This window comes from Rhodococcus kronopolitis (assembly GCF_042654025.1).
GTDB lineage: Bacteria > Actinomycetota > Actinomycetes > Mycobacteriales > Mycobacteriaceae > Rhodococcus_G > Rhodococcus_G kronopolitis.
Window position 1 is genome coordinate 173015 of the sequence record NZ_JBHSFO010000015.1, and the last position, 115343, is coordinate 288357.

The 115343-nt window shown below is 71.0% G+C and carries 100 protein-coding genes and 4 tRNA genes (2 of these 104 running past the window's edge); 48 read left to right on the forward strand and 56 right to left on the reverse strand.

Annotated elements, in window-relative coordinates:
- Both ACFO6S_RS20305 and ACFO6S_RS20310 read left to right on the forward strand, forming a co-directional pair.
- Positions 1–667: the 3' portion of a DUF2189 domain-containing protein gene (locus tag ACFO6S_RS20305; RefSeq protein WP_378419784.1), read on the forward strand. It extends 368 nt beyond the left edge of the window; the window shows 667 of its 1035 coding nt (coding positions 369–1035); its start codon lies beyond the left edge, outside the window; it ends in the stop codon at positions 665–667.
- Positions 668–757: 90 nt separating this feature from the next.
- Positions 758–1498: a queuosine precursor transporter gene (locus ACFO6S_RS20310; RefSeq protein WP_378419955.1), complete on the forward strand. Its 741-nt coding sequence runs from the start codon at positions 758–760 to the stop codon at positions 1496–1498.
- A gap of 22 nt (positions 1499–1520) precedes the next feature.
- Here ACFO6S_RS20310 and tgt read toward each other — a convergent pair whose 3' ends face one another.
- The 9 genes from tgt to ACFO6S_RS20355 all read right to left on the reverse strand — a co-directional run bounded on the left by tgt (position 1521) and on the right by ACFO6S_RS20355 (position 9990).
- On the reverse strand, positions 1521–2798 hold the full coding sequence (gene tgt, locus ACFO6S_RS20315; protein ID WP_378419785.1) for a tRNA guanosine(34) transglycosylase Tgt: 1278 nt from the start codon (positions 2796–2798) through the stop codon (positions 1521–1523).
- Positions 2799–2913: 115 nt separating this feature from the next.
- A complete protein-coding gene (locus ACFO6S_RS20320; protein WP_378419956.1) occupies positions 2914–4809 on the reverse strand; it encodes an ABC transporter ATP-binding protein in 1896 nt (631 codons plus the stop codon).
- Between the two features lie 368 nt (positions 4810–5177).
- The gene (locus ACFO6S_RS20325) at positions 5178–6911 is read right to left on the reverse strand and encodes an ABC transporter ATP-binding protein (protein WP_378419786.1); all 1734 of its coding nucleotides are present in this window, start codon (positions 6909–6911) and stop codon (positions 5178–5180) included.
- An 82-nt stretch (positions 6912–6993) separates the two neighbouring features.
- Positions 6994–7449 carry an RrF2 family transcriptional regulator gene (locus tag ACFO6S_RS20330; protein ID WP_378419787.1) on the reverse strand — a complete coding sequence of 152 codons (456 nt, stop codon included), beginning with the start codon at positions 7447–7449 and terminating at the stop codon, positions 6994–6996.
- Positions 7450–7538: 89 nt separating this feature from the next.
- On the reverse strand, positions 7539–7991 hold the full coding sequence (locus tag ACFO6S_RS20335; protein WP_378419788.1) for a putative periplasmic lipoprotein: 453 nt from the start codon (positions 7989–7991) through the stop codon (positions 7539–7541).
- A 76-nt stretch (positions 7992–8067) separates the two neighbouring features.
- On the reverse strand, positions 8068–8754 hold the full coding sequence (locus tag ACFO6S_RS20340; RefSeq protein ID WP_378419789.1) for a YceI family protein: 687 nt from the start codon (positions 8752–8754) through the stop codon (positions 8068–8070).
- A gap of 86 nt (positions 8755–8840) precedes the next feature.
- Positions 8841–8931, reverse strand: a tRNA-Ser gene (locus tag ACFO6S_RS20345).
- A 45-nt stretch (positions 8932–8976) separates the two neighbouring features.
- Positions 8977–9411, reverse strand: a complete 435-nt coding sequence (locus ACFO6S_RS20350) for a nucleoside deaminase (RefSeq protein ID WP_378419957.1) — start codon at positions 9409–9411, stop codon at positions 8977–8979.
- 39 nt (positions 9412–9450) lie between these two features.
- Positions 9451–9990 (reverse strand): tRNA adenosine deaminase-associated protein, encoded by a 540-nt coding sequence (locus tag ACFO6S_RS20355; protein WP_378419790.1) that lies wholly within the window; start codon positions 9988–9990, stop codon positions 9451–9453.
- A 48-nt stretch (positions 9991–10038) separates the two neighbouring features.
- Between ACFO6S_RS20355 and ACFO6S_RS20360 the strand changes: the two genes are divergently transcribed.
- The gene (locus tag ACFO6S_RS20360; RefSeq protein WP_378419791.1) at positions 10039–11010 is read left to right on the forward strand and encodes a prephenate dehydrogenase; all 972 of its coding nucleotides are present in this window, start codon (positions 10039–10041) and stop codon (positions 11008–11010) included.
- Positions 11011–11046: 36 nt separating this feature from the next.
- Here ACFO6S_RS20360 and ACFO6S_RS20365 read toward each other — a convergent pair whose 3' ends face one another.
- The 4 genes from ACFO6S_RS20365 to ACFO6S_RS20380 all read right to left on the reverse strand — a co-directional run bounded on the left by ACFO6S_RS20365 (position 11047) and on the right by ACFO6S_RS20380 (position 12898).
- Complete coding sequence (locus ACFO6S_RS20365; RefSeq protein WP_378419792.1) at positions 11047–11658, reverse strand: putative glycolipid-binding domain-containing protein; 612 nt, start codon at positions 11656–11658, stop codon at positions 11047–11049.
- Between the two features lie 187 nt (positions 11659–11845).
- Positions 11846–11918: transfer RNA gene (locus ACFO6S_RS20370), tRNA-Arg, on the reverse strand.
- 39 nt (positions 11919–11957) lie between these two features.
- Positions 11958–12049, reverse strand: a tRNA-Ser gene (locus ACFO6S_RS20375).
- A gap of 105 nt (positions 12050–12154) precedes the next feature.
- Positions 12155–12898 carry a dienelactone hydrolase family protein gene (locus ACFO6S_RS20380; protein WP_378419793.1) on the reverse strand — a complete coding sequence of 248 codons (744 nt, stop codon included), beginning with the start codon at positions 12896–12898 and terminating at the stop codon, positions 12155–12157.
- 104 nt (positions 12899–13002) lie between these two features.
- Between ACFO6S_RS20380 and hisC the strand changes: the two genes are divergently transcribed.
- The 4 genes from hisC (at position 13003) to ACFO6S_RS20400 (ending at position 16332) form a co-directional block, all read left to right on the forward strand.
- Complete coding sequence (hisC, locus tag ACFO6S_RS20385) at positions 13003–14097, forward strand: histidinol-phosphate transaminase (protein ID WP_378419794.1); 1095 nt, start codon at positions 13003–13005, stop codon at positions 14095–14097.
- A gap of 77 nt (positions 14098–14174) precedes the next feature.
- Complete coding sequence (locus ACFO6S_RS20390) at positions 14175–15017, forward strand: DUF5602 domain-containing protein (protein WP_378419795.1); 843 nt, start codon at positions 14175–14177, stop codon at positions 15015–15017.
- Positions 15018–15124: 107 nt separating this feature from the next.
- Positions 15125–15508 carry a hypothetical protein gene (locus ACFO6S_RS20395; protein WP_378419796.1) on the forward strand — a complete coding sequence of 128 codons (384 nt, stop codon included), beginning with the start codon at positions 15125–15127 and terminating at the stop codon, positions 15506–15508.
- 74 nt (positions 15509–15582) lie between these two features.
- Positions 15583–16332 carry a Clp protease N-terminal domain-containing protein gene (locus tag ACFO6S_RS20400; protein WP_378419797.1) on the forward strand — a complete coding sequence of 250 codons (750 nt, stop codon included), beginning with the start codon at positions 15583–15585 and terminating at the stop codon, positions 16330–16332.
- A gap of 369 nt (positions 16333–16701) precedes the next feature.
- Here the strand turns inward: ACFO6S_RS20400 and ACFO6S_RS20405 are convergent.
- The 4 genes from ACFO6S_RS20405 to ACFO6S_RS20420 all read right to left on the reverse strand — a co-directional run bounded on the left by ACFO6S_RS20405 (position 16702) and on the right by ACFO6S_RS20420 (position 20247).
- A tRNA-Ser gene (locus tag ACFO6S_RS20405) sits at positions 16702–16788 on the reverse strand.
- A 49-nt stretch (positions 16789–16837) separates the two neighbouring features.
- A complete protein-coding gene (locus ACFO6S_RS20410) occupies positions 16838–17341 on the reverse strand; it encodes a MarR family winged helix-turn-helix transcriptional regulator (RefSeq protein WP_378419798.1) in 504 nt (167 codons plus the stop codon).
- A gap of 58 nt (positions 17342–17399) precedes the next feature.
- A complete protein-coding gene (locus tag ACFO6S_RS20415) occupies positions 17400–18971 on the reverse strand; it encodes a DUF5615 family PIN-like protein (RefSeq protein ID WP_378419799.1) in 1572 nt (523 codons plus the stop codon).
- 91 nt (positions 18972–19062) lie between these two features.
- A complete protein-coding gene (locus ACFO6S_RS20420) occupies positions 19063–20247 on the reverse strand; it encodes an alpha-hydroxy-acid oxidizing protein (RefSeq protein WP_378419800.1) in 1185 nt (394 codons plus the stop codon).
- Between the two features lie 29 nt (positions 20248–20276).
- On the opposite strand from ACFO6S_RS20420, the gene ACFO6S_RS20425 reads away from it, so the two are divergent.
- Positions 20277–21260 (forward strand): NAD(P)H-quinone oxidoreductase, encoded by a 984-nt coding sequence (locus ACFO6S_RS20425; protein ID WP_378419801.1) that lies wholly within the window; start codon positions 20277–20279, stop codon positions 21258–21260.
- Between the two features lie 27 nt (positions 21261–21287).
- Here ACFO6S_RS20425 and ACFO6S_RS20430 read toward each other — a convergent pair whose 3' ends face one another.
- On the reverse strand, positions 21288–22487 hold the full coding sequence (locus ACFO6S_RS20430; RefSeq protein ID WP_378419802.1) for a cysteine desulfurase-like protein: 1200 nt from the start codon (positions 22485–22487) through the stop codon (positions 21288–21290).
- Positions 22488–22645: 158 nt separating this feature from the next.
- Here ACFO6S_RS20430 and ACFO6S_RS20435 point away from each other — a divergent pair, with 158 nt between their 5' ends.
- Positions 22646–23209 (forward strand): bacterial proteasome activator family protein, encoded by a 564-nt coding sequence (locus ACFO6S_RS20435; RefSeq protein ID WP_378419803.1) that lies wholly within the window; start codon positions 22646–22648, stop codon positions 23207–23209.
- 3 nt (positions 23210–23212) lie between these two features.
- On the opposite strand, the gene ACFO6S_RS20440 is transcribed toward ACFO6S_RS20435, so the two are convergent.
- Positions 23213–24472, reverse strand: a complete 1260-nt coding sequence (locus ACFO6S_RS20440; RefSeq protein ID WP_378419804.1) for a polysaccharide pyruvyl transferase family protein — start codon at positions 24470–24472, stop codon at positions 23213–23215.
- Between the two features lie 152 nt (positions 24473–24624).
- Here ACFO6S_RS20440 and wzm point away from each other — a divergent pair, with 152 nt between their 5' ends.
- The 3 genes from wzm to glfT1 are packed head-to-tail and all read left to right on the forward strand — an operon-like array spanning position 24625 to position 27172.
- Positions 24625–25467 carry a galactan export ABC transporter permease subunit Wzm/RfbD gene (wzm, locus tag ACFO6S_RS20445; RefSeq protein ID WP_378419805.1) on the forward strand — a complete coding sequence of 281 codons (843 nt, stop codon included), beginning with the start codon at positions 24625–24627 and terminating at the stop codon, positions 25465–25467.
- An 11-nt stretch (positions 25468–25478) separates the two neighbouring features.
- Positions 25479–26285, forward strand: a complete 807-nt coding sequence (gene wzt, locus ACFO6S_RS20450) for a galactan export ABC transporter ATP-binding subunit Wzt/RfbE (protein WP_378419806.1) — start codon at positions 25479–25481, stop codon at positions 26283–26285.
- Positions 26282–27172: a galactofuranosyltransferase GlfT1 gene (gene glfT1, locus ACFO6S_RS20455; RefSeq protein WP_378419807.1), complete on the forward strand. Its 891-nt coding sequence runs from the start codon at positions 26282–26284 to the stop codon at positions 27170–27172. Before wzt ends, glfT1 begins: the two co-directional genes overlap by 4 nt.
- A gap of 79 nt (positions 27173–27251) precedes the next feature.
- Here glfT1 and ACFO6S_RS20460 read toward each other — a convergent pair whose 3' ends face one another.
- Positions 27252–29108, reverse strand: a complete 1857-nt coding sequence (locus ACFO6S_RS20460) for a glycosyltransferase (protein ID WP_378419808.1) — start codon at positions 29106–29108, stop codon at positions 27252–27254.
- 203 nt (positions 29109–29311) lie between these two features.
- Between ACFO6S_RS20460 and ACFO6S_RS20465 the strand changes: the two genes are divergently transcribed.
- From ACFO6S_RS20465 to ACFO6S_RS20480, 4 genes are read left to right on the forward strand one after another with little or no spacing between them, the layout of a single operon-like run.
- On the forward strand, positions 29312–31453 hold the full coding sequence (locus ACFO6S_RS20465; protein ID WP_378419809.1) for a hypothetical protein: 2142 nt from the start codon (positions 29312–29314) through the stop codon (positions 31451–31453).
- A 48-nt stretch (positions 31454–31501) separates the two neighbouring features.
- Positions 31502–33196: a hypothetical protein gene (locus ACFO6S_RS20470; protein ID WP_378419810.1), complete on the forward strand. Its 1695-nt coding sequence runs from the start codon at positions 31502–31504 to the stop codon at positions 33194–33196.
- Positions 33197–33251: 55 nt separating this feature from the next.
- On the forward strand, positions 33252–34280 hold the full coding sequence (locus ACFO6S_RS20475; RefSeq protein ID WP_378419811.1) for a glycosyltransferase: 1029 nt from the start codon (positions 33252–33254) through the stop codon (positions 34278–34280).
- Between the two features lie 2 nt (positions 34281–34282).
- The gene (locus ACFO6S_RS20480) at positions 34283–35206 is read left to right on the forward strand and encodes an NAD-dependent epimerase/dehydratase family protein (RefSeq protein WP_378419812.1); all 924 of its coding nucleotides are present in this window, start codon (positions 34283–34285) and stop codon (positions 35204–35206) included.
- 3 nt (positions 35207–35209) lie between these two features.
- On the opposite strand, the gene rfbB is transcribed toward ACFO6S_RS20480, so the two are convergent.
- Positions 35210–36217: a dTDP-glucose 4,6-dehydratase gene (gene rfbB / locus ACFO6S_RS20485; protein WP_378419813.1), complete on the reverse strand. Its 1008-nt coding sequence runs from the start codon at positions 36215–36217 to the stop codon at positions 35210–35212.
- A 103-nt stretch (positions 36218–36320) separates the two neighbouring features.
- Between rfbB and rfbA the strand changes: the two genes are divergently transcribed.
- From rfbA to ACFO6S_RS20505, 4 genes are read left to right on the forward strand one after another with little or no spacing between them, the layout of a single operon-like run.
- Positions 36321–37196 (forward strand): glucose-1-phosphate thymidylyltransferase RfbA, encoded by an 876-nt coding sequence (rfbA, locus tag ACFO6S_RS20490; RefSeq protein WP_378419814.1) that lies wholly within the window; start codon positions 36321–36323, stop codon positions 37194–37196.
- A 2-nt stretch (positions 37197–37198) separates the two neighbouring features.
- Positions 37199–37822 (forward strand): dTDP-4-dehydrorhamnose 3,5-epimerase family protein, encoded by a 624-nt coding sequence (locus tag ACFO6S_RS20495; protein WP_378419815.1) that lies wholly within the window; start codon positions 37199–37201, stop codon positions 37820–37822.
- On the forward strand, positions 37822–38292 hold the full coding sequence (locus ACFO6S_RS20500; RefSeq protein WP_378419816.1) for a GtrA family protein: 471 nt from the start codon (positions 37822–37824) through the stop codon (positions 38290–38292). The genes ACFO6S_RS20495 and ACFO6S_RS20500 overlap by 1 nt, the downstream gene beginning before the upstream one ends.
- Entirely contained in the window at positions 38289–39119 is an 831-nt protein-coding gene (locus ACFO6S_RS20505; RefSeq protein ID WP_378419817.1) for a glycosyltransferase family 2 protein, read from the forward strand. Before ACFO6S_RS20500 ends, ACFO6S_RS20505 begins: the two co-directional genes overlap by 4 nt.
- 33 nt (positions 39120–39152) lie before the next feature.
- Here ACFO6S_RS20505 and ACFO6S_RS20510 read toward each other — a convergent pair whose 3' ends face one another.
- Complete coding sequence (locus ACFO6S_RS20510; protein ID WP_378419818.1) at positions 39153–39767, reverse strand: pentapeptide repeat-containing protein; 615 nt, start codon at positions 39765–39767, stop codon at positions 39153–39155.
- A gap of 303 nt (positions 39768–40070) precedes the next feature.
- On the opposite strand from ACFO6S_RS20510, the gene ACFO6S_RS20515 reads away from it, so the two are divergent.
- Entirely contained in the window at positions 40071–41189 is a 1119-nt protein-coding gene (locus tag ACFO6S_RS20515; protein ID WP_378419819.1) for a S1C family serine protease, read from the forward strand.
- Positions 41190–41216: 27 nt separating this feature from the next.
- Here the strand turns inward: ACFO6S_RS20515 and ACFO6S_RS20520 are convergent, their stop codons facing one another.
- Entirely contained in the window at positions 41217–41723 is a 507-nt protein-coding gene (locus ACFO6S_RS20520; protein ID WP_378419820.1) for a GtrA family protein, read from the reverse strand.
- A 51-nt stretch (positions 41724–41774) separates the two neighbouring features.
- Here ACFO6S_RS20520 and ACFO6S_RS20525 point away from each other — a divergent pair, with 51 nt between their 5' ends.
- From ACFO6S_RS20525 to ACFO6S_RS20535, 3 genes are all read left to right on the forward strand, one after another.
- Positions 41775–43223, forward strand: a complete 1449-nt coding sequence (locus tag ACFO6S_RS20525; protein WP_378419821.1) for an FAD-binding protein — start codon at positions 41775–41777, stop codon at positions 43221–43223.
- Positions 43220–43981 (forward strand): decaprenylphospho-beta-D-erythro-pentofuranosid-2-ulose 2-reductase, encoded by a 762-nt coding sequence (locus ACFO6S_RS20530; RefSeq protein ID WP_378419822.1) that lies wholly within the window; start codon positions 43220–43222, stop codon positions 43979–43981. Before ACFO6S_RS20525 ends, ACFO6S_RS20530 begins: the two co-directional genes overlap by 4 nt.
- A gap of 255 nt (positions 43982–44236) precedes the next feature.
- Positions 44237–46093, forward strand: coding sequence for a galactan 5-O-arabinofuranosyltransferase (locus ACFO6S_RS20535; RefSeq protein WP_378419958.1), 1857 nt, complete (start codon positions 44237–44239; stop codon positions 46091–46093).
- A gap of 66 nt (positions 46094–46159) precedes the next feature.
- On the opposite strand, the gene ACFO6S_RS20540 is transcribed toward ACFO6S_RS20535, so the two are convergent.
- Positions 46160–46597, reverse strand: coding sequence for a DoxX family protein (locus ACFO6S_RS20540; RefSeq protein ID WP_378419823.1), 438 nt, complete (start codon positions 46595–46597; stop codon positions 46160–46162).
- Between the two features lie 208 nt (positions 46598–46805).
- Here ACFO6S_RS20540 and ACFO6S_RS20545 point away from each other — a divergent pair, with 208 nt between their 5' ends.
- Positions 46806–48683 carry a DEAD/DEAH box helicase gene (locus ACFO6S_RS20545; RefSeq protein WP_378419824.1) on the forward strand — a complete coding sequence of 626 codons (1878 nt, stop codon included), beginning with the start codon at positions 46806–46808 and terminating at the stop codon, positions 48681–48683.
- Entirely contained in the window at positions 48683–49255 is a 573-nt protein-coding gene (locus tag ACFO6S_RS20550) for a hypothetical protein (RefSeq protein ID WP_378419825.1), read from the forward strand. The genes ACFO6S_RS20545 and ACFO6S_RS20550 overlap by 1 nt, the downstream gene beginning before the upstream one ends.
- A 15-nt stretch (positions 49256–49270) precedes the next feature.
- Here ACFO6S_RS20550 and ACFO6S_RS20555 read toward each other — a convergent pair whose 3' ends face one another.
- Positions 49271–49741, reverse strand: coding sequence for a MarR family winged helix-turn-helix transcriptional regulator (locus ACFO6S_RS20555; protein WP_378419826.1), 471 nt, complete (start codon positions 49739–49741; stop codon positions 49271–49273).
- Between the two features lie 81 nt (positions 49742–49822).
- Here ACFO6S_RS20555 and ACFO6S_RS20560 point away from each other — a divergent pair, with 81 nt between their 5' ends.
- Both ACFO6S_RS20560 and ACFO6S_RS20565 read left to right on the forward strand, forming a co-directional pair.
- Entirely contained in the window at positions 49823–50374 is a 552-nt protein-coding gene (locus ACFO6S_RS20560) for a carboxymuconolactone decarboxylase family protein (RefSeq protein ID WP_378419827.1), read from the forward strand.
- A gap of 123 nt (positions 50375–50497) precedes the next feature.
- Positions 50498–51724 carry a serine hydrolase domain-containing protein gene (locus tag ACFO6S_RS20565; RefSeq protein ID WP_378419828.1) on the forward strand — a complete coding sequence of 409 codons (1227 nt, stop codon included), beginning with the start codon at positions 50498–50500 and terminating at the stop codon, positions 51722–51724.
- Between the two features lie 21 nt (positions 51725–51745).
- Here ACFO6S_RS20565 and ACFO6S_RS20570 read toward each other — a convergent pair whose 3' ends face one another.
- Together ACFO6S_RS20570 and ACFO6S_RS20575 are read right to left on the reverse strand one after the other, a co-directional pair.
- On the reverse strand, positions 51746–52348 hold the full coding sequence (locus tag ACFO6S_RS20570) for a TIGR03086 family metal-binding protein (RefSeq protein ID WP_378419829.1): 603 nt from the start codon (positions 52346–52348) through the stop codon (positions 51746–51748).
- Entirely contained in the window at positions 52345–53331 is a 987-nt protein-coding gene (locus tag ACFO6S_RS20575) for a sigma-70 family RNA polymerase sigma factor (RefSeq protein WP_378419830.1), read from the reverse strand. The genes ACFO6S_RS20570 and ACFO6S_RS20575 overlap by 4 nt, the downstream gene beginning before the upstream one ends.
- Before the next feature lie 144 nt (positions 53332–53475).
- Between ACFO6S_RS20575 and ACFO6S_RS20580 the strand changes: the two genes are divergently transcribed.
- Together ACFO6S_RS20580 and ACFO6S_RS20585 are read left to right on the forward strand one after the other, a co-directional pair.
- Positions 53476–54267: an alpha/beta fold hydrolase gene (locus ACFO6S_RS20580; RefSeq protein ID WP_378419831.1), complete on the forward strand. Its 792-nt coding sequence runs from the start codon at positions 53476–53478 to the stop codon at positions 54265–54267.
- Positions 54268–54352: 85 nt separating this feature from the next.
- Positions 54353–55792, forward strand: a complete 1440-nt coding sequence (locus ACFO6S_RS20585) for an HNH endonuclease signature motif containing protein (protein WP_378419832.1) — start codon at positions 54353–54355, stop codon at positions 55790–55792.
- A 78-nt stretch (positions 55793–55870) separates the two neighbouring features.
- Here ACFO6S_RS20585 and map read toward each other — a convergent pair whose 3' ends face one another.
- Positions 55871–56638 (reverse strand): type I methionyl aminopeptidase, encoded by a 768-nt coding sequence (gene map / locus ACFO6S_RS20590; protein ID WP_378419959.1) that lies wholly within the window; start codon positions 56636–56638, stop codon positions 55871–55873.
- A gap of 66 nt (positions 56639–56704) precedes the next feature.
- Here map and ACFO6S_RS20595 point away from each other — a divergent pair, with 66 nt between their 5' ends.
- The 4 genes from ACFO6S_RS20595 (at position 56705) to ACFO6S_RS20610 (ending at position 65634) form a co-directional block, all read left to right on the forward strand.
- On the forward strand, positions 56705–56974 hold the full coding sequence (locus ACFO6S_RS20595) for a helix-turn-helix domain-containing protein (protein ID WP_378419833.1): 270 nt from the start codon (positions 56705–56707) through the stop codon (positions 56972–56974).
- A 113-nt stretch (positions 56975–57087) separates the two neighbouring features.
- Positions 57088–58875 carry a glycosyl transferase gene (locus ACFO6S_RS20600; protein WP_378419834.1) on the forward strand — a complete coding sequence of 596 codons (1788 nt, stop codon included), beginning with the start codon at positions 57088–57090 and terminating at the stop codon, positions 58873–58875.
- A gap of 175 nt (positions 58876–59050) precedes the next feature.
- Positions 59051–62209: an arabinosyltransferase domain-containing protein gene (locus ACFO6S_RS20605; protein ID WP_378419960.1), complete on the forward strand. Its 3159-nt coding sequence runs from the start codon at positions 59051–59053 to the stop codon at positions 62207–62209.
- Positions 62210–62337: 128 nt separating this feature from the next.
- Positions 62338–65634, forward strand: coding sequence for an arabinosyltransferase domain-containing protein (locus tag ACFO6S_RS20610; RefSeq protein ID WP_378419835.1), 3297 nt, complete (start codon positions 62338–62340; stop codon positions 65632–65634).
- A gap of 161 nt (positions 65635–65795) precedes the next feature.
- On the opposite strand, the gene ACFO6S_RS20615 is transcribed toward ACFO6S_RS20610, so the two are convergent.
- The 7 genes from ACFO6S_RS20615 to ACFO6S_RS20645 form a co-directional block, all read right to left on the reverse strand.
- Positions 65796–67340, reverse strand: a complete 1545-nt coding sequence (locus ACFO6S_RS20615; protein ID WP_378419836.1) for an acyl-CoA carboxylase subunit beta — start codon at positions 67338–67340, stop codon at positions 65796–65798.
- Positions 67341–72341 (reverse strand): polyketide synthase Pks13, encoded by a 5001-nt coding sequence (gene pks13 / locus ACFO6S_RS20620; protein WP_378419961.1) that lies wholly within the window; start codon positions 72339–72341, stop codon positions 67341–67343. It abuts the gene before it with no gap.
- Positions 72342–72392: 51 nt separating this feature from the next.
- Complete coding sequence (gene fadD32 / locus ACFO6S_RS20625; protein WP_378419837.1) at positions 72393–74282, reverse strand: long-chain-fatty-acid--AMP ligase FadD32; 1890 nt, start codon at positions 74280–74282, stop codon at positions 72393–72395.
- A 193-nt stretch (positions 74283–74475) separates the two neighbouring features.
- Positions 74476–75468 carry an LLM class F420-dependent oxidoreductase gene (locus ACFO6S_RS20630; RefSeq protein WP_378419838.1) on the reverse strand — a complete coding sequence of 331 codons (993 nt, stop codon included), beginning with the start codon at positions 75466–75468 and terminating at the stop codon, positions 74476–74478.
- Between the two features lie 116 nt (positions 75469–75584).
- Positions 75585–76565, reverse strand: coding sequence for a cutinase family protein (locus ACFO6S_RS20635; protein WP_378419839.1), 981 nt, complete (start codon positions 76563–76565; stop codon positions 75585–75587).
- Between the two features lie 6 nt (positions 76566–76571).
- The gene (locus ACFO6S_RS20640; RefSeq protein WP_378419840.1) at positions 76572–77117 is read right to left on the reverse strand and encodes a DUF732 domain-containing protein; all 546 of its coding nucleotides are present in this window, start codon (positions 77115–77117) and stop codon (positions 76572–76574) included.
- A gap of 106 nt (positions 77118–77223) precedes the next feature.
- Positions 77224–79023, reverse strand: coding sequence for an alpha/beta hydrolase-fold protein (locus ACFO6S_RS20645; RefSeq protein ID WP_378419841.1), 1800 nt, complete (start codon positions 79021–79023; stop codon positions 77224–77226).
- A gap of 10 nt (positions 79024–79033) precedes the next feature.
- On the opposite strand from ACFO6S_RS20645, the gene ACFO6S_RS20650 reads away from it, so the two are divergent.
- Entirely contained in the window at positions 79034–79348 is a 315-nt protein-coding gene (locus ACFO6S_RS20650; RefSeq protein ID WP_378419842.1) for a hypothetical protein, read from the forward strand.
- Between the two features lie 247 nt (positions 79349–79595).
- On the opposite strand, the gene ACFO6S_RS20655 is transcribed toward ACFO6S_RS20650, so the two are convergent.
- The 7 genes from ACFO6S_RS20655 to ACFO6S_RS20685 form a co-directional block, all read right to left on the reverse strand.
- Entirely contained in the window at positions 79596–80594 is a 999-nt protein-coding gene (locus ACFO6S_RS20655; RefSeq protein WP_378419843.1) for an alpha/beta hydrolase, read from the reverse strand.
- A gap of 261 nt (positions 80595–80855) precedes the next feature.
- The gene (zomB, locus tag ACFO6S_RS20660) at positions 80856–82721 is read right to left on the reverse strand and encodes an arabinofuranosyltransferase AftB family protein (RefSeq protein WP_378419844.1); all 1866 of its coding nucleotides are present in this window, start codon (positions 82719–82721) and stop codon (positions 80856–80858) included.
- A gap of 52 nt (positions 82722–82773) precedes the next feature.
- Positions 82774–83679 carry a decaprenyl-phosphate phosphoribosyltransferase gene (locus tag ACFO6S_RS20665; RefSeq protein ID WP_378419845.1) on the reverse strand — a complete coding sequence of 302 codons (906 nt, stop codon included), beginning with the start codon at positions 83677–83679 and terminating at the stop codon, positions 82774–82776.
- Positions 83676–84209 (reverse strand): phosphatase PAP2 family protein, encoded by a 534-nt coding sequence (locus ACFO6S_RS20670; RefSeq protein WP_378419846.1) that lies wholly within the window; start codon positions 84207–84209, stop codon positions 83676–83678. The genes ACFO6S_RS20665 and ACFO6S_RS20670 overlap by 4 nt, the downstream gene beginning before the upstream one ends.
- Complete coding sequence (locus tag ACFO6S_RS20675; RefSeq protein WP_378419847.1) at positions 84187–86109, reverse strand: glycosyltransferase; 1923 nt, start codon at positions 86107–86109, stop codon at positions 84187–84189. The genes ACFO6S_RS20670 and ACFO6S_RS20675 overlap by 23 nt, the downstream gene beginning before the upstream one ends.
- Complete coding sequence (gene glf, locus ACFO6S_RS20680) at positions 86106–87326, reverse strand: UDP-galactopyranose mutase (protein WP_378419848.1); 1221 nt, start codon at positions 87324–87326, stop codon at positions 86106–86108. The genes ACFO6S_RS20675 and glf overlap by 4 nt, the downstream gene beginning before the upstream one ends.
- A gap of 308 nt (positions 87327–87634) precedes the next feature.
- A complete protein-coding gene (locus ACFO6S_RS20685; RefSeq protein WP_378419849.1) occupies positions 87635–88183 on the reverse strand; it encodes a MepB family protein in 549 nt (182 codons plus the stop codon).
- 121 nt (positions 88184–88304) lie between these two features.
- On the opposite strand from ACFO6S_RS20685, the gene ACFO6S_RS20690 reads away from it, so the two are divergent.
- Positions 88305–89060: a VIT1/CCC1 transporter family protein gene (locus ACFO6S_RS20690; protein WP_378419850.1), complete on the forward strand. Its 756-nt coding sequence runs from the start codon at positions 88305–88307 to the stop codon at positions 89058–89060.
- Positions 89061–89106: 46 nt separating this feature from the next.
- Positions 89107–89751 (forward strand): TetR/AcrR family transcriptional regulator, encoded by a 645-nt coding sequence (locus ACFO6S_RS20695; protein ID WP_378419851.1) that lies wholly within the window; start codon positions 89107–89109, stop codon positions 89749–89751.
- A 21-nt stretch (positions 89752–89772) separates the two neighbouring features.
- On the opposite strand, the gene ACFO6S_RS20700 is transcribed toward ACFO6S_RS20695, so the two are convergent.
- From ACFO6S_RS20700 to ACFO6S_RS20715, 4 genes are all read right to left on the reverse strand, one after another.
- Complete coding sequence (locus tag ACFO6S_RS20700) at positions 89773–91197, reverse strand: lipase family protein (RefSeq protein WP_378419852.1); 1425 nt, start codon at positions 91195–91197, stop codon at positions 89773–89775.
- A gap of 116 nt (positions 91198–91313) precedes the next feature.
- A complete protein-coding gene (locus ACFO6S_RS20705) occupies positions 91314–91919 on the reverse strand; it encodes a TetR/AcrR family transcriptional regulator (protein ID WP_378419853.1) in 606 nt (201 codons plus the stop codon).
- The gene (locus ACFO6S_RS20710) at positions 91919–93151 is read right to left on the reverse strand and encodes a cytochrome P450 (RefSeq protein ID WP_378419854.1); all 1233 of its coding nucleotides are present in this window, start codon (positions 93149–93151) and stop codon (positions 91919–91921) included. Before ACFO6S_RS20710 ends, ACFO6S_RS20705 begins: the two co-directional genes overlap by 1 nt.
- 90 nt (positions 93152–93241) lie before the next feature.
- Positions 93242–94786 (reverse strand): SpoIID/LytB domain-containing protein, encoded by a 1545-nt coding sequence (locus ACFO6S_RS20715; protein WP_378419855.1) that lies wholly within the window; start codon positions 94784–94786, stop codon positions 93242–93244.
- 188 nt (positions 94787–94974) lie between these two features.
- On the opposite strand from ACFO6S_RS20715, the gene ACFO6S_RS20720 reads away from it, so the two are divergent.
- Positions 94975–97251 carry an N-acetylmuramoyl-L-alanine amidase gene (locus tag ACFO6S_RS20720; RefSeq protein ID WP_378419856.1) on the forward strand — a complete coding sequence of 759 codons (2277 nt, stop codon included), beginning with the start codon at positions 94975–94977 and terminating at the stop codon, positions 97249–97251.
- Between the two features lie 70 nt (positions 97252–97321).
- Here the strand turns inward: ACFO6S_RS20720 and ACFO6S_RS20725 are convergent, their stop codons facing one another.
- From ACFO6S_RS20725 to ACFO6S_RS20735, 3 genes are all read right to left on the reverse strand, one after another.
- Positions 97322–98164, reverse strand: coding sequence for an HAD family hydrolase (locus tag ACFO6S_RS20725; RefSeq protein WP_378419857.1), 843 nt, complete (start codon positions 98162–98164; stop codon positions 97322–97324).
- A 49-nt stretch (positions 98165–98213) separates the two neighbouring features.
- Positions 98214–98792, reverse strand: a complete 579-nt coding sequence (locus tag ACFO6S_RS20730; protein ID WP_378419962.1) for a SanA/YdcF family protein — start codon at positions 98790–98792, stop codon at positions 98214–98216.
- A 92-nt stretch (positions 98793–98884) separates the two neighbouring features.
- The gene (locus ACFO6S_RS20735; RefSeq protein WP_378419858.1) at positions 98885–99646 is read right to left on the reverse strand and encodes a lysophospholipid acyltransferase family protein; all 762 of its coding nucleotides are present in this window, start codon (positions 99644–99646) and stop codon (positions 98885–98887) included.
- A 119-nt stretch (positions 99647–99765) separates the two neighbouring features.
- Between ACFO6S_RS20735 and ACFO6S_RS20740 the strand changes: the two genes are divergently transcribed.
- Positions 99766–101346 (forward strand): Rieske 2Fe-2S domain-containing protein, encoded by a 1581-nt coding sequence (locus ACFO6S_RS20740; protein WP_378419859.1) that lies wholly within the window; start codon positions 99766–99768, stop codon positions 101344–101346.
- 19 nt (positions 101347–101365) lie between these two features.
- Here ACFO6S_RS20740 and ACFO6S_RS20745 read toward each other — a convergent pair whose 3' ends face one another.
- Positions 101366–102406: a hypothetical protein gene (locus tag ACFO6S_RS20745; RefSeq protein WP_378419860.1), complete on the reverse strand. Its 1041-nt coding sequence runs from the start codon at positions 102404–102406 to the stop codon at positions 101366–101368.
- A 573-nt stretch (positions 102407–102979) separates the two neighbouring features.
- Here ACFO6S_RS20745 and ACFO6S_RS20750 point away from each other — a divergent pair.
- On the forward strand, positions 102980–103303 hold the full coding sequence (locus tag ACFO6S_RS20750) for a hypothetical protein (RefSeq protein ID WP_378419861.1): 324 nt from the start codon (positions 102980–102982) through the stop codon (positions 103301–103303).
- Here ACFO6S_RS20750 and ACFO6S_RS20755 read toward each other — a convergent pair.
- Together ACFO6S_RS20755 and serS are read right to left on the reverse strand one after the other, a co-directional pair.
- Positions 103298–103699 carry an ankyrin repeat domain-containing protein gene (locus ACFO6S_RS20755; RefSeq protein WP_378419862.1) on the reverse strand — a complete coding sequence of 134 codons (402 nt, stop codon included), beginning with the start codon at positions 103697–103699 and terminating at the stop codon, positions 103298–103300. The genes ACFO6S_RS20750 and ACFO6S_RS20755 overlap by 6 nt on opposite strands.
- A 73-nt stretch (positions 103700–103772) precedes the next feature.
- Positions 103773–105032 (reverse strand): serine--tRNA ligase, encoded by a 1260-nt coding sequence (gene serS / locus ACFO6S_RS20760; protein ID WP_378419863.1) that lies wholly within the window; start codon positions 105030–105032, stop codon positions 103773–103775.
- A gap of 110 nt (positions 105033–105142) precedes the next feature.
- Here serS and ACFO6S_RS20765 point away from each other — a divergent pair, with 110 nt between their 5' ends.
- The 5 genes from ACFO6S_RS20765 to ACFO6S_RS20785 all read left to right on the forward strand — a co-directional run bounded on the left by ACFO6S_RS20765 (position 105143) and on the right by ACFO6S_RS20785 (position 109210).
- Positions 105143–106291: a septum formation family protein gene (locus ACFO6S_RS20765; protein WP_378419864.1), complete on the forward strand. Its 1149-nt coding sequence runs from the start codon at positions 105143–105145 to the stop codon at positions 106289–106291.
- Between the two features lies 1 nt (position 106292).
- Positions 106293–106643 (forward strand): metallopeptidase family protein, encoded by a 351-nt coding sequence (locus ACFO6S_RS20770; RefSeq protein ID WP_378419865.1) that lies wholly within the window; start codon positions 106293–106295, stop codon positions 106641–106643.
- A gap of 129 nt (positions 106644–106772) precedes the next feature.
- Entirely contained in the window at positions 106773–107093 is a 321-nt protein-coding gene (locus tag ACFO6S_RS20775) for a PE family protein (RefSeq protein WP_378419866.1), read from the forward strand.
- Entirely contained in the window at positions 107094–108386 is a 1293-nt protein-coding gene (locus ACFO6S_RS20780; protein WP_378419867.1) for a PPE domain-containing protein, read from the forward strand. It begins immediately after the preceding gene.
- A complete protein-coding gene (locus ACFO6S_RS20785) occupies positions 108383–109210 on the forward strand; it encodes an ESX secretion-associated protein EspG (protein WP_378419868.1) in 828 nt (275 codons plus the stop codon). The genes ACFO6S_RS20780 and ACFO6S_RS20785 overlap by 4 nt, the downstream gene beginning before the upstream one ends.
- Positions 109211–109246: 36 nt before the next feature.
- On the opposite strand, the gene ACFO6S_RS20790 is transcribed toward ACFO6S_RS20785, so the two are convergent.
- The 4 genes from ACFO6S_RS20790 to ACFO6S_RS20805 form a co-directional block, all read right to left on the reverse strand.
- Positions 109247–109891, reverse strand: a complete 645-nt coding sequence (locus tag ACFO6S_RS20790) for a TetR/AcrR family transcriptional regulator (protein WP_378419869.1) — start codon at positions 109889–109891, stop codon at positions 109247–109249.
- A gap of 94 nt (positions 109892–109985) precedes the next feature.
- On the reverse strand, positions 109986–110654 hold the full coding sequence (locus tag ACFO6S_RS20795) for a histidine phosphatase family protein (RefSeq protein ID WP_378419870.1): 669 nt from the start codon (positions 110652–110654) through the stop codon (positions 109986–109988).
- Between the two features lies 1 nt (position 110655).
- A complete protein-coding gene (gene pheA, locus ACFO6S_RS20800) occupies positions 110656–111576 on the reverse strand; it encodes a prephenate dehydratase (RefSeq protein ID WP_378419871.1) in 921 nt (306 codons plus the stop codon).
- Positions 111577–111614: 38 nt separating this feature from the next.
- Positions 111615–112349 (reverse strand): hypothetical protein, encoded by a 735-nt coding sequence (locus ACFO6S_RS20805; RefSeq protein ID WP_378419872.1) that lies wholly within the window; start codon positions 112347–112349, stop codon positions 111615–111617.
- Between the two features lie 107 nt (positions 112350–112456).
- On the opposite strand from ACFO6S_RS20805, the gene ACFO6S_RS20810 reads away from it, so the two are divergent.
- The 3 genes from ACFO6S_RS20810 to ACFO6S_RS20820 form a co-directional block, all read left to right on the forward strand.
- On the forward strand, positions 112457–113257 hold the full coding sequence (locus tag ACFO6S_RS20810) for a DUF2470 domain-containing protein (RefSeq protein ID WP_378419873.1): 801 nt from the start codon (positions 112457–112459) through the stop codon (positions 113255–113257).
- Positions 113258–113282: 25 nt separating this feature from the next.
- The gene (locus ACFO6S_RS20815) at positions 113283–114095 is read left to right on the forward strand and encodes a CPBP family intramembrane glutamic endopeptidase (RefSeq protein ID WP_378419874.1); all 813 of its coding nucleotides are present in this window, start codon (positions 113283–113285) and stop codon (positions 114093–114095) included.
- A gap of 363 nt (positions 114096–114458) precedes the next feature.
- Positions 114459–115343, forward strand: the 5' portion of a protein-coding gene (locus ACFO6S_RS20820) for an LCP family protein (RefSeq protein WP_378419875.1). 312 nt of this gene lie beyond the right edge of the window; the window shows 885 of its 1197 coding nt (coding positions 1–885); it begins with the start codon at positions 114459–114461; the stop codon falls past the right edge of the window.

A 115343-nucleotide genomic window follows, 5' to 3' on the forward strand; every position in this document is an offset into this window, starting at 1 on the left:
CGACGCGCCGGCCTTTCCGCCGCCCGGCTTCAGCGGCCCCGGCGGCATGCCGCAGCTGACCGTCGGCAACGCGCTCGGCTACGCCTGGGAGAAGTTCAAGGCCAATGCCGGCGTCTGGGTCGGCATCGTGCTCCTCATCGCGCTCATCGAGATCGCGTTGAGCTTCATCTTCGACCTGAACTCCACCGAGTTCACCGTGTGGGGGGCCATCGGCACGATCGTCACCACGATCGTCGGCTACCTGGTCAATGCCGCTCTGGTCCGGGGCGCCCTGCACGAGCTCGACGGCAACAAGCCCGCCATCGGCTCCTTCTTCCAGTTCACGAACGTCGGCGCGATCATCGTCGCCAGCCTCGTGGTGGGCGCGCTGACCGGCATCGGCTTCCTCCTGCTGATCATCCCCGGCATCGTCGTCGCCTTCCTGACCTGGTGGACCCTGCAGTTCGTCATCGACCAGCAGCAGGATCCGATCACCGCGATCAAGTCGAGCTTCCGGGCGATCTCGCAGAACGTCGGACCGCTGGTGCTGCTGACGCTCGCGCTGATCGGCATCAACATCGTCGGCGCGCTGCTGTGCATGGTCGGCCTGCTGGTCACCATCCCGATCACGACAATTGCCTCGACCTACGCATACCGGGTCGTCGTCGGCGGCCGGGTCACCGCCTGATCCACCCACTCGGCACGCCGGGCGCGAAACCGACCACCACGGTCGGGTTCGCGCCCGGCGTCGTCGTGGTGCTTGGATGACGTCGTGACAGTGTCAGAACCGGCCCAGACCGCCCCCGAGGCCCCGCCCGTGGCAGCGACGTTCGCCCACGTGAGCCGCGGCTACTACCCAACCATCGTGGCGCTGTTCACGGCCGTGCTGCTGATCTCGAACATCTGCGCCACCAAGGGGGTGGCCTTCTTCGCCGGATCCGAGCTCAGCCTCGGGCCGCTGCAGATCCTGCCGATCATCACCGACGGCGGCTTCTTCCTGTTCCCCCTGGCCTACGTGCTCGGCGACGTGCTCAGCGAGGTGTACGGCTTCAAGGCAACCCGCCGGGCGATCTACCTGGGCTTCGGCGCCCTGATCCTGGCGGCGGGCTGCTTCTGGCTGTTGCTCGCGCTGCCGTCGGCGGACTTCTACGAACACCAGGCGGCGCTGGAATCGGTGGTCGGCGTCTACCCCCGACTGCTGCTGGCCGGCCTGTCCGGTTATCTCGTCGGGCAGCTGCTGAACTCGCTGGTGATGGTCGCCATCAAGGAGCGCACCAAGGAGAAGCACCTGTGGGCTCGGCTGATCGGGTCGACCGTCGTCGGCGAGTTCGCCGACACCCTGATCTTCTGCTCGATCGCCGCGGGTGCGATCGGCATCACCACCGGCGGCGACTTCGTCAACTACCTGATCGTCGGCGTCGTGTGGAAGATCCTGGTCGAGATCCTGGTCATGCCGATCACCTACCGCGTCATCGCCTACATCAAGAAGCGCGAGCCGACGTACGTGCTCGCCGCCTGACCGGCGGGCGGGTACGGGCCCGTTACGGCTTGTCGGGGCCGTAGAACCGGCCGAGGGTCTCCGCCTTGAAGTCGTGGAAGTAGCCACCCTCGATGCTGGCGCGGATGTCGTCGACCAGTCTCACGGTGAACCGCTCGTTGTGAATGGTGCACAGCGTCGACGCGAGCATTTCCTTCGCCTTGAACAGGTGGTGGATGTACGCCCGCGTGTAGTTGGCGCAGGTGTAGCAGTCGCACTCGTCGTCGATGGGCGTGAAGTCGCGGCGGAAGCGGCTGGTGTTGATGTTGAACCGACCGGACCGGACGTAGATGGCGGCGTTGCGGGCCACCCGGGACGGGTTGACGCAGTCGAAGGTGTCGGCGCCGTTCTCGATCGCGACGAAGAAGTCGTCGGGCTCGCTGATCCCGAGCATGTGCCGCGGCTTGTGCTCGGGCAGCTCCTCGTTGCACCAGCGCACGATGGTGCCCAGGTTCTGCTTCTCGAGCGCGCCGCCGATGCCGTAGCCGTCGAAGCCGTAGCCGTTCTCCCCCTCGATGGACTCGAGGCCGCGGCACGCCTGCCTGCGCAGGTCCTCGTACTGCGCGCCCTGCACCACGCCGAACAGCGCCTGGTAGGGCTTGTCGGCGCGCTCGGCGGTGAGCTTCTCGTGCTCGGCGATGCAGCGGATCGCCCACTCCTGGGTTCGCTGGACCGAACGCTCCTGGTAGCCGCGGGTGTTGAGCAGGGTGGTCAGCTCGTCGAAGGCGAACATGATGTCGGCACCGAGCTGGTGCTGGATCTGCATCGACACCTCGGGCGTGAACCGGTGCTTGCTGCCGTCGAGGTGCGACTTGAACGTGACGCCGTCGTCGTCGACCGTCGCGAGGCGCTCCTTGCCGTCGGCGATCACGTCGTCGGACTGCACGCCCACCGACTCCATCGCCAGCACCTTCCGGAACCCGACGCCCAGCGACATCACCTGGAACCCGCCGCTGTCGGTGAAGGTGGGGCCGTCCCAGTTCATGAACTTGCCCAGCCCGCCGGCCTCGTCGACGATGTCCGCGCCCGGCTGCAGGTACAGGTGGTACGCGTTGGCCAGCACCGACTGGGTGCCCACGTCCTTGACGGACTCCGGCAGCATCGCCTTGACCGTCGCCTTGGTGCCGACCACCACGAACGACGGCGTCGCGATGTCGCCGTGCGGGGTGTGGATGGTGCCGGTGCGGCCGAGTCGGTCCTCGAGCCGGGTCCCGATGCTGAAGATCGACTCGGGACGCTTCGCGGGGCTCGCGGCGGACTGCGGCTGTACTGCGGAATTCACCCGGCAATCCTGTCACAGCGCGGCGCGAGGGCACCCTGCGCAGCAGGTCAGCGACCGCGGGACGGGACGGGGCCGGCCCGCGTCCCCGCCGGCCGGCCCCGTCCCCGCGGCCGGTTTACACTGCCGCGCCGACGAACTGACTGTTGTAGAGCTCGAAGTACGCGCTGCGGTGTGCCAGCAGCTCCTCGTGGGTGCCCTGCTCGACGATCTTCCCGTTCTCCATCACCACGATCAGGTGCGCGTCCCGGATGGTCGAGAGCCGGTGCGCGATGACGAAGCTGGTGCGGTCGGTACGCAGCGACTCGGTGGCGTGCTGGACCAGTAGTTCGGTCCGGGTGTCCACCGAGCTGGTGGCCTCGTCGAGGATCAGGATCGAGGGCTGCGCGATGAACGCCCTGGCGATGGTGATCAGCTGCTTCTCGCCTGCGCTGACGTTGTTGCCCTCCGCGTCGATGACGGTGTCGTAGCCGTCGGGCAGGGTGTGCACGAACTTGTCCACGTGGCTCAGCCGCGCCGCCTCCGCGATCTGCGCGTCGGTGGCGCCGGGCAGGCCGTAGGCGATGTTCTCGCGGATGGTGCCGCCGAACAGCCAGGTGTCCTGCAGCACCATCCCGATCCGGGAACGCAGGTCGTCGCGCGTCATCGTCGCGATGTCGGTGCCGTCGAGCACGATCCGTCCGGAGTCGACCTCGTAGAACCGCATGATCAGGTTCACCAGGGTGGTCTTGCCTGCGCCGGTGGGGCCGACGATCGCGACCATGTGTCCGGGCTCCGCGGTGAGCGAGAGGTCCTCGATGAGCGGCTGCTCCGCCTTGTAGCGGAAGGACACCTTCTGGAACTCGACGTGGCCCCGGGCGACCGCCGGGCTCTTGGCCGGGTCCGGGTCTGCGCCCTGCTCGTCCTCGTCGAGCAGCGCGAACACCCGCTCGGCGGACGCCACCCCGGACTGCATCAGGTTGGCCATGCTGGCGACCTGACTGATCGGCTGGCTGAACTGGCGCGAGTACTGGATGAACGCCTGCACGTCGCCGAGGCTCATCGAGCCCGACGCCACCCGCATGCCGCCGATCACCGCGATCGCCACGTAGTTGAGGTTGCCGAGGAAGTTGACCGCCGGCATGACCATCCCGGAGATGAACTGCGCGCTGAACGCGGAGTTGTACAGCTCCTGGTTCTTCTCGTCGAAGTCGGCCTGCACCTCGCGCTGCCGACCGAAGACCTTCACCAGCTCGTGCCCGGTGAACGACTCCTCGATCTGCGCGTTCAGCGCGCCGGTCGTCTTCCACTGGGCGACGAAGTGCTTCTGCGAGCGCTTCGCAACGAGCGTGGTGACCAGCAACGACGCCGGCACCGTCAGCACCGCGATCCCGGCCAGCAGCGGCGAGATCCACAGCATCATCCCGAGGATGCCGAGCACCGACAGGATGGCCATCAGCAGCTGGCTGATCACCTGCTGCACGGTCTGCGAGACGTTGTCGATGTCGTTGGTGACGCGGCTGAGCAGGTCACCGCGGGGATGGGTGTCGAAGTACTGCAACGGAAGCCGATGAATCTTCTCCTCCACGTCGCCGCGGAGCTTCTTGACGGTGCCCTGCACGATGATGTTCAGCAGGTACGCCTGTACCCACGCGAAAAGCGACGACAGCACGTAGAGACCGAGGACCAGCGCCAGCACCCTGCCCATCGCGGTGAAGTCGATTCCGGTCCCGGGCACCACGTTCATCGAGGACACCATGTCCGCGAAGGTGTCCTGACCCTGCGCGCGCAGGCCCTCGACCGCCTGCTCCTTGGTCAGGCCCGCGGGCAGCTGCCTGCCGACGATGCCGTCGAAGATGATGTTGGTGGCGTGCCCGAGGATCTTCGGGCCGATCACGCTGAGCACCACGCTCAGCGTGGCCATGGCGATCACCACCGCCACCGCGAGCCGGTGCGGGGCCAGCCGTCGCAGCAGACGCTTCGCGGACGGCAGGAAGTTCATCGCCTTGGCCGACGGACCCGTCGCCATGCCCATCGGTCCGCGCGGCGACTGGGCGGGCGGTACCGCGGGCGGCGTCGTGTCGGGCGGCTCCGGCGGCGTACCGGCGGCGCCCACCGCGGCGAACACCTCGGTGGGCGAGTCGTCGGCGGGCCCGGTGGACTGGGGAACCGGGGGCGGCGGGCCGTCGGTGTAGCGGGGGATCTGGGTGGTCGGCGCGTCGTCGTCGCCGTGGTGGCCCCAGAAGCCGCCCCTGGCGTCCCAGTCGTCGCCCGGCTTGTTCCAGAAACCGCCGCGCGCGGTCCAGTCGTCGCCCTGCTTGCTCCAGAAACCGCCACGGGCGGTCCAGTCGTCGCCCTGTTTGTCCCAGAAACCGCCGCGCGCGGTCCAGTCGTCGCCGGGATTCATGACGCCTCCTGCGCGGCGAACTGCGAGGACACGATCTCCGCGTAGGTTTCGCAACTGTCGAGCAACTGGGAATGGGTGCCGATACCGACGACCGCACCGTCGTCGAGCACGACGATCTGATCGGCGTCGACGATGGTCGAGACGCGCTGCGCGACGATGATCACGCAGGACCCGCTGGTGACCGGCTTGAGCGCCGCCCGCAGCCGGGCGTCCGTGCTCAGGTCGAGCGCCGAGAACGAGTCGTCGAAAAGGTAGATCTCGGGCTGTCGGACCAGCGCCCGGGCGATCGCGAGGCGCTGGCGCTGCCCGCCGGAGACGGTGGTGCCGCCCTGCGCGACGGCGGTGTCGAGGCCCTCCGGCATCTCCCGCACGAAGTCCGCGGCCTGCGCGATCTCCAGCGCCTGCCACAGTTCGGCGTCGGTGGCATCGGGCTTTCCGTAGCGCAGGTTCGTGGCCACGGTGCCGGAGAACAGGAACGGCTTCTGCGGGACGAGCCCGATCGAGGCCCGCAGCCGGTCCGGTTCGATGGACCGCACGTCCGCCGCCCCGACCAGCACCTGGCCGTCGGTGGCGTCGATCAGCCGAGGGATCAGGTTCAGCAGGGTCGACTTGCCGGAGCCGGTGCCGCCGATGATCGCGGTCGTCATGCCGGGCTCGGCGAGGAAGCTGATCTCGCGCAGCACCGGCTTCTCCGCGCCCGGGAACGCGAACGAGACACCGCGCATCTCGACGATGCCCCGCTCCTGCCAGTTCGGCAGCACCCAGGTGGGCGCCTGCACCGACGGGACCGTGTCGAGCACCTCGGAGATGCGCTCGGCGCAGACCGAGGCGCGGGGAATCAGGACCGTCATCACCGACACCATCATCACCGACATCAGGATCTGCATGATGTAGGACAACACCGCGGTGAGGCCACCGATCTCCATCTTGCCCTGGTCGATCAGGTGGCCGCCGAACCACAGCACCGAGACGCTGGTGATGTTCGCGATGAGCATCACCACCGGGAGCATGAACGCCATCAACCTGCCGATCCGCAGCGCGGTGCCGGCGAGCGCCTCGTTGGCGTCCTCGAACCGCTGGATCTCCTGCGGCTCCCGGACGAAGGCCCGGACCACCCGGATGCCGGTGATCTGCTCGCGCAGCACCCGGTTGATGGAGTCGATCCGGACCTGCATCACCCGGAACTGCGGCACCATCCGCCGGATCACCAGGCCCATCGCCAGCGCCAGCAGCGGCACAGCCACGGCGAGCACCCAGGCCAGGCCCTGCGACTGCCGGATCGACATGACGATGCCGCCGATGCACATGATCGGTGCCGCGACCAGGATGGTGCAGCTGATCACCACCACCATCTGGACCTGCTGCACGTCGTTGGTGTTGCGGGTGATCAGCGACGGCGCGCCGAAGAAGCCGACCTCGCGGGCCGAGAACTCCCCGACCTTGTGCATCACGGCACCGCGCAGGTCGCGGCCCAGGCCCATCGCGGCGCGGGCGCCGAAGTACACCGCGCCGATGCTGCAGAGGATCTGCAGGCAGGTCACCAGCAGCATGATTCCGCCGGTGGAGAGCACCACCGCGGTGTCGCCCTTCGTGACGCCCTTGTCGATGATGTCCGCGTTGAGACTGGGCAGATAGAGCGACGCCATCGTGGAAATCAACTGGAGCGCAACCACACCCGCCAGATCGCCCCAGTACGGGCGCAGGTGATTGCGCAACAGGGAGTACAACATAGTGTCCGAGGCTACCAACCAGCTGGTTTCCGGCTCCTGAAGATCGCATCACGAGCGGCCGGTCGGGTTCCCCGGGTCCCGCTCACCGACGACGCCACGCCTGCGGGTCGCTGTTGAGTTCGGCCACGAAGCCGGGCAGCGCGCCTGCCGCGATGTCCGCGACCGAGACCCCCTCGAGCACCGCCCGCAGGTTCACCCGGACGGCGATCCACACCTCCACCAGCGCCGCCGCATGGCCGTCGTAGTGGACCTCCTCCGGCCGTTCCCCGCGCACCGAGGCGAGCGGGCCCTCCATCGCGCGGATCACGTCGGCGACGGTGATCTCCGCGGCCGGGCGGGCCAGCCAGTAGCCGCCGTCGCGGCCCCGGCGGCTGCTCACCATGCCGGCGCGTCGCAGCTCGCCGAGCACCGCCTCGAGGAACTTGTGCGGTACCGCCTGCGCCTGCGCCAACCGGTCCGCCTTGACCGGTCCGTCACCCGCCGCGGCCAGTTCGACGAGGGCACGCACGGCGTAGTCGACCTTCGCGGTGATGTGCACGCGGCCCCTTCACTGGATCGGCGGATCGACGGGATCCAATTCCTACCATTTGACTAGGCAAGGAACAAGGGGGCGGACCTGCTCGGGCGTCAGCTGGTCCAGGCGGCGCGGTGGCTCTCGACGGGCGCCGCGGGATCCCAGTCCTGCGGCTGGAAGCCGGTGCTGCGCACGACGTCACCGCCGACCACCTGCACCGTCAGCGTGCCGAGCGAGCTGCCCAGCAACGAACCGATGACCGGGGTCGCGACGGCCGACGCGGCGTCCGCGAGCCCGTCGCCGTCGAGCCCCTGCGCGCAGAGCCGGACCGTGACGTCGACGTCGACCGGGGTGTGGTCGCTGTTGAGCGTGGTGACGGCGCCGTCGACGGTGACGCCTGCGGGCAGCACCGCGGTCTTGGCGATCAGGGTGGCCGTCGGGTCGTCCTTGCTGGCGTCCGCGGGGCACGACGGGCCTGCGGCGGGGGCGGCCGAGGAGTCCTCGGAACCGCAGCCGGTGAGCAGCAGCGCGCTGCCTGCGACGAGGGCGATGATGGTGCGTGTCATCCGGCAATTGTGAGGCCACTGGATCCGGCCCGGACGCCCGGGTGACGGTCGGGTGAAACGGATCGGGCCAGGCGTCCTAGTCCCGGACGAGGTGGACCAGGAAGTCCACGGTCCCGGAGTCGTCGACGGAGACGAACGCGAACGACGGCGCCCGCACCCCGAAGTCCGTCCAGGTCACCGGGACGCTGCCCGAGGCGATCAGCGACCGACCCGAGTGCAGCACGTCGAGGTCGACGGCGACCGGCCGACGGACACCGCGCAGTTCCAGGGTGCCGGTCGCAGGCACGGTCACGGCGGTGCCGTCGGTCGGCAGCGCCGTCAGGTCGACCGGGGCGTCGAGGGTGAACGACGCGGTCGGGTACCGGTCGGTGGACATCACGTTGCCTGCGAACTGCCCGTCGCGACGGGCGTTGTCGGTGGTGACGGACCCGACCTGCACGGTCACCGCCGCCTCGGTGAGCACTCTGCCGTCGACGGTGGCGTGGCCGTCGACCTGGTCCGTCGAGCCGACGACCGTCACGCTCGCACCGTTGAGCACCTCGTGGACGGTGTACCCGGCGGAGGTGGCGTTCGGTGCGGCGCCTGCGTCGACCCGCCAGCGTCCGCCCAGTTCCCCCACCCCGGGCTGAACGCCGGACGTGGAGACCGACGCGGCCGGGGCGTCGTCGTGGGCGAACCAGGTGCCGTACGCCCACGGCCCGACGACCAGGGCCAGCACCGCGACCAGTACCAGTCCCCCGACAACCAACCAGCGCCTGTTCACCGGTGCCACGGTAGTGGGCGCCGGACCCCCGGGAAACATGCACCGGAAACAAGAAAGCCCCGACCGGAAACCGGTCGGGGCTTTGCTGGCGGTGGCGGAGGGATTTGAACCCTCGGTACGGGGTTACCGTACACAGCATTTCGAGTGCTGCACCTTCGGCCGCTCGGACACGCCACCGGCGAGAACTGTACCCGAACGCCGACTTGGGATGAAATCGCCCCTCTACCTGCGGTGACGGAAGAATTCGTCGAGCAGGGCCGCGCACTCGACCTCGAGGACACCGCCGCGCACCCCCGGCCGATGGGTGAGCCTGCGGTCGCGGACCACGTCCCACAGCGACCCGACGGCGCCGGTCTTGGGCTCCCACGCCCCGAACACCACCCGCGAGACCCGGGCCAGCACCAGCGCACCGGCGCACATCGTGCAGGGCTCCAGGGTCACCGCCAGCGTCGCGCCCTCGAGCCGCCAGCCGTCGCCGTGCACGCGGGCGGCGGCGCGCAGCGCCAGGATCTCGGCGTGCGCGGTCGGGTCACCGGAGGCCTCGCGGGCGTTCGCGGCCCGCGCCAGCTCCACGCCGTTCGCGTCGAACACCACCGCACCCACCGGCACGTCCGCCTCGCCGGCCCCAGCCGCGGCATCGAGCGCCGCCCGGACCATCGCCTCGTCGCGGGCCAGCGCCGTGGGACCCAAGTCCGACTACCGCGGTGCGGCGTCGAGCACCGCGGTCAGCTCGTCCGCGAATCCGAGGCTCTGCGCGATCCGCGCGAGCTGCTCGTCCGGGTACAGATCCGTCTCCGCGAGGATCACGCCGAGCACCGGCTCCGGCAGCCCGAGATCCGCGAGCAAACCGAGGTCGCCCTCTTCCCACGGCTCCACGGTGTCGAGGTCGTCCGGGTCGATGTCCGGCACCTCGACGTTCAACGAGTCCAGCACGTCCGCGGCAATGTCGTAGTCCAGCGCCATGGTGGCGTCGGAGAGCAGCAGCCGGGTCCCGGACGGCGCCGGGCGCAGGATCACGAAGAACTCCTCGTCCACGTCGATCAGCCCGAAAACCGCCCCTGAACTGCGCATCTCCCGCAGCTCGGTCTCCGCCGCCTCGAGGCTGTCCAGTGCGGCCGAGGTCAGCGCGGTACACCGCCACTGGCCGTCCTCACGAACGACCGCGACAGCGAAGCCGTCGAGCTCCTCGAGATCGTCCGAAGGTGCGCTGTTGTCCCTCGCGCGCTGAGCAGCCATCCCGTCACCGTAGTCCGCCGCACGCCGGTAACAGAAGTCCAGCGACAAATGTGCCAACCTATCCGGGTGTCTGCTGAAACCACCACCCCGCCGGTGTGCGTGCTCGGGCTGGGGCTGATCGGCGGTTCGCTGCTGCGCGCCGCGGTCGCCGACGGCCGGTCCGCCTGGGGCTACAACCGTTCCGCCGACCCGGTCCGGGACGCCCGCGCCGACGGCTTCGACGCCGACACCGACCTCGCCGCGGTGCTGCGCCGGGCCGCCGAGGCCGACGCCGTGGTGGTGGTCGCGGTGCCCGTGCCCGCGCTCGACGCGGTACTGGCCCAGGTCGCCGTCCACGCCCCCGACTGCACCCTCACCGACGTGGTCAGCGTCAAGGGAGCGGTACGTGACGCCGTCGCCCGGCACGGACTGGGCGCGCGATTCGTCGGCGGGCACCCGATGGCCGGGACCGCCGAGTCCGGCTGGTCGGCCGGCGACGCCGAACTGTTCCGGGACGCGGTCTGGGTGGTCGGCTCCGAGGACGGCGTCGACCCGCGGTCCTGGTCCCGGGTGGCGGACCTGGCCCTGGGGTGCGGCGCCGTGGTGGTGCCCGCGGACCCCGACGAACACGACTCCGCGGTCGCGCGGATCTCGCACCTGCCGCACCTGCTGGCGGAGGCCCTCGCGACGACGGCGGCGGCCGGCGGCGACCTGGCGCTGGCGCTGGCCGCCGGTTCCTTCCGCGACGGCACCCGCGTAGCCGGCACCGCACCGGACCTGGTCCGCGCGATGTGCGAGGCGAACGCCGAGGCCCTCACCGTCGCGCTGGACGAGGCGCTGGCACTGCTCACCGCGGCCCGGACCGCCCTGGTCGCGGAGACCAGCACGGAGACACTGGTGCTTTCCGGGCATGCGGCCCGGTTGCGGTACGAGAACCTGGCGCGCGCCGAGATCACCGGGGTGCGGGTCGGCGAGCCGGGCTGGGAGCGCCGGATGCGCGAGGCCGGCCGTCGCGGCGAGGTGCTGCGTACCCTCCCCTGAGCCGGTCGCCTCCGGGCGGTCCGCCCGGCGCAGGCGTCAGATGCGCTCGGCCAGGCCGGGGTAGTCGAGAATGAACCCGTCGGCGTCGACGGTGACCGAGGAACTCGACACCGGCGAGAGCACGTGGATGCCGTCCGAGCCGCTGCTGTAGGTCAGGCTCGCCTCCTGCACGCTCAGGTCCGGGAGGTACACGTAGACGACCGGGACCTGGATCTCCTCGGCGTCGGTCTGCATGCCGAATCGCCGGATCGGCAGGGTGTTGAAGAAGGGACTGAGCACCACGTCCACGTCCAGCGCGCCGCCGAACGTCGAACGCTTGGGGTTGGTGCCGTCCTCGATCATCCAGTACCCCTCCTCGTCCCGGCTGATCGAGACCTGCCGCTCCCCCGAGGCCAGGCTGGTGCGCAGCGAGAGCCGGCGGGTGATGCCGTTCTCGTCGGTGACCAGGTCGTAGGAGGCGCTGAAGGCCGGGTGGTCGGCGCACTGGCCGCCGATGATCCGGCCGGTGGCCTTGATCCGGTTGCCGACGAGCTGGACGCGGACGGACTCCATCCGCGGCGCCGAGTGCGCGCGCCAGGTCAGGACCGACGGCCAGGCCGGCACGGAGCCCGCGGGCGCCGACGCGGCGCCCTGATCAGGAGTGGTCACCCGACTACGGTATGCGACGCCACCGGATAAGGCACCGATCGAGTTCACCCGCGCGCCCTCAGCGGTGGCCGCACCGAACGGGTGGATACCGGAACATCGGCCGAGAGCAGAGCCCGGCAACGTCCCGTTCGACGGGCCCGATGCCGAAAGAACCCCGCCACCTGACGGTGACGGGGTTCTCTCACTGTGCGCCCGAAGGGATTCGAACCCCTAACCTCTTGATCCGTAGTCAAGTGCTCTATCCGTTGAGCTACGGGCGCATGTTCATCTTCAATTGTGCTGGCCTACTAGCACCAGCGTGGCGGAAGCGAGAGGATTTGAACCTCCGGTCCCCTTTGAGGAGGACAACTCATTAGCAGTGAGTCCCATTCGGCCGCTCTGGCACGCTTCCTAGGCTCCGGAACCGTTCGGTTCCGCCGGATCGAAAGGTTACACAGGCTGGACCAGTAAGGCAAAACGCCTCCAAAAGACCAGGTGAACGCCGGTTCCGTGCCCGTCAGCGCAGGTTGGCGTCGAACCAGTCGAAGATCCTCCGCTGCGCGTCCACGATCGCCTGCGTCGCGGGATCGGCCTCGTCCCCGTCGGCCGGGACCCGAGGGGGTTCGTCGGCGCGGTGCGCGAGACCGCGGTAACTGACCACGTGGGTGGCGACGGGGGCACGGGCGGTGGCGTCGCGCAGCCGCTCCACGTGCGCGGGCGGGGTCCGGGGGTCGTCCTCCCCGTACAGACCGAGCCACGGCGCCTGCAGCGCCGCCACGGCGTCCACGAGCGCGGGGGCGTCGGGTCGCAGCGCGGTGACGATGCCGCGGGCGGCGACACTCACCGCCGCCCCGACCGGTCGGTCCGTCGCCACCAGCAGCGCCGCGGTACCGGCGTCGTCGAAGCCGAGCACCCCGACGCAGTCCGGGTACACGCCGCGTCCGGTCAACCAGTCGAAGGCCGCGTCGAAGTCGGCGAACAGGTTGTCACCGAACACCTCGACATCGGTGCCTGCGGGCTGGCGGTGGAACAGGTGCGGCGCGACCGTCAGCCAACCCTCGCCTGCCAGCAGGCCCATCAGGTCCAGCAGCGCTTCGGTGAAGACCCGCGACTCGTGCAGGACCACGATCCCGCCGCGCGCCGGCCCGTCCGGGACGGCGACCGTCAGCGGCACCCGGCCCGGCCATTCACCCGGCGCCGCCGCTTCCGACCGCCCACCGACCGCACGGAGCACCGCACTGCCGGTGGATATCCCCGACATACATCCACTCTGGCACGACGCGCGCCTGTGCGCTCCCCCGATTCCCGAGCCAGTAGCCGGTCAATCGCACCGGGCCCGTACCGGGCCGCGCATAATGTCCCACCGTGACCGCACGCATCCGCCCCGACCTCGCCGCCATTGCCCCTTACGTGCCCGGACGCAACGTCCCGGGCGCGATCAAGTTGGCAAGCAACGAGACCACACCGGGCCCGCTGCCCGGAGTGCTGGCCGCGATCGCCGAGGCTGCGACGGGCATCAACCGCTACCCCGACAACGGCGCGGTGGCCCTGCGCGAAGCCCTGGCCGCCCGGCTCGGCGTCGACGCCAACCGGATTGCGACGGGATGCGGGTCGGTGAGCCTGTGCCAGGAGCTGGTGCAGATCGTCGCAGGCGCCGGCGACGAGGTGGTCTACGCGTGGCGGTCGTTCGAGGCGTACCCGGTGGTCGTCAAGGTCGCCGGCGCCACCCCGGTCGAGGTCCCGCTGACCGCCGAGTTCGCACACGACCTCGACGCGATGCTGGCCGCCGTCACGGACCGCACCCGGATGATCATCGTGTGCAACCCCAACAACCCGACCGGCGGCGCCTTCGGCAACGACGTACTCGCCCGGTTCCTGGACGCCGTCCCCTCGCACATCCTGGTGGTGCTCGACGAGGCGTACATCGAGTACACCCGGCCGGGTGACTACGACGGCACCGAACATCCGGACGGCGTAGCCCTCGCCGAGGGACGTCCGAATGTCGTTGTGCTCCGGACGTTCTCGAAGGCCTACGGGCTGGCGGGCGTCCGCGTCGGCTACGCGGTGGCGGACCCGGCCATCATCTCCGCACTGAGCAAGGTGCACGTCCCGTTCTCGGTCAGCACCCTCGCGCAGGCCGCGGCGATCGCCTCGCTCGAGGCGGCCGACGAGCTGCTGGCCCGCACCGACCGCCTCGTCGTGGAACGCGCCCGGGTGCGGGACGCGCTGCTCGCGGTCGGCTACGAGGTGCCGCGGTCGGGCGGCAACTTCCTGTGGATGCCGCTCGGCGACCAGGCGGCCGCATACAGCGCGGCGTCGACCGAGGCGGGCGTCCTGCTGCGTGCGTACGACGTCGACGGCGTCCGCGTCACCCTCGGCGATCCGGCCGAGAACGACGCCTTCCTGGCGTTCGCGACCGGCGCGGGCCTCGACATCTGGCGGGCGTCCCGCAAGGGCTGACCGCGGCCGAACGCTGGAACACCGACGTCCGCGTCGGTAGTCTTCTAACTCCCGGAAGACCATCCCGCGAGGTGCACATGCGCGCACACCGACCGCTCCGCCCGCCCGGCATCCGGCTCGCCGCCCTGGCGGTGGCCGCCTGCACCGGGATGTCCGTGCTCACCGGCTGCGCGAGCGCCCGCGCCGGCGGCATCGCCGGGGCGAACGTCGACCGGGGCGGCACCTTCTTCGGCGCACCGACGGGCATCGGCGACGGCACCGCCCGGGCCTACGTGACGTTGGACGCCGACGGACGTCCGACGGACGCCGGGATCCGGATGACCGCGGCCGCCCTGGACGGCCTGCCGGACGCCCCGATGAACGAGTTCCCACTCGCACTGCCCGCACAGGGGGCGTCGACGATCTTCGAAGCCGTGGTCGTGGACTGGAATCCACACGGCCACGGGCCCGCGGCGCTGTTCGGAAAGCCGCACTTCGACATGCACTTCTACCTGATCGACGAGGCCGCGCGCGCCGAGATCACACCGGCCAGAATGGATTTCATCCCTCGCGCCAGCAATCTGCCACCGGTGCAGAAGATGCCGGCAGGCTACTCGCCGCCGGCCGGGCCCGCCGTCCTGAACACCGCCACGGGGATGGGCGTGCACTGGACCAACGACGCCGACCACATGGTCCCGGGCGAGTACGACTTCACCGAGACGTTCCTCGCCGGATCCTGGGACGGCGCGTACACCTTCATGGAGCCGATGATGACGCGCGCATGGCTGATGACCAAACCGACTGTGCACAAGAAGATCTCGCAGCCGGAGAGCTATCCGAAGCCCGGCCGCTACCCGACCGCGTACTCCGTGACGTACGACGACGCCACCGCCGAGTACGTGATCGACCTCGGCGAGATGGCGGCCCGACCGGGACCCTGAGAACGGGACCCTGAGAATCCGACGGTTCGCCCGGCGGTGGCCCGGCAACGGGTTTACAGTCGGGGCCTGGCTTCATAATCCTTCGTCTGCCCAGGTGAGGAACTCAAATGAACCTGATGAAGAGCACAGCAGCATCGGCCCTGATCGCCGCGGCGGTGGTGGCGGGGGCGGGCACCGCGCAGGCGAACCCGGTCGGTCCACCGGGCCAGTCGCTCCCCGGCGTCCACCAGGTCGACTCCCCCGCCAAGCAGGCCGCCCTCGAGAAGATGCTCAACGAACTCAACCTGGGCTGGGCCAACGGCGGCGCGGCGGGGACGGCGATCGGCGCGGCCATCGGGCTCGGCGTTGGCTGCATCTCGATGTTCCCCGGCAGCCTGGCCGGCTGCATGATCGGAGCCCCGACCGGCGCGGTCGTCGGCGCCCTCGTCGGCATGGGCAACGGCAATCCCAATGCGCAGCAGGCGATTCAGGACTACATCAACACCCCGTAGGAACCGCCACACCGGCAGACACCATGCGTCAACCCGAGGTTGACGATCGCCAATCGTCAACCTACGGTTGACGCATGACCGATCCCGTACGCATGACCAACCCCGTCCGCCTCGACGAACTGATCGACGCCATCAAGCGGATCCACCCCGACGCCCTGGACCAGCTCTCCGACGCGGTCCTCGCCGCCGACCACCTCGGCGAGGTTGCCGACCACCTGATCGGCCACTTCGTCGACCAGGCCCGGCGCTCGGGCGCCTCCTGGACCGACATCGGCAGGAGCATGGGCGTGACCAAGCAGGCCGCCCAGAAGCGGTACACGACCAAGGCCGCGGACCAGCCGTCCGACCTCGACCCGAACCAGGGCTTCGGCCGATTCACCGAGCGCGCCCGCAACGTGGTGATGGCCTCGCAGAACGAGGCGCGCGCGGCCGGCAACGCCGAGATCGGGCCGGCACATCTGGCCCTGGGCCTGCTCGCCGAGCCGGAGGCGTTCGCGGCCCGCGCCGTCCTCGCGCAGGGCGTGACGCTGGACGCGGTCCGCGAGGCCGTCGCCGCGACGCTGCCGCCGGCGGCCGACGCCGACACCATGCCCGCCCTCATCCCGTACGACGCGCCCGCGCGCAAGGCACTCGAGCTGACCTTCCGCGAGGCGCTGCGGCTCGGCCACGACTACGTCGGGACCGAGCACCTGCTGCTCGCCCTGCTGGAACTCGAGGACGGCTCCGGTCCGCTCAGCGGCCTGGGACTCGGCAAGGCCGCCACCGACGCGTACGTCATCGCGGCGCTGGAGGCGGTGCTCAGCGCCCAGAAGGACCAGCAGTAGGACCGGACCGCACCACCGGCCCGCCGACCGGCGGGCGCCCTCACTCGACGGCGGGACCGCTCACTTGTCGGGCATGTTCGGCATCATCGGCGACATGGGCATCATCGGCATCGGCATGCCCATGCTGTGCAGCCACATCATGATGGCCATGATCTCTGCAGGCATCGTCACTCACTCCTTGCCAGACCGGGAGCGATCGCCATTGGCGTGGAGGCGCGGACATGCATCCGACTGGTGGACAGCCCCGGGTCGTACCGGGAACCCCCGCAGACCGCTCCGCCCGTCAAGTATCCGCCCGTAGGGGCCGGTACCGACAGGGCACGCAAACAAGAACGGCCCCGACCTGCGGGTACCAGGTCGGGGCCTTCGCGGAAGCGGAGGGATTTGAACCCCCGGTGGGTTTAACGCCACGCTCGCTTTCAAGGCGAGTGCATTCGGCCGCTCTGCCACGCTTCCGTGGCGAATCTTAGCGCCCACGGCCGACGGCACCCGAGCGCCCCGGATCTCAGGCGTCGTCGCGCTCGTCGAGCGCGGCATCCACCTTGGCGAAGACCGTGGCCACCGCGGCCAACTCCTGGGGCTCGAGCAGGTCGATCAGGTACTTGCGGACACCGTGCACATGCGTCGGCGCGGCCACCGCGAGCCGTTCGCGGCCGGCGTCGGTGATGACGGCCAGCACGCCGCGGCCGTCGTCGACGCAGGTGCTCCGGGCGACCAGTCCCTCGACCTCCATGCGACGGATCTGGTGGGTGAGCCTGCTGCGGGACGAGAGCACCCCGTCGGCGAGCTCGCTCATCCGCACCGAACCGTCCGGCGACTCAGAGAGCATCACCAGGATCCGGTAGTCCGCCAACGAGATCCCGTGAGCGGCCTGCAGGTCCCTGTTGAGCACCTCCATCAGCCGCTGACTGGCGTCGATGAACCCCCGCCAGGCGCCCATTTCGGTACCGTCGAGCCAGCGGGGATTCGAGACCGTGTCATCGGGAGTATCTGTCAGCACAGCACCCATCCTAATATGTACCAAGGGAAACTACCGACCGAACAGTCTTTAAATTGTGGCCGAGCACTCAGCTCCCTCCGATCGGGAACGCGCGCACCCGGATCCGCTCGGCGCCGAGAACCACCAGCGCTCCCGGATCGAACGCCTGGGCAATGTGCGGGAACGAGGCCAGCAGCACCGAGACCTGCTCGTCGACGGCGGCGTCCGGACGCCGGAGCAGCAACACGCTCGGGCCCGACTCCGCCTCGATCAGGTCGTCGACGTAGCCGACCTCGGCGGTGACCAACACCCGGCCCTCCGCGGCGGCGCACGCGAGCACCCGCGTGCGGTCGGCGCCACGCAGGTCGGCCGAGTAGAGGTGGACCGCGTCGTACCCGGCGTCCCGCAGCTGCGCCGCCACCCGGGTGCTGAGGTTCTCGTCGATCAACAACGCCAACCCCGCGACCGCCGCCGAGGGGATGCCGGTGATCAGGTCCGGATAGGCGACGTCGAGGTCGTCGGCACCGTCGAGACCCGAGAGCCGAGCGTCGAGCTCGGTGTCGGGCGCACCGGCCTCGCCCGCCCGGTGCAGCCAGGCGAGCGCACCGGCGCCCACCCCGGCCGCGGCGAGGCCACCCGCCAGTGCCAGGCCGGCGCCGCCGGGGAGCGGCTGCCGCACGGGCTCGCCGGCCGGGGCCGCCTCCGGGTCCGCAGCCGCCTCGGTCTCCTCGACGACCGGCGCCGGTACTGCCGGCACAGTCGGCACTGCCGGCACTGCCGGCGTAGTCGGCGCCAGAGGCCCGGCCGCCGCCGCGCCCCGCCGACCCCAGAGCAGGAACAGGCCCGCAGAACCCGCGACGACCGCCGCGACGACCCACCCCAGCCACGACCTGTCGCCCTCCGGGCCCTCGTCCGCCACGACGGCGTCGACGTCCGCGAGCGTCTCGACCACGTCACCGGTCGGCACCCGCGCGGCCGACGTCCCCGTGTCCTGCAGTCCGTCGAGCCGCCCCGCGAGCTCCGCCGGCACGACGACGTAGCCGTCGGCCGCGCTGTAGCGGATCGAGGCGGTCCCCTCCGCGCCGCCGAACCTCATCTCCCGGACGCCGTCGACCTCGGTCTCCGCGGCGATCGGCGCGCCCAGCGGGCCCTCGGCGCCGCCGAGGTGGTTCCACGCGGCCAGGATCGGGCCCCGGACCAGCCAGGCGCCGCCCTCCGGCGTCCAGTAGCCGGTCGCGCCGTCGGGGCCGCTGAAGTCGCTGAACCGGTCCGCGCCCGCCAGTGCATCGGTCTCGTCGACGGTCGGGAAGCCGAGGACCGCGGGACCGCCCGCCTCGCGGTACCGGGCGAGGATGTCGCCGTACAGGACATGCGCGCCGGTCTCCGCGGAGTAGTAGATCGCGCCGCCCTCGTAGTCCTGCCCGACGCCGCCGCTGATCACGTAGGCGTCGCCGACGGGCTTGCCGAGCGGCGTGCTCGCCCCACCGAACGCGTCGTACTTGCTGCTGATCTCGTCCGAGTACCCCTGCTGCGCACCCTCGTCCGGGGCGGAGAGCCGCACCGCCGCGGCGACCGGCGACGCAACCAGCGCCGCACCCGCCACGACCGCACACCCGACGGCCACCCGAGTGGCCAACGGTGAACGCCTGGACTGCTGCATGGGCACACTCATTCCGCTGAGGGCGCCCACCTGGTCCGGCACCGACTGGTGAACACCGTAACCGCCATCCCGGGCAAGTGCGGGTAGGACGCTACCGCTCGGGAAGGTGGTGCAACACGGCGGAATCGAGCTCCGCCACGCTCGCGAAACCGGCCAGACCGAGCGTCACGTCGAGGTCCGCCAGCAGCACCCGAAGCGCATGCCGCACGCCGTCCCGGCCCGCGAGCCCGAGCCCGTACACCCAGGGCCTGCCGTAGAGCACGGCGTCGGCGCCGAGCGCCAGCGCGGTGATCACGTCTGCGCCGCAACGGATCCCGGAGTCGAGCAGGACGTCCGCCCGGTCCCCCACCGCGGCCGCGACCGGGCCGAGCGCGTCCAGCGCGGCGATCGCGCCGTCCACCTGTCGGCCGCCGTGGTTGCTCACCACCACGCCGGCCGCGCCGGCATCGACCACCGCCCGCGCGTCGTCCGGATGCACGATCCCCTTCACCGCGATCGGCAGGTCCGTCCAGTCCCGCAGCCGCGCCGCGTCACTCGCCCGGATGGCATGGTTGCCGAACATCGACGCCCAGGTCAGCACCGCCATCTGCATGGCCTCCGCGCTCTGCTCCGGCGGACTCGACAGGCGGGACCGGAACACCGGGTCGGTGAGGTAGTTCGCGATCCCCTTGGCCTTCAGGAACGGCAGATGCCCGAGTTCGAGATCACGTGGCCGCCAGCCCATTCCGGGAGTGTCCGCGGTCAACACGATCGCCTTGGCGCCGGCCGCCGTGGCCCGTCGCACCATCGACTCGGCCACCTCGTCGTCCGACGGCCAGTACAGCTGGAACCACCAGTTCTCCCCCGACACCGCCCCGACCTTCTCGATCGGGGTGGACGCCGCGGTGGAGAGCACCGAGCCGATGCCGAGTTCGTTCGCGACCTCGCCGACCGCCAGTTCCGCGTCCGGGTGCACCAGTTCGAGCACCCCGACGGGCGCGGTGAGCACCGGCGCGGCCAGCCTGGTGCCGAGCACCTGCACACTCAGGTCGCGTGCCTCGGCGGCCGCGGTCCCGCGCAGCATCCGCGGCACCAGGGCGCGGCGACCGAACGCGGCCACGTTCGCGGCCGCGGTCCGCTCGGTCGACGCGCTGCCCGCGATGTACCCGAACGCCTCGGGAGAGAGGGTGGTGCGGGCGCGCTCCTCGAGCCCGGCCGCGGTCATCGGGAGAGCCGGCACCGTGCCGCCCAGCCCGGCGAAGTAGATCTCGTTCTGCAGGTTGCCGAAGTTGGTCACGGCGTGACCGTAGCCGCTAGCGTCGAGGTATGCGCGCAATCACCGTCACCACACCGGGCGGCCCCGAAACGCTGGCCTGGACCGAGGTTCCCGACCCTCGCCCGGGCCCCGGACAGGTCCTCGTCGACGTCGCCGCCACCGCTGTCAACCGTGCCGACATCCTGCAGCGCCGGGGCCTCTACCCGCCGCCGCCCGGCGCCAGCGAGATCCTCGGCCTCGAATGCTCCGGCACCGTCGCCGAACTCGGCGAGGGGGTTCGTGACTGGGCCGTCGGCGACCGGGTCTGCGCGCTGCTCTCCGGCGGCGGCTACGCGCAGCGGGTCGTCGTCCCGGCCACCCAGTTGCTGCCGGTGCCCGACGGCCTGGACCTGCACACGGCGGCGGCGCTGCCGGAGGCGGCCTGCACCGTGTGGTCGAACCTGGTGATGATCGGCGGCATGGGCGCCGGCCAGCTGGTGCTGATCCACGGCGGCGGGGGCGGCATCGGCACCCACGCGATCCAGGTCGCCGTGGCACTGGGCGCCACGGTGGTGACCACGGCCGGCTCGGCAGGCAAGCTCGCCGCCTGCCGCGAGCTCGGCGCCGCGGTCACCGTCAACTACCGGGACGAGGACTTCGTCGCCGCGGTGGCCGCGACGGGTCGGGGCGCCGACCTGATCCTCGACAACATGGGCGCCGCGTACCTGGGCCGCAACGTCGAGGCCCTGGCGCCGGACGGCCAGCTGTGCGTGATCGGCATGCAGGGCGGCCGACTCGGCGAACTGGACCTGGGCACGCTGCTCGCCAAGCGCGGGCGTGTGTTCGCGACCGGGCTTCGGGGTCGGCCCGAGACGGGCCGGTCCAGCAAGGCGGAGATCGTCGCGGCGGTCACCGCGCAGCTGTGGCCGATGGTCGCCGACGGCCGGGTCCGGCCGGTGGTGCACGCGGAGCTGCCGATCACCGAAGTGGCCGACGCGCATCCGATGCTCGACTCCCCCGACACCGTCGGCAAGGTGGTCCTGCGGGTGTCCTGAGCCCGCGACCCGCTGGCCGGGGGCGGCTCAGCCGAGCGAGGAGACGGCGCGCACCAGCTGATCGATCTCGTACCGGGTGGTGTACGGCGCCAGACCGATGGTGACCGCGCCGCCCTCGTCGTTGACGCCGAGAGAATCCAGCAGCCGGCTGCCGCGGCCACCGACCACGGTGCCGATCCGGTGTTCGGTGAAGTGCTGCGAGACCTTCTCCGCCGGGACGCCGTCGACCGTGAAGCTGATCGTCGGCACCCGGCTGGACGAGGTGCCGATCAGGGTCACCTGCGGCAGCCGGCGCAGCGCCGCCATCAGATAGTCGAAGAGCTGGTCCTGGTAGTCCTGCAGTGAACTGATGGACGTCTCGAGGCGCTCGCGACGCGACCCGCTGGCGGTCTCGTCCAGCCCGGCGAGGTAGTCGATCGACGCGGTCAGCCCGGCCAGCATCGCGTACTGGTGCCCGGCGATCTCGAGCCGCTCGGGGCCGCGGGCGTTCGGGTTCAGGGACACCCCGGGGATCCGGTCGATCAGGCCCGGGTCGCGGAACACCAGGGCGCCGACCTGCGGTCCGCCCCAGCTCGGCGCGTTCACCGCCAGGACGTCCGCCCCGAGTTCGTGGATGTCGACGTGTGCGTACGGTGCGGCGGCGATGGCGTCGGCCACCAACAGGCCGCCCATCTCGTGGGCGCGGTCCGCGGCGACCCGGACGTCCGGCGCCGAACCGACGATCGGCGAGGCGGCGGTCAACGCCACCAGCCGGGTGGTCGGCCCGATCAGCTCCGCGAACTGCCAACTGGGCAGCTCGCAGGTGTCGATCTCGACCTCGGCCCACCGCACCTGCGCGCCGTACCGGTTGGCCACCCGCAGCCACGGGGCGACGTTCGCCTCCTCGTCGAGCCGGGACAACACCACCCCGGTCCCCAGACCCAGCCTCGAGCTCAGCGCCTCGGCCAGCCAGGCCAGCAGCGACGACCGCTCCGGGCCCAGGACCACACCCGCCGGGTCCCCGCCGACCAGGTCCGCGACCGCCTCGCGAGCGGACTCGAGGATCGCGGCGCTGCGCTTGGCCGAGACGTGCCGGCCCGAGTGCGACGGGCCCGCACCGCGGAACGCCGTGGACACGGCCGTCGCGACGCTGTCCGGATGCTGCATTCCGGCCTGCGGATCGAGATGGATCCAGCCGTCTCCGAGTGACGGGATTAGTCCCCGCACCCGGGCGACGTCGTATGCCATGCCCGACAGCCTAAGACTTGGGGCCGGTCGCGGTGTGACGGGGATCGAACGTAGGGGACATGTCACATCAACTTGTGCGCTGGCACAAACCGGATGTCGCCGCGCGCGGGGCCCGCGGGAGAGGAGCGGAACCGACGCAGACCCGACAAGATGGACTCATGACCTCAGCGGAGAATGAACACATCGACGTGATCGGGCCCGACGGTCGCCCGGTGACCACACCCACGGCGAGCATCACGGCCGGATCCCCCAACCGTGACGGCACCACCACCACCGCCGACGACGCCGCCGACGCCGGGGAGTCGCTCGCGGACATGGTCGAGCAGCCGGCCAAGGTGATGCGGATCGGCACCATGATCAAGCAGCTGCTCGAGGAGGTCCGGGCCGCCCCGCTCGACGACGCCAGCCGCGCCCGGCTCCGGGAGATCCACCGGTCCTCGATCCGGGAGCTCGAACAGGGCCTGGCCCCCGAACTGCGGGACGAACTCGAACGCCTCACCCTGCCGTTCAGCGACGACTCGGTGCCCACGGACGCCGAGCTGCGGATCGCCCAGGCGCAGCTGGTCGGCTGGCTCGAGGGCCTGTTCCACGGCATCCAGACCGCGTTGTTCGCCCAGCAGATGGCCGCCCGTGCGCAGCTCGAGCAGATGCGCCAGGGGTCCCTGCCGCCCTCACTCGGGGGCGCGGCACACCAGGCGTCGGGGACCGGCCAGTACCTCTGACCGTCAGCGGCGGGCGCCGGGGTAGAGCGCGCGGGCCAGGGCGGCCTTCGCCTCACCCTGCCGCGCCACCACGGCCTCGGTGAACCCGCCTGCGGACGGCCGCGGCGGCACCGACTCGGCGCCGGCGTAGACCGGCCACCGGGAACCGAGCGCGACGAGCGAACCGTGCTTGACGTCGTAGTAGTCGGAGCCGGTGGCCAGGACGACCCCCGAGGCGCCGGCCGCGGCCGCGAGCAGGTGCGGGTGGAACCGGGTGGAGATCCAGGTCTGCCCGCTCCGCGCGGGCAGGCCGTCGCGCCACAGTTGGGTGAACGGGACGAAGTGGGCGCCGGGCAGCAGGTGGGCGATCCGGTCGAAGACCACCCGGTCGACGCCCGGTATGCCCTCGACCACCGTCACCTGCTCGCCGCGGACCGCCCAGCTCGCCAGCAGTCGGGCGGCGTACGCGGCCAACCGGTCTACGCCGTCGCCCGCTCCCTCGCCGACCGTGAGGTCCGACTGCAGGCACAGCACGAACTCGCGCGCGACGGCCGGGCCGGTGCTGTCGTAGACCGCGGCAGGCGCCGTGGCCAGCTGCAGCCAGGCGTCGTCACCGCTGGCACCGACCCCCGGCCGCGACGCGTCGAGCAGGGCCAGCGACTGGTCGTCCCGCACGTCGAACACCGTGAACTCGCCGGCCAGCGACCGCACGAGGTCGGCCCGCACCTCGTCCCCCACCGGGGTCAGCCCCTGCCCCGTCGCAACCGCCCGGCCGCCGCCCCGGGCGGCCACCTGCGCCGCGATGGCCAGCAGCGACAGGTGCTGCGGCCACACCGCGTTGAGGTAGCCGCCGCCGAGCAGGTGCACCGTGGTCGCGGTCTGCATCAGTTCGATGCCCGCCGCGACCGGGCACACCAGGCCGGGGTCGCCCACCGCCCGGCGGACGAACGCCGCCGCCTCCCACGCGGGCAGGTGGGCGGCCTGCGCGCACATCCGCCAGGCGGTGTCGACGAAGGTCAGCCGCGGGTGCAGCCCGCCGAGGAGCACCGCGGCCTGCCCCGGCGTGTGGCAGTCCAGCACCACGTCGACGTCGGGGCGGGCCTGCGCCAGGTAGGTCAGCCAGGCCCGCGCGATGAACTCGTCGCCGTAGTTGGGGGCGCCGCTCGGGGCGATCAGGTAGATCAGTTCCCGGCGGTCGGCCGGGGCGCCCGTCATCTCGCTGTCCACCGCCGCGGAACCGGCCGGGTCCGGGAGGAACCGACGCAGACGAGGGAAGGAGGCCATACCCGAGGGTACGAAACGCCCATCCCGGACGAACCGGTGGTACCGGACGACGCACCCGCGGCGGGGTGCATCGCCCGCCCGGGTTGGGTGCGCGGAGCGCCCCGCCGACGCCGGTACTGTGGGCGACTGTGGATCAAGCGACTTCGACACCTGTGAGCGAATCCCCGCCGCGTTCCGACTCGCAGACGTTCCGTCGCGCCTTCAAGGATCTGCGGGACGGCTTCGACCAACGCGAGCTGTGGCTGAGCCTGGGCTGGCAGGACATCAAGCAGCGCTACCGGCGGTCGGTGATCGGTCCGTTCTGGATCACCATCGCCACCGGCGTGCAGGCCACCGCCATCGGCATCCTCTACGCGGCGCTGCTGGACATGCCGCTGGACGAGTTCCTGCCGTACGTGACCGTGGGCCTGATCGTCTGGAACCTCATCAACGCCTCGATCATCGAGGGCTCGGAGGTGTTCGTCGCCAACGAGGGCCTGATCAAGCAGCTGCCGTCGGCGCTGAGCGTGCACGTCTACCGGCTGGTGTGGCGACAACTGCTGTTCTTCGCGCACAACCTGGTGATCTACGTGGTCATGGTCCTCGCCTTCGCGGTGTGGAAGGACCTGAGCTGGGCGTCGCTGGCGGCGATCCCCGCGATCGCGCTGATCGTGCTCAACGCCCTGTGGGTCTCGATCGTGTTCGGCATCTTCGCCACCCGCTACCGCGACATCGCGCCGATCCTGTCGTCGATGACGCTGCTGCTGTTCGTGCTCACGCCGATCATGTGGACGACGCAGAGCCTCGAGGCCCAGGGCGGCGCGGTCCGCGACCGCGCGAAGATCGCCGAGCTCAACCCGCTCTTCCACTACCTCGACATCGTCCGCGCCCCGATGATCGGGCAGCCGCAGCAGATGTACCACTGGTACATCGTCATCGCGATCACGGTGGTCGGCTGGGCCGTCGCACTGCTGGCGTTGCGCAAATACCGGGCCCGCGTGCCCTACTGGGTTTAGGGGCATCCGCAATGACACAGCACGTCAGTATCGACACGCACAACGCCTGCGTCGACTTCCCGATCTTCGACGCCAAGTCCCGCTCGATGAAGAAGGCCTTCCTCGGCAAGGCAGGCGGCGCCATCGGCCGCAACAGCTCGGACGTGGTGGTCGTCGAGGCGCTCAAGGACATCACTCTGTCCCTGAAGGAGGGTGACCGCGTCGGCCTGGTCGGCCACAACGGCGCCGGCAAGTCGACGCTGCTGCGGCTGCTCTCCGGCATCTACGAGCCCACCCGCGGATCCGCCCGGATCCGCGGCCGCGTCGCGCCGGTGTTCGACCTCGGCGTCGGCATGGACCCGGAGATCTCCGGCTACGAGAACATCATCATCCGGGGCCTGTTCCTCGGCCAGACCCGCAAGCAGATGCTCGCGAAGATGGACGAGATCGCGGACTTCACCGAGCTCGGCGAGTACCTGGACATGCCGCTGCGCACCTACTCCACCGGCATGCGGGTGCGCATCGCGATGGGCGTCGTCACCAGCATCGACCCCGAGATCCTGCTGCTCGACGAGGGGATCGGCGCGGTCGACGCGGAGTTCATGAAGAAGGCCCGGGTCCGGCTGCAGAAGCTGGTGGCCCGCTCGGGCATCCTGGTGTTCGCCAGCCACTCCAACGAGTTCCTGGCCCAGCTGTGCGACAGCGCGATGTGGATCGACCACGGCACGGTGCGCATGCACGGCGGGATCGAGGAGGTCGTCCGCGCCTACGAGGGTGACGACGCCGCCGACCACGTCCGGCACGTCATCGGCGAGCTGGAACGCGAGCAGAGCGCATGAGCGAGTCCCGCATCATCGGCGTCGTGGTCACCCACAGGCGCCGCGAACTGCTGGCCGAGTCCCTGCAGGTGCTGGCCGCCCAGACCCGGCCGCTCGACCACCTGGTGGTGGTCGACAACGCCGACGAGCCTGCGGTCCGCGAGCTGGTCGAGGGCAGCGCGATCGAGACCACCTACCTGGGCTCGAAGCACAACCTCGGCGGCGCAGGCGGGTTCGCCCTCGGCATGCTCTACGCGCTCTCGCTCGGCGCCGACTGGGTCTGGCTCGCCGACGACGACGGCCGGCCCGACGGCCCGGACGTGCTGGCCACCCTGCTGGACTGCGCGAGGCGGCACGGGCTGGCGCAGGTGTCCCCGGTGGTGTGCGACATCGACGACCCGGACCGGCTGGCGTTCCCGCTGCGCCGCGGCGTCGAGTGGCGGCGGCTGCGGTCCGAGCTGGGCAGCGAGGACCTGCTGCCGGGGATCGCGTCGCTGTTCAACGGCGCGCTGTTCTCCGCCGACGCGATCGACGCGGTCGGGGTTCCGGACCTGCGGCTGTTCGTGCGTGGCGACGAGGTGGAGGTGCACCGCCGGCTGGTCCGCTCCGGGCTGCCGTTCGGTACCTGCCTGCAGACCGCGTACGTGCACCCGAACGGCTCCGACGAGTTCAAGCCGATCCTCGGTGGCCGGATGCACACCCAGTACCCCGACAACGAGACGAAGCGGTTCTACACCTACCGCAACCGCGGCTACCTGATGGCCCAGCCCGGCATGCGGAAGCTGTTGCCGCAGGAGTACGCCCGGTTCGCCTGGTACTTCCTGGTCGACCGGCGTGACCCGGCCGGGTTCCGCGAGTGGATGCGGCTGCGCAAGCTCGGCCGGCAGGAGAAGTTCGAGCGGGCCTGACCCCCGTACGAAGAACGGCGGGCGGGTGTGGACGGAGTTCGTCGCACACCCGCCCGCCGTTTCCGGCTCGGGGGCTCGGCTACTCCTTGCCGTACAGGCGGGCCCAGTTCTCCCGGCTGGTGAGCTGCGGCATGGCGGCCCGGTAGCGGGCCGACACCGACGGCGCCTCCTTCTGGAAACGACGCAGCAGCTTGACCGTGCGGATCAGGAGCGCTCGTGCGGTCTCCTTGTCGCGCTGACGAATTCGCACACCCGACTGCGAGGCGTCGGTCACCACGACGTGGTCGAACTTCGAGATGTGCCACCAGTGCGCGTCCTCGCGCGGGATGTTGACCAGGCCACCGCGGGTGCGGCCGAACCACTGGTCCACCGCCCGCTTGGCCAGGATCGTCCGCATCAGGGACGGCTCGCCGCCGGCGCGCTCGGTCTTCATCTCGTTCGACGGCACCGGCGCGGTGGCGGCCGGGTGCTTGACCGTCTCGGGGTACGCCGCCCGCCCCTCGCGAATGGCGGCCATCGCCCGGATGCCGCCGTCCTGCAACGTCTCCGGGCCGTCGAGGAAGTCCTCGATGCCCTTCAGCGTGGTGAACGCGAGGCCGTACTGCATGCCGACGAGGAACTCGGAGATCTGCCGGAAGAACTGACGGGACAGGCCCTTGGTGTCGAGGTCGCTGTGCAGCGACCCGACGACCAACGAGTTCCGGGTGCTGAAGTAGCGCGCCCAGTCGTCGAAGTCCTTCCAGTAGAAGTCCGCATGCCACACCGCGGCGTTGGGCAGGGTCACCGTCACGTAGCCGGCCTCGCGGGCCCGGATGCCGTACTCGACGTCGTCCCACTGGAAGAAGATCGGCACCGGCAGGCCGATCTTCGCGACCACCTCGGCGGGGATCAGGCAGGTCCACCACGCGTTGTAGCCCGCGTCGACCCGGCGCTCCTGACGCTTCTTGAGCATGCTCGTGTTCAGCAGCGCCTTCGCCACCCGCTGGCCGTGCTGCAGGGTCGCGAGGTTCACGTCCTCGGCGCCGACGTTGAGGTAGTCGGGGTTGAGCAGGTACATCATCTGCGCGCCGACCAGGGTGGGCTCGACGGTCATGTTCGCAAAGGCGTTGAGACGCAACACCGTCTCCGGCTCACACAGGATGTCGTCGTCCATCAGGATCACGTCGGCGTCCGGGGCGCCGTCCGCGCTCGCCTCGAACAGCCCGCGGCTGAAGCCGCCGGCCCCGCCGAGGTTCGGCTGGCGCAGGTACTTCAGCTTGTCACCGAGGGCGGCGGACGCCTCGACGAACCGGTCCCGGTCGCGGACCAGGTCGGTGCCCTGGTCCACCACGTACACCGAGCTGATCAGCTCGCGCACCGTCGCGTCCGAGGCCAGCGCGGACACCGTCTCGGCGCAGTCGTCGGCACGGTTGAACGTGCAGATCGCCACGGACACCGGGCGCACCGTCTCCGGCGCCGCCACCGTCCAGGCGAGGTTGTCAATGTCGAGGGCGGCGTCGATGGCGTCCACCTCGAGCCACAGCGCGCCGCCGTCGACGAACTTGTCGAGCGGCGAGGTCACGGACACCTCGCCGGTTCCGGAGCCGTCCACGGTCTCGAGGATGCGGCGGTGACCGGCGATGTCCGAGGCGACCAGTCGCACCCGGTAGCGGCCGTCGCCGGTGAGGCGCAGCGCGGCCCGAACCTCGGCGACGTCGGTCCACCGCTGCCAGTAGCTCGCGGCGAAACGCCCGAAGTATGTGTTGGTGCTCACCCTGGCACCCTTGGCCAGCGTGGCGCGATGGCGCTGCCGCTCGCCGGTTCCCTTGGTGAACTCCAGGTAGAGGTCGTCGTTGACGATCGGCGACATGCCGACGAAAACGCCTCGTTGGACCACCAGAAGCCGCTCCGCGGCCTGCCCGTTCATCGACGTCTCCGCCTTGACCTGCTCGGGCATCTGTGCCCCACCGCCGCTCTCGATCTCGCCGTCACTGTCACCGTGCAGGGTATCCGAGGTGCAATTGGCTCCGTAACCGGAGAACTCGACTCGGTTACTGTCACTGAGCACCTGCCCCGCCACCTGGAGATCCTGTGACACACGTACTGCCCGCGCCCACGCGTCGGGAACGCTGGACATGGGGCGCAGTGATCCCCGCGGTCGTGAGCCTGGGGTTCCTGATGATCGTCAGCGTCGACCCGCGGTACTTCTACGCGGACGACACCGAGTCCGGCGCGGTCGGGAACTGGCTGCAGCTCGGCCACCTGATGCGCGAGGGCCAGTTCCCCTCGCTGGTCCTGGACCAGTGGATGGCGGGCAACTATCCGGTCGAGGGCCAGGGCGGACTGTGGAACCCGGTCCAGATCTTCATCAATTACATCGCGCCGTCGGTCGACAACATGGCACTGCTCGCGACCCTGGTCAAGCTCGCCTTCGCGATCCTGCTCGGCTGGGGCGTGTACCGCGTCGCCCTCGAGTACGGGGCCCGTCCGCCGTGGGCCGCGCTCGCAGGCGCCGCGGTGCCGTTCGCCGGTTTCACCATGTACTTCGAGTACCCGTCCTGGGTGACGTCGCTGATCGGCATGGCCTGGGTGGTGCAGGCATGGGCCAGCGGCATCCGGTACGCCCGCGGACGCTCCGGCCCGATTCCGGTCTTCGTGTTCCTCTATCTCGCCATCAGCGTCGGCTACGTCCACGCGGCGCTGATGGCGGGCGTGACGGTCGGCGCCCTGATGATCGGCGAGTACGTCTACCGGCCGCAGTGGCGCACGACGGTCAAGCTCGCCGCGGTCGGCGTCTCGGCCGCCGCCTGCGGCGCGATCACCTTCCTGCCCGGGCTGCTGACATCCTCGGTCACCTGGCGGACCGGCGAGGAGGGCGCCCTCAACGACAACTTCCTCACCGCGCCGTGGTCGGAGACGCTGACGGCGAGCATCCCGTCGTCCGTCAGCGCCATCGAGTCCTGGACCGGCGAGACGACCACCGCGCCGATCACCTACATCGCGTGGTTCGCGGTTCCGGCGCTGGCCTTCGTCGCCTGGCGGGCGGCCCAGTCCTCGCTGCGCGAGCTGGTCACCCCGCTGGTGCTGCTGGTCTTCATCCTGCTGTTCACCGCGGGCCCGAGCGACATCGGTCAGATTCGCTGGCCTGCGCGTCTGCTGCCGTTCGTGGCCGTCTTCTCGATGGTCCTGCTCGCCGTGCTGCTCAGCCGCTTCGGCACGCTGCGACCGCTCCGGGCGCGGCTGGTCGCCGCCGCGCTGATCGTGCTGGTGCTGGTGATCCGCGCCAGCTCCGCGGGCCCGCAGTACTTCGGCCGGCACCTGATGTGGGGCGTGGCGATCCTCGCGGTCGGCGCCGTCGCCCTGTACCTGGGCCGGCGGTTCGGGGCGGAGGCCCTGGTCGGGCTGCTGATCCTGACCATCGCCCCGATCGCGATGTACCAGGTGATGACGTATCCGCAGGCGCTGAACAAGTGGTACCTGCCGACCAGCCAGGCGGACGCCAAGGCGAACTTCCCCGACTTCGAGGGCACCACGCTGCAGCTCGGCAAGCGGGCGCTGACCAAGATCGACGAGGAGACCCCCGACCGGCCGTGGACCTCGCAGGTGTACGGCAACTACGCCAAGGACCTCGACCTCGACTACGTCAACGCCTACACACCCGTCGGGCACGCCGCCTTCGCCTCGCTGCTGTGCATGGGTTTCGACGGTTCCACCTGCCCCGACGCGTACGGCAACGTCTTCCGCGTCGACCAGTACACCGGCCGGACCCACGCCGACCTGATGCGGCTCGACCGGGTGGTCCTGCAGCGCAAGCAGTACCCGGACGCCGACGCCCACCCGGCGCCGGCCGGCTGGCACTGGGCGCCGGTCCCGGAGGTCGCGAAGGGCCAGATCTACATCCTCGAACGAGACGGCGGACCCGTCTCCGGTCAGGCCGGACGGGTGTCCGCGACGGTGAACGCGACGGCGGAGCCCGAGTACACGAGCGTGACCTCCGAGCGGGTGCGGGTGAGCTCGGAGCTCGGCGGCAGCGTGGTCTTCGCACGGCTCGCGTGGCCGGGGTACACCGCGACCCTGAACGGCGAGCCGCTGACGACGAAGGGGCTGGGCGGGACCTTCCTGTACGTCGACCTGCCGCCCGGGACGCACGACGCGGAGCTGGTGATCAACTTCCGGCCGCCGGGCCAGCGGCTCGGGTTCGCCGCCATGGGATTCGGGCTGGTGCTGCTCGCCGCCCTGACCGTCCTGTACTACCGCGACCGTCGACGCGAGAAGCCTGGTGGGAGCGGCCAACTCCGGTGATAGTGTCCGCTCGCGCCGCCGCGAGGGAACCGGCCGGAAAGGTCTTCCATGAGTCGAACGCCCGCCCCTGACCTCGGGACGGCACCGGTCAGCGAGCCACCCCTCGTGGCGCCGGGTGCGTCGGCACCCACGGGTCGGACCGTCTGGGTGCTGCTCGCCGCGGCGGGTCTGCTGGGCGTGCTCGTGCCGCTGACGCTGGCGGTGGTCACCGGCGGCCTGTCCATTCCGCACAACGACGCGTGGTCCTACAGCCGGATCGCGCAGACCTTCGGGTCCGACGGCCGCATCGAACTGCTCGGCTGGAACCGGTCGGCGCTGTTCGGGCAGTTCGTGGTGCTGGGGCCGCTCGCCCGTTCGTTGGTCGTCCAGCATCTCTTCGTCGCCGCGCTGGGTGTGGTCGCGCTCGCGGCGGTGTACGACCTGGTCGTCACCGCGGCGGGGCGGACCCGGGCCGCGTTCGCCGTGCTCACAGTCGCGGTCTGGCCCGGATTCGGGCTGCTGACCACGAGTTTCATGCTCGACGTGCCCGCGATGGCGGCGATCATGGTCTGCCTCGCGGTCGGACGGCGGGCGCTGCGGAACCGGTCGGCGGTGCTGCTGGCGCTCTCGATCGGTGCCGGGCTCTGGGGTTTCACCATCCGCGAGCAGGCGCTCGCCGCACCCGCGGCGGTGCTGCTCGTCGCCGCGGCGGCCGCGTGGCGCTCGCGAAGTCGTCGGGCCTGGGCCGTGACGGTCTGCGCGGGCGCGGCCCTCGGCGCGGCGATCGTCGGGTTCGAGCTGTGGCGCCAGTCCTACGGCGCCGGCGACCCGCCGGTGGTGGCGGTGCCGGAGAGCCTGACGAAGGTCGGCGCGACCGTCCTGGTCCAGGGCTACTTCGTGCTCGCGCTGGCCGCGGCGCCGGCGGTGCTGCTGGTCGCCCGGCCCTGGCGGTGGGGACGGGGCGCGCTCCTGGCCGCGGCGGCGGCCGCGGCGGTCGCGGCGGGCGCCGTGCTGCACTTCGGCAGGCAGGGCTTCTTCGTCGGCAACTACCTCGACCCGGCCGGACCGTACTGGGCCGCGGGCAACGGCCGTCCGCCCGCGATCTTCCCGAGCCCCGTGTGGACCCTCGTGGTGGCGCTCGCGTGCGTCTCCGGGGTGCTGCTCGCCGGCGTCCTGGTGCGGCAGTTCCGCCGGGTCGACCCGGTGTTGGGGACCTTCGTGGCGCTGATGGTGCTGGGGAACCTCGCCAGCGCGCTGTCGGGCCAGAACCTGTTCGACCGCTACTGGCTGCTGGTGCTGCCGCCGCTGCTCGCGATGGTGCTGGCCGAGCGGCCGGAACGCCCCGCGACCGGGTCGCCGCGCCCGACCGCCGCCCGGATCGCCGGGAAGGTGCCCGCCGGGGCCGCGCTCGCCGGGTTGGCGGCCTTCTCGACGGCGGTCACCGCGGCCGGTTTCGCCTACGACGCCGCCCGCTGGGACGCGGCCGAGGCCATCGTGGCCACCGGCGTGCCCGCCACCGACGTCAACGCCGGGCTGGAGTGGAACGGCTATCACTCGGCCGTGGGCATGTCGCCGCCGGGATCGTGGAAGTTCCCCGGCAACCGGTCCTGCCACCTGGTGACCGTCGGCCAGCAGCCGGACCGGGCGGCCGAGTCGGTGTGGACCTACCGGCCGTTCCTGATCGCGGGCACGGCCCGGTTGTGGGTCTACGGCGACGGCTGCCCGCCGCCGCCCGAGGCGGACGAATCGGTCACCACCCGGTGACGTCGCCGAGCGGCCTGGCGGGGTGGAGGCCCGCCGCCGAGTAAACTCCCCCGCTGTGACCACCGAAAACACCCGACCGTCGGTGCAGCCGCACCGAATCTCCGTCGTGGTGCCGGTGTACCAGGGCGAACGCACCCTCGACGCGCTGATCGAGGAGATCCGGCCGCTGACCACCACCACGACCACGCCCGGCGGGCGTCCGATGGTGGTCGAGGAAGTCCTGCTCGTCTTCGACCACGGCCCCGACGACTCCGCCGCGGTGATCCGGGCGCTGGCGAAACAGCACGAGTTCATCCGTCCCATCTGGCTCAGCCGCAACTTCGGACAGCACCCGGCCACCCTCGCGGGCATGGCGTCGAGCGGCGGCGAGTGGGTCGTGACCATGGACGAGGACGGTCAGCACGACCCGGCGGACATCGGCGGCCTGCTCGACACCGCCCTCGACCAGCAGGCGACCCTGGTCTACGCCCAGCCGGTCAACCCCGCGCCGCACGGCGCCCTGCGCAACGCCGCGTCGAAGTCGTCCAAGTGGCTCACCACCAAGATCCTGTCCTCCGAGAACTCGGTGAAGTACCAGAGCTTCCGCCTGGTGCTCGGCGAGGTCGGCCGCTCGGTGGCCGCGTACGCGGGCTCGGAGGCCTACCTCGACGTGGCCCTCGGCTGGATCGCAGGCGAGGTGACCACCAGCCCGGTCCGGCTCCGCGACGAGCGGGGCCGCGCGTCCGGCTACCACCTGCGCAGCCTGCTCTCGCACTTCTGGCGGATGGTCCTCTCCAGCGGCACCAAGGGCCTGCGGATGGTGAGCCTGATCGGCTTCCTGTTCGCCGTCTGCGGCCTGGCCATCGTGCTGTACGTGCTGGTGTCGTACCTGTTCTTCGACGCAGGCGCCGAGGTCCGGGGCTGGGCGTCGACCATGATCGTGATGCTGTTCGGGTTCGGCGCGGTGCTGTTCTCGCTCGGGGTGATCGCCGAGTACGTCGGCGTCGCGGTGAAGACCGCGATGGGCAAGCCGCCGTACCTGATCGTCAGTGACCCCGCGGCCGGCCCCCTCGGCCGACGCGACCGCACACCGGCGACCGAGTAGCCATGACCCCCACCTGGGTCGTCGGCAGCGGCGGACTCCTCGGCCGCGCAGTCACCCGGGATCTGCGGCGACGCGGCGACGAGCCGCGCACCAGCTCGGTGCCGTGGAGTCGGCCGGACGAGGCCCGGGAGGTCCTGCTCGCCGACGCACGACGGCTGACCCGGGACGCCGACGGCGGCCCGTGGCGGCTGGCCTGGTGTGCAGGCGCCGGCGTCAACGGCACCAGCAGCGCCGAGTTCGCCGGGGAGAACGCGCTGATGAAGGCCGTGCTCGACGAACTGGCCGAGACGGGCGCGGGCGGCGGCACCGTCTTCCACGCGTCGTCCGCGGGCGGGGTGTACGCCGGGGCGGCCGGGGCGCCGCACACCGAGGCCAGCGACACCGCGCCGCTCGGCGACTACGGCTGGGCGAAGCTCGACGCGGAGGCGATCGTGCGGGAGTTCGGCGCCCGGACCGGCACCCGGGTGGTGGTCGGCCGCGTCGCGAACCTCTACGGGCCGGGGCAGAACCTGCGCAAGCCGCAGGGGCTGATCTCCCACCTGTGCCGCGGCTACCTGATGTCGACGCCGATCTCGATCTACGTGCCGATGGACACCCTGCGCGACTACGTCTACGTCACCGACGCCGCGGGGATGGTCGTCGACAGCTTCGCGCGGGCCGAGCGCGAGCAGTCGGGCGTGGTGACCAAGATCTACGCCTCCGGCCGCAGCGTCAGCATCGGCGCGATCCTCGGCGCCTGCCACACGGTGTTCCGCAGGCGTCCCAACGTGGTGCTGGCCAGCTCGCCGCTCGCCGCCGCCCAGGCCCGCGACCTGCGCCTGCGGTCGGTGGTGTGGACGGACCTGGACGAGCGCGAGCATCGGCCGCTGCCGGCAGGCATCGCGTCGACGCTGGACTCGATCCGCCGCGGCATGGCCGCCCGGTAGCGGTCAGCCGGTGGTCTTCTCGCCCGCCGCGAGGTAGGCCCGCTCGGTGGCGTCCTTCTGCGGTCGCCACCACTGCTCGTTCTCGCGGTACCAGCCGACCGTCGCCTCGAGGCCGCTGCGGAAGTCGCGGTAGCGCGGCGCCCAGCCGAGTTCCTCGCGCAGCATCGTCGAGTCGATGGCGTAGCGCATGTCGTGGCCGGGCCGGTCGGTGACGAAGTCGAAGGCGTCGGGGCGCTGCCCGAGCACCTCGAGGATGGTCTCCATCACGGTGCGGTTGTCGACCTCGCCGTCCGCGCCGATCAGGTACGTCTGCCCGATCCGGCCGCCGTCGACGATCGCCCACACCGCGCTGTTGTGGTCGTCGACGTGGATCCAGTCCCGCACGTTCAGCCCGTCGCCGTACAGCCTGGGCCGCAGGCCGGCCAGGACGTTGGTGACCTGACGCGGAATGAACTTCTCCACGTGCTGGTACGGGCCGTAGTTGTTCGAGCAGTTCGACAGCGTCGCGCGGACCCCGAACGAGCGGGTCCAGGCGCGCACCAGCATGTCGCTCGACGCCTTGGTCGAGGAGTACGGGCTGGACGGGTTGTACGCCGTGGACTCGGTGAACCGCTCCGGGTCGTCGAGCTCGAGGTCGCCGTACACCTCGTCGGTGGAGATGTGGTGGTAGCGGACGTCGTGCTTGCGGACCGCCTCCAGCAGCGTGACCGTGCCGACGATGTTGGTCTGCACGAAGGGCCAGGGGTTGCTCAGCGAGTTGTCGTTGTGCGACTCGGCGGCGAAGTGGACGACCAGGTCGGAATTGCCGACCAGCTCGTCGACCAGGGCCGCGTCGGTGATGTCGCCGTGCACGAAGCGGATCCGGTCCGCGACCGGGTCCAGCGACGACCGGTTGCCTGCGTAGGTCAGCGCGTCGAGGACGGTGACCTCGGCATCGGGCCGCTCCGCGACCGTCTGGTGCACGAAGTTGGCGCCGATGAAGCCCGCCCCACCGGTGACGAGAACCCGCATCAATGCCTCCACAACGCCGAACCGGACGATCCACTCGTACGGCCCCGCACGATACCGTGCGGGGGAGATTTGTTTCTCCCGCGAACACTGGAACACTTCGGGCATGCGCGGAATCATCCTGGCAGGCGGCACGGGTTCACGGCTGCACCCGATCACCCTCGGCGTGAGCAAACAACTGGTGCCCGTCTACGACAAGCCGATGATCTACTACCCGCTGAGCACCCTGATGCTGGCCGGTATCCGCGACATCCTGATCATCACGACCGCCGAGGACGCGCCGCAGTTCCAACGCCTGCTCGGGGACGGCTCGCAGTACGGCGTCAGCCTCACCTACCGGGTACAGCACGAACCGAACGGCCTCGCCCAGGCGTTCGTCCTCGGCACCGACCACATCGGGTCCGACTCGGCGGCCCTGGTGCTCGGCGACAACATTTTCTACGGGCCCGGCCTGGGCAGCAAGCTCACCCGGTTCGAGAAGATCGACGGCGGCGCCGTGTTCGCGTACTGGGTGTCCGACCCCTCCGCGTACGGCGTGATCGAGTTCGACCGGGAGGGCCGCGCGGTCTCGCTCGAGGAGAAGCCGGCCGCGCCGCGCTCCAACTACGCGGTCCCCGGCCTCTACTTCTACGACAACGACGTCGTCTCCATCGCCCGGGACCTCAAGCCGTCCGACCGCGGCGAGTACGAGATCACCGACGTCAACCGCGCGTACCTCGAGGCCGGCCGCCTGCAGGTGGAGGTGCTGCCGCGTGGGACCGCCTGGCTCGACACCGGTACCTTCGACTCGCTGCTCGACGCCTCCAACTACGTGCGCACCATCGAGGAGCGTCAGGGGTTGAAGATCGGCGCACCCGAGGAAGTCGCGTGGCGGCACGGTTTCATCACCGACGACGAGCTGCGGGTGCGCGCCGAGCAGCTGCTCAAGTCCGGCTACGGACGCTACCTGCTCGGCCTGCTCGAGCGCGGCAAGGACTGGTGATGATGACGGAATCGAAGACGGCGGCTGGGCCCGCGTCCCAGTACCGGGAGTTGACGGTGCCCGGCGCCTGGGAGTTCACCCCCAGGCAGTTCGGCGACGACCGCGGGGTGTTCCTCGAGTGGTTCCGCGAACCTGGCTTCTCCGAGGTCACCGGGCGCAGCCTCGACCTGCAGCAGGCCAACTGCTCGGTCTCCGCGGCAGGCGTCCTGCGCGGCGTCCACTTCGCGGACGTGCCGCCCGGCCAGGCCAAGTACGTGACGTGCGTCAAGGGCGCGGTGCTCGACGTCGCGGTCGACCTGCGCGTCGGCTCGCCGACCTTCGGCCAGTGGGACTCGGTCCTGCTCGACGACGTCGACCGTCGCGCGATCTTCCTGTCCGAGGGTCTCGGTCACGCCTTCGTGTCGCTCGAGGACGACTCCACCGTCGTCTACCTGTGCTCCACCAGCTACGCGCCGGAACGTGAGCACGGCGTGCACCCGCTCGATCCCGACCTGGCGATCGACTGGCCGACGGTCGCGCGAGACGGCTCCCCGCTGACCCTCACCCTGTCCGACAAGGACACCGTGGCGCCGTCCCTGGCCGCCGCGATCGCCACCGGGCTGCTGCCCACGTTCGGCGAAGGCTGATGCCGCGGCAGAACTCGACGGCCCAGCCGGTCGCAGGCATGACCGGCAGTCCCGGCCCGCTGATGCGCGTGGTCAAGAACCAGGGGCTGGCGTTCCTGCTGGTCGGTGGCGTCAACACGGTGCTCGGCACCGCCTGGTTCGTCGTCTGGCAGCTCGCCCTCGGCGACCAGCTGGGCTACCACTTCGCCATCGTCGCCGGCTACCTGTGCAACGTGCTGTGCGCCTTCGCCATGTACCGCTACCTGGTCTTCGAGGTGCGCGGACACTTCATGCGGGACTTCTGGCGGTTCGTGGTGGTGAACTCGGGCGCGTTCGCCGTCAACCTCGCCCTGATGACCGTCGCCGTGACCGTGCTGGACTTCCCGCCCATCCCGTCGCAGCTGGTGATCACCGCGATCACCGCGACGGCCAGCTTCTTCGGCTATCGCGACTTCTCGTTCAGTAGGAAGAAGAGAACAGGTACCTCATGACCCCGCGTGTTTCCGTCGTCGTCCCGGCCTACAACAACGCCGACTACCTCGCCGAGACGATCGACTCCATCCTGAACCAGACGTTCGAGGACTTCGAGCTGATCATCGCGGACCACTCGTCCACCGACGGGACCATGGCGGTGATGCAGCGGTACGCCGACGACCCCCGGGTGCAGCTGCTGACCACCGAGGCGGGCGGCGGCGCCAAGCGAAACTGGGACCGGGTCAGCAAGGCCGCCACCGGCGAGCTGCTGAAGCTGGTCTGCGGGGACGACACCATCTACCCGACCTGCCTGGCCGAACAGGTGGCCGCCTTCGACGCGCACCCGAGCGTGGTGCTGGTCGCCGCGCAGCGCAAGCTGGTCGACGCGACCGGCCGGACGGTGCTCTCCGCCCGCGGTCTCGCCGGACTGAAGGGCCTGGTGTCCGGGCGCGACGCCGCCCGCCGCACGGTGACCGCAGGCGCCAACATCTTCGGCGAGCCCGGGTGCGTGCTGATGAAACGTTCCGCTCTCGAGTCCATCGGCTGGTGGGACGACACCAACCCGTACGTGATCGACGAGGCCACCTACACCGGCGTCGCCCTGCAGGGCGACGTCTACGCGATCGCGAAGCCGCTGGCGTCGTTCCGGGTCAACGCCGGTCAGTGGAGCGTGCGGCTGGCCAAGCAGCAGGCCGGCCAGGTCGCCGCGTTCCACCGGGCGCTGCGCGAGTCCGATCCCACCCTGCTCTCGGCGATGGACGTCCGGATCGGCGACGCCCGCGCGCTCGCGACCTCGTTCATGCGGCGCGCGGTGTACATGGTGCTGCGCCGCCGGATGGGCTGAGCCCGACCGGCGACGCAGCGAATCGGTTTCGGGTCAGATGGCGAGCGAGCCGACGCCGACGGACCCGACCCCGGTGACCAGCGAGCCGGTGTTCCCCGAGCCGGTGTTGCTCGAGCCGGTGTTCGCCGAGCCGACGTTGGTGGAGCCGGTGTTCGCGATCCCGACGTTGCCGGAGCCGGTGTTCGCCGACCCCACGTTGCCGGACCCGGTGTTCGCCGACCCCACGTTGGCGGAGCCGGTGTTCGCCGACCCCACGTTCTGCGACCCGGTGTTGTTGGAACCGGTGTTGTAGGAGCCGGTGTTGTCGGGGCCGAGGTTGTTCGACCCGAAACTGCTGCCGCCGCCCTCGGATCCGGACGAGCCCATGCTGCCCGCCACGTCGCGGCACGGCAGCAGGCCGGCGATGTCCTCCGGCGCGAGCGACCGGACGGCCACCGCGACATCGGAGAGCCCGAGTTCGGCGCACGACGGACCGGTGGCCGCGACGTTCGCCGCGTGCGCCTGGATCAGCTCGCTCACCGGGTCCGCGTTGGCGATGCCGCCGGATCCCACCGCGAAGGCCGCGAGCGTGGAGGCGGCGGCGAGCGTGGTCACCGTCGCGACGCGGGAGGCCAACCGGCGTGGTCTGCGGACAGTCTTGAAGTTCATGGAGTGCTCCATCCTGGCCGGAACGGCCACAGCTTCGGAACGTGCCTCGACAAGGGTGAACCTGCGCCGACCACCGCGTCGCACGTACCGAACGGGCCTGGCGGGCCCTCGCGAAACGATGCTGCCGCCGCTGTGACCGTACAGTCGCGGCCGCGACCGGCTGGCTAATTCGTAGAACTTCGGCGCGCCCACCGCCGCCGGCCGTGTTCTCCCGGCCCGGGAGCCCGAAACGGGCGTAAGTTCACCTGCACCACTGCGCGAGTAATCGATCAGCGGCCCAGCCGCGGGATGCCGGGTGTGTGCATGGACAGGACCGAGCGTCACCAGTCGCGGCCGTCGCGTCGGCGCGGGCCCCGGCTGCTGATCGCCGTGCTGGCCGCGGTCGCGCTCGCCCTGGTCGGCACCCGCCTGGTCGACGAGCCGCCGCGCCCGCAGGTGGTCGCGACGCCGGTGGTCCCTGCCCCGGCACCGGCGCCGGTACCGCTGAGCCCGGCGGAGCTGGCGGAGCGCGTCGTGCCGACCATCGTCAACGTCACCTCCTCGACCGGGCCGCGCGCGACCGCAGGCACCGGCATCGTGCTGACCGCGGACGGGCTGGTGCTCACCAATCACCACGTGATCGACGGCGCCACCGACATCGACGCGACGTCGCTGTCCAACGGCCTGCGCTATGACGCGGAGGTGCTCGGCTACGACCGCTTCCGGGACGTGGCGGTGCTGCGGCTCGAGTCGGCCGACGGCCTGCCCGTCGCGACCATCGGCGATTCGACGCTGGTCCGACTGGCCGACCCGGTGACCGCGATCGGCAACGCGGACGGCGGCGGTCTCCCGGTGGCGGCGCCGGGCCAGGTCACCGGGCTCAACCAGTCGGTGACCGCGCGCAACGCCGGTGACGGTTCCCGGAACCGGCTGACCGGGATGATCGAGGTGGACGCGGACGTGCGGCCCGGCGACTCGGGCGGCCCGCTGGTCGACGCCTACGGCGCGGTGGTGGGCATCAGCACCGCGGGCAATCCGGACACCCGCCCGGACCTGCCCGGCGCCGACCCGGCGCTGATCACCTCGTTCGCGATCCCCATCGCCGACGCGATGGGGGTGGCCGGGCAGGTCCGCGAGGGCCGCACCGGCGGCACCGTGCACGTGGGGCCGACCCCGTACCTGGGCCTCGCCGTGACCGACTCGTCGACGCTGCAGGACGGCGCGAAGGTGGTCGCGGTGGGCACCGACTCCCCCGCCGCGCGGGCCGGGATCCGCGACGGCGACGTGGTCATCTCCTGGTCGGGCGCGCCGATCCGGTCCGCGTCGGACCTGACGTTCGAGATGACCGCCCGGTATCCGGGTGACCGGGTGGACATCGGCTGGGTGGACGCCGCGGGGGCAGTTCAGACGGCCACGCTGGTGCTCGGCAACGGAACGCCGTGATCTTGCGGCGGCCGGGCGGGCGACCGGCTAGCGGATCTTGAAGATGACCGCGCGCTGGACGACGAAGTTGATCACCGTCGCGACGCCCTGGGCGATGACGAAGGCGAGGGCGTTGTAGAGCAGCGTATCCGACCAGACCTCCCCGAGCGCGGTGTAGATGCCGACCTGCACCGCGAACGTGACCGCGTACAGCGCCACCACCGCCACGAAGCGCGCGCGGCTCGGCGGGGCGTTGAACGTCCAGCGGCGGTTGATCAGGTAGGCCGTCGTCGTGCCGAGGACGAAGCCGACGGACTTGGCGACCGCCCGCGGCAGGCCCAGCCCGCCCTGCAACAGCATCGTGACGGTGAAGTCGACGACCGCGGACAGCGCGCCGGTGAGCACGAACCGCACCAGCTGGGTCTTGAGGTCGACGTCGGTGCCGCCGGGCTCGTCCACCAGCGGCAACTCGACGGGGAGCGGCAGGTGCGGCTCGGGGGCGTGGGGGGTACCGGACACCGGTCGAGAGTAGGCGACGCGTCGACCGGGCCACATCCGCGCATTGCCACGGGCCGCGGACGCTACCTCCAGGTAACCTCTACAACGATGTCTACGACAGCTGAAGAGACGCCGGCCGAAGCAGCACAGCCGCAGCCTCTGACCACCCAGACCCGCACCCTCACCGGTTGGGGACGCACCGCGCCGACGACGGCCGAGGTGCTCTCCACCCCCGACGTGGAGGTGATCGCATCCGCGGTCGCCCAGGTCGCCGAGCGCAACGACGGCAAGCCCAGCCACCTGCGGCGCGGCGTCATCGCCCGCGGCCTCGGCCGCTCCTACGGCGACCCGGCCCAGAACGCCGGTGGCCTGGTCATCGACATGAATGCCCTCAACCGCATTCACCGGATCGACCGGGACAGCGCGCTGGTCGACGTCGACGCGGGCGTGAGCCTCGACCAGCTGATGCGGGCGGCCCTGCCGTTCGGCCTGTGGGTTCCGGTGCTGCCCGGCACCCGTCAGGTCACCATCGGCGGCGCGATCGGCTCCGACATCCACGGCAAGAACCACCACAGCGAGGGCAGCTTCGGCAACCACGTGGTCTCGCTCGACCTGCTCACCGCCGACGGCCAGGTGCGCAAGCTGACCCCGAAGGGCGGTCGCAACGACCCCAAGGGCGCGCTGTTCTGGGCGACGGTCGGCGGCAACGGCCTGACCGGCATCATCCTGCGGGCCACCATCAGCATGACGCCCACCGAGACGGCGTACTTCATCAACGACGGCATCCGTACCGACAGCCTCGACGAGACGGTCGCCGCGCACCAGGACGGCACCGAGGACAACTACACGTACTCGAGCGCCTGGTTCGACGTGGTCAGCGGGCCGCCGAAGCTCGGTCGCGCGACCATCACCCGAGGCTCGCTCGCCAAGTTCGACCAGCTTCCCAAGAAGCTGCAGAAGGACCCGTTGAAGTTCGACGCCCCACAGCTGATGACCGTTCCGGACGTGTTCCCGAACGGCCTGATGAACAAGCTGTCGGCCAGCGCCATCGGCGAGTTGTACTACCGGATGGGCGGGGACTACACGGGCAAGGTCCAGAACCTGACGCAGTTCTACCACCCGCTCGACCTGCTGGGCGAGTGGAACCGCGCCTACGGCTCGAAGGGCTTCCTGCAGTACCAGTTCCTGGTGCCCACCGAGGCTCTCGAAGAGTTCAAGAGCATCATTCGGCACATCCAGGCGTCGGGCCACCACTCGGCACTCAACGTGTTCAAGCTGTTCGGTCCCGGCAACAATGCGCCGCTCAGCTTCCCGATGGCCGGCTGGAACGTCGCCATGGACTTCCCGATCAAGGCGGGCCTCAACGAGTTGGTCACCGAACTCGACAAGCGGGTGCTCGAGTTCGGCGGCCGGCTGTACACGGCCAAGGACTCGCGCGCCACCGCCGAGACCTTCCACGCCATGTACCCGCGGATCGACGAGTGGATCGCGACCCGCCGGAAGTACGACCCCACAGGCGTTTTCGCCTCCGATATGTCCAGAAGGTTGGAACTGTGATCAACGCCGTGGGTAACCCCCAGACGCTCCTGCTGCTCGGCGGCACCTCCGAGATCGGCCTGGCCATCTGCGAGGAGTACCTGAAGAAGGGCCCGATGCGGGTGATCCTGGCCGCGCTGCCGGGTGACCCGGGCCGCGACGGCGCCGTCGCGCAGCTGACGGCCAAGGGCGCCACCGCCGTCGACGTCGTCGACTTCGACGCCCTCGACACCGAGTCGCACCCGAAGGTGATCGACGAGGCCTGGTCCAAGGGCGACGTCGACGTCGCGATCGTCGCGTTCGCGCTCGACGGTGACGCCGAGGAACTGTGGCAGAACCAGCGCAAGGCCGTGCTGGTCGCGAACGTCAACTACACCGCGTCCGTCTCCGTCGGCGTGCTCGTCGGCGAGAAGATGAAGGCCCAGGGTTTCGGCCGGATCATCGCGATGTCCTCGGTGGCCGGCGAGCGGGTCAAGCGCGCCAACTTCGTCTACGGCTCCACCAAGGCCGGCCTGGACGGCTTCTACCTGGGCCTGGGCGAGGCCCTGGCCAAGTTCGGCCCCAAGGTCACCGTGGTGCGGCCGGGCATGGTGCGCACCAAGTTCAGCGAACACGTCAAGGAAGCCCCGCTGACGGTCAACAAGGACATCGTCGCCTCGCTCGCCGTGGCCGCGTCGGACAAGGGCAAGGAAATCGTCTGGACCCCGGGTCCCTGGCGTTTCGTGATGATGGCGCTGCGGCACGTCCCGCGGGCGATCTTCCGCAAGCTGCCGATCTAGGCTCCGCGACCGCCACACCCCATCGATCGGCCCACCACAACGCACTGTGGTGGGCCGATCGGTCTTTCGCGGGCAAACGGTTCCCGCGCAGGGTCGCGGTGACGAATCCGCGGCGCTCGCGTCCGAGGTCCTCGCCGGTCACTAAGCTCAGTGGCTGTGACTGACGCTCCCGCGGTTCCGATCCCCGACACGGCCCCGAGCACGGCCCCGCCCCGCACGGACCCGCTGCGACGCGCCGCGTCCGCCGCCGGGGAGATGATGCTGGCGGCGCTCGTCGCGGCCGTGGTCGCCGCCATCGGACTGTTCGCCTTCTCGGTGGTCCAGTGGCCGGCGTTCAACTCCTCCAACGTCACCCGCGCCCTGACCACCGTCGGCCAGGTCGCGACGATGGCGCTGCTCGCCGTCTCGGTGTGGCTGCTGCGCCGACGCCGCGCGACGGCCGTCGCAAAGGCGCTGTCCTGGGTGGGCGTCTCCGGGTTCGTCACCGTCACCCTCGGCATGCCGCTGGCGGCCACCAAGCTGTACCTGCACGGCGTCTCGGTGGACCAGGAGTTCCGCACCGAGTTCCTCACCCGGATGACGGACACCGCGCGACTCGACGACATGACCTACGCGGACCTGCCGTCGTTCTACCCGGCCGGCTGGTTCTGGGTCGGCGGACGCGTCGCCAACCTGCTCGGCATGGACGGCTGGGAGGTGTTCAAGCCCTACGCGATCGCCTCCCTCGCGGTGGCGGCGGTGATCGCGCTGGTGCTGTGGTCCAAGCTGATTCGCGCCGACCTGGCGGTGCTGGTGACGCTGGCGACGACCGCGCTCACGCTCGGGTACGCCTCCCCAGAGGCCTACAGCGCGATCCTCGTGGTGCTGCTGCCGCCGGTGCTGCTGCTGGCGTGGGGAGGGTTGTACCGACCGCTGCAGGCCGGCTCCGGGAACTGGGGGGCCGCGGGCTGGGGCGCGATCGTCGGGACCGGGCTGTTCCTCGGCCTGGCCGCCACCTTCTACACCCTCTACCTCGGCTACGCGGCGTTCGCGGTCACCCTGATGGCACTGGTCGCGGCCGGACTCGCGGCCCGCGCGCACGGCATCCGGGCCGCCGTGCCCATCCTGCTGCGGCTGGCCGCGGCCGCGGTGATCTCCGGCCTGATCGCGCTGATCGTGTGGCTGCCGTTCCTGCTCGCCCTCCGTACCGGCACGCTGTCGGGCACCGGCTCCGCCACCCACTACCTGCCGCAGTCCGGTGCGGACCTGCCGCTGCCGATGTTCGACGGCTCGCTGACCGGGGCGCTGTGCCTGCTCGGCACGGTGTGGCTGGCCGGTCGCGCCACCTCGTCGCGGCGCGCTCAGGCGCTGGGCCTCGGCGTGGTCGCGGTCTACCTGTGGGCGCTGCTGTCGATGGCCGCGACCGCGGCGGGCACCACCCTGCTGTCCTTCCGGCTCGAGCCGGTGCTCATCGTGTTGCTCGGCGCCGCAGGCGTTTTCGGGTTCGTCGACTTCGCCCGCTGGGCGATCCTGGCCACCAGTGAGAACCCTCGGATCAAGGCCGCGATCGTGACGGTCGGCGCACTCGGCGCGGTTGCCTTCGCGCAGTCGATCCCGCAACTGCTGGCCCCGGAGATCACCATCGCGTACACCGACACCGACGGCGACGGGGTGCGCGCGGACCAGCGTCCGCCGGGCGCCGCGGCGTACTACGCGGCCGTGGACGAGGCCATCCGGGCGCAGCGCCCCGGACCGCGGTCCGACACCGTGGTGCTCACCGCCGACACCAGCTTCCTGAGCTTCTACCCGTACTTCGGCTTCCAGGGACTGACCTCGCACTACGCAAACCCGTTGGCGCAGTTCGACAAGCGGGCCGCCGACATCGAGTCCTGGACCGAGCTCGAGACACCCGACGAGCTGATCGCGGCTATGGACGCCACCGGCCTGCGGGGACCCGACACGTTCGTCTTCCGCCAGTCCGACGACGGGTACACGCTGCGCCTCGCGGAGGACGTGTACCCGAACGACCCGAACGTGCGCCGCTACACCGTGACGTTCCCGGCGAAGCTGTTCGAGGACCCGCGGTTCTCGGTCACCGAGGTCGGCCCGTTCGTGGTGGTCACCAGGCACTGATGCACTCGTGCGCGGTTGACGGGCCTCGAGACCCGTCAACCGCGCACGAGCAGCGCAGCGGCCCGACTAGCCGCGCAGCAGCGGCATGACCGAGCGGACCCGGGCGTCGCGCAGGTACAGCCCGCCCCACACGAGGATGCCGGTGTAGATCGGGAACAGCGTGGTGCTGACGATCGGCTGCTCGGTGAGCAGGTTCGTCGCCACGGCGCCGCCGAGGTACCCCGTCAGCAGCACCGCGCCGAGCATCGCGGTGACCGGCGCCAGGTAGAGCGCCAGGCACACCAGCAGCACGACGCCGAAGACCCGGTTCAGCCCGGGATCGAAGCCGAGGTCCGCCATCGCGGTGCGCACCTGCTCCACGTTCAGAAGGTGGGTGACCGAGTCGAACAGCAGGAAGACCACGACCAGTCCGGTGGCGATCCGGCCGGCCAGGCGCTGCCGCGGCGTGACCGCGTCGGCCGTCGGGGCGGCGGGGACGGACGTGGTGTTCGGGGTGATGGTCATGGCGGGCTCCGTCTCGTCCTGGTGGGCCTCACGCGGGGTGCGGAGGCGCATACCAGGTAGACCGGTACGGCCCGCGGAACTCATCGCCGCCCCGGCAGAGACGCACCGATCCGGGATCCGTCAATGTCGGGAAAACCACACCTGATCTGCAGATTCTGGCCGATTCTCGTTGGCGGCGGGGCTCCCCGGACGGCTACCCTCGGCGGACATGAACGAGTCGAGTGCGGACCCCGGGCGCCTGCAGGCCACCTTCGTGCCCGCCCTCGCGACCCTCGCGTGGTGGGGCGTCGCGGACCTCGAGTCGGCACTGTCCGCGCTCGGCCTCCCGTCGGGGACCGCGAGCACGTGTCGGCTGGCGGTCCCGGCCGACGGCACCACGGTCGCACCGCGGACGGTGGGCGTTCGGACCGCGGACCTGACCGACGTGCTGCCCGCGCTGCGGCGCATGGACGCCGGTCCGGACGAGGTGGGCGCGTCGGTGTGGGCGTGGCACCGGGCCGCGCTGCAGCTCGACGAGAGCGACGACACCACGGCATGGACGGAGCTGGCGGGTTCGATGCCCACCGCCGCGCACGCCTGGCTGCGCGCGGACGAGACCGCGATCGGAACGGCGGCGTCCACCCTGCGTCAGTTCGCCGCCGCGGCCGGCACCGGCAGCGAGCTGGCCGCCGCCGACATTCGGGCGACGTTGCGGCCGTATCAGATTCACGGCGTCACCTGGCTGCGGGCGCTGGCCGGCGAGGGCGGCGGCATCCTCGCCGACGAGATGGGGCTGGGAAAGACGCTGCAGGCCATCTCGCTGCTGGCCACCCGCGCCGGGTCCGGGCCACACCTGGTGGTGTGCCCGACATCGGTGATCGGCAACTGGCGACGCGAACTGGGCCGCTTCGCCCCCGACCTGCCCGTGCTGGTGCACCACGGCGCGAGCCGCGGGCTGCCGGCGACCGTGCCGGACGCGACGGTGGTGCTCACCAGCTACAGCGTCCTGCGCACCGACGCGGACGCGCTGACGGCCCGCGCGTGGGACTGCGTGGTGTTCGACGAGGCCCAGCAGATCAAGAACCCGACGGCGCTGGCCGCCAAGGCAGCCGCCCGGCTGCCCGCGACGCTGAAGGTCGCGATGACCGGCACCCCGGTCGAGAACCGGCTCGAGGAGCTGTGGTCGCTCTTCCACGTCACCAACCCCGCCGTGCTCGGCACCCGGGCGCGGTTCCGGCAGCGGTTCGCCACGCCCATCGAGTCGGGCCGCTCACGCACCGCCGCGGTCCGGCTCGCCGCCGTCATCGAGCCGTACGTGTTGCGCCGCACCAAGTCTCAGGTCGCGACCGAACTCCCCCCGAAGCAGTTCTCGACGGTGGCGTGCACGCTGACCGACGAGCAGACCCGGCTGTACCGCGCGGCCGTCGCGGACGCGTTCGCCTCCGGACTGGGCAGCGGCATCGCCCGGCGGGGCAACGTCCTGGCCCTGCTGACGACGCTCAAGCAGGTGTGCAACCACCCGGCACAGGTCGGCGCCGGCGGCGACGACGGGCTGATCGGGCGGTCCGGAAAGTTCGACCGCGCAACCGAAATGCTCGCGGAGATCGTCGCGGACGGCGACCGGGCGCTGGTGTTCACCCAGTACCGCGGAATGGGCGAGCTGCTCTCGTCGCACCTGACCGCCGAGCTGGGTGTGGGGACGATCCCGTTCCTGCACGGCGGCCTGAGTGTGGAGCGGCGCGACCGGCTGGTCGACGACTTCCAGACCGGGCCGGACGCGGCACCCGTCCTGATCCTCAGCCTGCGAGCGGCGGGCTTCGGTCTCAACCTGACCCGGGCCAGCCACGTGCTGCACTACGACCGATGGTGGAACCCGGCAGTGGAGGCACAGGCCACCGACCGTGCGCATCGGATCGGCCAGCAGCAGACCGTCAACGTCCACACCCTCGTCACCGGAGGCACCATCGAGGACCACATCGCCGCCATGCACGAGTCGAAACGCGCGCTGGCCGAGTCGGTCACGGGGAACACCGAGGCGGCGCTGGCCGACCTCCCCGACACCGAGCTGCGCGCACTGCTCGACCTCGACGCGATCGGCGTCTGCTGATGAGCGCGGAGTTCGGGGTCACCGCGTGGGGCCGGGCGTGGCTGCGGACGGTCGAGTCGACGACCGTATCCGCCCCGAATCCGGCTCTCCCCCAGGCTCGTTCCCTCGCGCGCAACGGGGCGGTGCACCTGGCGACGGTCGGGGCCGGGCGGGTCCTGGCCGAGGTGACCGTCCGCGGCAAGGTCTTCCCGGTGACCGTTCAGGTGCCGGTGTGGACGAGGAAGGACGCCGGCACGGTGCGGCGGCTGCTCGGCCGGGCCGGCGCCCAGGATCGTCGGGTGTCCGCGGGTGAACTGCCCGACGGGCTGGTCGCCGAACTGCTGGCCAAGGACATCGCGGTGGCACCCGTGATCGCCGAGTGCACGGCAACCTGCGGGTGCACCGGCCGCCGCAGCCCGTGCGTGCACCACCTCGCAGTGCTGTACGGCCTGGTCCGGAGGGTCGACGAGGAACCGGCGGTCGCGGTCGCGCTGCGGGAGAACGGCGCTCGTTCGACGACGGTGGCGGCGAACCCGGAATCGGACTGGCTCGCCCTGACCGAGATCGCCGCGGACGGGTTCTACGGGGACTGACCGAGCCGTCGCTTCCTAGCCGCCGAACCAGGCCTGCGCGTCGAGACGATGACCCTGCCCGCCGGTGACCGTGCGCAGGTCGGACTCGAGCGCACGCAGTCGGTCCGCCCCGATCGCCGACGCCCATTCGGACTGCAGCTCGTCGAAGATGACGGCGGAGCGGCGCAGGCTGTCCACACCACGTTCGGTGAGGACCACCGTCTTGGCGCGCGCGTCGGACGGATCGGGTTGCCGGGAGACGTATCCCATCGCCTCCAGTCGGTCGACGGTCTTGCCTGCGGCCTGCTTCGAGACACCGAGTCGCCGCCCCACCTCGCTGGCGCTGGCGCCCGCGACGCCGATGGCCTGCATCGCGAATCCGTGCGCCGGCCGCATCTCGGGATGACCCTGCGCGGCGAGCCGCCGATGCGTCTCGTCGATCAGCGACCGGAATCCGGAGAACAGCAGCAGGGGCAGCTCGTAGCCCGGGCTCTCGCGCTCACTCATTCGGCACCCTTGCACCATATCGACAACCAGGTTTACTGTTTTGGTCAACCACGTTGTCCACTCTAGCCAAGGGAAGCCGCCATGACGTTCACCGCACACACCGCAGTAACCGCCCCCGTCGCCGCCCGGCCGATCATGGCGGCGATCGAGCAGCAGTTCGGGTTCCTGCCCGCCGCGAGCGCGTTGATGGCCGAGTCGCCGGAGCTGATGCAGGCGTTCGCCCGCGCGAACGCCCTGTTCGAGAGCGGTACCCTGACCCACCGCGAACGGGAAGTGGTGGTCTTCGCGGTCGCGACCCGGAACGAGTGCCACCTCTGCGTCGCCCTGCACTCGGCCGGCCTCACCCGCGACGGCGCGTCGCCCGAGCTCACCGCAGCGCTGCGCGAGCGTCGCCCGCTCGACGACCCTCGACTCGAGGCGCTGCGACAGTTCACCCTGGCCGTGCTCGACAGTGCGGGCGCGGTGGACGACGCCCGGATGCGCGCGTTCCTCGACGGCGGCTTCAGCCGCAGGCAGGCGCTCGAGGTCGTGCTCGGCGTCGGCACGTACACGCTGTCCACCTTCGCGAACCGGATGACGGGCGCGCCCCTCGACGAGCCGTTCGCGGCGTTCGCCTGGGACGGTGCCGCGTAGCGCCCCCTCCCGATTCGACCCCGCGGTCGCACCCGCCTGCCATCATTGCTCGCGCCCCGGCCATCCCCGAATGACGGCCGCCACCCGCGACCGACCGCACCGAGGATCGAGGAACACCCGCGCATGACCGAGCCCGCCGCCACCGACACCCGCCCCATCTCAGTGCAGCCGAGCACCGCTGGGCCGACCCACCGCCGGCGAAACATGGCCCGGGCGGCGATCGCGGTCCCACTGACACTCGCGGTGCTGATCGCCGGGTCCTACGCCGCGACCGCCGCGCTCGACATCCCCGCGCCGCCCACGCTGGCCCGGCTGCTCACCGCTGCGCCGTCGACCCAGGGCTCGCTCTACCCCGAGCGGGCCGTGCCCGCCACCGACCCACGGCCACTGCCCGTGCACGAGGCCGCACTGCCCGCGACGGTGCCGTGGAAGGGCACACAGATCCCGGTCGCCGAGTTCCTCGACACCACCGAGACGAACGCCTTCCTGGTGCTGCGCGACGGCGCGCTCACCCACGAGTGGTACCGCGACGGGGTCACGCCCACCACCAGGCTGGCGTCCTGGTCGATGGCGAAGTCGGTGGTCTCGCTGCTGGTCGGCCGGGCGATCGACGCCGGCAGACTGAGCGAGGACGACCGTCTGGTCGACGTGCTGCCGGAGCTGGCGGGGGGCGGCGAGTACGACGCCATCACGGTGCGGAACCTGCTGGACATGACCTCGGGCGTCGACGTGTCGGAGAACTACAACCCGTACTTCCCCCTCACCGGCACGGCCCGGATGTACCTCACGGGCGACCTCGACGAATTCGTCCGCGACCACCGGAGTGTGCAGTTCACGCCCGGCAGCAAGGGTGACTACCGCAGCGTCGACACCCAACTCCTCGGCCAGGTGCTCGCCCGCGTCGAGGGCAGGCCGCTGACCGACCTGCTCACCCACGACCTGTGGGGCCCGATCGGCGCGGAGGACGACGCGACCTGGAACCTCGACCGCGACGGCGGACAGGAGAAGGCGTTCTGCTGCATCAACGCCACCGCCCGCGACTTCGCCAAGATCGGGCAACTCGTCCTCGACGGCGGCCGCGTCGGCGACACGCAAGTCGTTCCACCGGCATGGATCTCGCGGATCAGCAGCCCCGCACCCGACCCGGTGTCCAAGTGGGGCTACTCGGCGCAGTGGTGGCACCCCACCGGCGGCGACGGCGCCGACCTGTCCGCGGTCGGCGTCTACGGCCAGTACACCTACGTCGACCCGACCACCCGTACCGTCATCGTCAAGCTCAGCGACTACGGGGCCGAACAGGACGAGCAGGAGACCGTCGACGCGTTGCGGGCGATCGCCGCGGCACGCTAGCTCGGTCGGCCGGGTACGGGGTCAGATCCGTCCACCGCGCGGATCCCGGCCCAGAAATGCCAGCAGCCGTCTCCCCGGATCCGCATCTCCCACCACCTCGACCGGCGGGCCGAAGCGCGCAGGCCGATCCACATCGGTAACGAACAACGCTGCGCAGGTGAGTAATTCGTCTGCCAGGGCGGCAGGAATCGGACGGGGGCGCCCGCACGCCACGGAAACGTCCCACCCGTGCACCGCGATCTCGAGCGCCCCCGCGGAGGGCACGATGTCCGACAGCACCGGCACCCCGCCGATCCGGACGGGCGCGGAATCCGCCGACCCGGCCCACGAGCCGAGCAGGTGACAGGCCCGATCCCGCAGGGCGGCAACGAGATCGGATGAGATGCTCGCCGGACCCTCGTCCGGCACGAGCGTCACCACCCGGTCGTCGACGGCTTCCTGCAACGCCTCGAGCGCGTCGTTCATGTGCGTCAACAACTCCCGGAGATTCCATTCGCGGCACGGCGTCGGGGCCGACATGTCCTGCGCCGTCACCAGTTGCAGGCTGCCGAGCGTGTACCCGATGGACCGCTCGAGCAGCGCAACCGGATCGACGACCGGCCAGGCGACCCGGCTCCCCGTCACGATCCCACCGGCAGGACCGCCGGCAGACCGAACTTCTCGAACAGCGCGGTGTCGAAGAAGGCCGTCACGTGACCGATCCCGGACGGGCCGAGCGAGACCACCTGCAGCTGGAACGCGGGGTAGGTGCCGTCTGCGTCGCGCATGTACATCGCGAAGGCCGGCTGGCCGTTCGACACCGTCGAGAGCAGCTTCATGTCGCCGGGCCCCTTCGCCGGGCAGTTGTTCTCGATGAGCGTCCGGATCGCGTCCGGACCCTGGTACCAGCCGACGAACGGCGGCATCTCCCAGACCGCGTCCTGGGTGAACAGCTCCTTGAGCGCAGCCATGTCGTAGTTCTCGAACGCCGACATGTACCTGTCGAGCAGCTCACGCTGTTCGGGCCCCACGGGTTCGAGCACCGCGTCTTCGCTCGGTGCCGCGCGGTCGATCTGCGCGCGGGCCCGTTGCAGCGCGCTGTTGACCCCCGCGGTGGTGGTGCCGAGCAGCTCGGCGACGTCGGCCGCCGGCCAGGCCAGCACCTCACGCAGGATCAGCACCGCGCGCTGCTTCGGCGGCAGGTGCTGCAGCGCGGCGATCAGGGCGAGGCGGATGGTCTCCTTGGAGGTCGCCGCCACCGCCGGGTCGTTCGAGGACATGTCGACCAGGGTGTCCGGGATGGGTTCGAGCCACGGCACCTCGTCCTGGGTGACCAGGTCGTCGGCCGGGTCCGAGCTGGGCGCACCCAGCCCGGTGGGCAGCGGACGCCGACCCTTGCTCTCGAGCGCGGTGAGGCAGGTGGTCGTCGCGATCCGGTACAGCCAGGTGCGCAGCGACGAGCGGCCCTCGAACTTCTCGTAGGCGCGCCACGCCTTGAGGTAGGTCTCCTGCACCAGGTCCTCGGCGTCGTGCACCGATCCGGACATCCGGTAACAGTGCGCGAGCAGCTCACGCCGGTACGGCTCCGCCAACGGTGCAAAGTCCTCACGAACCGCGTTCTCAGTCATGACGCACACATTTCCCTGGAATCCCATGCATGTACAGACCCGCGGCGAATTCGAAACTCATCGGTGATCGGTGGATTCATCGGTGCCCGATGGTCTGTACTGGGAACAGGCCTCCGATCCGTCCACCCCCGGGAAGGGGAAGTCATGGTCGCAGTCACCTCCCACCAGGTCAGCTCCGCCGACGGCACCGTCATCGCGTACGAGCGTTCCGGCGACGGCCCACCGGTGCTGATCGTCGGCGGCGCGTTCAACGACCGGCAGACGGCCGGCCCGCTGGCCGAGGCGCTCGCACCGGAGTTCACCACCATCGCCTACGACCGGCGCGGACGCGGGGCGAGCGGCGACACCGCGCCGTACGCACCGGAACGCGAGATCGAGGACCTGGCCGCGGTCCTCGACGAGATCGGCAGGCCGACGCACCTCTACGGCGTGTCCTCCGGCGCGGTGCTGGCCCTCGAGGCGGCCGCGGCGGGACTGCCGGTCGCGCGGCTCGCCGTGTTCGAGCCGCCGTACTCCGACGGCCCGCGGACCTCCGACGACTACCTCACCCGGCTCGCCGGGCTCACCGCGGCGGGTCGACGCGGCGACGCGGTGGAACTGTTCATGACCGAGGCGGTCGGGATCCCGGCCGAGGCGGTCCCGTCGATCAGACAGTCGCCTGCCTGGGTGCCGATGAAGGCGATCGCGCACACCCTGCTCTACGACGCCCTGGTGGTCGAGGGCGGCGCGATGCCGCGCGCACGGCTCGCGACGATTTCCGCCCCGACCCTGGCGCTGGCCAGCGCCGGGAGTCCGCCCTGGCTGCGCGAGGCAGCGGCGGCGGTCGCCGAGGCGGTGCCTGGCGCGGGACTGGGGATCGTCGACGGCGGCTTCCACGAGGTCACTCCGGAGATCCTGGCCCCGGTGCTGTCCGAGTTCTTCGGCACCGGGCACTGAGGCGCCCCCGGGCTCACAGATCAAAGGACGTTCACCTGGCGAAACATCATTGTTATCGAATGTACGTGCGAGTAATGTCGGGTGCATGGAAATCGTCGAGATGCTCACCGACCCCGCCGGGGTCGAGGCATGGAGACTCGACGAAACCGAGCTGGCCGCGACGGTCCCCGAACTGTCGGAGAAGATCCTCGAGTTGGAGGCGCTGCGGGTCAGGTTGGTCCACGAGGCCGACCAGCGATGCGTCCCCAACCACCTCGGGGCCGCCGACACCACCTCCTGGCTCGCCGACACCACACACATGACCGCAGGCCACGCCGGCAAGATCGTCCGACTCGGCCGGGAACTGCCGTTGCATCCTCGGATGGCCGCCGCTTTGGACGCCGGGCGGATCGAACTCGGCCACGTTCAGGTGATCGTCGACTTCCTCGCCCGCCTCGAACGACTCACCACCGACCTACCGAATGTCGATGCGGTGGAGACGGACTGGGACCAACCCGATCCAGAGTCCGGCCGGCCCGACGACTGCCAGGCCTACCTCCTCATCGCCGCCCAGCTCGAGAACGCCACCGTCCTCCGCAGCCGCGCCCGCGCGTTGGAGTTGCTGCTGCAGCTCGACGGGACCGTCCCACCGGACGGAGAGAACCCCGAGCTCAACGAGTTCCACGCCTCCGCCACACTCGGCGGGCGGGTGCACGTGAAGGGCTCCTTCGATGCCGAGGTCGGCGAGGCCCTGCACACCGCACTGTCCGGCCTGTCGAAGCCGCACCCCAGTACCGACGACGACGGAAACCCGAGCCGCGACCCGCGGTCCGCCGCGAAACGCCGCGCCGACGCGCTGGAGCAGATCATCCGCGGACATCTCGACAACGCCCGCGGGCCGGTCGAGGGCGGCGAACAACCCCACGTCACCGTGACCATCGACCTCGACACGCTGAAAGAGGCTGTCGCCAAGACCGCGCCCACCCCGGCGACCGGGGCATGGACGAAGAACGGCTGGGACTACCACTCCGACAACGCAACCGGACCCATCGGCAAAACCCGCGGCGAGAACTGCTCAGACGTCCGGCCGCCTCGGCACTACCGCAGAGTCCGGCACGCCAGCATGCCCTGGGCCGGACCCGTCTCCGCCGCCATCGCCGCACGCCTGTCCTGCGACGCACAGGTCACCGCGGTCTTCGTCGACAAGGAAGGCAACCCCCTCGACGTCGGCCGCAGCACCCGCTTCGTCACACCAAGCCTCCGCAAAGCATTGGTGGCGCGGGACTGCGGCTGCGCGTTCCCCGGCTGCGGACGCCCCGCCGCCTGGACCGACGCCCACCATATTCGGCACTGGATCGACGGCGGTCCGACCGCCCTGTCGAACCTGGTGCTGCTGTGCAAGAAGCACCACACCATGATTCACAAGAACCACTGGGCCGTGAAGATCGAATCGGACGGATTCCCGTGGTTCACACCACCCGCCTGGGTGGACCCGGCGCGAAAACCACGGCCGGCCCACAACCGGCGCGAGATCCACGGAACCTGACCAGGCGAATACCTGCACCACCCATAGCCGGACCGGTTGCGGCCGAGACACACTCGGCCGCAACCGGTCCGCGCCGCGTCACGCGGCCGTCAGCACCAGTGGGCCGTCCGCGGTGATCGCGACCGTGTGCTCGCTGTGCGCCGCCCGCTCCCCGCCGAGGGTCCGCAGCGTCCACCCGTCCCGGTCGTGTCGGTAGTCGTCGCTGCCGCCGCGGATGAGCATCGGTTCCAGCGCGAGGACCATTCCGGCACGTAGTTTCATGCCACGACCGGCCCTGCCCTCGTTCGGCACGTGCGGTTCCTCGCGCATGGCCCGACCGATCCCGTGACCGCCATGGTCCGCGAGCACCCCGTACCCCCGCGACCGGGCGAAACTCCCGATGGCGTCGGCAATGTCGCCGATCCGGTTCCCCACCCGCGCGGCGTCGATGCCCCGGGCAAGCGCTTCCTCGGTGGCCGCGATCAGCCGAAGGTCCTCGGGATGGGCGGCACCGACGACGAAGCTGACGGCCGAGTCGCCGCACCAGCCGTCGAGGTAGGCCCCGCAGTCCAGGCTCACCAGGTCGCCGTCAGCCAGCCGGTAGTCGGACGGAATGCCGTGCACCACGGCATCGTTCACGCTCGCACACACAACGCCGGGAAACGGGCTCGGCGCCCAGTCCGGGTGGTAGCCGAGGAAGGCGGGGGTTCCGCCGGCCGCCCGGATCACCGCCGCCGCGGCGGCATCGAGTTCGGTCACGCGAACCCCAACATCCGCTACCGCCCGGGCCGCGGCCAGCGCCTCCGCGACCACCCGTCCCGCGGCCCGCATCGAGCGCACCTCGCCCTCGGTCTTGATCTCGACCATCCGTTCCAGCGCCTTCCCGTCGACAACCATGGAACCAATAACTATACCGGTATTACTATATGACCCATGGTGCGCGTGCCGCTCACGGCGGAGGAACTCGAACGGGGCCGACGACTCGGCGAACTGCTGCGCGAGGCCCGTGCCGGGGCCAGCATGGTCGAGGTCGCGCTCACCGCCGGGATCTCCGTCGAGACGCTGCGCAAGATCGAGACCGGCCGCATCGCGACACCGGCCTTCTTCACCATCGCCGCCGTGGCCGAGGTGCTCGGGCTGTCGCTGGACCGCGTGGCCGAGGCGCTCGCCGTGCCGTCGCCGGAACGCGAAGCCGCGTCCTGACCCGAACTTCCACGTCCGGAGGCCGGACCTGACACAGACAGTTCTCAGGGTCCGGCCGTACCGTCAACTGGTTCCACGGCCGACGTGGGCCCAATTTTCGTGAAGGAGCGTGGATGACCTCGGTGCAGACGACTACCGATCCGGGCCGGGAGCCGTCGAACGTCGCGCAGGCCGCCACCGGCGTCACCCGAGCCCCCCTTGCCTGGCTGCCGACCAGGACGGATCTCGTGGCGGCGGCCGGATTCACCGCGATCGCGGTGTACGTCCTCGGCCGGCAGTGGCGCGCACCGGCCAGCGGATACCTGGTCGAGAGCGGCCAGGACCAGCGAATGTGGGAGTGGTTCTTCGCCGTCGCCGCGCACTCGGTCACCAATTTCCACAACCCGCTCGGCACCGTGCTGCAGAACTACCCGCAGGGCGTGAACCTGATGGCCAACACGGCCATGTTCGGGGTCAGCCTGCCGCTCACCCCCGTCACCCTGCTGTTCGGCCCGACCGTCACCTGGACGCTGGTCCTCACCGCCGGGCTCGCAGGCACCGCCTTCGCCTGGTACTGGCTGCTGTCCCGGTACGTCGTCGACTCACGGGCCGCGGCGGCGGTCGGCGGCCTGTTCTGCGGATTCGCCCCCGGGATGATCTCGCACGCGAACGGGCACCCCAACTTCGTCGCCCTCGGCCTGCTGCCGCTGATCCTGGCGTGCGTGATCGGCCTGGCCCGCGGCGCCGGAACCCGCACCACCGTCCTGCTCGGCGTGCTGGTCGCGGCGCAGATCCTGCTCGGCGAGGAACCCCTGCTGATCCTCGCGATCGGCTTCGGCATCTTCACCGTGGCGTACCTCGCCGGCCACCCGCGCCTGGCGCTGCCCACGATCGCGGCCGCGCTCAGGCCCCTGCTGCTGGCCGCCGCGATCGCACTGACGCTCACCGCTATCCCGCTGTGGTGGCAGTTCTTCGGTCCGCAGAGCTACCAGTTCATCGACCACGGGCCGATGGGCAACGACCTCAAGGCGCTGCTGCAGTTCCCCGCGCAGTCCCTCGGCGGAATGCTGAGCCCGGGCCAGGACGTCGCCATCAACCCCACCGAGTACAACGCCTACTTCGGCTGGCCGCTGCTCGCCCTGGTCGCAGGCGCAGCGGTCTGGCTGCGGCACTCGCCGACGGCCCGGGCGGCGGCGATCACCACCGCGGTCATGTGCGTGCTCTCCCTCGGCGCCGAGCTGACGGTCGGCCGCGACGGCACCGGGATCGACCTGCCCTGGAGTTGGCTCGAGCGGGTGCCGCTGCTCGAGTCCGTGCTCGAGACGCGCTTCGCGATGGGCGCGATCCCCGCGATCGCGGTGCTGCTGGCACTCGCCACCGAGCGGGCCCTGCGTCAGCGCGCCGCGCTCGGCCCGTGGCTGGCGCTCCTGCTGGTCGCGTTGGTGCCGCTGGTCCCGACGCCGCTGCCCTCCGTCGACCGCGCCCCGGCTCCGGCGTTCTTCACCGACGGGACCTGGCGCAACTACGTCTCGGACGGCTCCGTCGTCACCGTCCCGCTGCCCCGGCCCGAGGACGCCCGCGCGCTGACCTGGCAGGTCGACGCCGACTTCGGGTTCCCGCTCGCCGGCGGCTACTTCGTGGGGCCGGTCGGTCCGGACAAGGTGGCCAAGTACGGTCCCGCGGACCGACCCACCGCGCTGCTGCTGGCGCAGGCCCAGAAGAGCGGGCTGGTTCCGAGGGTCACCGACGCCGAACGGGCGCAGGCCGTCGAGGACCTGCGGTTCTGGCACGCCGACGTGCTGGTGCTGCCCCCGGGCAAGAACGCGGCGGTCCTGCGCCGGACCGTGCAGGCGCTGATCGACGACCCGGGGCACCGGGCAGGCGACGTGTGGGTCTGGGACGTCCGTCGGCAGGTTCCCTGATCGAAGCCCGGTCCGCGAGGTTCGGCGGCCCACCCCACGTGATCCCATACGATCTGACCTTGTGCCCGTCGAGCCTGAAGTTCCCGCCGTGTCCAGCCCGGGGGCGACGCCTGCCCCGGACCGCTCCACCCCTCGCACCGCGCGACTGATCGCGATCGTCGCGGGCCTGGTGGGCATGGTGCTGGCCGTGCTCACGCCGCTGCTGCCCGTCACCCAGGAGGCCGCCACCGTCTCCTGGCCGCAGAACGGCACCCTGACCAGCGTGGAGGCGCCGCTGGTCAGCTACGAGCCGATCAGCCTGGACCTGCACATTCCCTGCGCGACGGCCGCCGCCCTGCCCGACGGCGGCGGCGCCCTCGTCGCCACGGTCCCGCCGCAGGCCCCCGACGCCGAGCTCGCCGGCCTGGTCGTCAAGGTCGGGTCCGACGCGGACCGGACCGTCCAGGTGATCCTGCGCAACACGCAGCTGATCGCCGCACCCCTCGCCGCGCTCGACGGCTGCACCGCGATCGTCGTGCACTCCGACGCCACCCACACCACCGCGACGTTCGCCGGGCTGCCCGCGGACGCATCCGACGCCACCACCAGCGTCGACGCCCCCGGCGACCTGCGGCCGCAGCTGGTCGGCGTGTTCAGCGACCTGCAGGGCGCCGCCCCGGCTGGCCTCACGGTGCACGCCGACGTCGACTCCCGCTTCTCCTCCAGCCCGACGGCCTTCAAGCTGCTCGCAATGGTCGTCGGCGCGCTGGCCACCGCGCTGGCGCTGCTGGCCCTGCACCGCCTCGACAACGTCGACGGCCGTCGGGCCCGACGCTTCCTGCCACGGCACTGGTGGACCTTCACCGGCGTCGACGCGGTCGTCGCCGGCGCGCTGGTGCTCTGGCACTTCATCGGCGCCAACACCTCCGACGACGGCTACCTGCTCAACATGGCCCGGGCCTCGGAGCAGGCCGGCTACATGGCCAACTACTTCCGCTGGTTCGGCGTCCCCGAGGCGCCGTTCGGCTGGTACTACGACGTGCTCACCCTGATGGCCAAGGTCGGCACGGCCAGCACCTGGATGCGACTGCCCGCGCTGATCGCAGGCATCCTGTGCTGGATGGTGATCAGCCGCGAGGTGATCCCCCGCCTCGGCCGGGCGGTGCGCCGCAACCGGATCGCGGTGTGGACCGCGGGCCTGGTCTTCCTCTCCTTCTGGCTGCCCTACAACAACGGCCTGCGGCCGGAGCCGATCATCGCGCTCGGCGCCCTGCTGACCTGGTGCTCGATCGAACGCGCCATCGCCACCGGACGGCTGCTGCCTGCCGCGGTCGGCGTGCTGATCGCGGCCTTCTCGGTGGCCGCGGGCCCGACCGGGTTGATCTGCATCGCCGCGCTGGTCGTGGGTGCCCGGCCGCTGGTGCAGATCCTCGTCGTCCGGGCCCGGCAGGTGGGCTGGCTCCCGCTGCTGGCGCCGATCGGTGCCGCCGGGCTGGTGGTGCTGATCGCGGTCTTCGCCGACCAGACCCTCGCCACCGTGCTCGAGTCCACCCGGGTGCGCTCGGGCGTCGGGCCGAATGTCCAGTGGTTCGACGAGTACCACCGCTACGACGCGCTGCTCAACGTCTCCCCGGACGGTTCGCTGGCCCGCCGGTTCGGCGTGTTCGTGATGATCCTGTGCGTCCTGGTGTGCGCGGCGGTGCTGCTGCGCCGCGGCCGCATCCCCGGGGCCGCCTCCGGACCGTCGCGCCGGATCCTCGGCATCATCGTCGGCTCGCTGGTGCTGATGATGTTCACGCCGACCAAGTGGACGCATCACTTCGGTGTCTACGCAGGCATCGCCGGGTCCGTCGCCGCGCTGGCCGCGGTCGCGGTCATGGCGGCCACCCTGCACTCGCGGCGCAACCGCAGCCTGTTCGCGGCCGTCGTGCTCTTCCTGTTGGCCATGGCCTTCTCCGGCTCCAACGGCTGGTGGTACGTCTCGAGCTACGGCGTGCCCTGGTGGGACAAGCCGCCGTCCATCTCCGGCTACGGCTTCGCCTCCGGGCTGCTCGTCCTGTCGGTGCTGGCCCTGCTGCTGGCCGGCTGGCAGCACCTGCGCCAGCCGTACCTGCCGCCGGAGGAACCGGCGCCCACCCGCGGCTGGCGGGCGCTGCTCTGCTCGCCGCTGACCCTGGCGGCGGCATTCGTGGTGCTCTTCGAGGTGCTCTCGCTCGCCAAGGGCGCGGTCGCGCAGTACCCCGCGTACTCGGTGGCCCGGTCGAACTTCGACACCCTCGCAGGCAACAGCTGCGCGCTCGCCGACGACGTGCTGATCGAGCCCGACGCCAACACGGGGGCCCTGGCCCCGCTGACCGCCTCGCCCGACCCGCTCGGCGGCGAGCAGCACGAGGGCTTCACCCCCAACGGGGTGCCCGTCGACCTCACCGCCGACGAGGAGAACAAGGGCGCGGGCGGCGCCAACACCCTCGACTCGACGACCACCGTCACCACCACCGGCACCAGCGCCGGTACCGGCGGCGGCACCGGCGCCACCGGCGTCAACGGCAGCGCGGTGGCCCTGCCATTCGGCCTCGACCCGGCCCGCACCCCGGTGCTCGGCAGCTACCAGGTCGGCGAGCAGCAGCCCGCGAAGCTGACCTCCGACTGGTACGGCCTGCCCGACCGGTCCGACGCCGCGCCGCTGCTGGTCGTGACCGCAGCAGGCCGGATCCGGTCCGTCGACGCGGACGGCGTCGCCACCTACGGCCAGGACCTGGCCGTCGAGTACGGCACCCGCGCCGCGGACGGCAGTGTGGAGGTCCTCGGACGGGTGCTGCCGATCGACATCGGCCCGTCGCCGTCCTGGCGGAACCTGCGGGTGCCGATGGCGGACCTGCCCGCCGACGCGGACGCCGTCCGGCTCGTCGCCGACGACCACGACCTCGCTCCCAAGCAGTGGCTGGCCGTCACCCCGCCGCGGGTGCCGCAGCTGCAGACCCTGAACGAGGTGGTCGGGTCCACCGCGCCGGTGCTGCTGGACTGGTCCGTCGGGCTTTCGTTCCCCTGCCAGCGTCCGTTCGCGCACGAGTACGGCGTCGCAGAGGCGCCCGAGTACCGGATCCTGCCCGACCGGGTGGGCGCCGACTCCACCAACGGCTGGCAGGACAGTCTCGGCGGCGGCCCGCTCGGCTGGATCAACCTGCTGCTGAAGTCGCAGACCATGCCCGGCTACCTGAACAAGGACTGGGCGCGGGACTGGGGTTCGTTGGAGCGGTACACCCCGATCGACCCGGCGGCGGTGCCCGCACAGGTCGAGACGGAGCCCGTCACCCGGTCCGGGCTCTGGAGCCCGGGCCCGATCGCCGCGCGCTGACGATTCCGATCGCCGTCCGGGTTCGGGACTCGTGCCGACACGGCACACTCCCGGACCCGGCGGCGCGGATCTCTGACTATTCCAATGCGATGTGATCCACTCAGGTCACTCGCATACCATCGACAATCGTGCCCGAAGCCGTGACAGCTCCCCCGCCCATTCCCACAGCACCCACCCCCGTGGACATGCGTGCGAAGTACCGGACCGCGCGGCTGATCGCGATCGTCACCGGCCTGCTCGGGTTCCTGTTCGCGGTGGCGACGCCGTTCCTGCCGGTCAACCAGACCGCCGCCGCCGTCAACTGGCCGCAGGCCGGAGAGATCGGCAACGTCGACGCGCCGCTGATGTCGCAGGTGCCGATCGACCTGCAGGCCAGCGTCCCCTGTCGCCTGGTCCGCGACCTGCCGCCGTCGGGCGGACTGCTTCTGGCGACCGCGCCCCCGCAGGGCACCGACGCCGCGCTCAACGCGATGTTCGTCCGGGTCACCGAGTCCACCGTGGACGTCCTCGACCGCAACGTCGTGGTCGCCACCGCGCCCCGCGCCGCCGTGGAGTCCGGCGGGTGCTCGGCGCTGACCATCGTCTCCGACGTCGAGCAGACCACCGCCACCTTCGAGGGCCTCACCGTCGACGGCGACCCCGTCACCGGCACCCTCACCGGCGACCTGCGGCCGCAGATGGTCGGGGTGTTCACCAACCTCACCGGCGCCGCCCCGTCCGACCTGACCTTCACGGCGAACGTCGACTCGCGGTTCTCCTCGTCGCCGACCTTCGTCAAGCTGGCCTCGATGGTGCTGGCCGTGCTGCTGACCATCTCCTCGCTGGTCGCGCTGGGCCGCCTCGACGGCACCGACGGCCGGGTGCACCGACGGTTCCTGCCCGCCCACTGGCTGCGCTTCCGGCCCATCGACGCGACCGTCACCGCGGTGCTGGTGCTCTGGCACTTCATCGGCGCGAACACCGCCGACGACGGCTACCTGCTGACCATGGCCCGGGTCTCCGAGCACTCCGGCTACATGGCCAACTACTTCCGCTGGTTCGGTGTCCCCGAGGCGCCGTTCGGCTGGTACTACGACGTGCTCGCGGCGATGGCGAAGATCTCCACGGCCAGCCCGTGGATGCGACTGCCCGCGCTGCTCGCCGGCATCCTGTGCTGGATGGTGATCAGCCGCGAGGTGATCCCCCGCCTCGGTCGCGCGGTGCGGCACAGCCAGGCCGCCGTCTGGACCGGCGGTCTGGTGTTCCTCGCGTTCTGGATGCCCTACAACAACGGCCTGCGACCGGAGCCGATCGTCGCCCTGGGCGCCCTGCTGACCTGGTGCTCGGTCGAACGGGCCATCGCCACCGGACGCCTGCTGCCTGCCGCCGTCGCGATCGTGATCGCCGCCTTCTCCCTCGGCGCCGCCCCGACCGGCCTGATGTGCGTGGCCGCGCTGCTCGCAGGCGCCCGCCCCATGCTGCGGATCCTGGTCCGCCGGCACCGCGAGGTCGGCCTCTGGCCGCTGCTCGCGCCGCTGATGGCGTCGGGCACGGTGGTGCTGGTCGCGGTGTTCGCCGACCAGACCTTCGCCGGGGTCCGCGAGGCCACCCGGGTCCGCACCCTGATCGGCCCGAACATGAACTGGTACGAGGAGTTCCTCCGGTACTACTACCTGTTCGTGCAGACCGTCGACGGCTCGGTCTCGCGCCGCTTCGCCTTCCTGGTGATGATGCTGTGCCTGTTCACCACGCTGTTCGTGCTGCTTCGGCGCAAGAAGGTGCCCGGCGCGGCCGTCGGTCCGTCGTGGCGGCTGCTGGGCGTCGTGTTCGGCACCATCTTCTTCATGATGTTCAGCCCCACCAAGTGGACCCACCACTTCGGGGTGTACGCAGGCATCGCCGGTTCGCTGGCCGCGCTGACCGCGGTCGCGGTCTCCGCCACCGCGCTGCGCTCGCGCCGCAACCGCACCATGTTCGCCGCGGGACTGCTTCTGGTGCTTGCCTTCTCGTTCTCCGGTATCAACGGCTGGTGGTACGTCTCCAGCTACGGCATCCCGTGGTTCGACAAGACCGTCTCGCTCGCCGGCTACGAGCTGAACACGGCACTGCTGGCGCTGTTCGTGCTGGCGCTGCTGCTGGTCGGCTGGCAGTACTTCCGTGAGGACTTCATCGGCACCGAGGTCCAGGCCAGCGGCAAGAAGCGCCGTCGGATCACGCAGTTCGCCGCGATGCCGCTGACCGTCGTCGCCGCCGCCATGGTGATCTTCGAGATCCTCTCCCTGGCCAAGGGCGCGGTCGCGCAGTACCCGGCGTACTCGCTGGCCCGGTCCAACATCGACGCCGTCTCCGGCTCGAGCTGCGGGCTGGCCACCGACGTGCTCACCGAGGCCGACCCGAACGCCGGGCGCCTGCAGCCGATCTCCGAGACGCCGCTCCCCGTCGAGCCGTTCGGTCCCCTCGGCGGCGCCGACCCGACCGGGTTCACCCCCAACGGCGTGCCCACCGACCTGACCGCGGACTACACCGAGGTCAAGCCCGGCCAGTCGAACACCGACTCGCAGTCCGTCGGCGCGAACTTCGCCACCGGCTCGAACGCAGGCACCTCCGGCGGCACCGGCGCCCAGGGCGTCAACGGCAGCACCGCCAAGCTCCCGTTCGGCCTGGACCCGGCGACCACGCCGGTCCTCGGCAGCTACCAGTCCGGGGTCCAGGAGCCGGCGAAGGCCACCTCCAGCTGGTACCAGCTGCCGGAACGCTCGGACGCGGCACCGCTGGTGGTCGTCTCCGCGGCGGGCCGGATCTGGTCCGAGTCGGACGAGGGCGAGAGCACCTACGGTCAGTCGTTGCTGCTCGAGTACGGTCGCCGTGACGCCAACGGCGCGGTGACCGCGCTGGGCACCTACCTGCCCAAGGACATCGGGCCCGCGCCGTCCTGGCGGAACCTGCGGATCCCGCTCGACGAGCTGCCCGCCGAGACCAACACGGTCCGGGTCGTCGCGAACGACCCGAACCTCACCGGCGACCAGTGGCTCGCGTTCACCCCGCCGCGGGTGCCGCAGCTGCAGACGCTCGACGAGTACGTCGGGTCCACCACGCCGGTGCTGCTGGACTGGGCGGTCGGGCTGCAGTTCCCGTGCCAGCGTCCGTTCGACCACCTGTACGGCGTCGCCGAGATGCCCGAGTACCGGATCCTGCCGGACCGCCCGCTCGCGGTGAGCTCCACCGACACCTGGCAGTCCCAGGAGAACGGCGGACCGCTCGGCTGGACCGAGATGCTGGCCGAACCGTCCACCGTGCCGACCTACCTCAACCACGACTGGGGCCGGGACTGGGGCGCACTCGAGCGGTACACCCGCTTCTACCCCGATGCGGTCCCCGCGACGGTGGACACCACCGACGTGAAGCGGTCCGGCTTCTGGAGTCCCGGGACGATGCGGGTCTACTAGACCCGGCCGGATCCACCGAATGCACCACCCGAGGAAACTCGGGTGGTGCATTCCGTCGTTGGGGGCCTTCCCGGTCCGGCCACCGGGCGCCTTCCCGGCGCCGACCCCTGAAACGACCTCACCCCGAGCCGAATTCGGCCCGGGGTGAGAGGGATGTCAGGTCAGAACGGCAGCAGGTGATGCTTGCGCGGGTTCTTGAAGACCGTCTTGTCCCGCAGGAGCGTGAGCGCCTTGCGGATCTCGAGGCGGGTGGTCGACGGGTCGATCACCGCGTCCACGTAGCCACGCTCGGCCGCGATGTACGGCGTCGCGACGTGCTCGTTGTAGAAGTTGATCAGTTCCCGACGCACGGCGGGGGCGTTCTCCCCGGCCGCCTCGATCTGGCGACGACCGATGAGGTTGACCGCACCCTCCGCGCCCATGACCGCGATGCGGGCCGTGGGCCAGGCCAGGTTGACGTCGGCGCCGAGCTGCTTGGAGCCCATCACCGCGTAGGCGCCGCCGTACGCCTTCCGCACCACGACGGTGACCTTCGGCACGGTCGCCTCGACGTACGCGAACAGGAACCGGCCGCCGCGCTTGATTACGCCGACCTTCTCCTGCTCCACGCCGACCAGGAAGCCGGGGGTGTCGACGACGAACACCAGCGGGATGTCGTACGCGTTGCAGACCCGCACGAAGTGCGCGCCCTTGTCCGAGGCCGCGGCGTCGAGCGCGCCCGAGAAGTGCATGGGCTGGTTCGCGACCACGCCGACCGAGCGGCCGTCGACCCGCGCGAACCCGGTGATGATGTTGCGCGCGGATTCGCCGCGAACCTCGAGGAACTCGCCGTCGTCGAAGATCTTCAGCAGGACGTCGTGCATGTCGTAGCCGGCGTTGTCGGCGTCCGGCATGAACGTGTCGAGGGACAGGTCGTCCGCAGTGATCTCCGGCTCGAGACCCGGGTTGACGATCGGGGGCTTCTCGGTGCAGCTGGACGGCATGTAGCTCAGGTACTGGCGCGCGTACTCGAAGGCCGCCTTCTCGTCGGCCGCGACGTGATGGATGTTGCCGTACTCGGCCTGGTTCCGGGCGCCGCCGAGCTCGTCGAGGCTGACGTCCTCGCCGGTGACGGACTTGATGACGTCCGGACCGGTCACGAACATGTACGAGTCTTCGGTCGCGATCACGATGTCGGTGTTGATCGGCGCGTACACCGCACCGCCGGCGCACTTGCCGAGGATGATCGAGATCTGCGGGCACATGCCCGACAGCGGCTCCTGGCGGCGTCCCATCTCGGCGTACCACGCGAGCGAGGTCACGGCGTCCTGGATGCGGGCCCCCGCGGACTCGTTGATGCCCACGACGGGGCAGCCGATCTTGATGGCGAAGTCGTTGATCGCCGCGACCTTGCGGCCGAAGATCTCACCGGCCGCGCCACCGAAGACCGTCTGGTCGTGCGCGAACACCGCGACGGGGCGACCGTCGACCCGGCCGTGGCCGGTGACGACGCCGTCGCCGTACGGGTTGGACGGGTCCCCGGGCTGCCGTGCAAGCTGCCCGATCTCGATGAAGGTCCCCGGATCGAGCAGCATGTCGATGCGCTCGCGCGGAGTGGGCAGGCCCTTCTCCGCGCGCCTCGCGATGGCCTTCGGGTTGCCCGGGGTCTTCGACGCCTCGAGCTTCTCGCGCAGGTCGGCCAGCTTCTCGGCCGTCGTGGTGGTCACTCAGTTGCTCCGGTTCTCGGCCTCGATGGCGGCCAGCTTCTTGGTCAGGTCCGCCCCCACCTTGGCGATGTACGGTTCGTCGACGATCTGGATGTGGTCGCCGCCGACGTGGATGATCTCGAGGTTCTTCGCGACCTTCCCCCAGCCGCCGTCGGCTGCACGCGTCCCGAAGGCGGGCTCGAGCGCGATCGCGTCGTCGTGGTACTTGTCGGCCAGGTACAGCACCACGTCACCGTCGTAGCTGTCGGGATTCGCCGTCTGCAGCGCCCTGTTGTCCAGCCACGAGGTGCGCTGGTGCTTGATGATCCCGCCCGGGATCTTCGCGCCGCTCGCCTTCAGCAGGTCCATCAGGAGCTGGATCTGCTCCTCGTCGGACTCGGCCGCGGCCAGCTTGTCGTACGGCAGCGGGGCGTCGACGTTGTAGGTCTTCTTCGCGAACGCGGCGTACCGCTGCCAGCGCTTCTTGATCTCCTCGGGGGTGTCCTCGACGTCCTCACCGGCCATGACCGTGTCGATCAGGCCGACGATCCGGACGTCCTTGCCCTCCTCGCGCAGCATCTTGCCGACGGCGTAGGACAGGACACCGCCGAGCGACCAGCCGTACAGCACGTACGGTCCGTCGCCCTGGATCTCCTTGATCAGCGGCAGGTACTCCGCCGCCCGCACCTCGATCGACCCCTCGGTGCGCTCGAAGCCGTACATCGGGGTGCCCGCGGGCAGTCGCCGGAGCAGCGGCTCGTAGGCGACGGTGGACCCGCCCGCCGGGTGGAACACGAAGACCGGCACGGCGTCCGAACCCTCGGGACGCTCGCGCAGCGTGCGCACCAGCCCCTCGATCTTGACGCCGTCCTCGAGGTGCTCGCGCACCTTCTCGGCGAGCTGCTCGACGGTCTCGGAGTCGAGGACGTCGTCGAAGCTCACCTCGCCGCCTGCCCGCTCGGTCAGACGCGCGGCCAGCTTCTCCGCGGTGTCGTCGTCGAGCACCGGGAGGATGTTGAAGATGCCCTTGGCGGACTTGCCGGTCACCACCGCCCAGGTGGCGAACGTCAGGCGCTCGGCGGCGTCGCGCGGCGGGACGTTGACCTCTTCGTCGGACGCGTCGCCGACGGTCGGGGCGGCCTGGGCGACGATCTCCTCGGCCTCGGCGACCGGGCTGGTGGTCTCGTCCGCCAGCGCGGAGTCGAGTGCGGTGGACGCGGCGTCGAGCTCCGCCGCCGCCTCTGCCTCCTTGTCGAGGCGCTGCTGCTCGGCGAGCGCAGCGACCTCCTCACGGTTCTCGATCGCGTAGCGCAGGTACTTCTCCACCTCGCGCAGGCTGGCGTCGCGCACCGCCTGCAGCTGCAGCTGCGGGATGTCGAACTCGTACTCGACGCGGTTCTTGATCCGGACCGCCATCAGCGAGTCCAGGCCCAGCTCGATCAGCGGGATCTCGGCGGGCAGGTCCTCGGGTGCGTAACCCATGGACTCGGCGACGATCAGTGCCAGCCGGTCCTCGAGTGGCTGCGACCCCTCCGGGTCCCAGCGGTCGCCGAACGACTCCTCGATTGCGGGCAGCTCCTCCATCGGCGAGCTGGACCGCTCGGTCGGCGCGGCGACCACGAGCTCGGGCAGCGGCTCGCCTGCGGTGACGACGGCGTCGAGCAGGGCGGTGAAACTCGACCCGCTCTTGGCGTGCACCTGCAGCGACGCCCCGCCCGGGTGCGGGACCAGGGTGGTGGTCAGGGTGCCGGACGCCGGCAGCTCGCCGTGCGCGATCGCGGCGGTCAGCGTGACGTCGGAGAGCACCTGCGCCGCGGCGGCGGTCACCAGCTCGTTCAGGTCGGTGACGGCGTCCGCCGACACCTCCCAGACGTGCCTGCCGTCGGGCAGCGCCACGTGCGCGCCGGGCGGGCGACCGCTGCCGGACGACCCGATCCGGATGTCGAGCCAGTGCTCCTTGCGCAGGAACGCGGTCCGCGGCGGGTTCGCGAAGGCGCCGGCCTCGAACAGCGACGGCAGGTCCACCTTGTGGCCGTGCACGTAGAGCTGCGCCAGCGCGGTGAGGACGCCGAGCTCCTCGTCCTCCTTGCGCTTGAGGGTCGGGATCAGCTGCGCGTCGTGCAGGCCCGCGTCGAACGCGGTCGCCGCCACCGACATCAGCGTGGCCGGGTTCGGCGCCAGCTCCACGAAGGTGGTGTGCCCGGCGTCGACCGCCATCCGCACCGCGTTGGTGAAGTACACGCTGTGGCGCATGCCCTTGGTCCAGTACTCGACCTGGTGGATCGGGTCGTGACCGGCGCGGTAGAAGGTCTCCTTGTCCACCGAGGAGTACAGCCCGGCCGTCAGCTTGCGCGGCTCGATGCCGGCCAGCTCCGCGGCCAGCTCGCCGAGGATCGGGTCGACCTGCGAGGTGTGGCTGGCGCCCTTGGTCTGCAGGATCCGGCCGAGCTTCTGCTCCGCCTCGGCGCGGGCCACGATGGCCTCCACCTCGGGCTGCGGTCCGCCGATGACGGTGTGCGTCGGGGCCGCGTACACGCAGACCTCGAGGTGCGGGAAGTCGCCGAGGACGGCCTCGATCTCGGCGGCGCTGTACTCGACGAGCGCCATCAGCCGGATGTCGTCGCCGGAGAGCGTCGCCTCGGCCTCGCCCATCAGCCGCGAGCGCGCGGTGATGACCCGGACCGCGTCCTCGAGCGCGAGCCCGCCGGTGACGTACGCCGCGGCGGCCTCACCCATCGAGTGCCCGACCGCGGCATCGGCGTCGGCGCCGTGGTGGCGGAGCACCGCGGCCAGGCCGATCTGGATGGTGAAGATGCCGACCTGCGAGGTCTCGACGTCGTAGTCGACCGAGTCGTCGAGGAACTTCTCGGCCATCTTGTAGCCGGCCTCGTACTCGATCAGCTCGTCGACCTGGTCGACCGTCTTCCGGAACACCGCGTTGTTCAGGTAGAGCTGCTTGGCCATCTTGCGGTGCTGCGAGCCGAAGCCGGAGAACACCCAGACCGGTCCGTTGGTGGCAGGCGCATCCGCGGAGAACACGCCCTGGCCGGGCTTGCCCGCGGCGACGGCGCGCAGGCCGGTGATGGCCTCGGCGCGGGTACCGGCCAGCACCACGGCGCGCGAGCGACCGTGGTTGCGGCGGGCCAGCGCGCGGCCCAGGTCGGCGAGCTCGGTGGTGCTGCCTTCCTCGGTCTCGAGCCAGTCGGCCAGGTCCGCGGCGGCCCGACGGCGGCGCGAGGGCAGCGCGGCGGAGACGGCGAGGAGCACCGGCGTCGGCTCGGTGTCGGCCTCGGCCGACTCGGTGGCGAGCTCGGGCTCGATGCCCATGGACTCGGCGGCGTCGGCGAGCACGCCTGCGGCCTCGGCCACCACGTCGAGCGACTCCGTCTCCGGTGCGTCCGTGTGGTCCGCATCGGGGCCGGAAGGACTCACGTGCGGCGCAGCCGCCTCGTACTCGCGGACGACCACGTGCGCGTTGGTGCCGCCGAAGCCGAAGCCGGAGACGCCGGCGACCGCGCGGCCGGTGTACCGCGGCCAGTCGGTGGCCTCGGGGATCACCTGCAGGTGCGCCTTGTCGAAATCGATGTACGGGTTCGGTCCCGCGTAGTTCAGCGACGGCGGAAGCTTGTCCGCCTGCATCGCCAGCACGACCTTGATCAGGCCCGCGGCGCCCGCGGCGGCCTCGAGGTGACCGAAGTTCGTCTTCGCGCTGCCGAGCAGCGCCGGCTTGTCGGCGTCACGACCGCGACCGACGACGCGACCGAGGGCGTCCGCCTCGATCGGGTCGCCGAGGATGGTGCCGGTGCCGTGCGCCTCGATGTAGTCGACGCCGGACGGGGCGATGCCCGCGTCCCGGTAGGCCTGCCGCAGCACGGCGGCCTGGGCGTCGGGGTTCGGGGCGAGCATGCCGTTGGAGCGGCCGTCCTGGTTGACCGCGCTGCCTGCGATCACCGCGAGCAGGGTGTCGCCGTCGCGCTCGGCGTCCTCGAGCCGCTTGAGCACCACCAGGCCGCCGCCCTCGGCGCGCACGATGCCGCTCGCGTCGGAGGAGAAGGCCTTGATCTTGCCGTCGTCGGTGAGGATGCCGGTCTCGTCGAAGCCGAGGGTGGCGGGCGGTGCGACGAGCATGTTGACCCCGCCCGCAAGCGCGAGGTCCGACTCGCCGGAGCGCAGCGATCGCACGGCCTGGTGCACCGCGACCAGCGACGACGAGCACGCGGTGTCCATCGCGATGGAGGGGCCGCGGAAGTCGAAGTAGTAGGAGACACGGTTCGCGACGATCGCGGTCGATGTGCCGGTCAGTGCGTACGGGTGCGCGTGCACCGGGTCGCTGACGGCGAGCAGCTGGTAGTCGTTGGCGGAGCTGCCGATGAACACGCCGACCTGCTCGCCCTTGAGCTCGTTGGCCGGGATGCGGGCGTGCTCGAGTGCCTCCCAGGTCAGCTCCATGGCGAGGCGCTGCTGCGGGTCGACGTTCTTGACCTCCAGCGGCGACATCGCGAAGAACTCCGCGTCGAAGCCCTTCACGTCGTCGAGGTAGCCGCCCTTGGTGTTGGCCTTCTCGATGGCGGCCGCGACCGTCGGGTCCGCGGTGAACTCCGACCAGCGGCCCTCGGGCAGCTCGGTGACCGCGTCGCGGCCCTCGATGAGCAGCTGCCACATCTCGTCGGGGGTGTGGCCGGTGCCGGGGAACCGGCTGGACAGGCCGACGATCGCGATGTCGTGCGACTGCGAGGTGTCCGTGACCGCGTAGTACGCGGCGTCCTCGGCGACGTCCGGCACCTCCGGCTCACCCTCGATGATCAGGGTCGCAAGCGCGGCGATCGTGGGGTGCTGGTAGACGACCGTGGCGTTCAGCGTGATGCCGACAAGCTCCTCGATCTCGCCCGACAACGCGACGGCGTCGCGGGACGAGAGCCCGAACTCCTCCATCGGTCGATCGTCGGAGATCTGGGCGACCGGTTGCCCGGTGGCCTCGGCCACCCAGTTCCGCAGCCATTCGCGCAGCTGCGCGACTGTCATCTCTGTATCAGCCATCACTGGTCACGCTACCCGTCAGAAGGAAGATGGAAGTCAGACACTGTCGGGGAAGGCGGTCTGAGTGTGCCCGCCGCGCAGTGTCCCCTCGGTGTATGCGGCCTTGCACGCCCGGCGCGCGATCTTGCCGCTGGAGGTCCGCGGGATCGACCCCGCCGGCACCAGCAGGATGTCGCGGGCCGTCACGCCGTGACGGGTCGAGATCGCGGCCCGGACTGCGTCCGCGATCGGGCCCTGCTCGGCCTTGCCTGCGCCCGGAGCACGCTCGGCGACGACAACCAGCTGCTCGGAGGCATCGTCCTCGTCGAAGGTGAGTCCGGTCACGCCGGCCTCGAACACCTCCTTGGGGAGCTGGTTCGCGGGAACAGCGAAGGCCGCGACGAAGCCGGGGCGCAGCGCGGCGCTGGCCTCCTGGGCCGTCGCCTCGAGATCCTGCGGGTAGTGGTTGCGGCCGTCGACGATCACCAGGTCCTTGACCCGCCCGGTGATGTACAGCTCGCCGTCGACGTAGACGCCGTAGTCACCGGTGCGCATCCACTTCGCGTCGTCGGGCGCGCCGTCGGCGTGGCTGCCCTCGTCGAGGGTGGAGGCGAGCCGGTTGTGGAAGGTCTGCTCGGTCTCCTCGGGACGACCCCAGTAACCCTTGCCCATGTTCTTGCCGTGCAGCCAGATCTCGCCGACGTGAAGGTCGGGCAGCTCTCCGCCGGTCTCGGTGTCGACGATCGCGGCCCACTGGCTGCGCGCGACGTAGCCGCAGGACACCTGGGCGATGGCGCCCGGGGCGTCGGAGTCGACCTTGACCATGCGACCGCGGTTCAGCTCGTCGCGATCGACGTAGATGATCTTGGCCTCGTCGCTGTGCTTGGTGGAGGAGACGAACAGCGTCGCCTCGGCCATGCCGTAGGACGGCTTGATGGCGGTCTTGGGCAGCCCGTACGGGCCGAACGCGTCGTTGAACTTGCGCATCGACGAGGTGGTGACCGGCTCGCTGCCGTTGATCAGGCCGATGACGTTGCTCAGGTCGAGGCTCTCGCCGTCCTTGGGCAGGCCGCGGGCGGCCGCGTGCTCGAACGCGAAGTTCGGTGCCGCGGCGAACGTGCCCGCACCGTCGGTGATGGCCGCGAGCTCCTTGATCCAGCGGTAGGGACGCGCCACGAAGGCACGCGGGCTCATGATGGTGATGTACTTGCCGCCCAGCGCAGGCAGGATCACGGTGAGCAGGCCCATGTCGTGGAACAGCGGCAGCCAGGTGACGCCGCGGGAGTCGGTGGTCAGCTCGATGGCGTCGACCATCTGCAGCGCGTTGGTGCCGACCGCGCGGTGGGTGATCTCCACGCCCGCGGGCACCCGGGTGGAGCCCGAGGTGTACTGCAGGTAGGCGATGTCGTCGAGGTCGATGTCCGGGTAGACCCAGCTCTCGCCGACGGTGTCCGGGATCGCGTCGATCGCGATGATCCGCGGTCGCTCCGCCGCGGGGAGGTGGCGGAACAGCTGGCGCACGCCTGCGGCCGACTGGGTCGCGGTGAGGATCGCGGACGGCTTGCAGTCGCCGAGGACGGCGTAGAGGCGGTCGCCGTGACCGGGCTCGTCCGGATCGAACAGCGGCACCGCGATGGTGCCCGCGTGCATGGCCGCAAAGAAGGAGACGACGTAGTCGAGACCCTGCGGCGCCAGGATGGCCACCCGCTGACCGGGCTCGGTGACCTGCTGCAGACGGGCCGCGACCGCGCGGAGGCGGTGACCGAACTGATCCCAGGTGAGCTCGAAGACCTCGCCGTCGCGCTCACGCGAATAGTCGATGTATCGGTATGCCAGCTCGTCCGCGTTGTCCCGGGTGTGCCGTTCGACGTGGTCGACGAGGGTACTGCCAGGCATCATCCTGATCTGACCGTCTTCGTCGATGTAGTCATCGAATTGCTGGTTCATACCTTTTTCTCCTCCAAGGCAAGCCCTCGGTGCGACTAGGTGGTTCCGACGGGCTGCAACCCCGTGTGGCACGGGGTGGTCGAGCAATGGTCAAGTGGCTTCTTGTTCTTATATCTCGTAACGGTAACGAATCGGTTCGGTATCCAAACCAAAAGCATGTTACAGATACCGGACCGCGCAGCGGCGGATGCTCTCACTCACCCCTGAGTTCGGCGATAACCGGAGCGAAGGCCTCCATCTGGGTCGGGAAGATCCCGACGTACGACATGGAGGTGCGGGCCCGGACCGCGCGGATCTGGTCGGCGATCTCCTCATAGGTGCCGAATGCCAGGTACGGCGAGTTGAGAATGTCCTCGACGCTCAGCTTCACGTCGACCTCGATGTTCGGCGGGTAGCCGTTGTCGAGGGCGGCCAGTGCCATCTCCGCCATCGCCTCGCGGTCGTCGGTCGGCATGATCGCGGTGATCGTCCAGTTCAGTTCGATGTCGTCGAACCGGTCGCCTGCCGCTTCCCGGATCTTCTCCACCCGGGCCGCGGTCGCCTCCATGGTGATGCCGGAGAGCAGCATCTTGCCCTCCTTGTTGCTGGGCGCCGCCACGGAGATGATGTCGGCGTACTTGGCCGCCAAGGCAAGCATCTTCGGACCGCCGCCACCGACCGCGATGGGCGGACGCGGGCCCTGACGCGGCCGCGGACTGCCCTTGAGTCCGTTGATCTGGAAGTACTCGCCCTGGAAGTTGCACTCCTGGCCGCGCAGCAGCGTGTCCAGGATCTGCAGCGTCTCCTCCAGCTTGGCAATCCGCACGCCGGGGCTGTCGTAGGCGATCCCGCCCTTGTCGAACTCTTCCTTCATCCAACCGGCACCGATGCCCAGCTCGAGCCGGCCGCCGGAGAGCACGTCGATGGTCGCGGCGTCCTTGGCCAGGACGGCGGGATGACGGAACCCGTTGGCCAACACCGCGGTGCCGATCCGAATCTTGTCCGTCGCGACGGCCAGCGCGCCGAGCGCGGCGATCGGACCGACCTGGTTGCCCAGGTGGTCCGGGATCATGAAGCTGTCGTAGCCGAGCTCCTCGGCCTTCTGCGCGAGCTTGACGAAGCGGCGGGCACCCCCTTCCTCGGAGTTGCCCTCACCGCCCGCGGCGAACCGGAACTTGCGCGGCGCAGCGGCGTCGGCGGAACTCATCGATCACTTCTCCTGAAACTGGGCAGAGCGAAGGGCACTGAGCAGGAACTGAGCGCAGCGGCGTGGAGGCGGCGGGTGGCCGATTGACCACTCTATCGGGTAGGTGTTCTCCCCCACTAGTTGTGCGCAGGGGTCGGCGCGGACCGCACCCTTTCGGCAGCCCAGTTTGTCATCCACTGGGTGGCCGTGGTGCCACTTTGGTCCACGACGTAGCTGTTGTACAGCGCATGCACAGGGTTGTTGAAGTACTCCCCGACCCGCGCCAGGCTTGCCAGGATGTTGCCCGGCGTGAACGCATTCGGTGGAGCATCGCAGATTCCGTCGCTCGGCGCACAGATCTGCGCGACCCGCCCGTTGAGCTCACCGAAGCCGCCGGGACGCGCACCGGTCATCGTGATGCCCGGCACCTTCAGACCGTTCAACGACAATTCCGCGCCGACCCCGATGACCGGCGGACCGACATCGCTCCCGGTCGCGGGGTCGCGTCGACCGTCGGCGATCAGGCCCACCCCGAGCACCAGGTCCTGCGGGACCGGGCCGTTCCCCGCGCCGATGCCGGCCGCGAGGTCGCCGGCGATGACCGCGCCCTGGGAGAAGCCCATCAGCACGTAGCTGGTCAGCGGGCAGTTCGCGTGCATCGACGCGATCGCCTCGGTGGCCCGCGCGGTGCCCTCGGCGCGACTCTTGTTGTACGACGTCTGACCGTCCGGCGGCAGCGCAATGGGGTTGGAGAACTGTGCCACGTACGGGACCGTGTAGACCTGCACGCGCTGTCCGGGGAACTGCTCGGCCAGCGGCCGGGTGATGTTGAGCATCAGCGAGGCCGGGTTGGCGGTCGGGTCGAACGGGTTGTCCGTCGCGCTGGACTCCCAGGTACCGGGGATCGCCACCACCTGCACGTCCGCGCAGTCCGCGGACTGCGCGTCGGGACGGCCCGGTGCCGGCGGCGGGCCGGGCGGCGGTGTGGGCACCCGCCCGGCCAGCAGGTACCACGCCACCAGCGCCGCGATGGCGAGCAGCAGCAGCACGATCAGCATGATCAACAGTCGCAGCAGGCGGCTACCGGCCGACCTGCGGCCCTTCCTTGCGGCACTCATCATCGGCTACTTGCAGTAGCTCTCACGCGCGGCGTCGATGTAGACCTGCGCCGCCCGTGCTGCATCCTCCGGGGTCACGGTGGCGCCACTCATCCCGGCCTCGACGCCTGCCATGCCGGTCACGAACGCGGAGATCTCCTCGGACGGCACGTTGTCCGCCGTGGCCGCACAGATGTAGTTCGCGGTCGAGATCGCGATGTCGCCGCCCTCGGCCGGGGTCACGCCGCCTGCCTTCAAGGCGTCGAGGTACGCCCGCCCACGGCTGTCGATCTCGGGTGCCTTGGTGGGGCCCGGAAAACCGCTGGGCACCGTCTCCGGGGTCTCCGGCGGCGCGGTGGCCGCGACCGCGGGCGGCGTGTAGGGCGGCACCTCGATGTCGGTGTTGAGCGGCGGTACCGTCGCCGACCCCGGCGACTGCGCGGTGGTCAGCGTCGGGGTGCTGCTTGCCGTCGAGTCGTCGCTGCCGCAGCCGGCGAGGACGCCGACGGACGCCGCCAGCATCACGCCGACGGCCAGGGCTCGCGAGAAGGGCCTACGAGTGGAATCGGGCATTGTCTGTGTCAATCCTCGGGGTCGGGGGCGGATTCGCAGTCGAGCGTACCGACGACAGCGGGCCGGGACCTGGCGCGAACGCCCGGCCGCGGCCCGCTGCGTGGCTCTAACGGAAGTGGACGTCGCCCTTGCCGCCGGCGGTCGTGATGCTGCCGCCCTGGAAGTCCTGCTGGACGCCACCGGGAATGTCGCGCGCGTCACCGATCGGGAAGCCGAGTCGACCGTTCTCGTAGCCCTGGCTCTTCCAGGCGTCGAACACCGGTCCGTTGGCGACCGGCCAGGCACCGCTGAGCGGCGACCAGTAGATGTTGCCGCCGTCGAACACGTTGAAGCGGCCGAAGTCCTTGACCGGGATCTCACTGGTCTTGGGGAATCCGAGCCAACTGTTCTCGAAGCCCATCGAGCCGTACTTCGCCATGATCAGGCCCTGCACCGCGTTGGCGCCGTTGGCCGGGCTCCAGTACATGGCCCCGATCTCGAAGCCCTGCACCGCGCCGTCCTTGCCGGGCGTGTTGATCTCGTCGGCCACCGGGTATCCGAGCGGACCCTGCTCCCAGCCCTGCTTGGACCACTCGTCCCGGATCGTGCCGCGCACCGCGTGCGCGCCGCTCTGCGGCGTCCAGTAGATCGAGCCGGCCTGGAAGTGGTTGTACCGACCGCGACCGTCCGGGGTGCCGTTCTCGCTGGTGGTGGGCAGGCCGAGCGGGCCGCCGGGGCCACCGATGCCCTGGTACGCGCCACCGATCATGCCGGCGACCACCTGGGCGCCGGTGCCGTTGGAGAAGAAGATCCGGCCGTTGCGGAAGTCCTGGGCCACACCGCCGGGCACGCCGTACTCGCCGGTGACGCAGCCACCGAGCCAGGGGTTGGCGTCCGCGACGGGCTTGATCGCCCCACCCGGCGCGCACGCCGGGGCGTCCAAGGAGACGCCGAGCGTGTTGGCCACCTGCGGCCACGCCTGGTGCAGTTCGAACTGCCAGTACGGCCACGAGTGGGTGCCGGACGGGCGGTAGTTCACCTGCGCCGGGATGCCGAGCTTGTTCAGCTTGGTCGCGAAGGACTGCGAGGTCAGTCGGGACAGAATCTCCAGGCCCATGCCCGCGTAGTTGGTGGAGACGCCGGGGATGCCGGACGGCTGGTCGTAGGGACCGGTCATGCCGCTGCCGCTGGAGATGTAGAGGCTCACGCCCTTGAGCTTCTCGGCGTTCACGTACGGGTCGTGCGCGGCCCACGCCGGGTTGCTCGGCGGACCCCACATCTTGTCGACGTTGTAGCCGCCCGCGTCGTTCATCGCGTACCGCAGCGCCTGCGGCATGCCGAGCGAGGTGGTGTTCAGGTAGCCGGAGAACGAGCCCGCGAACTTGAAGAAGCCGGGGTTGCGCTCGGTGAGCGATATGGCGGAGGTGCCACCCATGGACAGACCGATCACGCCACGGGTGTCGGTGGTCCGCATGCTGTTCTCGAGGACCGGCGGCAGCTCCTTCGTCAGGAACGTCTCGAGCTGGTAGAACTTGCCCTTGTCCGGCTCCAGCCAGTCGACGTAGAAGCTGGACTCGCCGCCGACCGGCAGGATCACGTTGACGTTCTTGTCCGCGAAGAAGCTCGCGGCGTCCGTCTCGATGGTCCAACCGCTCTCGTCGTCCTGCGCGCGCAGGCCGTCGAGCATGTACAGCGCCGGGAAGGTCGCGTCGGGCTTGGCGTTCCAGTCCCGCGCCAGCATCACCTGCACCTGGAAGGGTGCGCCCATCGACGGGGAGTCGACCCACAGCGCGACGCGGCGGTCGGTGATCCACTGCACCTTCGAGACACCGGGCATCGACTGGGACGGGGCCGCCGCCGAGCGTGCGGTCATCGCACGCGGCGCAGGCGCCGGCTCCTCGGTGGTCGTCGTCGTGGTCGGCGCCACGGTGGTGGTCGTGACCTCCGTCGTGGTGGTCGCCGTGGTCGTCGTCGGCTCAGCCGTGGTGGTGGTCGCGACCGCGGAGGACGACGTCTGCGCGACCGGCTTCGTCGTCACCGGGACCAGCGCCTCGCCGTCCGAGTCGGTCGGTGTGGCCGTGGCCGTGGCCGTCGTCGTTGTCGCTGTGGTCGTCGTCGGGTCCGCGTTCGCCACGCCAGTGAGCCCCGCCGCGGTCGGCAGCACCAGTGCGGCCGCCAACAGTCCCAGGGTCCGTCCACGACGGGTCCGTTCGGGCCGCAGGCCCGGATTCCTCAGTGCTGGTCGCATCTGACGGTGACTCACTTTCTGCTCTTGGGCCACAGGCACTCCGTCGACCCAGGCCCGAGCGGCAGACGCGGTGGTGCCGCCAGCTGCTCGCAATTCTTTCTACACGGCGGCCGACGGCCGACGCGGGTGACTCGCTGTGACCAGTGGTGCAATTGTTGCTTCGGGTTCGGATCGGCAAAACAGCGATGCCGTCCCGCCCGGCCGGTTGGCAGGGGGACGGCATCGATGACTACTCCATGCGGTTGATCAGGTCACCGGGCGTTCAGGGCGTCCAGGATCTGGCCGCGGGCATTGCCCAGCTCGTCCTGCCAGTAGCGCCACGAGTGGACGCCGGTGGCGGGGAAGTTGTAGGTGGCCGGGATGCCGAGGGTGCCCAGGCGGACCTGGAACGCGCGGGTGTTCGCGAGCGAGAGCGCCTCGAGCGCCATGCCGTTGGCGGTGTTGTAGTAGTCGATCGCCGAGCTCGGGCGGTCGTACTGACCGGGCAGTCCGCTGGCGGCAGACACGTACATCGACAGGCCCTTGAGCTTCGGGGCGAAGACGAACGGGTCGTTGCGCAGCCACGCCTTGCTCCACGGCGGGCCCCACATGGCGTCGACGTTGTAGCGACCGGCATCGAGCATCGCGACGCGGATGGCCTCACGCATGCCGGGCGCCGAGATGTTCAGGTAGCCGGACAGCGAGGCCGCGAACTTGAACTGGTCGCGGTGGTAGGCCGCCAGGGTCAGGGCGGCGGAGCCACCCATCGACAGGCCGAGAATGCCGTTGTTGCTGCGCGAGACGCCGCGGGTCTCCAAGTAGTCCGGGAGCTCCTTGGTGAGGAAGGTCTCCCACTTGTAGGTGCCATCCTGGCCGTTGAAGTTCGAGGGCGAAATCCAGTCGCTGTAGAAGCTGGACTCGCCGCCGACCGGCATCACCAGGGTGACGTTGTCGTTGCGGAACTGGTCGAGCGCGTTGGTCTCGAACGACCAGGCGTTGCGGTCGTTGCGGGCACGCAGGCCGTCGAGCAGGTACAGCGCGGCGTCGCCACCACGCGAGGCCCACTGGATCTGGACCTTGATCGGACCCATCGAGGACGGGACCATCACCTCTTCGAATCCACCTGCCGGCGCGCGGTGCGCGACCGGGGCGGCGCCGGCCACAGCGGTACCTGCAATACCAGCGGCTAGGGGCAGGACGAGCGCCGCGGCCGATAGGCCGAGAACGCGTCGCTTGAGGCGATCAGAAAACCTCGGTCTGCCTATACGCATGAATACTGCTCTCTCTCTGTTGCTTGCGGTGTCCGCCAAGGCGGCACACGATCGGCGTCGGCCACCGTCCGTCGCTACTCACGTAGAAACGGCAGTGGAACGACTCAAGGTCACACTGCGCTCGGTGGACTGTATGTCACCGAACTTGCTCTGACAACAGCGGTCACGGGGTGCCCGTGACCGCGATGCACACTCTCACCTCATCGACCGCCAGGGATCCATCGTTACTGAAACGAGATGTAGATTACGATCCGCGGCGGCCTACCTCGGCTCGACCGGCGGCGGTGGCGTGAGCCCACACCGCTCGATCTCGTACGCCGGCACCCGGTCGAATCGGTACCCCGCATAGTCCAAGGCGTTCTTCAGGTTTCGGACGAACAACGGCCTCGTCAGCTCGGACCGGTAAGACTCCAGCAACTCACTTGTCTCCGGGCAGGTGAGCGCGACCTGCGCCTGCCGCACCCAGTTCTCGTCGAGGTACGAGGGCAGCCAGGGGTGCACGTCCACCATGCCGGTGTCCGCGATCACCCAGTCCGGATAGAGGGCCTTGTCGTGGCCGATCCGGCCGTCGTCGAGCCGTTCGGTGTGGGCCGCGAGCGGATAGGCCAGACCCATCTGGTCTAGCACCCGCACGTCCAGCCCGACGTTCATGCTCGTCATCCCGAGGTTCAGGAAGTAGACGACGTGACCGGCACCGCCCTCGGGGATCGGCGCGGGTGGCGGTACCACGTCCCAGTAGGTGTACGCGGCGGCCGGGAGCAGCACGCCACCGTCCGGGGTGTTTCCGATCGCCTCGACCATCGCTCGCATCCGCGGGTAGTCGAGGTAGTCCTCGGCCCGGATCGGGTGGGCGTGGCCGGTGTTGAGGATGTAGAAGGCGCGCTCGTCGACGATGCCCGACTTGCCGACAACGGTGCCGTTCGGCATGCCCGTGACGGTCGAGATCGAGATCGCCCACACCACCGTCGCCAACCAGGCCAGGGACCCGGCCGCGAACAGTGCGGTCGCCGGGGTCCTGCCCCACTGGTCGCGGGCCGGCACCCGGACGGGCAGCACCGCGATCGGCAGGACCAGACAGAACAGTGCCGGCAGCAGCACCCGGCCGTGCATGAAGTCGCCGCCGACGCGGACCGAGTAGACGCCCAGCAACAAACCGGAACCGAGCATGAACAGCACCACGGCGGCGGGCGAGTGCAGCCGCCCCAGCAGCAGGCCGAGGCGGCCCGAGGACGATTCGGCGGCGCCGCGGCCGTCGTCCGCCCGGTCGGCGCGAGCGCGCAGCACCACCCAGCCGACATAGCCGCCGACCAGCAGCAACGGCAGCCACAGCCAGTACGGGCCGGCCAGGTTCCACAGGTAGGACCAGCCCTGACCCCACTTGGCTCCGCCGGCGTCCTTGGACACCGCGGTGTTCGGATAGGGCAGGCCGTAGTAGCCCATCCGCCAGATCTGGTAGCCGACCGGCAGCGCGCCGGCGACCGCGACGATCGCGACGCGACGCTTCCAGCCGCCCGGTGTGAGGAAGATCATAAGGAGCGCCAGCCCGGCCACGATCACCATCTCGGGGCGGACCAGCGGGCCCAGGCCGGCCACGAAGGCCAACGTCAGCACCCGGGCGGTGGTCGGCTCGCGCTGCGACCACTGCACCATCAGCAGCCACACCAGCGCGATCCAGAAGATCACCAGGCACGTCTCGAGCCCGGAGGTGGCGAAGTCACGGGCCGGGGGGACGGCAATGTAGGCGAGGACGCCCGCGGGCAGCAGCAGGACGGACCGCCCCCGCGCCCCGGCCCGGTCGGTCCACAGCGCGCCGGTGCCCAGCATGCCGAGCAGCACGGCCGCGCCGGAGAGCACCAGCGCCAGCGCCAGCACCACGTACTCGAGCCTGATCTCCGTCAACCAGCCGAACGCGTAGACCAGGTAGGTCCACACGGTGCTGGTGTTCGCCTCGACCCGCTCGCCCGCGTTGAACACCGGACCGTTGCCTGCCAGCAGGTTCCGCACCGTCCGCAGCACGATCAGGCCGTCGTCGGCGATCCACCGACGCTCCCAGGCACCCCAGACGAACAGGACGGCGGTCAGCACCACCCCGCCCAGGTACACCGCCCGGGTCACCGACCTCGGCAACGGGGGTTCGGTCGAGGGCTGGGGCGGTCCGGACGCGTCGGGACGTGCGATGTCAGGCGAGGTAGACAGCGACACCCACCGCTCCGATCCAGGCCAGCGCGAGGAACTGCAGCACCCGGTCACCGAGTGCGATCTCCTCCGGCTCGCCGGCCTCGCCGCCGTCGACGTCCACGGCGTACCGCAGGATCGCGATGGTGAACGGGATCATCGAGATGGCGAACCAGTTGGTGCCTTCGGCCTGGTCCCGTTCGAACGCCCACAGCCCGTAGCAGATCACCACTGCCGTGGCGGACAGCGTCCACACGAAGCGCAGGTAGGTGCCGGTGTAGTACTCGAGCGACTTGCGGATCTTCGCGCCGGTTCGCTCGGCCAGCTGCAGCTCCGCGTAGCGCTTGCCTGCCGCCATGAACAGCGATCCGAAGGCCATGATCAGCAGGAACCACTGCGACAGCGGGATCTCGGCGGCGACGCCACCGGCGATCGCGCGCAGCAGGAAGCCCGAGGACACGATGCAGATGTCGAGCACGGCCTGGTGCTTGAGCCCGAAGCAGTACGCGAGCTGGATGGCGATGTAGACGGCCATCACCAACGCGAGCTGCCAGTTCGCCAGGAACGAGAGGCCGATCGCGCCGGCCAGCAGCACCACGGCCATCGCGTAGGCCAGGTTGACCGGCAGCACGCCGGCGGCGATGGGGCGGAAACGCTTGGTGGGATGGGCCCGGTCGGCCTCGACGTCCATCGCGTCGTTGACCAGGTAGATGCCGGAAGCCGCCATGCAGAACACCACGAACGCCAACGCCACCGGCAGCAGCACGTCGGCCTGGGTGACGGACCCGGCGGCCAGCGGCGCCGCCAGTACCAGGACGTTCTTGATCCACTGCCGCGGTCGGACCGCCTTGACCATCCCACCCAGCAGCGTCTTGGGGGGACCGGCGACCTCGGTCGGCTCCTCGCTCATTTCTCTCCAAACTTCTTTTCGGCGCGCAGCACTACTGCGGCCGAGACTGCGCCAAGGGCGGATCCGGCGAGCACATCGGTCGGGTAGTGCACTCCGAGGACCAGCCGCGAGAGCAGCATCGGGGGCACCAGCACCGCGGGCAAGGGTAGTCCCGTCAGCCGTCCGAGCAGCACAGCGGCGGCAGTCGTCGACGTGGCGTGCGAGGAGGGAAAGCTCAGCTTGCTCGGCGTGGACACGTTGACCTGCACCGACGGATCGTTCGGGCGGGCCCGGCGGACGACCCGCTTGATCACGATCGACGCGGCGTGCGCGCCGACGGCGCCGACGGCGACGCCGGCCCACTGCCGACGGCGGGGACGGTCCAGCGCGGCACCCACACCGGCGATCGCGACCCAGCCGAGGGCGTGCTCACCGAAGTGCGACATGCCGCGGGCGGCGGCGATCACGCCGGGCTGGGCGCCGACGGTGCCCTGCACCGCGTTGAGCACCCGTACCTCGGCGGCCGACTCAGGCCTCGTACTGGAAGACACTTTCCCACCTCTCCTTGCTGGTCAGCGCCGGCACCGCGGCCGCATACTCGGCCTTGAGCGCGGGGAACCGGGCGGCCAGCTCGCGGCGCAGCCGCAGCGCCTCCTTGAGCAGCGCCCACGCCTGGCGCGGGTCGCGCTTGCGGTAGACGACGCCGCGACCGTCGGCGGTGGTGACGGTGACCCCGTCGACCTGCGAGAGCAGGAACCAGCGGGCGTCGAGCGTCGGGACGTTCAGCTGCGGACGCTCGTGGTGCTCCTCGACGGCGGGCTTGAGGTTGTGCACCAGGCCCTTGCCGAGTCGGACGATCTTGGCCAGCGGACCGTGCGGCTCCCCCACCGCGCCGACGCCCGCGCCGGACGCCAGCGGCAGGCTGGTCGAGGACGGCACCACGACGGCGTCGGGGAACTGCTCACGCAACGCGCGCACCTCGCCCAGCGCGGTCGGCAGCAGGTCGAAGATGTGCTCCGGGCCGCCGAGGAAGTCCGCGATCGCCCGGTTCTGGATGGCGACGGTGGAGTACTCGAGGCAGAGCAGGTGCTTGACGGTGGCCTTGACGGTGTCGAGCACCAGGCCGCGGCCGTTGCCCGGCATGTACAGCGAGGCCACCACCAGGCGGTTGCGCAGGTGGAAGTAGGCCTGCCAGTCGATGGCGTCGTCCTTGTCGGACCAGGCCATGTGCCAGATCGCCGCGCCCGGCATGGTGACGGTCGGGTAGCCCGCCGCCCGGGCACGGAGCCCGTACTCGACGTCGTCCCACTTGATGAACAACGGCAGCGGCTGGCCGATCTCCTCCGCGACGACGCGCGGGATCATGCACATCCACCAGCCGTTGAAGTCGACGTCGATGCGCCGGTGCAGCAGCTTCGAGTTCTCCCGGTCGCTGAGCGGGTACTTCGCGAAGTCATGGTCGTACTCGACGTTGGGCGCCGCGGTCCACATGAAGGTCCCGCGGTTCAGCGCCTCGCCCATCGAGTGCAGGTGGCTGCGTTCCTGCAGGTTGAGCATCTGCCCGCCGATCAGCATCGGCGACTTGGCGAACCGGGACAGTGCCAGGGCGCGCAGGATCGAGTCCGGTTCGATCTCGATGTCGTCGTCCATGAACAGGATGTGCTGGCAGTCGGTGGTCTTCAGGGCCTCGTACATGATCCGGCTGTAGCCGCCGGAGCCACCGAGGTTGGCCTGGTCGTGCATCGCGAGCCGGTCCCCCAGCACGGCCGCGGCCTCGGCGAAGCCCGGCTCGTCGCGGACCTTGCGGGTGCCCTGGTCCGGGATGATGACGGCCTTGACCACGTCCATCACCAGCGGATCGGAGCCGATCGCGGTCAGCGCCTTGACACAGTCGGTGGGGCGGTTGAAGGTCGGGATGCCCAGCGCGACGCCTGCCTCGCCGGGCGCCTCCATCGGGGCGTACCAGCCGGCGCTCTCCACCGTCACCGCGGTGTCGCTGGTGACGTCGAACCAGATCCAGCCGCCGTCCTCGAACGGCGCCAACTCGACCTCGAACTCCAGGGTCGTGTCGCCGTCCTCGAATTCCTTGCCCTCCACGTGAATTCGCGAGGAATCGGCCTTGGACCGGTAGACGTCGACGCGGCAGTGCCCGCTCAGCTCGAGCCGCAGCACCACCGAGTCCAGGATGCTCCAGCGCCGCCAGTAGCTGGCCGGGAAGGCGTTGAAGTAGGTGCAGAAGGACACCTCGGACTCGGCGCCGATCGACAGCGAGGTGCGCGAGAGGGCATGCGCCCGACCGGCATTGGTGCCCGACTCCTCGAGGTAGAGGGTGCGCACGTCGAGCGGCTCGCCCGGCCGCGGCAGCAGCACGCGCTGCAGCAGTGCCTTGCCACGCAGTTCGACGTGGTCGTCGGCGGCCACGTCCGCCTCGATCAGGTGCCGCGCGCTCACTCGGCGGTCCCGTTGCCCAGCGCCGCGCCGGACTCGAGGTGCGGGCGCAGGGTGTTGTCGAACATGCTCAGCGCGCTCGCGATGGCCATGTGCATGTCGAGGTACTGGTAGGTGCCCAGGCGACCGCCGAAGAGCACCTTCTGGTCCGCGGTCTCCTGCTTGGCGCGGGCGCGGTACGCCTCGAGCTTCTGCCGGTCCTCGGGGGTGTTGATCGGGTAGTACGGCTCGTCCGTGCTCTCCGCGAACCGGGAGAACTCGCGCATGATGACGGTCTTGTCGGCCGGGTACTCGCGCTCCGGGTGGAAGTGCCGGAACTCGTGGATGCGGGTGTAGGGCACGTCCGCGTCGTTGTAGTTCATCACCGGGGTGCCCTGGAAGTCGCCGGTCGGCAGCACCTCGGTCTCGAAGTCGAGGGTGCGCCAGCCCAGCTCGCCGTCGGCGTAGTCGAAGTAGCGGTCCAGCGGGCCGGTGTAGACGATGGGAGCGTCGGGGCTGGCGGCGCGCAGCTCGTCGCGGACGTCGAACCAGTCGGTGTCGAGTCGGACCTCGATGCGCTCGTCGGTGACCATGTTCTCGAGCCACGCGGTGTAGCCGTCGACCGGCAACCCCTCGTAGGTGTCGTTGAAGTAGCGGTTGTCGAAGGTGTAGCGGACCGGCAGCCGACTGATGTTGCCTGCGGGCAGGTTCTTCGGGTCCGTCTGCCACTGCTTGGCGGTGTAGTCGCGGACGAACGCCTCGTAGAGCGGGCGCCCGATCAGCGAGATCGCCTTCTCCTCGAGGTTGGTGGCGTCCTTGCTGTCGATCTCGGCGGACTGCTCGGCGATCAGCGCGCGAGCCTCCTCGGGGCTGAAGTACCGGCCGAAGAACTGCGACACCAGGCCCAGGCCCATCGGGAACTGGTACGACTGCCCCTTGTGCATCGCGAAGACCCGGTGCTGGTAGCCCGTGAACTCGGTGAACTGGGTGACGTAGTCCCAGACCCGCTGGTTGGACGTGTGGAACAGGTGAGCTCCGTACTGGTGCACCTCGATGCCGGTCTCCGGCTCCGGCGCCGAGTAGGCGTTGCCGCCGAGGTGGTTGCGGCGGTCGAGGACCAGCACCCGCTTGCCGAGCTGGGTCGCGGCCCGCTCGGCGATGGTCAGTCCGAAGAATCCGGAACCGACGATGATCAGGTCGTACTGGCCGGAGGACGCGGAGTTCTCGGTAACAGAGGTCACGGGCAACCAGGGTATCCGACACCGCCGTCGGCGCTGATCGGACGCCCGGCGCGCTGCCGGAAGGTGCTTTCGACGTACGCCCGCATCGCGTCACGGGACGAACGTCGCGCCGCCGACGCCGCCGTGGTTCGCGGCAAACCGCTGGTCGGTGACGTACATCTCCGCCAGGCCCAGGATGTGGTCCCGCGACGGTCCACTCCCCGGTCGGGTTCCCCACGTCCGTTCCCTGACTTGTTGTCGGTGTCGACATGCCCGGGACGGAGGTTGGCGTTGCGCCAAGGTCAAGGCGAGCCGACCCACCCCCGGATTCATCCGCGGTGCAGCGCCTGCGCCCGGACGAAGTCGACCGGATGGCCGGCGGGAATCGGCAGGAAGTACTCCAGCTGCCAGGCCTGAGTGGCACCGGCCTGGCGACTGCTGGTCGTCACCCATGGCGGGTAGACGCGGATCGCCCGCTTGCCGCCCTCGCCGGCACGCGAGAGCACGCCGCGGTCGCGCAGCACCTCGTGGGTGAACACGAACTGCCCGAAGTGGTCGCCGTCGCGGCAGCTGACGACGAACAGGTCGACGGGGTCGGCGGCGTCGAAGGGCGCGATCGGACCCGGGCCGGGCCGCTTCCACAGCGTCACGAACTGTCCGACCTTCGTCGGCGTCGTCCTCGCGACGCGGTACCTGACCGCCCGCCCGTTGAGTGTGAACTCGTACGCCCCGTACGCCGCGCTCTCCGGCTCGGGCACCGGCCGCGAACAGGCGAACCCGCACGGGTCGTACAGCCGCGTCCTCGCCGCCAGCAGGTCGGCGTGGATCCCGGGCCGGGACGCCGGATCCGAGTTCACATGTCCGGCGGAGTCGGTCATCGTCGTCCTCGTTTCGTCCTCGTCGACGCGCTGCGCGCCCGTGGCGGGGCGCCGCGCCCGACCACCTCGGACAGCCTTGCATTGCTGGTCGCAGCCCCTCACAGCCACTACCGTTCCGACCATGAGCACCGACTCGGAGGACGTGTCGACCGCCCCGGAACCCCCCGACCGCGCCCAGAGTGCCGCGGAACCGCACGGCCCGGGCCTCTACGCCAAGCTGAACTGGCTGCGGGCGGGCGTCCTCGGCGCCAACGACGGCATCGTCTCGACGGCAGGCCTGGTGGTCGGCGTCGCGGCCGCGACCACCGACCGCGGGTCGATCCTCACGGCCGGCCTCGCCGGGCTCGCCGCGGGCGCGGTGTCGATGGCACTCGGCGAGTACGTCTCGGTGAGCACCCAACGCGACACCGAGCGCGCGCTGCTGGAGAAGGAGCGCGCCGAACTCGCCGCATCGCCCGAGGAGGAACTCGCCGAGCTCACCGGGCTCTACGAGGCGAAGGGACTGTCGCCCGCGACCGCGCGCACGGTGGCCGAGGAACTGACCGCGCACGACGCCTTCGCCGCGCACGCCGAGGTCGAACTGGGCATCAACCCCGACGCGCTCACCAACCCCTGGCAGGCCGCCGCGTCCTCGGCGGTCTCGTTCACGCTCGGCGCGCTGCTGCCGCTGATCGCGGTGCTCCTCACACCGGCCACCGCGCGGATCCCGGTCACGGTCGTCGCGGTGCTCGTCGCGCTGGCCCTGACCGGCAGCGTGAGCGCCCGGCTCGGCGGGTCCGACCGCGGCCGCGCGGTGACCCGGGTGGTGCTGGGCGGCGCGCTCGCGATGGCCGTCACCTACGGAATCGGACAGCTGGTCGGCGGCGTCGCCCTCTGACCGGAGCCGGATCGGGTGCGAGACCGCCCGGCGGTAGGCTCGGGCGGTGTCGACGCCGGATTCGACCCGGAACTACGGGGGCAGGTCAGTCGCGGACCGGCGAGCGGACCGGCGAGCGCGTTTCCTCGACGCGGCCCTGACCGTGTTCGCCGACAAGTCCTACGCCAACAGCACCATCAGTGACGTCTGCGCCGAGGCCGGCCTCTCGCGTCGACAGTTCTACGAGGCATTCGCCGGCCGCGAAGAGGTCCTCGTCGCGCTGTACGACGACATCCAGCGCGACGCAGGCGCGGCCATCGCGAGCGCATACGCCGCGGCGATCACCGACGACCTGTGGGAGCGGGCCTCGACGGTGATGACCGCCTACGTGCGTTCGATCGGCACCGACGCCCGGCGCGCGAAGATCGCGTTCGTCGAGATCGTCGGCGTCAACGCGCAGGTGGAGCAGCACCGACTCGCCCAGCGCAAGACCTGGGGCACCGTGTTCGAGACCCTGCTCGGACAACTGGTCGGCCCCGACGTCCGACCTCCGGGCGGGTACGAGACGTCGGCGACGGCCTTCATCGGCGCCGTGAACGGGCTGGTCCACCAGTGGAGCATCACCGAGCCACGGCCACCGGTCACCGATCTGGTGGAGGTACTGAGCACCATCCTGGTGGCGCTGGTCAGCGAGCGCCCGACCGCCCGCTGACCAGCGGATGTGCTCGCGTGGTCAGCCCTGGGCGCCGATCGCCTTGCCGAACAGGCCCGCCAGCACCTCCCCGACGGCGGCGGTGAACGTCGGCCAGGTCGACTGGTCGAGGGCCATGGAGCCGACGTCGCGCGTCGCACAACCCGGCTGGGCCGGGATCCCGTCCATCCGGTCCTTCAGCCACAGCAGCGCGCTCGGCGCCCCGATCGCCCCGAGCGAGAGGTGTTCGCTGGCGTGGTCACGGGTGTACTGCACCCGCGCCGCCGGGTCCTTGCAATAGGTGTCCACCAGGGTGTTCACCTGCCCGACCGGGACGATCCAGTCCGGGTTGGACTGGTAGACGAACAGCGGCGCCGTCGGCACGGTCTTGCCCATCCGGGTCCGGTCGATCACCGACCGCACCACGGGTTCGTCGAGGGGGTCACCGGGCACGTCGAGCAGGCCCTTGTTGTTCACGAACGGCACCAGCGCGGCCTGGTAGGCGACACACAGCGGGTTCTTCGCCGCGATCAGCGCGCGGCCGAGCGGGTTCATCTTCTGGTCGAGGAACTGCTGGAACTCCGGGTACTCCCGGCCGAGACCGATCACGGCCCCGAGCACCAGCCCCGACGGTGCCGCGTTGTTCGCGTTGGTCAGCAGCACGCTCAGGTCGGCGGGCACGCCGCCCTCGGCGACCCCGACGAGGTTCAGCTCGGGGGCGTAGGACGGGTGCAGCTCGGCGGCGTGGCCGGTCGCGATCGCCCCTCCCGAGTACCCCCACAGGCCGACCCGGGTCTGCGCGCCCGGGAGCCCGAGCGGTGCGAACCGCTCCGCGGCGCGGACACCGTCGAGGGCGAGGCGGCCGCCGAGCGGTCCCGCGGCGTAGGCCGAGTTCGGGCCCTGGTAGTCCGGGACCGACACCGCCCAGCCCTGCGCGAGCGCCGTCTGCACCTCGAGGAACTCGGCGGAGACGATCTGCGAGCCGGTGACGAGGGTCGGGATCGAGCCGAGCTGCATCGCGTACGAGGGCGCGCAGTACTGGGCGGTCGCGTCCTCGGCGATCTGGAACGACACGAGCTTGCCGCCGCCGTCGCGGGCCGGACCACGAGGCTTGAGCACCGTCGTGACCGCGGCGACGGGCTCGCCGCGGGTGTTCGTGGATCGGTACGACAACTGCCAGGCGTCGACGTTCACCGGGACCACGCTGAGGTTGGCGACCGTCACCTCGCGCGCCGCGATGATCTCGCCCGGCTCCAGCGACTCGTAGGCCGAGCGCGGCGGCGCATAGAACGCGGGATCGAGCTCCGGCGGGCTCGGCAGGGCGGGAAGTGGAGGCGCGGGCGCCACCACCACCGGCCGATCCGCGGGGTCCGCGGCCACCGTCCCGGCGGCCATCGTCACCGACAGCGCGAGCGCTGCGCCGACTGCACCCACCCGACCCAGTCTTCGAACTTGCCGTCCCTGCATCTGACCCCCACCGCGCCAAAGTGAGACCCAGTCGTCTCACATACTGCGGCGAGAGGTTACCGGCGTGACCCACATCGCACAATCCCCCCGGACCCGGCCCGCCGCCCGACGGGCGGTCAGTCGCCCCGAGTGGGTCCCAGCAGCACCGGGACCACGAACTGCTCGATCATGGCGCGCTCGTCGGCCTCGTCCGCGCCGGGCACGGTGAGCAGCGAGACGATCACCCGGACCAGCCAGCGGGACCGCCGGGAGAGCTCCTCGTGGTCGCCGAGCCCGGAGTCGGCGAGGAAGGCCGTCCCGAGCACATCGATGACCTCCGACGTGCCGGCGAGTTCGGAGGCAATGCCCGCGTCGCCGAGCCCGAACCAGGCGGCCAGGGTCGGTGTCTGCCGCACCTCCCGGACCGCGCCGAGCGTCGCCTCCACGACGCGTCGGCGCGGGTCCGCGATGTCGGCGACCTGCATCGACAGTTGCTCCCCGAGCCGCCGGGCCTCCCGGTGCACGAAGGCGAGGTGCAGCGCCCGGCGGTTCTCGAAGTACCGGTACAGCGTCGCCCGCGAGCACCCCGCCGCCTTGGCGACCTCGGCCATGCCGGTGGTCGCCACGCCGCGCACCACGAACAGTTCCGCGGCGGCGTCGAGGATCCGTTCCGCCGCGATCTCGGTGCGCTCGTCACGCAGCCAGGCGGGGGCCGGGCTCGCGGAGGCGTCGGGTTCTCGCATCAGCTCACCGAGAACGGCACGTGGGTGGGCCTGCGCACGTAGTTGCCGGGCGCGTACTCGACGGCGTCGACGTCGACGGTGAAGTCCGGGTACCGGCGCAGCAGTTCCTCCAACGCGACGCGGGCCTGCATCCGCGCGGCGGCCGCGCCGAGGCAGTGGTGCCCGCCGTGGCTGAAGGTCATGATCTGGCGCGGGGCGCGCAGCACGTCGAACTCCTCGGCGTCCGGGCCGTAGGCGCGCGGATCACGGTTGGCGGAGCCGTAGACCAGCAGCGTCTTGCGGCCCGCCGGGATGGTGACGCCCTCGATGGTGACGTCGCGGGTGGTGGTGCGGGCCAGGCCCTGCACCGGCGAGGTCAGGCGCAGCAGTTCCTCGACGGCATCGGGGATCCGGGACGGGTCCTCGAGCAGCAGCGCCCGCTGGTCCGGCCGCTGGGTCAGCAACTGGACGGCACCGCCGAGCATCCCGGTGGTGGTGTCGTTGCCGCCGGTGACCATGGTGAAGGCGAACCCGAGGATGGACAGCAGCCCCGAGATGTCGCCGTCCGCGCCGACCCCGGCGTCCACCAGGTGCGAGATGGTGTCGTCCCCGGCCTGCCCGGCCGCCGCCTCGGCGCGGCGGCGCTCGATCAGGCCGCCGAAGTAGCCCATCATGTCGCCGACCGCGGCGGCAGCGTCGAGGGTGTCGCCGGTGGCGGTGGCCGCGACGATCGAGTCGGTCCAGCCGTCGAACCGGTCCCGGTCCTCGGCCGGGACGCCCAGGTAGTGCGCGACGACCATGCTCGGCAGCGGCTTGAACAGCGCGGTGACGATGTCCCCGCCGCCCGCCGCGCGCAGGCCCTCGAGGCGCTCGACGACGAAGTCCCGGACCTCGGGTTCGACGGAGTTGACCTGCCGCGGCGTGAACCCACGGGCGACCAGTCGGCGGAAGTCCGTGTGCTGCGGCGGGTCCTGCATCACCAGCGGCGGGTTGTCCCGCATGCCGATCTTGTCCAGCTCGCCGTACTGCGTGGTCAGACCGTCCGCGGAGGAGAAGGTCTCGGAGTCACGGGCGGCGGCGAACACGTCGGCGTGCCGGGTCAGCACCCAGTAGTCGTCGGCGGGCGCAGCCTCCGGGACCACGTGGTGCACGGGGTCGTGGTCACGCAGCGCCGCGTACATGCCGAACGGGTCGCGCCAGGACTCGCCGGACGGAGGAACGTAGCAAGCCTGGCCGGACACAGTTGTCGTCATGTGTCGAGCGTGAGACAGATGACACTGTTTGTCAATGGCGAGTTCCGGGCAGGATCGGCCCCGCACTCCGGGGCCGATCCTGCCGACGCCCTAGCCCGCGCTGCCGGTCCCGGGCAGCGCGGACTCGAGCACGCTGGCGTCGATGACCTGTGCGCCGGTGATCGGCGTCCACACGATGGTTCCGCGGGTGTACATCCGGAACCGACCCGCCTCGTCGGGCATCGACAACTCCGGTCCGATCGGCTTGCCCAGCACGCCGTTCTCCCCGCCCAGTTCCGCGTACTTCTTCTCGATCTCCGACGGCGCGACCCCCTCCGGGGCCGGCTCGCCGGGCGCGGCCGGCGGCGCCTGCTCGGCTCCGGTCGGCGGGGCCGCCGGGGTGCTCGGGGCAGGAGTCAGGCCCTCGACGATGGTGAACCAGTCCGACTTGAGCCCGAGCGCGGTGCGCGCGTCGTCGCCGGTGACGTCGACGGTCTTGTCGGCGCCGACCACCCGCATCCCGGTGACGCGGCCGCCGTCGGCGCCGAGCCCGTTGCGCGAGGTGACGGTCACCGTCTGCAGCTCACCCACACCGAACGCCTCGGCGATCTCGCCCGCGGTGAGCGTCTGGGTCCAGTTGTGCACCGGCGCGGACGCGTCGCCGCCGTCCTCGACCGCCGCGAACTCGCCGCCTGCCGTGAATCCTCCTGTGGAGGCAGAGAACTCGGCCGGCACCGGCACTCCGTCCCGCACCAGCGTGTTGCCCGCCGTGGAGCGCACGGCCTCGGTGGTCCGGGAGTCCTCCGCGGTCGACCCGCCGTAGACCTGGCAGGCCTGGGTGTCGCAGGTCTCCGCGTAGCCGTACCTGCCCTCGGACGCCGCGTAGGACCGCGCGGCAATTGCCTGCGCCCGCAACGCTTCCGCGCCACCGGTGTCCGCCCACTCCGGCCTCGACTCGACCGGCACCACGCCCAGCAGGTAGTCCTCCAGGTCTACGTGGTTGACCACCCTGGGCTCGGCACCCTCGAGTGCGACACCGAGCGATCCGCGAAAGCTGTTGCCGCCACACAATTTCAGGTGCTCCAACGCCGGACGGTCCGCACCGAGGTTCACCGGGTCCACCCACGGGTTCGCGGTCACGCCCTGCCAGAGCACCTCCCCGTCGCAGCCCTTGGTCACCGTGACGCTGGCGCCACCGTCGGGCATCGCGGTCAGGTGTGCGGCCTCGCCGGGCGCCACCGGGCGGTCCGCGACGGTCAGGCCGGCGTCGGAGGTGACGTTCAGACCCTGCCCGTCCAGGCCCATCAGCCGGACCGTGATCCCCCGCGGCGGCAGCTGCTCGAGCGCGGTGCCGCCGTAGTAGTGACCGATGATCCGTTCGGCGCCCCAACCCTGCTCGGCCGCGTAGCCGTAGGCCCCCCACTGACCCATGCCGCGGCCGTGGCCGTGGCCGTGCCCGGAGACCGTGAACGGGGTGTCCGCGGCCACCGCGGCGACGACGTCGCCACCGGATCCGCGGGCCGCCACCACCCCGACGCCGGCCCCGACGACCAGCGCCGGTGCGACGCCGAGGGTGAGTGCCCGGAACGCGAGATGCGCCCATCCGACACGCGGCGCGCGGCGCGCAGTGAATTTCTTCCGACGGGTCATGACCATGCCTGGACTCCCTCATCGACCGAGTCGAGCAACATAAACCTCAAGCTAAGGTTGAGGCTTAGGGAAACTGTGGCTAGTGTGGCAAGAGTCAAGAGCATTGGCAACATCTGTCACTTGAGTAACAGCCACAACACACGTTGCAGGGGCCGCGCCTCGAGCAGGTTCAGCGAAACAACTAGGGAGTCGTCTTGCCGCACCGCCGATCGAAGCCGTCGATCATCCTGGGAACGGTTGCCGCCGTAGCCATCGCGAGTCCGCTCGCGGTGTGGGGCGTCACCAGTACCTCCGGGGTCCAGTCGACCACCGAGTCCATGCCGACCGTGCCCACGGAGATCGCGGAGGTGGTCCTGGCGCAGGTCCCCGACATCGTGATCCCGCTCAAGGAGCTCACCGGCCTCGACCTGCCCGACCTGCGACTGTCGAACCTGGCGAAGCTGCCGACGGAGATTCCGCTGCCGCAGAACCTGCCGCTCCCCGAGGGCGTGACCCTGCCGCCCAGCATCACGCTGCCCGCCCTGCCCGGCCTGCCCGCGGCCGGCGACATCGCCGAGCCGGTCCCCGGCGCGCCCGCCCCGGCGCCTGCCCCCGCTCCCCCGGCGCCGGAGCAGGAGTTCGGCACCGCGGTCAAGGAGATCACCCGCGAATCCCCGTTCAGCATGATCGCGCTGACCTCGGACCTCGGGGCCGCCGCCGCGAAGATCCGGGCGCGCCTCGCCGACGGCTCCTGGGGCCCGTGGTTCGCCACCGAGCCGGTCGACTCCCGCAAGAACGACCGCACCGCCGGCGGAAAGACCGGCACCGAACCGGTCTTCGTCGGCGAGACGAACGCGGTGCAGGTGCTGGTGACCAAGGCCGCGCAGGCCCTCGCCGCGGTGCCCGCGTCCGGCGCCGCGGACGCCCCCGCGCCCGCCGAACTGCTGCCCAACCTGTTGAGCCCGGCCGACCCGGCGAAGCCTGCGGTCGGCTTCGCGCCCGCCGCCCTGAGCTCGCCGCTCCGGACGCAGGACACCGCGCCCGGCGGCGATCCGGCACCGGCACCGGCACCGGAGACGGCACCGGAGACGGTCGCCCCGACCGCCCCGGCAGCCCCCGGGACCACCACCGACCAGTCGACCGCCGCGGACATCGCGGACGCCGTCACCGCCGTGCTGATCCAGCCCGGCAGCGGTGACGCGGACGGCGACCTCACCGACATCGCCGGACCGGTCGGCGGCAACGGACCGAAGGTGATCACCCGCGCGCAGTGGGGCGCCGACGAGAGCATCCGCTGCGATTCGCCCAGCTACGACGACTCGCTCGGCGGCGCGACGGTGCACCACACAGCCGGCAGCAACGACTACTCCAGGGCCGAGTCGGTGGAGATCGTCCGGTCCATCTACGCGTACCACGCGCGCACCCTCGGCTGGTGCGACATCGGCTACAACGTGCTGGTCGACAAGTACGGCCAGACCTTCGAGGGCCGGGCGGGCGGACTCGACCGCAACGTCCAGGGCGCGCACGCGGGCGGTTTCAACGAGAACACGATGGGCATCGCGATGATGGGCGACTTCTCGGCCGTCACCCCGCCGCAGGCCACCGTCGAGGCCGTCGGCAAGTTCCTGGGCTGGCGTCTCGGCAGGGCCGGCCTGAACCCGACCGGCCACACCACCATGTACTCCGAGGGCACCGAGTTCACCCCGTTCGCGCAGGGTAGCGCCGTCGACCTGCCGGTCATCTTCGCGCACCGCGACGTCGGCAACACCAGCTGCCCCGGCGACGCCGCCTACGCGAAGATGGGCCAGATCCGGTCCATCGCCCAGGCGAACCTCGGCGGGTCCACCGGCATCCTCTCCGTCGCACCGGACCGGACTCAGTCGAACAAGCCGCCGGTGAACAAGCCGCCGGCGTCCGGGACCGACCCGGCCGGAACCCCCGACAGCGGGACCCTGCTCGACACCGGTTCGGTGGATCAGTCGATCGAGACGATCGACGCCCTGGTCGGCGAACTGCTCAAGCTCACCGACCAGTCCCCGATCGCGCAGAAGTGGATCTCCGAGGGCGGCGAACTCGGCCGTCTCGGCGCCTCCCTGACCGGGATCCTGCCCGCGAAGGCCGGTAATTCCCTCGTGAAGTTCCACAACGGCGCCATCGCCACCTCGCCCAACGGCGGCACCTGGTCGGTGCTCGGCAAGATCTACGAGATCTGGAGCGAGAGCGGTCTCGACGCCGGCCTCCTCGGCCTGCCGACCAGCGACGAGTACCAGGTACCGGACGGCAAGCGCACCGACTTCGAGTTCGGCTCGCTGATCTTCAACGAGCTCACCGGCGCGGTCACCACCGTGATGAAGGCCTACAACGAGGCCTACGCGAACGCCACCGCAGGCCTGCCGGCCGTGGATGCGGCGGCACCGGTTCCGGCCCCCGCGGCCGCACCCGCCCCCGCGGCACCGGCCCCCGTGGTCGAGGCACTCGTCCCGGCCGCCTGACGCCCTTCGATCCCGACGCCGTGGACCGGCACCCCGCCCGGGGTGCCGGTCCACGGCCTTCTGGGCTGGGTCAGTTCGCCCACCAGCGCTCGAGCACCCGCGCGACCCCGTCGTTGGAGTTCGACGCCGTCACCTCGTCGGCGGCCGCGATCGCATCGGGATGTGCGTTGCCCATCGCCACGCCGTGCCGGGCCATCGAGAGCATCGGCACGTCGTTGGGCATGTCACCGAACGCGACGATCCCGGTGGCGTCGACGCCGAGCAGCTCCGCGAGCGCGATCAGCCCGGACGCCTTGGTGACCCCGGGCGCGGCGACCTCGATCAGTCCGTTGTTCGTCGAGTAGGTCAGGTCCACCTGGCCGTCGACCAGCGGGGCGAGCCGCTCGACCATGTGTGAGCTGGCGATTCCGGGCAGCCGGATGAGCATCTTCACCGCCGGGTACGCGATCACCTCCGCGTCGGAGACCTCGGTGTCGTCGGGGTTGAGCCAGGCGTGCTCGTAGTCGGGCGAGCTGACGAACTGCGGAGTGGCCGCATCGTGGGCGCTGGCACCCACCCGTTCCGCGGCAAGCCCACAGCCCGGCAGCGCCGACTTGGCCAGCTCCGCGATCCAGGCCAGCACGTCCGCGGACAGGGTCTCGGCGCGCAGCACCCGGTCCGTCGCGCTGTCGTAGAGCACGGCGCCGTTGGCACACACCGTCATCGGCGCCATCGAGAGACCGTCGACCACCGGGGCGATCCACCGCGGCGGGCGGCCGGTGGCCAGCACGAACGGCACCCCGTCCGCGACGGCCGCGTGCACGGCCGCGCGGGTGCGGGCACTGACCATCTCGTCGTCGTCGATCAGCGTGCCGTCGACGTCGCTGGCGATCAGGAGGGGTTTGGCATATCCGTTGTCCGGCACCGCACCCATCTTGCCGCACCGGCGCCGCCCCGGCCGAGCGGCTCGGCGCCCCGCGTGGTCAGTCCGCCAGCACCCGATCGAGCGCGTCGTCCGGGGGCGAGCTCACCTTCGGCGGCCGGTTGGAGAGCATGTCCGCGACGGCCTTCGGTCGGGCAATCCACTCGCGGGCGGTGTTCCGGGCCACGGTGATCCTCCGGCAGTCGCAGTCCGCCTTGACCCCGTCCGCGTCGATGCCGGCGTGCCGGCACAGCGCGACCGCGCGGGAGGCATGGTTGCCCTGGCTGACGATCAGCGCCCGGCGCACCCCGAAGGTCGCCGCGGCGCGCGCGCAGGTGTCGTAGGTGTCCAGCCCGTAGTCGTCACCGACGATCAGGTCACGGTCGACGCCCTGGTCCACCAGGTAGTCGGTCATTGCGGCAATCTCGTTGCCGGAATTGCCGTTTGCATCGCCGGAGACCAGCACCGCACGGGCCTTGCCCGTGCGGACCAGCTCCGCACCCACGTCGAGACGGCCGGCCAGGAACGACATCGGCCGGCCGTCCTGCACCTTCGCGCCGAGCACGATCACCACCGGCGCCGCGGGCGCGTCCGCCGCGTCGTGGACTCGGCCTGCGGAGGCGACGCCGATCCAGGCCATCGAGCCGAGCACCACCGCGGCCAGCAGGGTCGCGACGCCCGCCGCGGCGAGGACCACCCGACGCCGCACCCGTCGACCGCCCGCGGTGGCGGTCAGGAGGACCCGTCCCGCGGCGCCTGCGCCCGGCGGGCCGCCTTCGCCTCGGCGTCGGCGGCGTCCATCCGGTCGGCCTCCGCCAGCGTCGGGGCGCTGCCGCCGAGACGGGCGGGCACCCAGAACTCGCCGGCCGGATGGGTGTAGCTCGCCTGCAGCGACGCCAGCAGTGCCGACATGCTCGCGTGCAGCTCGGCGGTCAGCTCGGCCGCCGGCTCGCGGGGCGCGATCGGGGTGCCGACCGCGATCGAAATCGGGGTGTTGGTGCGGCCCAGTCGTTTCGGGTGCCCCTTGGTCCACACGCGCTGGGCGCCCCAGATCACGACCGGGATGATCGGCACGTCCGCCTCGATGGCCATCCGGGCGGCCCCGGACTTGAAGTCCTTGAGCTCGAAGCTGCGACTGATGGTGGCCTCCGGGTACACCCCGACCAGTTCGCCCCGGCGCAGGTCGTCGACGGCGGCCCGGAAGGAGTCGGCACCGGCGGCGCGATCGACCGGAATGTGCTTGAGCGTGCGCATGATCGGCCCGGAGATCTTGTTGTCGAAGACCTCCTTCTTGGCCATGAAGCGGATGTACCGCTTGACCTTGCGCGCCGGCAGGCCGGCGTACGTGAAGTCCAGGTATCCGGTGTGGTTGACGGCGATCACCGCCCCGCCCCGGGCCGGGATGTTCTCCTCGCCCGTGACCGTGAACTTCAGGCCCTGAGCGGCAAACATCGTGCGCGCGATACCGATGATGGTTCTGTAGACGGGTTCCACGGTCGCCAGCGTAGTCGTCAGCGTCACAGCCGACGGTTCGCGAACCGCCCGGCGTCAACCGGGGCGCCCCGGCCCAGGCACTACCCTGGAGGCGTCGAATATCCTCAGGAGGCATACCAGTGCAGGTCACGAGCGTCGGACACGCCGGATTCCACATCCAGACCGAGGCGGGATCGATCCTCTGCGACCCGTGGGTCAACCCCGCGTACTTCGCGTCGTGGTTCCCCTTCCCGGACAACACGGGGCTGGACTGGGACGCCCTCGGCGACGTCGACTACCTGTACGTCTCGCACCTGCACAAGGACCACTTCGACCCCGAGACGTTGACCAAGCACGTCAACAAGGACGCGACGGTGCTGCTGCCGGACTACCCGGTGCCGGACCTGCGCCGCGAGCTCGAGAAGCTCGGCTTCCACAAGTTCTTCGAGACGCAGGACTCCGTCAAGCACCGCGTGAGCGACGCCGGCATCCGGCTCGCCCCGCAGTCCCCGCTCCAGCCGGGCGAGCTGGACGTGATGATCATCGCGCTGCGGGCGCCCGCGGACGGCCCGATCGGCGACTCCGGCCTCGTCGTCTCCGACGGCACCACCACCTGCTTCAACATGAATGACGCCCGCCCGGTGGACATGGACGTGCTCGGTGAGCAGTTCGGCAAGGTCGACATCCACCTGCTGCAGTACTCGGGCGCGATCTGGTACCCGATGGTCTACGACATCCCGTCCGGCACCAAGCGCAACTTCGGCAAGCAGAAGCGCCAGCGCGGCATGGACCGGTGCCGCAACTACATCGACCAGGTCGGGGCGACCTGGGTGGTGCCGTCGGCCGGTCCGCCGGTGTTCCTGGACCCGGAGCTGCGCTACCTCAACGACGACCACGGCGACGAGGGCAACATCTTCCCCGACCAGATCGTCTTCCTCGAGCAGATGCGGTTGCACGGCAACGACGGCGGCCTGCTGATGATCCCCGGCTCGACGGTGGACATCCAGGGCTCCGACGCGACCCTGACGCACCCGGTCCCGGACGCCGTGGTGGACGCGATCTTCTCGGACAAGGCCGCGTACATCGAGGACATGGCGCAGCGCCTGGCTCCGGTGCTGGCCGCGGAGAAGGCCGGGTGGGCGCCGGCCGAGGGCGAGCCGCTGCTCGAACCGCTCAAGGCGAAGTTCGAGCCGATCATGGCGCAGTCCGACGTGATCTGCGACGGCATCGGCTACCCCGTCGGCCTGGTGATGGGCGAGGAGACGGTGGTGCTCGACTTCCCGAACCGCACCGTCCGCGCCCCCATCGAGGGCGAGGGCAAGTACCGCTACGGCTTCCGGATCGCCCCCGAGCTGGTGCGCACCGTGCTCCGCGACGACGAGCCGGACTGGGTGAACACCATCTTCCTGTCCACCCGCTTCGAGGCGTGGCGGGTCGGCGGGTACAACGAGTTCCTCTACACCTTCTTCAAGTGCCTGACCGACGAGCGAATCGCCTACGCCGACGGCTGGTTTGCCGAGGCGCACGACGACTCGTCGTCGATCGAGTTGGGCGGCTACGAGATTCAGCGCCGGTGCCCGCACCTGAAGGCCGACCTGTCGAAGTTCGGCGTCGTCGAGGGCACCAACCTGACGTGCAACCTGCACGGCTGGCAGTGGGATCTCGAGACCGGGCGCTGCAAGACCTCGAAGGGTCACGAGCTGCGCTCGTCCAAGCTCTGACGGGCCGGCGGTCAGTCCGTCAGCGCCACGCCGCGAAGTCGGGCTCCGGCATGACGCGTTCGGGTTCGGGTGCGGGGGCGGGGACGGCCCGTTCCCGGTTGCCGAGCAGTGCGATGGCGGCCAGTGCCAGTGCCCCGACCACGATCAGCGGGTACGGCCACCAGCGCCGGTCGGCCGCCGGGGCGGCGACGACGGTCGCCTCGGGGGCGGGCTCGGCCTTGGCAGGCGGCGTGTTCTTCGGCAGTGCGGCGGTCGCGTTGCGCACCGACTCGTCGAGCCCCTTGACCACACCGGTGACCGGGCCGATGCCCGACACCAGCTGGTCGGTACCGGCGGCGAGCAGCTTGCCACCGTCGTCGAGTTGGACCAGTCCGTCCCGCAGCTGCCCGGTGCCGTCGGCCAGCAGCGCGACGCCGGCCGGGAACTGCGCGGCCGGGTCGTTCAGCTCGTACGAGAGCTGCCGGGCACCGTCACGCAGCAGGTTCAGCTGCGCCATCGTGTCGGGGCCGAGGCCCTTCGCGTTGAGCGAGTCGACCGCCGAGCGCAGCTGCGCCGCGGCACCCTGGGAGACCGGGTCCGGGAGAATCGCCACCGTGTCGGCGATCCCGGTGAGGGTGCCGATCACCTCCGCCTGGGTGTCGCCGAGCCCGGAGAGGGTGCCGACCACCGTGTCGACGCCACCGCTGACCTGTGACGCCCCGTCGCCGAGCAGCGCGACACCACCCTTGAGCTGACCGGTGCCGTCGGCGATCTGCCCCGCCGCATCCCGGGCCAGACCGAGTCCGTCGGAGAGCTGCCGGGCACCGTCCTGCAGTTGGGCACCACCCTCGGTCAGCTGGCCGACTCCGCCGCCCAGCAGGCTCAGCGGCAACCCGGCACTGGAGAGGGCCTTGCGGGCCTTGCTCAGGGCGGCCTGGTCGATGTCCGACGTGTCGGCAGCCACCGGCGCGGCCGTCTCGGTCACGACAACCGGGTCCGGACTGTCGGTGGCAGCCCCCACGACACCGACGCCCACCAGGGCCAACGATGCCACCGTGGCGGCAAGGATCTGTATACGCATGGGCGATGACGGTAGTGCCGACGCCTAAGGGACCTCTGAGGGCCCCTCCGACCGCCTGGTCCCGGGCCGCGCACTCCGGCCGGACGACCACACGGAGTCGGCCCGGACGTCCCTCCCCGACCGATGAGCGGTGCGCCCGCACCCGGTGGCCCGAGCCGTCGACCCACATTACGTAATGGCATCAATTCCATTGGACTGCAATCCAATTCACGGACCCCTCCCGCGATCGAGGTCGAGCCCTCGGCGACCGGGCCCGCCGGGGACGACAACCGTGCGGCACACGGACCTGCCGCGACCTCTGAACGTGGACCGATCGACGTGACTGCCGTCACATGCATTCGCGCGTACGGGGAATTTCCCTCGAACTGGACGGCGTTGCACAGAAGGCACACCTTTTCGGCGCACGCCGTGCCCACGGCACCCCGGTAGTGAACGTGCACCGGGGCCGACGGCACCGCCGGTCGCGAGCATGACGGACGCCTCCCGGAAGGTTGGTGACGGCCACTGGTGTCCGTCTTCCGGCGCGCTGCCCGCACTGCGCCGAACCGTCCTTCCGAACGGAAGGACAAGGCCGTGAGAGACACCGCCATCAGCTGGACCCTGGGATTGCTCACCGCAGGCGCAGTAGTCTCCGCCGGTCTCGGATCCGATCCGACCGACTGGGGTCAGACCCACCAGAACGTGCTGCCGAGCCTCCTGGCCGCCGATCCCGGCATGGCGCGGGACGCCGATTCCGACCGGAACGACGACCGTCGGCACGAGGAGCGAGAGCGACTGCAGGACGAGCACAGCGAGGACCTCCAGGAGCGGAGAGAGGGCATTCCGCCGCTCCTGCTGTGGCCGCCCCCGGTCACCGAACCCGAACCCGAACCCGCGCCCGGTCTCGGGTCGTCATGACCGAGACGAACCCCACAACTCCAGGTAATCCTCGCGCCCGAACATCCGCGCGGAGTCGACCGCGGTGGGGTGCCCGGCGTGCGGATCGGCACCCGCCGCGGCGAGCGCCCGGACCACCGCGTCCTCACCCTTGAAGATGGCACCGGCGACCGGGGACTGACCGCGATCGTTGAGTCGGTTCACCTCCGCGCCACGCTCGATCAGCAGCTGCACCGCCTCGACATGACCGTGATAGGCCGCGAGCATCACCAGGGTGTCGCCCGTGCCGTTGGTCAGATTCGCCGGGACCCCCGCGTCGAGGTAGGCCGCGAGGGTGTCGGCGTCGCCCGCCCGGGCCGCGTCGAACACTCGCTGGGCGATCTCCTGCAACTGCGGGTCGATCGGATCGTCCGTCATGTCGACCGAAGCTACTCCCACCCCGTGCCACCGTCGACGGACGGCGCACGAGGTCGCCGTACGCGCGGACGAACTACGGGGCCCGCAGGACGTCGGTTCCGACGAACGGCTGCAGCGCGGCGGGCACCGTCACGCTGCCGTCGGCCTGCTGGTGGTTCTCGAGGATCGCGACCAGCCACCGGGTGGTGGCCAGCGTTCCGTTGAGGGTCGCGGCGGTCTGCGGCTTGCCGTTCTCGTCGCGGTAGCGCACCGAGAGGCGTCGGGCCTGGAAGGTGGTGCAGTTCGAGGTGGAGGACAGCTCTCGGTAGGCCTGCTGGGTGGGCACCCAGGCCTCGCAGTCGAACTTGCGCGCCGCGGACGAACCCAGGTCGCCGCCGGCGACGTCGATCACCCGGTACGGCACCTCGATCGCGGCGAGCATCTCGCGCTCCCAGGCCAGCAGCCGCTGGTGCTCGGCGTCCGCGTCCTCCGGCCGGCAGTAGGTGAACATCTCCACCTTGTCGAACTGGTGCACCCGGATGATGCCGCGGGTGTCCTTGCCGTAGCTGCCTGCCTCGCGGCGGAAGCAGGAGGACCAGCCGGCGTACCGCTTCGGCCCCGACTCCAGGTCGAGGATCTCGCCGGAGTGGTAGCCGGCCAGCGGCACCTCGGAGGTGCCGACGAGGTACAGGTCGTCCGCCTCGAGGTGGTACACCTCGTCGGCGTGCTGGCCGAGGAAGCCGGTGCCCTTCATGATCTCGGGACGCACCAGCACCGGCGGGATCATCATGGTGAACCCGTTGGCCATCGCCTTCTGCGCCGCCAGCTGCAGCATGCCGAGCTGGAGCATCGCGCCGAACCCGGTGAGGAAGTAGAACCGCGAGCCGGAGACCTTGGCTCCGCGCTCCATGTCGATCAGGCCGAGTGACTCGCCGAGCTCGAGGTGGTCCTTGGGCTCGAAGTCGAACGTCGGCAGCTCCCCGACGGTCTCGAGGGTGATGAAGTCGTCCTCGCCACCGGCGGGCGCGCCCTCCTGCACGATGTTGGAGATCGCCCGCTGCGCGGCGTCGAGGGCGGCGTCCGCCTCGTGCTGCGCGGCCTCGGCGTCCTTGACCTGCTGAGCCAGTTCCTTGGACCCGGCGAGCAGCGCCGGGCGCTCCTCCGCGGACGCCTGCCCGACCTTCTTGCCGAGCGCCTTCTGCTCGGCCCGCAGGTTGTCGCCGGACAACACCGCGGCGCGACGGGACTCGTCGGCGGCCAGCAGCGCGTCGACCAGGGCCGGGTCCTCGCCGCGGGTGCGCTGTGACTCGCGGACGACGTCGGGATTCTCACGCAGGAACTTCAGGTCAATCACAAGAACAGACCCTACTTGGTCGCCGCCGGTGACGATCGGAACCCGTCCGACGGCACGCGCGGGCGCGATGGTTCGGCCGCCGTTCACGCCAACAGGCATGATGGAAGACGATGTCCGACGAACCCACACCCGAGACCTCGCGCCCCGACCCGGTGGACGGCACCCCGAGCCCGACCGGCGACGACGCCTCCGCTGACGCGGACACCGCCACCGGCCGGCCCGTCGATCAGCCGCGGAGCCGGTACCTGTCTGCGAAGACGACCCGACGCGCGCTCGCCGCGGTCGCTGTCGGCGCCCTGCTCGCCGCGTTGATCACCATCGTGTTCTCCGACGGTTTCCAGAGCGGCGACGAGTTGATCTCGCACCCGAACACCGGCGGCCCGATGTCCACCGGCGCCGTCGCGGGCAAGGCGTTCGGCACCGCCGGTGTCGGCGACTGCCTGACGTGGACCAAGGACGACGCCGGTGACCTGTCGAAGGTCGACTGCACCGACGACCACCTGTTCGAGGTGGCCGCCGAGGTGGACCTGAGCATCTTCCCCGGCACCGAGTTCGGCCCGGGTTCGCGTTTCCCCGGGGTCCTGCGGTTCTCCGAGCTGCGCGACGAACACTGCACGCCCGCGGTCAACGCGTACCTCGGCGCCCGATACGACCCGCACGGCAAGTTCAGCGTCGGGCTGATCAATCCGGGCGAGGCCGGCTGGGCGGCCGGCGAACGAACCGTGCGCTGCGGCCTGCAGAACTCCGGCACCACCGGCAACCTGCAGCCGATCACCGGCACCGTGGCCAACCAGGACCAGTCCAAGGTGTGGAACGGCGGCACCTGCATCGGCATCAACCAGAACGTGCCCACCGATCCGGTCGACTGCGCGGAACCGCACGCCTTCGAGACGATCTCCGTGGTCGACCTGGGCGCGAAGTTCCCGGACGGCTTCCCCACCGTCGAGGACCAGGACCGGTACCTCGAGGAGACCTGTACCCAGGCCTCGAACGAGTACCTCGGACCCGACGGGCTGCGGAACAAGACCCTCACCCTGTTCTGGGACAACGTGGACCTCACCAGCTGGCTGGCGGGCAGTCGCAAGGTCAACTGCTCGGTCGGCAAGGAGATCGACACCGGCGGCTTCGCGTCGATCGTGAACTCCACGAAGGGCGAGATCCTGATCAACGGCGCACCGCCGGTGCCCCCGCCCGCGCTGCCCGAGGGTCGTTCCGTGCCCACCCCGCTGCCCGGGGCCGCCCCCGCCCCGATCGGCTGACATGCCGGTACCCATGACCGAGGCCGCCTTCGAGGAACTGGTCTCCGAGGCACTCGACCTGATCCCGCCCAAGCTCGCCCGGGCCATCGACAACGTGGTGGTCCTGGTCGAGGACCGAGATCCCGAGGATCCCGGCCTGCTGGGGCTCTACCAGGGCATCGCGCTGACCGAACGCGACAGCCACTACGGCGGCTCGCTGCCCGACACCATCACCATCTACCGCGAGGCGCTGCTCGAGCTGTGCGAGACGCCGGAGCAGGTGGTCGAGGAGGTCGCGATCACCGTCATCCACGAGATCGCGCACTACTTCGGGATCGAGGAGGAGCGGCTCCACCAGCTCGGCTGGGGCTGACCGGGCTCGACCCCACGGGGCCCACCCGACGACGGCCGGGACACCCCCGCCCGCTGGAACCTCCCCGCACCGCGGCGCGTCCAAGCTCGTGACGGACGCCCACCGCGAGCCCTCCAGGAGGCCGGGACCATGCCAGCCCACGTGTACGTCTCACCCGACGCGCTGATCTCCGCCGCCGCCCAACTCGACGCCCTGGCGCGGCGCCTGCAGTCCTCGCTCGACGCCCATGCCCCCGCACTGCACCTGCCGCCCGCAGGCAGCGAGGAGGTCTCGACGCTGGCAGCGGCCGCGTTCAACTCCGTCGCGGACGGATTCCTGCCCGCCGCGGCCACCGGCATCGCGGAACTGGTCGCGGCCGCCGCCACCCTGCGCGGGCACGCCGCCGAGTACGCGGACCTCGACCACTCGTTCGGCGCCGCCCTCGACGCGGGCGCCCGGGCGGAGCGTTAGATGTCCCTCGGATTCACCGGCGTCCTCTGGCTGCCGCGCGGCGCCACCGCGAACTCGACCGCACTCAATGCCGGGGTCGGCCCTACCGCGCTTACCGCGGCGAGCACGGCCTGGGCCGCGCTGTCGGCCGGCCTCGCGGACGCGGCCGCGACGATGACCACGGTGCTGGCTGAGCTCGCCGCCGGATGGGAGGGCGTCGCCGCCGACGCGGCACTGGCCAGGCTCGTCCCGTTCCAGGTGTGGACGCAGGAGGCGAGCGCGATGGCCGCCGCGACCGCGGGCAGGGCCGCCGCCGAGGCCGCCGCGCACACCGTCGCCCGGCTCGCCATGCCCAGCCTCGCCGAGATCGCGGCGGTGAAGACCGCGAAGCTGGTGGCCCACACCGTCGGCGGGTCGCTCGCCGGCGCGGGCGCGGCCGCGGAGGCTGCGGACCGGGCGATGGACGTGCGGGCCGGGCTGGTGATGGAGGCCTACGAGGCCGCGTCGACCGCCGCAGCGACGCCCCAGACCTTCACTCCCCCACCACCGTTGGCCCACGGACCGAAGGCCGCCGCGGCGGACGACCCCGTCCCGGCGCCGCCGGGCGGCGGGATCGGCGACTTCCGCACGAACCCGGCCGCCACGGCCGTCACCGCGGTGTCGGCCCTGTCCCAGCACCCGGCCGTCGCCGGCGCGGCCTCGCAGGCCGGCTCGATCGCCGGGCCCGGACTTGGCGTCGCGACCTCCCTCGCACCGTCGGCGGTCGCCGCCCTCACCGGTGGCGTCGGGCCGGCGGCGGGCGGCGCGGCGAGCGGCCGGGACGGCCTGGCCGCCAGGCCCACGAGCTCCGCCGCGCGCGGCGAGGGCGGCGCCCAGCCCGGGTTCCGCGGCCCCGGAACCATGCCGATCCGCGCCACGGGATCGGCTGGCGTCGGCGGATCAACCGGCGCGACTGCGTATTTCGGCGGGCCCGACCTCGTCGGCGACCTCGCCGGGCACACCGCCGCGGGGCGGGGCGGCGGTTCCGTCTCGGGATCGGCGGGCGGTGGCGGCGCGGGACCGGTCGGTGGCCACTCCGGCGACGGCGCCGGCGGCAGGGACGTCCCGCCGGTCCACGACGCGGCCCGGGCCGACGCAGCCTCGGCCGCTCGGGGCGGACTACTCGGCGCCCCGATGACCGGCGGCGCCCGCGGCCCGGGATCGGCGGACGGGGAGCACGCGGTCCCCGACTACCTACGCGGCTTCGAGCACTTCGCCGACGGCCGGGTGGTGATCCCGTCGGTGATCGGCGCGGACCCGGACACCCTGTCGTGACCGCGATCTGGCCCGTCCGGTGCCCCGGTGCCCTGCCCCCTGGCGCCGTACTGGCCCCGACGGCCCTGCCGCCGACGACCCTGGCACTCGACGAACTGGACCTGTTGCTGCAGCTGCTCGACATCGACGAGCTGCCGGTGGTCCTGGACGCGGCGCCGCGGCACGACGCGGTCGCGGCCCGCGAGGCCGCAGGTGCGGCGGCCGCCCGGACCCTCACCGGCCGCGGGCTGCTCGACGGCAACCGTCCGCACCCCGACCTCGCCGACCGGCTGTGGACCCTGGCCCGGCCCGACCGCGAGGTCTCGCTGCGCCGCCACACCGGCGACGGCGTCGAGCGCCTGTGCGTGGCCCGCGGACCACGCGGCGCCATGGCCGCCGATCGCGGGCGCGATCACGTTGTGCTGCGGCATGTTCCGTCGTCGGCACTCGGCGTGCTGTGCGACGCGCTGGGTTCGGCACAGCCGCTGGCCTTCGGCCCCGTCAACACCGTCACCGCCGGCCTCGTCGAGGCGCTCGCGGACTGCGGCGATCCCACCGCGACGGCCCGCAGTCTCGCCGGCCTCGGCCTGGCCGGACCCGAGGCCGTCGTGCTCGCCGCCGCGCTGGCGACCTGCCTGGCCCGCACCGAGATCGTCGCCGTGCGGCACAGCGACGGCCGGGCCGCGCCGCTCGGGGCACCGGTCGCGGTGTTCGACACCGAGCACGGCCGGATCCTCGGCACCTCGAGCACCGCCGCCGACGGGGTCGGCTGGTCCACCCTCGGGCCGGGCGGCGACGCCCGGGTCCGTCAGGCGGTGGCGGAGCTGCTGGCCGAACCGCGCTGACCGCCCCGCCCGATCAGTTCGTCCCGACCGATCAGTTCAGCCCGCGCAGCACGCGTCACTGCCGGTGGCCTGCGCCCGGCTCGCCGCGGACTGCCATTCCCGGATCTGGGCGGCGACGAAGTCGACGAAGAACTTGAAGGCCCGGTCGACCCGGGCCCGGTCTCCGGTGGCCAACAGGTCCAGCAGCAGCCCCCGGACCTGAGCGAGGATCAGCGTCGCGACCTCGGCGACATCCCGCTCCGGGCAGTCGCGGTGACGCAACCCCACCTGGAGGGCGTCCAGCCAGTCGTCGACGAAGTATTCGAGGTACCGTTCGTACCTCTCCGGATCCCACAGCGCCTGCGAGTAGATCTCGAACATCAGCCGGAACCGCGGGAGGATCTCCGGCGCGGTGCGCGCGACCCACCAACTCTTCAGCAGTTCCACCGGGTCGTCGTCGTCGCGGCCCATCGCCAGCGGGATGGATCCGCGGCGGAGGTGCTCGACGACCGCGGCCAGCAGTTCTTCCTTGCTGCCGAAGTGGCCCAGCAGCGACGCATGCGAGATCCCCGCGGCCTGAGCCAACGGCCGAATCGACTGGTCTCCGAGACCGTGCTCGATGACGTATTCCGTGATCAGGCCGAGCAACTCCTCGCGGCGCCCCTGGTATCGCAGGCTACGCTTGTCAACTCGCTCGGTCATGTCCTGAGATTACCTACCGACCAGCCACAATCGCGGTATTCGAGGGCGTATGGGCCTGCAAGTCGGCCAAACGCATGATACGAGCGACGAACGGTCAGCCCATCGGGTCGTCAGGCACGGCCGCGGCGAGATCGAACGGGGGCAGCACGGCGCCCCAGCGCACGCACTGCCAGCCGCCGCCGGGGGTCGGCACCAGCTCCACGGTCTGGGTGTTGTCCAGGTGGGTGCGGGCGGAGAAGGCGCCGTCCATTCCGGCGAGGTACCCGGCGACGAGGCGGATCGCGGCCCCGTGGCTGACCACCAGCACGTCACCCGAATCGTCGGCGGCCGAGTCCAGGAACTCCCGGCGCAACGCGCTCAGCACCGGCACGTACCGGCCGAGGACGTCCTCGCCGGACTCACCACCCGGCACCCGGGCCGCCAGGTCGCCCGCATGCCAGGCGTGGAACACCTTCGCGAACAGCTCGTGCGAGGCACGGTCGGACCGATCCTCGAGGTCGCCCGCCTGTGCTTCGTGGATCCCCTCGCGCACCTGCACCGCGACACCCGACGCCCGCTCGACCCACTGCGCGGTCTGCCTGGCGCGCAGCGCTTCCGATGCCACCACCGCCAGCGGCGCCGGTCCCACCAGGGTGCCGCCGAACGCCCGGGCCTGCCCCTCGCCGTGCTCGGTGAGCCGGGCCCCCGGCAACCGGGTGTCCAGCCGCAGGCCCACATTGGCCTCGGTCTGGCCGTGCCGGACCAGGATCAGCTTGCCCGGCACGTCACTTTCCCCCGTCCGGCTCACCCGCGGTGATCCGCCGCAGCCATTCGCTCGCCTCCACGTCCGACGGCGGCCGCTTCCCGCCGGGCGTCGCGGCCGGCCACGACCCTAGGAACCGGACGGTGTGCTTGCGGTGCAGGGCCTTGAGCGCCTCCGCTACGGCGGTGTCGTCGATGTGTCCGATGCAGTCCAGGAAGAACCGGTAGGTGCCGAACTCGACGCGGGTCGGACGGGACTCGATCCGGGTGAGGTCGATTCCGCGAGTGGAGAACTCGGACATCGCACCGACCAGGGAACCGGGCTCGTTGCTCAGCTGCAGCACCACCGCGGTGCGGTCCGCCCCGGTCGGCGCGGGGGGCGGCGCGGGCCGGGTGACCAGCACGAAGCGGGTGCGGGCCCCGTCCACGTCGGCGACCGAGGCGGCCAGCGTGCTCAGCCCCAGCCGCTCGCCCGCCAACGCTGTGGAGACGGCCGCGTCGGCGAGGCCCGCCGCCACGTCCTCCGCGGCGCCTGCGTTCGAGGACGCGGACTCGAGCACCGCGTCCGGCAGGTTGCGTTCGAGCCAGAGCCGCACCTGCGCGGCGGCGATCGGGTAGGCGCGGATGGTGCGCACCTCACCGAGGGTGCTGCCCGGACGGCCGAGGATGGTGAAGCGCACGTCCAGCTCGGTCTCGGCCACGATCTGCAGGCGCTCGCCCGAGGCCAGCGCGTCCATGGTCGGCGGGACCGGGCCCTCCACCGAGCTCTCGATCGGCACGACCGCCGCGTCCACCACGCCGTCCCGGACGCGGTCCAGCGCCGCGGGCTGGCTCGGTGCGGCGATCCGCTCGACCGGGCCGTCGAAGGCGCCGTCCTTCTCGAACTGGGCCAGAGCCATCTCGGTGAAGGTCCCGGATGGTCCGAAGTAGGCGATGCGAGGCACGGGTCAAGGCTACTGTCCGCACCAGAGGAAAGTGCCGATCAGGACCTGAGGTCGGTGGCGATCCCATGTTCGAACAGGTGCGACTCGACCGCCTCCGGGTCGGTGACGTCGATGCCGACGAGCACCTCACGGATCGCGGCCGACGCCGCGCTGCTGAGCGCGGCGACCGGCCGGGGGTCCGCGGCGACGAAGGCGGCGCCGATGTCGTCGCCGCGCAGCGCGGCCACCGTCGCGGCGAGCACCGCCACCACCTCGGCCCCGGTCCGGGCCCGGGCCACGAATCCCACCTCGGAGTGCGCAAGTACGGCCAGGAAGTCGGCGACGTCCTCGGCCGCGGCGCAGGCGTCGAGTCCGGGGTGGGCACCGGCCTCGCAGATCCGGGTGGCGGACTCGGCGGCCCAGCCGCGGGGCTGGTCGCCACGCTCGACGAAGACGGTCAGCCGAGCAGGCAGCGACAGCGGATCGCCCTGCGCGAGCGCGATCACGTCATCGAGTTGCCCTGCACTGCAGTCGATCTCGAATCGATCCGCCCGCGCACCCGCGGCCGCCTGAAGGTCGGAGTTCACATCGAGCCGGACACCGACCGGATCCTCGGGCGGCACGCTCCCGGCCGCGAGCAGCGCGGCGGCGTCGAGCACCGGCGGCCCGAACAGGGCGCCGCGACGGCGGGCGCGGACGGCGTCCGCATCGGCACAGACCTCGAACAGCAGCCCGGCGAGCGGCGGCTGGGGATCGCGAGGGGCGGGCGCTTGCAGCGTGAGCAGGGTGGACACGCCAACCACGGTAATCGCGACGGAAGGCCTTGCGCACCCCGGGCACCCACCCGTAACTTAGGCATGGCTAACCTACTGTGACCCAGGCAACGAGAGGATCCCCCGAGATGAGTGCCCCAGCCCGCGCGGCCACCGACACCACGCCCGGCCCGTCCACCGCGGAACTGGTCCGCAGCGCCTGCGCCCGGTCCCGTCAGGCGGTGCTGGCGATCGACGGCACCGACCCGGTCGCGGTGCCGGTCCACCACCTGCGGGCCGGGGGCGACGTGGTGCTCACGGTGCCCAGCGACTCGTCGGCGACCGCCCTCGCGTGGCAGGCAGGCCGGGGCGGGCTGCCGGCGATGCTGGAACTGACCGACCGGGCACCGCTCGCGCTCCGCGAACCGGTCCGCTCGCTGGTCTGGCTGCGCGGCAGCCTGCACGCCGTGCCCACCGAAGCGTCCCGGTCACTGGCCGCGGCCGTCGCCGACGCCCACCCCGACGCCGGCCTGCTCGACGTCGGCCACACCACCACGCTGCTGCGGCTGGTGCTGCACTCCGCCGTCGTCGCGGACAGCCACGGCGCCGAGCCGGTCCCCCTGGAGGACCTGCTGGCGGCCCGACCGGACCCGTTCTGCGCGGTCGAGGACCACTGGCTGGCGCACCTCGAGTCCGACCACGGCGAGCTGGTGGACCTGCTCGCGCGGCGGCTGCCCCGACACCTGCGCGCCGGCCGGGTCCGGCCCCTCGGCCTGGACCGCTACGGCATCCGGCTGCGGGTCGAGACCGGCGACGCGACCAACGGGCGGGTCGACACCGACGTCCGGATGCCCTTCGCCGAACCGGTCGACGACGCCGGCGCGCTGAGCCGGGCCCTGCGCCTGCTCGTCGGGTGCCCCTTCGTGAACGGCCTGCGCGCCCGGCCGTGACGGCGCGCGGACTACCGTTGCCCACGTGACCAGGCTCGACGAATGGCTCCGGCCGACCGCCCCTCCCCGGAGTGAACCCGCGCCGACGCCCGCGGAGCGACGGGCACTGTGGTTCGAGGTCACCGTCGTCCTGCTCGTCACCTTCGGGCTCAGCGGGCTGTCCGGAATCCTGTCGCTGATCGAGGACGCCACGGCTCCCGGCGGGCTCGCCGAGCAGACGGTCGCGCTGAACACCTCCCAGTCCCGGGTCGGCTGGATCGACCTCGGCCGCCAACTGCTGGGCGTGCTGCGGCTGTGTGCCTGGGCGGCGCTGGGTCTGTACCTGCTCTGGCGCAGCGGCCTCGGGCCCGCCAGGATCGGCCTGCCGTGGCCGCCGCGCCGGCGTCGCGACCTGCTGCCCGGTGTCTGGATCGCGGCACTGATCGGGCTGCCGGGGCTCGCCCTGTACCTGGTCGCGAACGCCGTCGGCATCAACCTCACCGTGCTGCCCAGCACCGTCGAGGAGCACTGGTGGCGGCTGCCGGTCCTGACGGCATGGGCGTTCGCGAACTCGGCCGCCGAGGAGGTGCTGGTGGTCGCGTACCTGATCTCCCGGCTGCGGCGCCTCGGCTTCAGCGAGAACCGGTCGCTCCTGGCGTCCGCGCTGCTGCGCGGCAGCTACCACCTCTATCAGGGCCTCGGCGGCGGACTCGGCAACGTGCTGATGGGGCTGGTCTTCGGGCGCTACTGGCAGAAGACCGGGCGGTTGTGGCCGCTGATCGTGGCGCACTGGCTGATCGACACCGTCGCGTTCGTCGGGTACGCGCTGCTGCGCGGCCGCATTTCCTGGCTGCCCTGACCCGTACAGTCGATTCACGTGAACGGCGACCATCCCCAGCATCGTGATCCCCGTGACCCCGGCGCGGGTCACGGCGGCGCGCCGCGTCCGCAGCGGCCGCCGGCACAGCCGAATCAGCCGAATCAGCCCCCGCGCCGCGTCCCGCCGCCGAACTACCCGCCGCCGCGACCCCAGCAGCCCCAGCCCCAGTACCCCGAACGGCAGTACCCGCCACGCCCGCAGCCCCGGCAGCCCCAGCCGACGCAGCAGCCGAGGCCCCAGCCGGCCCCGTACCCCCGGCCGACGCAGCAACCCCAGCCGTCACAGCATCCCCAGCCCACGCACCGTGGCGGACCCACTGCCCCCGGGCCCGAGGGCACCCAGGTGATCCGTCGCGACGGCCGCCGCGCCCAGCCGCCGCAGTCTCCGGATCGAGCCTGGTCGCAGTCCCCCGGCCAGCAGCCGCCCGGGACCTACGCCCCACGGCAGACGCCGCACCCGTACGCCGACCCGAACCGGCAGCCGGCCCGGCCCGAGAGCGGCCGACCGGGCACCGCCGGGCCTCCGCCGCGGCGTCCCCAGCCCACACCGCCGTCGCCGCCGGAGCAGCCGCCCACGCCCGCCCGCGCCCGCCGGCGGCCGCACTGGGGACGCCGGATCGGACTAGTCCTGCTGGCCCTGCTGGTGCTCGTCGGCGGCTCCACGATCTACCTGGACCGGTCGCTGAACCGCATCGACGCGCTCGCCGACTATCCCGGACGAATCTCGGACACCCCGGGCACCAACTGGCTGCTCGTCGGCTCCGACAGCCGGGCCGGGCTGACCCCGGAGGAGGAGGCCGCGCTGACCACCGGCGGCGACATCGGCGAGGGCCGCACCGACACCATCCTCATCGTGCACATCCCGAAGAGCGGCGCCGCGACGATGGTGTCCATCCCCCGCGACTCCTACGTGCCCATTCCCGGCTACGGCCGGGACAAGGTCAACGCGTCGTTCTCGCTCGGCGGCCCGCAACTGCTGGTCCAGACCCTCGAGGAGGCGACCGGCCTGCGGATGGACCACTACGTCGAGATCGGTTTCGGCGGCTTCGCCGGCATCGTCGACGCCCTCGGTGGGGTGAACCTGTGCGTGCCGTACGCGATCGACGACCCGCTGGCGGGGATCAACCTGCAGCCGGGCTGCCAGGACCTGACTGGCACCCAGGCGCTCGGCTTCGTCCGCAGCCGCGCGACGCCGCTGGCGGACCTGGACCGGATGAACAACCAGCGG

Coding starts and splice junctions, on each gene's coding strand:
- ACFO6S_RS20320 (WP_378419956.1), bottom strand. CDS start 4,809: ATGGGCATGGCGACGGGTCCGTCGGCCAAGGCGATGAACTTCCTGCCG.
- ACFO6S_RS20325 (WP_378419786.1), bottom strand. CDS start 6,911: ATGTTGTACTCCCTGTTGCGCAATCACCTGCGCCCGTACTGGGGCGAT.
- ACFO6S_RS20335 (WP_378419788.1), bottom strand. CDS start 7,991: ATGACACGCACCATCATCGCCCTCGTCGCAGGCAGCGCGCTGCTGCTC.
- ACFO6S_RS20350 (WP_378419957.1), bottom strand. CDS start 9,411: ATGGTCCGGGCGGCGCTCGATGCCGCGGCTGGGGCCGGCGAGGCGGAC.
- ACFO6S_RS20355 (WP_378419790.1), bottom strand. CDS start 9,990: ATGGCTGCTCAGCGCGCGAGGGACAACAGCGCACCTTCGGACGATCTC.
- ACFO6S_RS20360 (WP_378419791.1), top strand. CDS start 10,039: ATGTGCCAACCTATCCGGGTGTCTGCTGAAACCACCACCCCGCCGGTG.
- ACFO6S_RS20380 (WP_378419793.1), bottom strand. CDS start 12,898: ATGTCGGGGATATCCACCGGCAGTGCGGTGCTCCGTGCGGTCGGTGGG.
- ACFO6S_RS20390 (WP_378419795.1), top strand. CDS start 14,175: ATGCGCGCACACCGACCGCTCCGCCCGCCCGGCATCCGGCTCGCCGCC.
- ACFO6S_RS20395 (WP_378419796.1), top strand. CDS start 15,125: ATGAACCTGATGAAGAGCACAGCAGCATCGGCCCTGATCGCCGCGGCG.
- ACFO6S_RS20400 (WP_378419797.1), top strand. CDS start 15,583: ATGACCGATCCCGTACGCATGACCAACCCCGTCCGCCTCGACGAACTG.
- ACFO6S_RS20410 (WP_378419798.1), bottom strand. CDS start 17,341: ATGGGTGCTGTGCTGACAGATACTCCCGATGACACGGTCTCGAATCCC.
- ACFO6S_RS20415 (WP_378419799.1), bottom strand. CDS start 18,971: ATGCAGCAGTCCAGGCGTTCACCGTTGGCCACTCGGGTGGCCGTCGGG.
- ACFO6S_RS20425 (WP_378419801.1), top strand. CDS start 20,277: ATGCGCGCAATCACCGTCACCACACCGGGCGGCCCCGAAACGCTGGCC.
- ACFO6S_RS20430 (WP_378419802.1), bottom strand. CDS start 22,487: ATGGCATACGACGTCGCCCGGGTGCGGGGACTAATCCCGTCACTCGGA.
- ACFO6S_RS20435 (WP_378419803.1), top strand. CDS start 22,646: ATGACCTCAGCGGAGAATGAACACATCGACGTGATCGGGCCCGACGGT.
- ACFO6S_RS20440 (WP_378419804.1), bottom strand. CDS start 24,472: ATGGCCTCCTTCCCTCGTCTGCGTCGGTTCCTCCCGGACCCGGCCGGT.
- wzt (WP_378419806.1), top strand. CDS start 25,479: ATGACACAGCACGTCAGTATCGACACGCACAACGCCTGCGTCGACTTC.
- glfT1 (WP_378419807.1), top strand. CDS start 26,282: ATGAGCGAGTCCCGCATCATCGGCGTCGTGGTCACCCACAGGCGCCGC.
- ACFO6S_RS20460 (WP_378419808.1), bottom strand. CDS start 29,108: ATGCCCGAGCAGGTCAAGGCGGAGACGTCGATGAACGGGCAGGCCGCG.
- ACFO6S_RS20470 (WP_378419810.1), top strand. CDS start 31,502: ATGAGTCGAACGCCCGCCCCTGACCTCGGGACGGCACCGGTCAGCGAG.
- ACFO6S_RS20480 (WP_378419812.1), top strand. CDS start 34,283: ATGACCCCCACCTGGGTCGTCGGCAGCGGCGGACTCCTCGGCCGCGCA.
- rfbB (WP_378419813.1), bottom strand. CDS start 36,217: ATGCGGGTTCTCGTCACCGGTGGGGCGGGCTTCATCGGCGCCAACTTC.
- rfbA (WP_378419814.1), top strand. CDS start 36,321: ATGCGCGGAATCATCCTGGCAGGCGGCACGGGTTCACGGCTGCACCCG.
- ACFO6S_RS20495 (WP_378419815.1), top strand. CDS start 37,199: ATGACGGAATCGAAGACGGCGGCTGGGCCCGCGTCCCAGTACCGGGAG.
- ACFO6S_RS20500 (WP_378419816.1), top strand. CDS start 37,822: ATGCCGCGGCAGAACTCGACGGCCCAGCCGGTCGCAGGCATGACCGGC.
- ACFO6S_RS20505 (WP_378419817.1), top strand. CDS start 38,289: ATGACCCCGCGTGTTTCCGTCGTCGTCCCGGCCTACAACAACGCCGAC.
- ACFO6S_RS20510 (WP_378419818.1), bottom strand. CDS start 39,767: ATGAACTTCAAGACTGTCCGCAGACCACGCCGGTTGGCCTCCCGCGTC.
- ACFO6S_RS20515 (WP_378419819.1), top strand. CDS start 40,071: ATGGACAGGACCGAGCGTCACCAGTCGCGGCCGTCGCGTCGGCGCGGG.
- ACFO6S_RS20520 (WP_378419820.1), bottom strand. CDS start 41,723: ATGTGGCCCGGTCGACGCGTCGCCTACTCTCGACCGGTGTCCGGTACC.
- ACFO6S_RS20525 (WP_378419821.1), top strand. CDS start 41,775: ATGTCTACGACAGCTGAAGAGACGCCGGCCGAAGCAGCACAGCCGCAG.
- ACFO6S_RS20535 (WP_378419958.1), top strand. CDS start 44,237: ATGATGCTGGCGGCGCTCGTCGCGGCCGTGGTCGCCGCCATCGGACTG.
- ACFO6S_RS20540 (WP_378419823.1), bottom strand. CDS start 46,597: ATGACCATCACCCCGAACACCACGTCCGTCCCCGCCGCCCCGACGGCC.
- ACFO6S_RS20545 (WP_378419824.1), top strand. CDS start 46,806: ATGAACGAGTCGAGTGCGGACCCCGGGCGCCTGCAGGCCACCTTCGTG.
- ACFO6S_RS20550 (WP_378419825.1), top strand. CDS start 48,683: ATGAGCGCGGAGTTCGGGGTCACCGCGTGGGGCCGGGCGTGGCTGCGG.
- ACFO6S_RS20555 (WP_378419826.1), bottom strand. CDS start 49,741: ATGAGTGAGCGCGAGAGCCCGGGCTACGAGCTGCCCCTGCTGCTGTTC.
- ACFO6S_RS20560 (WP_378419827.1), top strand. CDS start 49,823: ATGACGTTCACCGCACACACCGCAGTAACCGCCCCCGTCGCCGCCCGG.
- ACFO6S_RS20565 (WP_378419828.1), top strand. CDS start 50,498: ATGACCGAGCCCGCCGCCACCGACACCCGCCCCATCTCAGTGCAGCCG.
- ACFO6S_RS20575 (WP_378419830.1), bottom strand. CDS start 53,331: ATGACTGAGAACGCGGTTCGTGAGGACTTTGCACCGTTGGCGGAGCCG.
- ACFO6S_RS20580 (WP_378419831.1), top strand. CDS start 53,476: ATGGTCGCAGTCACCTCCCACCAGGTCAGCTCCGCCGACGGCACCGTC.
- ACFO6S_RS20585 (WP_378419832.1), top strand. CDS start 54,353: ATGGAAATCGTCGAGATGCTCACCGACCCCGCCGGGGTCGAGGCATGG.
- map (WP_378419959.1), bottom strand. CDS start 56,638: ATGGTCGAGATCAAGACCGAGGGCGAGGTGCGCTCGATGCGGGCCGCG.
- ACFO6S_RS20595 (WP_378419833.1), top strand. CDS start 56,705: ATGGTGCGCGTGCCGCTCACGGCGGAGGAACTCGAACGGGGCCGACGA.
- ACFO6S_RS20600 (WP_378419834.1), top strand. CDS start 57,088: ATGACCTCGGTGCAGACGACTACCGATCCGGGCCGGGAGCCGTCGAAC.
- ACFO6S_RS20605 (WP_378419960.1), top strand. CDS start 59,051: ATGGTGCTGGCCGTGCTCACGCCGCTGCTGCCCGTCACCCAGGAGGCC.
- pks13 (WP_378419961.1), bottom strand. CDS start 72,341: ATGACAGTCGCGCAGCTGCGCGAATGGCTGCGGAACTGGGTGGCCGAG.
- fadD32 (WP_378419837.1), bottom strand. CDS start 74,282: ATGAACCAGCAATTCGATGACTACATCGACGAAGACGGTCAGATCAGG.
- ACFO6S_RS20630 (WP_378419838.1), bottom strand. CDS start 75,468: ATGAGTTCCGCCGACGCCGCTGCGCCGCGCAAGTTCCGGTTCGCCGCG.
- ACFO6S_RS20635 (WP_378419839.1), bottom strand. CDS start 76,565: ATGAGTGCCGCAAGGAAGGGCCGCAGGTCGGCCGGTAGCCGCCTGCTG.
- ACFO6S_RS20640 (WP_378419840.1), bottom strand. CDS start 77,117: ATGCCCGATTCCACTCGTAGGCCCTTCTCGCGAGCCCTGGCCGTCGGC.
- ACFO6S_RS20655 (WP_378419843.1), bottom strand. CDS start 80,594: ATGCGTATAGGCAGACCGAGGTTTTCTGATCGCCTCAAGCGACGCGTT.
- ACFO6S_RS20665 (WP_378419845.1), bottom strand. CDS start 83,679: ATGAGCGAGGAGCCGACCGAGGTCGCCGGTCCCCCCAAGACGCTGCTG.
- ACFO6S_RS20685 (WP_378419849.1), bottom strand. CDS start 88,183: ATGACCGACTCCGCCGGACATGTGAACTCGGATCCGGCGTCCCGGCCC.
- ACFO6S_RS20690 (WP_378419850.1), top strand. CDS start 88,305: ATGAGCACCGACTCGGAGGACGTGTCGACCGCCCCGGAACCCCCCGAC.
- ACFO6S_RS20700 (WP_378419852.1), bottom strand. CDS start 91,197: ATGCAGGGACGGCAAGTTCGAAGACTGGGTCGGGTGGGTGCAGTCGGC.
- ACFO6S_RS20705 (WP_378419853.1), bottom strand. CDS start 91,919: ATGCGAGAACCCGACGCCTCCGCGAGCCCGGCCCCCGCCTGGCTGCGT.
- ACFO6S_RS20710 (WP_378419854.1), bottom strand. CDS start 93,151: ATGACGACAACTGTGTCCGGCCAGGCTTGCTACGTTCCTCCGTCCGGC.
- ACFO6S_RS20715 (WP_378419855.1), bottom strand. CDS start 94,786: ATGGTCATGACCCGTCGGAAGAAATTCACTGCGCGCCGCGCGCCGCGT.
- ACFO6S_RS20725 (WP_378419857.1), bottom strand. CDS start 98,164: ATGGGTGCGGTGCCGGACAACGGATATGCCAAACCCCTCCTGATCGCC.
- ACFO6S_RS20730 (WP_378419962.1), bottom strand. CDS start 98,792: ATGGCCTGGATCGGCGTCGCCTCCGCAGGCCGAGTCCACGACGCGGCG.
- ACFO6S_RS20745 (WP_378419860.1), bottom strand. CDS start 102,406: ATGCGTATACAGATCCTTGCCGCCACGGTGGCATCGTTGGCCCTGGTG.
- ACFO6S_RS20755 (WP_378419862.1), bottom strand. CDS start 103,699: ATGACGGACGATCCGATCGACCCGCAGTTGCAGGAGATCGCCCAGCGA.
- ACFO6S_RS20765 (WP_378419864.1), top strand. CDS start 105,143: ATGTCCGACGAACCCACACCCGAGACCTCGCGCCCCGACCCGGTGGAC.
- ACFO6S_RS20770 (WP_378419865.1), top strand. CDS start 106,293: ATGCCGGTACCCATGACCGAGGCCGCCTTCGAGGAACTGGTCTCCGAG.
- ACFO6S_RS20775 (WP_378419866.1), top strand. CDS start 106,773: ATGCCAGCCCACGTGTACGTCTCACCCGACGCGCTGATCTCCGCCGCC.
- ACFO6S_RS20780 (WP_378419867.1), top strand. CDS start 107,094: ATGTCCCTCGGATTCACCGGCGTCCTCTGGCTGCCGCGCGGCGCCACC.
- ACFO6S_RS20790 (WP_378419869.1), bottom strand. CDS start 109,891: ATGACCGAGCGAGTTGACAAGCGTAGCCTGCGATACCAGGGGCGCCGC.
- ACFO6S_RS20810 (WP_378419873.1), top strand. CDS start 112,457: ATGAGTGCCCCAGCCCGCGCGGCCACCGACACCACGCCCGGCCCGTCC.